The 114,715-nt window shown below is 71.7% G+C and carries 99 protein-coding genes, 2 tRNA genes and 1 riboswitch (1 of these 102 running past the window's edge); of the genes, 61 read left to right on the top strand and 40 right to left on the bottom strand.

Going from position 1 to position 114,715, the window contains the following annotated elements:
• Positions 1 to 188 precede the first annotated feature (188 nt).
• The gene (locus ABT070_RS17865; protein ID WP_351761457.1) at positions 189 to 1,085 is read left to right on the top strand and encodes an NYN domain-containing protein; all 897 of its coding nucleotides are present in this window, start codon (positions 189 to 191) and stop codon (positions 1,083 to 1,085) included.
• 33 nt (positions 1,086 to 1,118) lie between these two features.
• Here ABT070_RS17865 and ABT070_RS17860 read toward each other — a convergent pair whose 3' ends face one another.
• Entirely contained in the window at positions 1,119 to 2,000 is an 882-nt protein-coding gene (locus ABT070_RS17860) for an alpha/beta fold hydrolase (RefSeq protein WP_351761216.1), read from the bottom strand.
• Between the two features lie 123 nt (positions 2,001 to 2,123).
• The gene (locus tag ABT070_RS17855; RefSeq protein ID WP_351761214.1) at positions 2,124 to 4,907 is read right to left on the bottom strand and encodes a DEAD/DEAH box helicase; all 2,784 of its coding nucleotides are present in this window, start codon (positions 4,905 to 4,907) and stop codon (positions 2,124 to 2,126) included.
• A gap of 498 nt (positions 4,908 to 5,405) precedes the next feature.
• Between ABT070_RS17855 and ABT070_RS17850 the strand changes: the two genes are divergently transcribed.
• Complete coding sequence (locus ABT070_RS17850) at positions 5,406 to 6,143, top strand: ferritin-like fold-containing protein (RefSeq protein WP_451101220.1); 738 nt, start codon at positions 5,406 to 5,408, stop codon at positions 6,141 to 6,143.
• A gap of 48 nt (positions 6,144 to 6,191) precedes the next feature.
• Here the strand turns inward: ABT070_RS17850 and ABT070_RS17845 are convergent, their stop codons facing one another.
• From ABT070_RS17845 to ABT070_RS17830, 4 genes are all read right to left on the bottom strand, one after another.
• On the bottom strand, positions 6,192 to 6,461 hold the full coding sequence (locus ABT070_RS17845) for a hypothetical protein (RefSeq protein WP_351761208.1): 270 nt from the start codon (positions 6,459 to 6,461) through the stop codon (positions 6,192 to 6,194).
• A gap of 287 nt (positions 6,462 to 6,748) precedes the next feature.
• Positions 6,749 to 6,976 (bottom strand): DUF3107 domain-containing protein, encoded by a 228-nt coding sequence (locus ABT070_RS17840; protein WP_189920010.1) that lies wholly within the window; start codon positions 6,974 to 6,976, stop codon positions 6,749 to 6,751.
• A gap of 146 nt (positions 6,977 to 7,122) precedes the next feature.
• Positions 7,123 to 7,764, bottom strand: coding sequence for a TetR/AcrR family transcriptional regulator (locus ABT070_RS17835; protein ID WP_020130830.1), 642 nt, complete (start codon positions 7,762 to 7,764; stop codon positions 7,123 to 7,125).
• Positions 7,765 to 7,944: 180 nt separating this feature from the next.
• Positions 7,945 to 8,163 carry an Rv3202a family protein gene (locus tag ABT070_RS17830; RefSeq protein ID WP_351761204.1) on the bottom strand — a complete coding sequence of 73 codons (219 nt, stop codon included), beginning with the start codon at positions 8,161 to 8,163 and terminating at the stop codon, positions 7,945 to 7,947.
• A gap of 242 nt (positions 8,164 to 8,405) precedes the next feature.
• On the opposite strand from ABT070_RS17830, the gene ABT070_RS17825 reads away from it, so the two are divergent.
• From ABT070_RS17825 to moeZ, 12 genes are all read left to right on the top strand, one after another.
• The gene (locus ABT070_RS17825; RefSeq protein ID WP_351761201.1) at positions 8,406 to 9,383 is read left to right on the top strand and encodes an alpha/beta fold hydrolase; all 978 of its coding nucleotides are present in this window, start codon (positions 8,406 to 8,408) and stop codon (positions 9,381 to 9,383) included.
• Between the two features lie 7 nt (positions 9,384 to 9,390).
• A complete protein-coding gene (locus ABT070_RS17820) occupies positions 9,391 to 10,812 on the top strand; it encodes a DUF3152 domain-containing protein (RefSeq protein WP_351761198.1) in 1,422 nt (473 codons plus the stop codon).
• Positions 10,813 to 10,882: 70 nt separating this feature from the next.
• Positions 10,883 to 10,978, top strand: coding sequence for an Ms4533A family Cys-rich leader peptide (locus ABT070_RS17815; protein WP_351761195.1), 96 nt, complete (start codon positions 10,883 to 10,885; stop codon positions 10,976 to 10,978).
• A 191-nt stretch (positions 10,979 to 11,169) separates the two neighbouring features.
• Positions 11,170 to 12,888: an ABC transporter substrate-binding protein gene (locus tag ABT070_RS17810; RefSeq protein WP_351761192.1), complete on the top strand. Its 1,719-nt coding sequence runs from the start codon at positions 11,170 to 11,172 to the stop codon at positions 12,886 to 12,888.
• Between the two features lie 4 nt (positions 12,889 to 12,892).
• A complete protein-coding gene (locus tag ABT070_RS17805) occupies positions 12,893 to 13,942 on the top strand; it encodes an ABC transporter permease (RefSeq protein ID WP_351761190.1) in 1,050 nt (349 codons plus the stop codon).
• Entirely contained in the window at positions 13,939 to 14,937 is a 999-nt protein-coding gene (locus ABT070_RS17800) for an ABC transporter permease (protein WP_351761187.1), read from the top strand. The genes ABT070_RS17805 and ABT070_RS17800 overlap by 4 nt, the downstream gene beginning before the upstream one ends.
• On the top strand, positions 14,934 to 16,724 hold the full coding sequence (locus ABT070_RS17795) for a dipeptide ABC transporter ATP-binding protein (protein WP_351761184.1): 1,791 nt from the start codon (positions 14,934 to 14,936) through the stop codon (positions 16,722 to 16,724). The genes ABT070_RS17800 and ABT070_RS17795 overlap by 4 nt, the downstream gene beginning before the upstream one ends.
• A gap of 213 nt (positions 16,725 to 16,937) precedes the next feature.
• The gene (locus tag ABT070_RS17790) at positions 16,938 to 18,713 is read left to right on the top strand and encodes a DUF3492 domain-containing protein (RefSeq protein WP_351761181.1); all 1,776 of its coding nucleotides are present in this window, start codon (positions 16,938 to 16,940) and stop codon (positions 18,711 to 18,713) included.
• Positions 18,710 to 19,987 (top strand): hypothetical protein, encoded by a 1,278-nt coding sequence (locus ABT070_RS17785; protein ID WP_351761178.1) that lies wholly within the window; start codon positions 18,710 to 18,712, stop codon positions 19,985 to 19,987. Before ABT070_RS17790 ends, ABT070_RS17785 begins: the two co-directional genes overlap by 4 nt.
• A 429-nt stretch (positions 19,988 to 20,416) precedes the next feature.
• Positions 20,417 to 21,379 carry an NAD-dependent epimerase/dehydratase family protein gene (locus ABT070_RS17780; RefSeq protein ID WP_351761175.1) on the top strand — a complete coding sequence of 321 codons (963 nt, stop codon included), beginning with the start codon at positions 20,417 to 20,419 and terminating at the stop codon, positions 21,377 to 21,379.
• A complete protein-coding gene (locus ABT070_RS17775) occupies positions 21,367 to 22,125 on the top strand; it encodes a spherulation-specific family 4 protein (protein ID WP_351761172.1) in 759 nt (252 codons plus the stop codon). The genes ABT070_RS17780 and ABT070_RS17775 overlap by 13 nt, the downstream gene beginning before the upstream one ends.
• 63 nt (positions 22,126 to 22,188) lie before the next feature.
• The gene (gene moeZ, locus ABT070_RS17770) at positions 22,189 to 23,367 is read left to right on the top strand and encodes an adenylyltransferase/sulfurtransferase MoeZ (RefSeq protein ID WP_351761168.1); all 1,179 of its coding nucleotides are present in this window, start codon (positions 22,189 to 22,191) and stop codon (positions 23,365 to 23,367) included.
• Positions 23,368 to 23,453: 86 nt separating this feature from the next.
• Here the strand turns inward: moeZ and ABT070_RS17765 are convergent, their stop codons facing one another.
• The 3 genes from ABT070_RS17765 to ABT070_RS17755 form a co-directional block, all read right to left on the bottom strand.
• Positions 23,454 to 25,010 carry an alpha/beta hydrolase gene (locus tag ABT070_RS17765; RefSeq protein ID WP_351761165.1) on the bottom strand — a complete coding sequence of 519 codons (1,557 nt, stop codon included), beginning with the start codon at positions 25,008 to 25,010 and terminating at the stop codon, positions 23,454 to 23,456.
• 137 nt (positions 25,011 to 25,147) lie between these two features.
• On the bottom strand, positions 25,148 to 26,692 hold the full coding sequence (locus ABT070_RS17760; protein ID WP_351761162.1) for an alpha/beta hydrolase: 1,545 nt from the start codon (positions 26,690 to 26,692) through the stop codon (positions 25,148 to 25,150).
• 74 nt (positions 26,693 to 26,766) lie between these two features.
• Positions 26,767 to 29,454 (bottom strand): lysylphosphatidylglycerol synthase domain-containing protein, encoded by a 2,688-nt coding sequence (locus tag ABT070_RS17755; RefSeq protein ID WP_351761159.1) that lies wholly within the window; start codon positions 29,452 to 29,454, stop codon positions 26,767 to 26,769.
• Positions 29,455 to 29,642: 188 nt separating this feature from the next.
• Here ABT070_RS17755 and ABT070_RS17750 point away from each other — a divergent pair, with 188 nt between their 5' ends.
• The 5 genes from ABT070_RS17750 to nudC all read left to right on the top strand — a co-directional run bounded on the left by ABT070_RS17750 (position 29,643) and on the right by nudC (position 39,929).
• The gene (locus ABT070_RS17750) at positions 29,643 to 30,029 is read left to right on the top strand and encodes an MGMT family protein (protein WP_351761156.1); all 387 of its coding nucleotides are present in this window, start codon (positions 29,643 to 29,645) and stop codon (positions 30,027 to 30,029) included.
• A 293-nt stretch (positions 30,030 to 30,322) separates the two neighbouring features.
• Positions 30,323 to 33,652, top strand: a complete 3,330-nt coding sequence (locus ABT070_RS17745) for an ATP-dependent helicase (protein ID WP_351761153.1) — start codon at positions 30,323 to 30,325, stop codon at positions 33,650 to 33,652.
• A 175-nt stretch (positions 33,653 to 33,827) separates the two neighbouring features.
• Positions 33,828 to 37,406: an ATP-dependent helicase gene (locus ABT070_RS17740; protein ID WP_351761150.1), complete on the top strand. Its 3,579-nt coding sequence runs from the start codon at positions 33,828 to 33,830 to the stop codon at positions 37,404 to 37,406.
• Between the two features lie 10 nt (positions 37,407 to 37,416).
• Entirely contained in the window at positions 37,417 to 38,829 is a 1,413-nt protein-coding gene (locus ABT070_RS17735) for a dipeptidase (RefSeq protein ID WP_351761147.1), read from the top strand.
• Positions 38,830 to 38,984: 155 nt separating this feature from the next.
• A complete protein-coding gene (gene nudC, locus ABT070_RS17730) occupies positions 38,985 to 39,929 on the top strand; it encodes an NAD(+) diphosphatase (protein WP_351761144.1) in 945 nt (314 codons plus the stop codon).
• A gap of 93 nt (positions 39,930 to 40,022) precedes the next feature.
• Here the strand turns inward: nudC and ABT070_RS17725 are convergent, their stop codons facing one another.
• Positions 40,023 to 40,265 (bottom strand): mycoredoxin, encoded by a 243-nt coding sequence (locus ABT070_RS17725; RefSeq protein WP_351761141.1) that lies wholly within the window; start codon positions 40,263 to 40,265, stop codon positions 40,023 to 40,025.
• Between the two features lie 201 nt (positions 40,266 to 40,466).
• Here ABT070_RS17725 and ABT070_RS17720 point away from each other — a divergent pair, with 201 nt between their 5' ends.
• The 5 genes from ABT070_RS17720 (at position 40,467) to ABT070_RS17700 (ending at position 44,400) form a co-directional block, all read left to right on the top strand.
• Positions 40,467 to 42,677, top strand: a complete 2,211-nt coding sequence (locus ABT070_RS17720; RefSeq protein ID WP_351761138.1) for an ATP-dependent DNA helicase UvrD2 — start codon at positions 40,467 to 40,469, stop codon at positions 42,675 to 42,677.
• A 189-nt stretch (positions 42,678 to 42,866) separates the two neighbouring features.
• On the top strand, positions 42,867 to 43,184 hold the full coding sequence (locus ABT070_RS17715) for a hypothetical protein (RefSeq protein WP_351761135.1): 318 nt from the start codon (positions 42,867 to 42,869) through the stop codon (positions 43,182 to 43,184).
• Positions 43,185 to 43,361: 177 nt separating this feature from the next.
• Entirely contained in the window at positions 43,362 to 43,730 is a 369-nt protein-coding gene (locus ABT070_RS17710) for a WhiB family transcriptional regulator (protein WP_005480495.1), read from the top strand.
• Entirely contained in the window at positions 43,727 to 44,050 is a 324-nt protein-coding gene (locus ABT070_RS17705) for a putative WhiB-interacting protein (RefSeq protein ID WP_351761132.1), read from the top strand. The genes ABT070_RS17710 and ABT070_RS17705 overlap by 4 nt, the downstream gene beginning before the upstream one ends.
• Positions 44,051 to 44,187: 137 nt before the next feature.
• A complete protein-coding gene (locus ABT070_RS17700; RefSeq protein ID WP_351761129.1) occupies positions 44,188 to 44,400 on the top strand; it encodes a hypothetical protein in 213 nt (70 codons plus the stop codon).
• 34 nt (positions 44,401 to 44,434) lie between these two features.
• On the opposite strand, the gene ABT070_RS17695 is transcribed toward ABT070_RS17700, so the two are convergent.
• Together ABT070_RS17695 and ABT070_RS17690 are read right to left on the bottom strand one after the other, a co-directional pair.
• On the bottom strand, positions 44,435 to 45,814 hold the full coding sequence (locus ABT070_RS17695; RefSeq protein ID WP_351761127.1) for an ABC1 kinase family protein: 1,380 nt from the start codon (positions 45,812 to 45,814) through the stop codon (positions 44,435 to 44,437).
• On the bottom strand, positions 45,807 to 47,018 hold the full coding sequence (locus tag ABT070_RS17690) for a TOMM precursor leader peptide-binding protein (RefSeq protein ID WP_351761124.1): 1,212 nt from the start codon (positions 47,016 to 47,018) through the stop codon (positions 45,807 to 45,809). Before ABT070_RS17690 ends, ABT070_RS17695 begins: the two co-directional genes overlap by 8 nt.
• A gap of 240 nt (positions 47,019 to 47,258) precedes the next feature.
• Here ABT070_RS17690 and ABT070_RS17685 point away from each other — a divergent pair, with 240 nt between their 5' ends.
• From ABT070_RS17685 to ABT070_RS17670, 4 genes are all read left to right on the top strand, one after another.
• Positions 47,259 to 47,855, top strand: a complete 597-nt coding sequence (locus ABT070_RS17685; RefSeq protein ID WP_351761121.1) for a M48 metallopeptidase family protein — start codon at positions 47,259 to 47,261, stop codon at positions 47,853 to 47,855.
• 142 nt (positions 47,856 to 47,997) lie between these two features.
• The gene (locus tag ABT070_RS17680) at positions 47,998 to 49,629 is read left to right on the top strand and encodes a TerD family protein (protein WP_351761119.1); all 1,632 of its coding nucleotides are present in this window, start codon (positions 47,998 to 48,000) and stop codon (positions 49,627 to 49,629) included.
• An 11-nt stretch (positions 49,630 to 49,640) separates the two neighbouring features.
• On the top strand, positions 49,641 to 50,321 hold the full coding sequence (locus ABT070_RS17675) for an AIM24 family protein (protein ID WP_020130800.1): 681 nt from the start codon (positions 49,641 to 49,643) through the stop codon (positions 50,319 to 50,321).
• A gap of 18 nt (positions 50,322 to 50,339) precedes the next feature.
• Positions 50,340 to 51,095: an AIM24 family protein gene (locus ABT070_RS17670; protein WP_351761117.1), complete on the top strand. Its 756-nt coding sequence runs from the start codon at positions 50,340 to 50,342 to the stop codon at positions 51,093 to 51,095.
• A gap of 90 nt (positions 51,096 to 51,185) precedes the next feature.
• On the opposite strand, the gene ABT070_RS17665 is transcribed toward ABT070_RS17670, so the two are convergent.
• On the bottom strand, positions 51,186 to 51,701 hold the full coding sequence (locus ABT070_RS17665) for an NUDIX hydrolase (protein ID WP_351761115.1): 516 nt from the start codon (positions 51,699 to 51,701) through the stop codon (positions 51,186 to 51,188).
• Positions 51,698 to 53,149, bottom strand: coding sequence for a zinc-dependent metalloprotease (locus tag ABT070_RS17660; protein ID WP_351761113.1), 1,452 nt, complete (start codon positions 53,147 to 53,149; stop codon positions 51,698 to 51,700). The genes ABT070_RS17665 and ABT070_RS17660 overlap by 4 nt, the downstream gene beginning before the upstream one ends.
• 192 nt (positions 53,150 to 53,341) lie before the next feature.
• Here ABT070_RS17660 and ABT070_RS17655 point away from each other — a divergent pair, with 192 nt between their 5' ends.
• The 4 genes from ABT070_RS17655 to ABT070_RS17640 all read left to right on the top strand — a co-directional run bounded on the left by ABT070_RS17655 (position 53,342) and on the right by ABT070_RS17640 (position 56,591).
• The gene (locus ABT070_RS17655) at positions 53,342 to 54,451 is read left to right on the top strand and encodes an SDR family oxidoreductase (RefSeq protein ID WP_351761110.1); all 1,110 of its coding nucleotides are present in this window, start codon (positions 53,342 to 53,344) and stop codon (positions 54,449 to 54,451) included.
• 260 nt (positions 54,452 to 54,711) lie between these two features.
• Entirely contained in the window at positions 54,712 to 55,173 is a 462-nt protein-coding gene (locus ABT070_RS17650) for a molybdenum cofactor biosynthesis protein MoaE (protein WP_351761107.1), read from the top strand.
• A gap of 80 nt (positions 55,174 to 55,253) precedes the next feature.
• Entirely contained in the window at positions 55,254 to 55,445 is a 192-nt protein-coding gene (locus ABT070_RS17645; RefSeq protein WP_351761470.1) for a hypothetical protein, read from the top strand.
• A 54-nt stretch (positions 55,446 to 55,499) separates the two neighbouring features.
• Positions 55,500 to 56,591, top strand: a complete 1,092-nt coding sequence (locus ABT070_RS17640) for a YlbL family protein (protein ID WP_351761104.1) — start codon at positions 55,500 to 55,502, stop codon at positions 56,589 to 56,591.
• A 9-nt stretch (positions 56,592 to 56,600) separates the two neighbouring features.
• Here the strand turns inward: ABT070_RS17640 and ABT070_RS17635 are convergent, their stop codons facing one another.
• Positions 56,601 to 57,143: a PPA1309 family protein gene (locus ABT070_RS17635; RefSeq protein ID WP_351761101.1), complete on the bottom strand. Its 543-nt coding sequence runs from the start codon at positions 57,141 to 57,143 to the stop codon at positions 56,601 to 56,603.
• 165 nt (positions 57,144 to 57,308) lie between these two features.
• On the opposite strand from ABT070_RS17635, the gene ABT070_RS17630 reads away from it, so the two are divergent.
• The 4 genes from ABT070_RS17630 to ABT070_RS17615 all read left to right on the top strand — a co-directional run bounded on the left by ABT070_RS17630 (position 57,309) and on the right by ABT070_RS17615 (position 62,922).
• Positions 57,309 to 60,284, top strand: a complete 2,976-nt coding sequence (locus ABT070_RS17630) for a UPF0182 family membrane protein (RefSeq protein ID WP_351761454.1) — start codon at positions 57,309 to 57,311, stop codon at positions 60,282 to 60,284.
• A 40-nt stretch (positions 60,285 to 60,324) separates the two neighbouring features.
• A tRNA-Met gene (locus tag ABT070_RS17625) sits at positions 60,325 to 60,398 on the top strand.
• A 206-nt stretch (positions 60,399 to 60,604) separates the two neighbouring features.
• Positions 60,605 to 62,467, top strand: coding sequence for a tetratricopeptide repeat protein (locus tag ABT070_RS17620; protein ID WP_351761098.1), 1,863 nt, complete (start codon positions 60,605 to 60,607; stop codon positions 62,465 to 62,467).
• 381 nt (positions 62,468 to 62,848) lie between these two features.
• Positions 62,849 to 62,922: transfer RNA gene (locus ABT070_RS17615), tRNA-Met, on the top strand.
• 47 nt (positions 62,923 to 62,969) lie between these two features.
• On the opposite strand, the gene ABT070_RS17610 is transcribed toward ABT070_RS17615, so the two are convergent.
• The 6 genes from ABT070_RS17610 to hisN form a co-directional block, all read right to left on the bottom strand.
• Complete coding sequence (locus ABT070_RS17610) at positions 62,970 to 64,139, bottom strand: ABC transporter substrate-binding protein (RefSeq protein ID WP_351761095.1); 1,170 nt, start codon at positions 64,137 to 64,139, stop codon at positions 62,970 to 62,972.
• Positions 64,136 to 65,023, bottom strand: coding sequence for an ABC transporter permease (locus ABT070_RS17605; protein WP_351761092.1), 888 nt, complete (start codon positions 65,021 to 65,023; stop codon positions 64,136 to 64,138). The genes ABT070_RS17610 and ABT070_RS17605 overlap by 4 nt, the downstream gene beginning before the upstream one ends.
• A complete protein-coding gene (locus ABT070_RS17600; protein WP_351761090.1) occupies positions 65,020 to 65,787 on the bottom strand; it encodes an ABC transporter ATP-binding protein in 768 nt (255 codons plus the stop codon). The genes ABT070_RS17605 and ABT070_RS17600 overlap by 4 nt, the downstream gene beginning before the upstream one ends.
• Before the next feature lie 95 nt (positions 65,788 to 65,882).
• Complete coding sequence (locus tag ABT070_RS17595; RefSeq protein WP_351761087.1) at positions 65,883 to 66,299, bottom strand: Fur family transcriptional regulator; 417 nt, start codon at positions 66,297 to 66,299, stop codon at positions 65,883 to 65,885.
• A 215-nt stretch (positions 66,300 to 66,514) separates the two neighbouring features.
• Positions 66,515 to 66,907, bottom strand: a complete 393-nt coding sequence (locus ABT070_RS17590) for a CBS domain-containing protein (RefSeq protein ID WP_351761085.1) — start codon at positions 66,905 to 66,907, stop codon at positions 66,515 to 66,517.
• A gap of 158 nt (positions 66,908 to 67,065) precedes the next feature.
• A complete protein-coding gene (gene hisN, locus ABT070_RS17585) occupies positions 67,066 to 67,866 on the bottom strand; it encodes a histidinol-phosphatase (RefSeq protein WP_351761083.1) in 801 nt (266 codons plus the stop codon).
• A 167-nt stretch (positions 67,867 to 68,033) separates the two neighbouring features.
• On the opposite strand from hisN, the gene ABT070_RS17580 reads away from it, so the two are divergent.
• Entirely contained in the window at positions 68,034 to 68,660 is a 627-nt protein-coding gene (locus ABT070_RS17580) for a TetR/AcrR family transcriptional regulator (protein WP_351761081.1), read from the top strand.
• Here the strand turns inward: ABT070_RS17580 and ABT070_RS17575 are convergent.
• From ABT070_RS17575 to ABT070_RS17560, 4 genes are all read right to left on the bottom strand, one after another.
• Positions 68,654 to 68,977: a DMT family transporter gene (locus tag ABT070_RS17575; protein WP_351761078.1), complete on the bottom strand. Its 324-nt coding sequence runs from the start codon at positions 68,975 to 68,977 to the stop codon at positions 68,654 to 68,656. The genes ABT070_RS17580 and ABT070_RS17575 overlap by 7 nt on opposite strands.
• Before the next feature lie 127 nt (positions 68,978 to 69,104).
• Entirely contained in the window at positions 69,105 to 70,115 is a 1,011-nt protein-coding gene (gene rsgA, locus ABT070_RS17570) for a ribosome small subunit-dependent GTPase A (RefSeq protein WP_351761075.1), read from the bottom strand.
• Positions 70,116 to 70,126: 11 nt separating this feature from the next.
• Entirely contained in the window at positions 70,127 to 71,467 is a 1,341-nt protein-coding gene (aroA, locus tag ABT070_RS17565) for a 3-phosphoshikimate 1-carboxyvinyltransferase (RefSeq protein ID WP_351761072.1), read from the bottom strand.
• Positions 71,468 to 71,589: 122 nt separating this feature from the next.
• Complete coding sequence (locus ABT070_RS17560) at positions 71,590 to 72,312, bottom strand: M50 family metallopeptidase (RefSeq protein WP_351761070.1); 723 nt, start codon at positions 72,310 to 72,312, stop codon at positions 71,590 to 71,592.
• Positions 72,313 to 72,362: 50 nt separating this feature from the next.
• Here ABT070_RS17560 and ABT070_RS17555 point away from each other — a divergent pair, with 50 nt between their 5' ends.
• The 10 genes from ABT070_RS17555 to ABT070_RS17510 all read left to right on the top strand — a co-directional run bounded on the left by ABT070_RS17555 (position 72,363) and on the right by ABT070_RS17510 (position 82,534).
• Complete coding sequence (locus ABT070_RS17555; RefSeq protein WP_351761067.1) at positions 72,363 to 73,178, top strand: SOS response-associated peptidase; 816 nt, start codon at positions 72,363 to 72,365, stop codon at positions 73,176 to 73,178.
• Between the two features lies 1 nt (position 73,179).
• Entirely contained in the window at positions 73,180 to 73,827 is a 648-nt protein-coding gene (locus ABT070_RS17550; protein WP_351761064.1) for an alpha/beta hydrolase family protein, read from the top strand.
• Between the two features lie 97 nt (positions 73,828 to 73,924).
• Complete coding sequence (locus tag ABT070_RS17545) at positions 73,925 to 74,785, top strand: sigma-70 family RNA polymerase sigma factor (RefSeq protein WP_399075413.1); 861 nt, start codon at positions 73,925 to 73,927, stop codon at positions 74,783 to 74,785.
• Positions 74,782 to 75,084 carry a mycothiol system anti-sigma-R factor gene (gene rsrA, locus ABT070_RS17540; RefSeq protein ID WP_314218767.1) on the top strand — a complete coding sequence of 101 codons (303 nt, stop codon included), beginning with the start codon at positions 74,782 to 74,784 and terminating at the stop codon, positions 75,082 to 75,084. The genes ABT070_RS17545 and rsrA overlap by 4 nt, the downstream gene beginning before the upstream one ends.
• Before the next feature lie 167 nt (positions 75,085 to 75,251).
• Positions 75,252 to 76,556, top strand: a complete 1,305-nt coding sequence (locus ABT070_RS17535) for an HD-GYP domain-containing protein (protein ID WP_351761059.1) — start codon at positions 75,252 to 75,254, stop codon at positions 76,554 to 76,556.
• A complete protein-coding gene (locus ABT070_RS17530; protein WP_351761056.1) occupies positions 76,553 to 77,851 on the top strand; it encodes an HD-GYP domain-containing protein in 1,299 nt (432 codons plus the stop codon). The genes ABT070_RS17535 and ABT070_RS17530 overlap by 4 nt, the downstream gene beginning before the upstream one ends.
• Positions 77,852 to 77,976: 125 nt before the next feature.
• Positions 77,977 to 78,957: a tetratricopeptide repeat protein gene (locus ABT070_RS17525; RefSeq protein WP_351761054.1), complete on the top strand. Its 981-nt coding sequence runs from the start codon at positions 77,977 to 77,979 to the stop codon at positions 78,955 to 78,957.
• 178 nt (positions 78,958 to 79,135) lie between these two features.
• Positions 79,136 to 79,786, top strand: coding sequence for a peptide deformylase (gene def / locus ABT070_RS17520; RefSeq protein WP_351761052.1), 651 nt, complete (start codon positions 79,136 to 79,138; stop codon positions 79,784 to 79,786).
• Between the two features lie 283 nt (positions 79,787 to 80,069).
• Positions 80,070 to 81,167, top strand: coding sequence for an epi-isozizaene synthase (gene cyc1, locus ABT070_RS17515; protein WP_451101312.1), 1,098 nt, complete (start codon positions 80,070 to 80,072; stop codon positions 81,165 to 81,167).
• Positions 81,164 to 82,534, top strand: coding sequence for a bifunctional albaflavenone monooxygenase/terpene synthase (locus ABT070_RS17510; RefSeq protein WP_351761047.1), 1,371 nt, complete (start codon positions 81,164 to 81,166; stop codon positions 82,532 to 82,534). Before cyc1 ends, ABT070_RS17510 begins: the two co-directional genes overlap by 4 nt.
• Positions 82,535 to 82,544: 10 nt before the next feature.
• Here ABT070_RS17510 and ABT070_RS17505 read toward each other — a convergent pair whose 3' ends face one another.
• Positions 82,545 to 83,513 (bottom strand): helix-turn-helix domain-containing protein, encoded by a 969-nt coding sequence (locus tag ABT070_RS17505; RefSeq protein ID WP_351761044.1) that lies wholly within the window; start codon positions 83,511 to 83,513, stop codon positions 82,545 to 82,547.
• Between the two features lie 93 nt (positions 83,514 to 83,606).
• Here ABT070_RS17505 and ABT070_RS17500 point away from each other — a divergent pair, with 93 nt between their 5' ends.
• Entirely contained in the window at positions 83,607 to 83,849 is a 243-nt protein-coding gene (locus ABT070_RS17500) for a hypothetical protein (RefSeq protein ID WP_351761042.1), read from the top strand.
• Here ABT070_RS17500 and ABT070_RS17495 read toward each other — a convergent pair.
• A complete protein-coding gene (locus tag ABT070_RS17495) occupies positions 83,762 to 84,787 on the bottom strand; it encodes a ribonucleotide-diphosphate reductase subunit beta (RefSeq protein WP_351761039.1) in 1,026 nt (341 codons plus the stop codon). The two genes, ABT070_RS17500 and ABT070_RS17495, sit on opposite strands and share 88 nt — an antisense overlap.
• On the bottom strand, positions 84,787 to 87,171 hold the full coding sequence (locus tag ABT070_RS17490) for a ribonucleoside-diphosphate reductase subunit alpha (protein WP_351761037.1): 2,385 nt from the start codon (positions 87,169 to 87,171) through the stop codon (positions 84,787 to 84,789). Before ABT070_RS17490 ends, ABT070_RS17495 begins: the two co-directional genes overlap by 1 nt.
• A 124-nt stretch (positions 87,172 to 87,295) precedes the next feature.
• Positions 87,296 to 87,431: riboswitch (cobalamin riboswitch) on the bottom strand.
• 266 nt (positions 87,432 to 87,697) lie between these two features.
• Here ABT070_RS17490 and ABT070_RS17485 point away from each other — a divergent pair.
• A complete protein-coding gene (locus ABT070_RS17485; RefSeq protein ID WP_351761035.1) occupies positions 87,698 to 91,279 on the top strand; it encodes an NACHT domain-containing protein in 3,582 nt (1,193 codons plus the stop codon).
• A 25-nt stretch (positions 91,280 to 91,304) separates the two neighbouring features.
• Here the strand turns inward: ABT070_RS17485 and mctP are convergent, their stop codons facing one another.
• The 3 genes from mctP to ABT070_RS17470 all read right to left on the bottom strand — a co-directional run bounded on the left by mctP (position 91,305) and on the right by ABT070_RS17470 (position 94,164).
• Entirely contained in the window at positions 91,305 to 92,930 is a 1,626-nt protein-coding gene (gene mctP, locus ABT070_RS17480) for a monocarboxylate uptake permease MctP (protein WP_351761032.1), read from the bottom strand.
• Positions 92,927 to 93,211, bottom strand: coding sequence for a DUF3311 domain-containing protein (locus ABT070_RS17475; protein WP_351761029.1), 285 nt, complete (start codon positions 93,209 to 93,211; stop codon positions 92,927 to 92,929). Before ABT070_RS17475 ends, mctP begins: the two co-directional genes overlap by 4 nt.
• A gap of 188 nt (positions 93,212 to 93,399) precedes the next feature.
• Entirely contained in the window at positions 93,400 to 94,164 is a 765-nt protein-coding gene (locus ABT070_RS17470; RefSeq protein WP_351761026.1) for a GntR family transcriptional regulator, read from the bottom strand.
• Between the two features lie 373 nt (positions 94,165 to 94,537).
• Between ABT070_RS17470 and ABT070_RS17465 the strand changes: the two genes are divergently transcribed.
• The 4 genes from ABT070_RS17465 (at position 94,538) to ABT070_RS17450 (ending at position 99,322) form a co-directional block, all read left to right on the top strand.
• Positions 94,538 to 95,818, top strand: coding sequence for an extracellular solute-binding protein (locus tag ABT070_RS17465; protein WP_351761023.1), 1,281 nt, complete (start codon positions 94,538 to 94,540; stop codon positions 95,816 to 95,818).
• A 119-nt stretch (positions 95,819 to 95,937) separates the two neighbouring features.
• Entirely contained in the window at positions 95,938 to 96,924 is a 987-nt protein-coding gene (locus ABT070_RS17460; RefSeq protein WP_351761020.1) for a carbohydrate ABC transporter permease, read from the top strand.
• Positions 96,921 to 97,787, top strand: coding sequence for a carbohydrate ABC transporter permease (locus ABT070_RS17455; protein ID WP_351761017.1), 867 nt, complete (start codon positions 96,921 to 96,923; stop codon positions 97,785 to 97,787). The genes ABT070_RS17460 and ABT070_RS17455 overlap by 4 nt, the downstream gene beginning before the upstream one ends.
• A gap of 8 nt (positions 97,788 to 97,795) precedes the next feature.
• Positions 97,796 to 99,322, top strand: a complete 1,527-nt coding sequence (locus ABT070_RS17450) for a glycoside hydrolase family 3 protein (RefSeq protein ID WP_351761015.1) — start codon at positions 97,796 to 97,798, stop codon at positions 99,320 to 99,322.
• A gap of 76 nt (positions 99,323 to 99,398) precedes the next feature.
• Here the strand turns inward: ABT070_RS17450 and nagB are convergent, their stop codons facing one another.
• Entirely contained in the window at positions 99,399 to 100,184 is a 786-nt protein-coding gene (nagB, locus tag ABT070_RS17445; RefSeq protein WP_351761012.1) for a glucosamine-6-phosphate deaminase, read from the bottom strand.
• 579 nt (positions 100,185 to 100,763) lie between these two features.
• Here nagB and ABT070_RS17440 point away from each other — a divergent pair.
• Positions 100,764 to 102,230, top strand: coding sequence for a sensor histidine kinase (locus ABT070_RS17440; RefSeq protein WP_351761451.1), 1,467 nt, complete (start codon positions 100,764 to 100,766; stop codon positions 102,228 to 102,230).
• Between the two features lie 247 nt (positions 102,231 to 102,477).
• On the opposite strand, the gene ABT070_RS17435 is transcribed toward ABT070_RS17440, so the two are convergent.
• Together ABT070_RS17435 and ABT070_RS17430 are read right to left on the bottom strand one after the other, a co-directional pair.
• Entirely contained in the window at positions 102,478 to 102,735 is a 258-nt protein-coding gene (locus ABT070_RS17435; RefSeq protein WP_006380970.1) for a WhiB family transcriptional regulator, read from the bottom strand.
• A 319-nt stretch (positions 102,736 to 103,054) separates the two neighbouring features.
• A complete protein-coding gene (locus ABT070_RS17430; protein WP_351761010.1) occupies positions 103,055 to 104,023 on the bottom strand; it encodes a diacylglycerol/lipid kinase family protein in 969 nt (322 codons plus the stop codon).
• Between the two features lie 148 nt (positions 104,024 to 104,171).
• On the opposite strand from ABT070_RS17430, the gene ABT070_RS17425 reads away from it, so the two are divergent.
• Complete coding sequence (locus ABT070_RS17425) at positions 104,172 to 104,612, top strand: hypothetical protein (RefSeq protein WP_351761007.1); 441 nt, start codon at positions 104,172 to 104,174, stop codon at positions 104,610 to 104,612.
• Between the two features lie 29 nt (positions 104,613 to 104,641).
• Here the strand turns inward: ABT070_RS17425 and ABT070_RS17420 are convergent, their stop codons facing one another.
• From ABT070_RS17420 to ABT070_RS17410, 3 genes are all read right to left on the bottom strand, one after another.
• Entirely contained in the window at positions 104,642 to 105,733 is a 1,092-nt protein-coding gene (locus ABT070_RS17420; protein WP_451101247.1) for an RNA polymerase sigma factor SigF, read from the bottom strand.
• Positions 105,734 to 105,750: 17 nt separating this feature from the next.
• Positions 105,751 to 106,164 carry an ATP-binding protein gene (locus ABT070_RS17415; protein WP_020130755.1) on the bottom strand — a complete coding sequence of 138 codons (414 nt, stop codon included), beginning with the start codon at positions 106,162 to 106,164 and terminating at the stop codon, positions 105,751 to 105,753.
• Positions 106,165 to 106,432: 268 nt separating this feature from the next.
• Positions 106,433 to 106,693, bottom strand: a complete 261-nt coding sequence (locus ABT070_RS17410) for a UBP-type zinc finger domain-containing protein (protein WP_351761002.1) — start codon at positions 106,691 to 106,693, stop codon at positions 106,433 to 106,435.
• 60 nt (positions 106,694 to 106,753) lie between these two features.
• Between ABT070_RS17410 and ABT070_RS17405 the strand changes: the two genes are divergently transcribed.
• Complete coding sequence (locus ABT070_RS17405; RefSeq protein WP_351760999.1) at positions 106,754 to 108,352, top strand: Na+/H+ antiporter; 1,599 nt, start codon at positions 106,754 to 106,756, stop codon at positions 108,350 to 108,352.
• Between the two features lie 25 nt (positions 108,353 to 108,377).
• On the opposite strand, the gene ABT070_RS17400 is transcribed toward ABT070_RS17405, so the two are convergent.
• Positions 108,378 to 109,322 carry a 1-aminocyclopropane-1-carboxylate deaminase/D-cysteine desulfhydrase gene (locus ABT070_RS17400; protein WP_451101249.1) on the bottom strand — a complete coding sequence of 315 codons (945 nt, stop codon included), beginning with the start codon at positions 109,320 to 109,322 and terminating at the stop codon, positions 108,378 to 108,380.
• A 113-nt stretch (positions 109,323 to 109,435) separates the two neighbouring features.
• Between ABT070_RS17400 and ABT070_RS17395 the strand changes: the two genes are divergently transcribed.
• Positions 109,436 to 110,842, top strand: coding sequence for a family 2B encapsulin nanocompartment shell protein (locus ABT070_RS17395; protein WP_351760993.1), 1,407 nt, complete (start codon positions 109,436 to 109,438; stop codon positions 110,840 to 110,842).
• Complete coding sequence (locus tag ABT070_RS17390) at positions 110,839 to 111,951, top strand: family 2 encapsulin nanocompartment cargo protein polyprenyl transferase (RefSeq protein ID WP_451101251.1); 1,113 nt, start codon at positions 110,839 to 110,841, stop codon at positions 111,949 to 111,951. The genes ABT070_RS17395 and ABT070_RS17390 overlap by 4 nt, the downstream gene beginning before the upstream one ends.
• 123 nt (positions 111,952 to 112,074) lie before the next feature.
• Here ABT070_RS17390 and ABT070_RS17385 read toward each other — a convergent pair whose 3' ends face one another.
• The gene (locus tag ABT070_RS17385; RefSeq protein ID WP_351760990.1) at positions 112,075 to 112,680 is read right to left on the bottom strand and encodes a TetR/AcrR family transcriptional regulator; all 606 of its coding nucleotides are present in this window, start codon (positions 112,678 to 112,680) and stop codon (positions 112,075 to 112,077) included.
• Between the two features lie 122 nt (positions 112,681 to 112,802).
• Here ABT070_RS17385 and ABT070_RS17380 point away from each other — a divergent pair, with 122 nt between their 5' ends.
• Genes ABT070_RS17380 through ABT070_RS17370 form a run of 3 tightly spaced genes read left to right on the top strand, consistent with a single transcriptional unit; the run spans position 112,803 to position 114,311 of the window.
• A complete protein-coding gene (locus ABT070_RS17380) occupies positions 112,803 to 113,387 on the top strand; it encodes a dihydrofolate reductase family protein (RefSeq protein WP_351760987.1) in 585 nt (194 codons plus the stop codon).
• Positions 113,388 to 113,434: 47 nt separating this feature from the next.
• On the top strand, positions 113,435 to 113,707 hold the full coding sequence (locus ABT070_RS17375; RefSeq protein WP_351760985.1) for a hypothetical protein: 273 nt from the start codon (positions 113,435 to 113,437) through the stop codon (positions 113,705 to 113,707).
• Between the two features lie 25 nt (positions 113,708 to 113,732).
• Positions 113,733 to 114,311, top strand: a complete 579-nt coding sequence (locus ABT070_RS17370) for a histidine phosphatase family protein (RefSeq protein WP_351760982.1) — start codon at positions 113,733 to 113,735, stop codon at positions 114,309 to 114,311.
• 74 nt (positions 114,312 to 114,385) lie between these two features.
• Here ABT070_RS17370 and ABT070_RS17365 read toward each other — a convergent pair whose 3' ends face one another.
• Positions 114,386 to 114,715: the 3' end of a VOC family protein gene (locus ABT070_RS17365; RefSeq protein WP_351760980.1), read on the bottom strand. Its footprint extends 462 nt past the window's final position; only the last 330 of its 792 coding nucleotides appear in the window; its start codon lies off the right edge, out of view; it ends in the stop codon at positions 114,386 to 114,388.

Here is a 114,715-nt window from a genome sequence, read left to right as displayed (position 1 = left end):
CATCCTCCTGAGGAGAACTACTTGGTTACGTAGGGAGTCAACGGGATGCGTGTTACAAACATTCCCTACGCTAAAGAAATTTTTCGAACGACTAATTACTGACGAGTAAGAGAGTTCGGGCAAGGGTTCGGCGGAGACTGAACGGGACCGGTTGTGTTCGCAGCGTGACCACCGGAACAATGGAGTCGATGAACGACGACCTCCCGGCCCTCGCCGCCCGTATCGACCGCACGAACGAGCTGCTCACACGCATGCTCGCCGAGGTGGCCAAGACGCCCTCGACCCACGCGATCTTCGTCGACGCGGGGTACCTGTACGCGGCCGCGGGGCGCCTGGTGGCCGGGACCGAGGACCGCCGGGCCTTCGACCTCGACGCCGAGGGCCTGATCGAGGCACTCATCGACCGCGCCCGCTCGATCTTCGCCGACAGCCGGCTGCTGCGCGTCTACTGGTACGACGGCGCCCGGCGCCGCATCCACACCTCCGAGCAGCAGTCCATCGCCGAACTGCCGGACGTCAAGGTGCGGTTGGGCAACCTGAACGCCAACAACCAGCAGAAGGGCGTCGATTCGCTGATCCGGACCGATCTGGAGTCCCTGGCCCGGCACCGGGCCATCAGCGACGCGGCCCTGCTGGGCGGCGACGAGGACCTGGTCTCGGCGGTGGAGGCCGCGCAGGGGTACGGCGCCCGTGTGCACCTCTGGGGCATCGAGGCGCCGGAAGGCCGCAACCAGGCGGAGCCGCTGCTCTGGGAGGTCGACAGCCAGCGCACCCTCGACCTCGACTTCTTCAAGCCGTACGTGTCACGGCGTACCGCGCCGGGCTACGAGGGGCCCGGCGCGAGCCGGCCCAGCCGCGAGGCCGTCCGCTTCGTCGGCGCGCAGGTGGCGGCGAAATGGCTGGCGGCGCGCGGCAGGGAGTCGCTGGCCGAGCTGCTGCCGGGCCACCCCTACCTCCCCGGCTCCGTCGACCAGGACCTTCTCGTGGAGGCCGAGGGCATCCTCCAGTACTCCCTGCGCGGCCAGGCCGACCTGAGACGCGCCCTGCGGGACGGCTTCTGGGAGCACGTGCAGACGCAGTACTAGGGCGCGACCCGCAGGACGGCGACGGGCCGGGCCCTAACGCCGGGGGTGACGGTCCCAGAAGTCGGCGAGCGCGTGGGCCGTCGGCAGCGGCTGCTCCTGGTTCGGCGAGTGCTCGGCGCCCGGCACGACCGTCCGGTGCGCCCCCAGCTCCACGGCCATGTCGTCGAGGAGGGGCACCGGCCAGGTGTCGTCCCGCGCACCCGACAGGACATGGAACGGCAGCGGAACGGCGGCGAGTTCACCGACCCGGTTCGGCTCCACGCACAACTGACGCCCGGTCACCAGGAGTTGAGCGGGCTTGTGGTTCAGCCAGCGCAGCCGCAACAGCTCCGGCGCGGCGGAGCCGCGGGCCGGACCGCCGACCTCCTCCGGCGGCCCCATCGCCAGGATCGCCTCCCACACCTGCGGCATCGACATCACCGCGAGCGCGTCGTGCAGCAGCTTCACCCGCTGCTTCTGCGAGTCCGAGATCTCGGCCGGGCCCGAGGCGACGAGCGTGAACGACACGAACGGGGAGTGGTCGAGAAGGACGGCGGCACGGGCGATCTGGCCGCCGAGGGAGTGCCCCACCAGGTGCACAGGGGCGTCGAGGGCCGCCGCCTGCGCCAGCACATCCAGCGCCAACTCCTCGCGCGCGTAAGCGGATTCGTCTTCGGCAGGCCCGTCGGACTCGTTCTGCCCCCGCCCGTCCACGGCGACGGCCCGGTAGCCGCGGGCCGCGAGCGGCTCGTGCATCCGGTGGAAGTCCTCCTTGCTCCCGGTGAAGCCGGGCATCAGCAGCGCGACACCCCGCTGCTCGACGCCGGCGGGCACGGGCGCGTCGACGACGGCGAACTCGCCGCGCTCGGTCCGCAGCGGATACGAGAGCGCGCCGGGGGGCGGTGGGAAGGGGCTGCTGGTCCTGGGCCTGGTCACGCCCCGAGGCTACCGGGAGGGCACACCGCGCGCCGTCGGTGGGACCTCTCCCGGGAACGCCGACGGCCCGGCCCCTCGTCGAGGAGGGACCGGGCCGTCGGGCCGTCGTGCCAGGCCGACTGATCAGCCGTCCGCGGGCTCCGCGGCGGCCGTCGCCTTGCGGGTGCGACGCACCCTCGGCTTCGCCTCCGCGGTGTCGACCGCGACCTCGACCGCGACCTCGGCCGGGGCGGTGGTGGCGGTCTTGCGGGTGCGGCGGGGCTTGGTGGCTGCCGCTTCCTGGGTGGCCTGGGCCGGGATGTCGGCCGTGGTGGCCGTCGTCTCGGGCGCGGTGGCCTTGCGGGTGCGGCGGGGCTTGGCCTCGGTCGCCTCGGCCGTGTCGACGGCGGCTTCGGCCGGGGCCGCGGCTGCCGTCTTACGGGTGCGACGCGGCTTGACCGCGGCCGCGGCGGCCGCGGCGGCCTCCGCGATCGGCTCCGAGGCCGCAGCCGTGGCGGCGGTCTTGCGGGTACGGCGCGGCTTGGCCTCCGTGGCCTCGGCGGTGTCGACCGCGGCCTCGGCCGGAGCCGCTGCCTTACGGGTGCGACGCGGCTTGACCTCGGGCTCGACGACCGCCGGAGCCTCGACGACCGCCGCGGCGGCCGTCTTGCGGGTGCGGCGCGGCTTGGCCTCGGTGACCTCCACCGCGTCCGTGGTGGCGACGGCCGGGACCGTCGCCTTGCGCGTGGCGCGGCGGCGCGGCTTGGCCTCCGTACCCTCCGCGGTGTCGACCGCGACCTCGACCGCGACCTCGGCCGGGGCGGTGGTGGCGGTCTTGCGGGTGCGGCGGGGCTTGGTGGCTGCCGCTTCCTGGGTGGCCTGGGCCGGGATGTCGGCCGTGGTGGCCGTCGTCTCGGGCGCGGTGGCCTTGCGGGTGCGGCGGGGCTTGGCCTCGGTCGCCTCGGCCGTGTCGACGGCGGCTTCGGCCGGGGCCGCGGCTGCCGTCTTACGGGTGCGACGCGGCTTGACGACGGTCTCGGCGGTGGCGACGGCCGTAACGGCCGCCGGGGCCTCGACGGCCTCGACCACGGCTTCGGCCGGAGGCGTCGCCTTGCGGGTGCGGCGGCGCGGCTTGCTCTCCGTCGCCTCCACCGTGTCGACGGCGGCCTCGGCCACGGGGGCCTCGACGGCCGGCGGTTCCGTCACCGTGGCCGGTGCGGTCTGCGCGGTCTGCGCGGTCTCCGCGGCCTTGCGGGTACGGCGGCGGCGCGGCGCGGCCGGGGCCTCCGCGGCGGACTCCGGGGCGGTCCCCTCGGCGGTCGCCACGACTGCCTGCGCGGCCTCGGCGACGGGCTCGCCCGTCGCCGCGTCGGCCGGCACGGCCGTCACGACGGCGGCCTCGTGCCCGGACCCGTTGCGGGTACGGCGCCGACGGCGCGGAGTACGCGGGCCGGCGGTCTCCTCCGTCACGGGCGTCGGCTCGGCCACGGGGGCCTGCTCGGCAGCCGTGGTCCCGGCGGGCGTCGCGTCGAGCGGCGAGCCGTTGCGCGTACGACGACGGCGACGGGGGGTACGGGCCGAACGCTCGCGCTCGTCGGAGCGCTCTGCGGTCCGCTCGTCGGAGCGGGACTCGGCGCGGCCACCGCGGTCACCGCGACCGCCCCGGTCACCGCGACCGCGGTCACCACGGCCCCCTCGGTCGCCCCGGTCACCGCGACCGCGCGCTCCGCGGCCGCCCGGCTCACCGAGGTCCTCGAGCTCCTCCGCGTCGAGCCCGGCGCGGGTGCGCTCCGAGCGCGGCAGAACACCCTTGGTGCCCGCGGGGATGCCGAGTTCCTCGAAGAAGTGCGGAGAGGTGGAGTACGTCTCCGGCGGGTCGCTGAACTCGAGCTCCAGCGCCTTGTTGATGAGCTGCCAGCGCGGGATGTCGTCCCAGTCGACCAGCGTGACCGCGATGCCCTTGGCGCCCGCGCGGCCGGTACGGCCGATGCGGTGCAGGTACGTCTTCTCGTCCTCGGGGGACTGGTAGTTGATGACGTGCGTGACGCCTTCGACGTCGATGCCGCGGGCGGCCACGTCGGTGCAGACGAGGACGTCGACCTTGCCGTTGCGGAAGGCGCGCAGCGCCTGCTCGCGGGCGCCCTGGCCGAGGTCGCCGTGGACCGCGCCGGAGGCGAAGCCGCGCTGCTGGAGCTGGTCGGCCAGGTCGGCGGCGGTGCGCTTGGTCCGGCAGAACACCATGACCAGGCCGCGGCCCTCGGCCTGCAGGATGCGCGAGACCATCTCGGGCTTGTCCATGTTGTGCGCGCGGTACACGTGCTGCTTGGTGTTCGCGACGGTCCTGCCCGCGTCGTCCGGCGACGTGGCGTTGATGTGCGTGGGCTGCGACATGTAGCGGCGGGCGAGGCCGATGACCGCGCCCGGCATGGTCGCCGAGAACAGCATGGTCTGGCGCTTGGCCGGAAGCATGTTGATGATCTTCTCGACGTCGGGCAGGAAGCCCAGGTCGAGCATCTCGTCGGCCTCGTCCAGGACGAGCGACTTGATGTGCTTGAGGTCGAGCTTCTTCTGGCCCGCGAGGTCCAGCAGGCGGCCCGGGGTGCCGACGACCACGTCGACGCCCTTCTTGAGGGCCTCGACCTGGGGCTCGTAGGCCCGGCCGCCGTAGATGGCGAGGACGCGCACGTTGCGCACCTTGCCCGCGGTCAGCAGGTCGTTGGTGACCTGCGTGCACAGCTCGCGGGTGGGGACGACGATGAGCGCCTGCGGGGCGTCGGTGAGGTCCTCGGGCCGGGCGCGGCCCGCTTCGACGTCGGCGGGGACGGTCACGCGCTCGAGGAGCGGGAGTCCGAAGCCGAGCGTCTTGCCGGTGCCGGTCTTGGCCTGGCCGATGACGTCCGTGCCCGTCAGGGCCACGGGGAGCGTCATCTCCTGGATGGGGAAGGGACTGATGATGCCGACGGCCTCAAGGGCCTCGGCGGTCTCGGAAAGGATGCCGAGCTCTCGGAACGTAGTCAGGGTGCTGCCTCTTCTGTGTGCGCGGTGCGAGGCGAGCGCGGGGGTCGTGTCAGGACCGTGCCGGGGGACGACGGCTGCCTCACGGGCCAGCCGTCAGGACACGGGACCTCTGCCGACGCTCTAGCGCTCGTACCGCTGAGGGGGTCCCCTCCGGGTTGCCGTACGCACAGTGCCGTACGGGCGAGGAGGGCTGTCGGGTCGGAGCCGATCGGGCCACCGACCGGGCATCCTCATACGTGCGGCCCGACGAATATTCGGCAGGCGCATTACCACCATACCCCGGATTCACGCACACGCGATGGCCGATTCGGTCACGTTGTGGTTGTCACAGTGCCGGGGGTGGTCCCGTACGTCTTCGTTGTCACACTGATTGACCAGGGACTTCCCCCGTGCGACGAGCGGGCTATTGTGCGCTTCATGACGACCTCTGACAAGCCTGAGAACACCGCCACCGGCATCGCCGCCCAGGACTGGACGACGGCGTCGGCCGACCCGCAGTACCGGGCCGCGGTCGTGGATCTGCTGGGCGCGCTGGCGTACGGCGAGCTGGCGGCGTTCGAGCGGCTCGCGGAGGACGCCAAGCTGGCGCCCACGCTGGAGGACAAGGCGGAACTGGCGAAGATGGCGTCGGCCGAGTTCCACCACTTCGAGCGGCTGCACAACCGGCTCACCGAGATCGGCGAGGAGCCGACGCGCGCGATGGAGCCGTTCGTCGCCGCGCTCGACGGCTTCCACCGGCAGACGGCCCCGTCGGACTGGCTGGAGGGCCTCGTCAAGGCGTACGTCGGCGACTCGATCGCCAGCGACTTCTACCGCGAGGTCGCGGTGCGCCTGGACACCGACAGCCGCGCTCTGGTGCTGGCCGTGCTCGACGACACCGGCCACGCCGGCTTCGCCGTGGACCGGGTGCGCGGCGCGATCGACGCCGACCCGCGGGTGGGCGGACGGCTCGCGCTGTGGGCGCGGCGGCTGATGGGCGAGGCGCTGTCGCAGTCCCAGCGGGTGGTCGCCGACCGCGACGCGCTGTCGACGATGCTCGTGGGAGGTGTCGCGGACGGCTTCGACCTCGCCGAGGTCGGCCGGATGTTCTCCCGGATCACCGAGGCGCACACCAAGCGGATGGCGGCGCTGGGGCTGGCCGCCTAGTCGGTCTCGTCGCTCTCCTCGGCCTGGTCCCGCCGGCCGTCGCCGGGCTCAGGCCGGGGCCGACCGCCGGCGGAGTCGGCCGGCCGGGCGCAGCAGCAGGGAGAGCGAGGCGGCGGAGACGATCGCCGCGCCGAGCAGACTCGCCAGGGCGGTGCCGGGGCCCAGCGCGGTGTGGGTGACGAAGTCACCGAACAGGGCTCCCGCGACGCCCGTCGCGACGACCAGGGTGCGGACCGGCAGCCGGTGGGAGAAGCGGTGGACCGCGGCCCACGCGAGCACGAGACCGAGCACAGCGGAGCCGAGCGCTTCCAAGATCATGAGGGTCCCTCCCGGACGGTGGGGCTGTGCACCAAGGTCGTAGCCCGTCATACCCGTGACCTGCGGAATGCAATCCTCCTCTGTGGTCGGGTTGTGCTCCATCTGTGGAGAAGGCGCTGACAGCGAAACCGCGGGGAATCCGGCCGCGAGAAACGTCCGGCCGCGAGAACGCCCGGTGGTCAGCGCGTCCGGACGTGAGAACCCTCGGCGGTCAGTGGGTCCGGCCGTGAGAACGGAAGCGGGGCCCGGCGACCAGATGGTCGCCGGGCCCCGCTTCCTTGCTTCGCCTACAGAGCGCCGAAGCCCACCTTGCGCGGGGCGGCCTCGCCCAGCTCGACGTAGGCCAGGCGGTCGGCCGGGACCAGGACCTTGCGGCCGTGCTGGTCCACGAGGCTGAGCAGCTGCGACTTTCCGGCCAGGGCCTCGGCCACCACGCGCTCGACCTCCTCGGGAGTCTGACCGCTCTCCAGAACGATCTCGCGGGGTGCGTGCAGCACGCCGATCTTGACCTCCACGGCTATGTCCCTCCGACGGTCATGGGGTGCGCGGGCGTCCGCGCCGTACGCTGCACACATTAGCCCGGTGAGGGGACGTTCACGGCGCGGCCGTCCACGCCAGGAGCGAACAGCGGGCGGGAACAAACGGCCGGGCGTCCCCTCGGTCAGTGCTGATCGGTGCCGTGCAGCGGGAAACCGGCGATGCCCCGCCAGGCCAGCGAGGCCAGCAGCTGCACCGCCTGGTCGCGCGGCACGCTGCGGTCGCTGTGCAGCCAGGAACGCGCCACGACCTGGGCGAGGCCGCCCAGACCCGAGGCGAGCAGCATCGACTCCGCGCGCGAGAGGCCGGTGTCCTCCGCGATGACCTCGCAGATCGCCTCGGCGCACTCGGTGGTCACCTTGTCGACGCGCTCGCGCACCGCGGGTTCGTTCGTCAGGTCCGACTCGAAGACCAGACGGAAGGCGCCGCCGTCGTCCTCGACGTACGCGAAGTACGCGTCCATCGTGGCGCGGACCCGCTGCTTGTTGTCGGTCGTCGAGGCGAGCGCGCCGCGCACGGCCTGGATGAGCGACTCGCAGTGCTGGTCCAGCAGGGCCAGGTACAGGTCGAGCTTGCCGGGGAAGTGCTGGTACAGCACGGGCTTGCTGACTCCGGCCCGCTCGGCGATGTCGTCCATGGCGGCGGAGTGGTAGCCCTGCGCCACGAAGACTTCCTGGGCGGCGCCCAGCAGCTGGTTCCGTCGGGCACGGCGCGGCAAGCGGGTGCCTCGCGGGCGCGCCGCCTCTGTCTGCTCGATGGCTGTCACGCCGCCTCCCAAAGTGGTCCTCATGCGGTGAGCGCCGCGTCGCCATCGTACTTTTCGGTAACCCTGGTGTGCGCGGTGCGCGTGCAGAATTTCACGGACTGGACGACGACAAAAGCGGTGTAAATGGTTTTGGACCGGGATGTTACGGGCATACTCCGCCCCGCTCCAGCTCGGCGCATGTCAGCGATAGTCGTCCTCGTCGAGGGATACGACGCGGGCCTGTTCGACGAGGTCGGCTTCGTCGGCCCGGGTGGGATCCGCGTCCTTCAGGGAGTCGTCGCGCTCCGCGGCGACGTCCTTGTACTGCTCGGCGGCGTCGTTCTCCGGCGCCTCGACGTCGAGCTCCCCGAAGTCGTCGTCCTCTTCGAACGTCTCCGGGTCGGTGGGGTCAACGGCCATGGTGGGCTCCCTTCCTACGAACGTCCCTGCGAGTTGCAGGGGCCACAAGCGGGTGCCCTCGGTACGAGCCTAGGAGACACCCGTTTCGTACGCCAAGCGGTCGCTGTCCGAAGTGCCCCCTCTTCGCGGCGGTACGGGCTCCCGCGCGGCGCGGGCGGGGCGGCCGCCACACGCGCGTGCGAACCGCGCGTGTGATGGCGAACACACAAAAGCGCGCGTGATCGTCTCGTAACATTGCCCGCATGTCTTCGACCGAGCTGCCCTCCGTGCCGCCCACCAGTGTGCTGCCGAAGGCGATCGCCGTCCGGGTCGCGGAGGGCGAGCGGCTCCGGTCGGTCGGGCTGCCGGGCGTCACGCTCACGGTCCGTTCCCGGCCGCCCGTGCGCGAGGGCCTCGAGCCCGCGCTGTACGTGCACGGCCTGGGCGGTTCCTCGCAGAACTGGTCCGCGCTGATGGCGCTGCTCGACGGGGCGGTGGCGAGCGAGGCCGTCGATCTGCCGGGCTTCGGCGACTCCCCGCCGCCGGACGACGGCAACTACTCCATCACGGCACACGCGCGTGCCGTCATCCGCTACCTCGACGCCGTCGATCGCGGACCCGTGCACCTCTTCGGCAACTCGCTCGGCGGCGCGGTGTCCACGCGCGTCGCCGCGGTCCGGCCCGACCTCGTGCGGACGCTGACGCTGGTGTCACCCGCGCTGCCCGAACTGCGGGTGCAGCGGACGGCCCTGCCCACGGGACTGGTCGGGCTGCCCGGCGTGGCCGCGCTCTTCACCAGGTTCACCCGGGAGTGGACCGCCGAGCAGCGCGTCCGGGGCGTCACGGCACTCTGCTACGGCGATCCCGGGCGGGTCGGCCCGGACGCGTTCCGCCACGCGGTGGACGAGCTGGAGCGGCGCCTTCAGCTGCCGTACTTCTGGGACGCGCTGACGCGTTCCACGCGCGGCCTGCTCAGCGCGTACACGCTGGGTGGCCAACACGGGCTCTGGCGTCAGGCCGAGCGCGTCCTCGCCCCGACCCTCCTGGTCTACGGTGGTCGCGACCAGCTCGTCGGTTTCCGCATGGCGCAGCGGGCCGCCCGCACCTTCCGTGACTCCCGCCTGCTCACGCTGCCCGACGCCGGGCACGTGGCGATGATGGAGTATCCCGAGACGGTCGCGACGGCGTTCCGCGAGCTTCTCGCCGACACCGCCGCAGCGACCGAGAACTCGGGAGGCTGAGACCGACGTGGGACGCCACAGCCGGCGTGGACCCGCGCCCAGGAGTGCCGCCAAGGGCGGCGGCTCCAAGGGCGCGTCGCAGGGGGCTTCTCCGGAGCCCCCTCCCCAGGGGGACCCGCGCGGCGCCCGCGTCCAGGTACCGCCCCCGGGGTACGACGGAACCCCCTCGCACGGAGTGCCCCGCTTCCCCTTTCCCGACGGGACTCCGGCCCACGGGTTCCCGCAGGTGCGGGGCGGTCACCCCGAGCAGCGTGAAGGCGGGGGCGGCTGGGGTGACTTGAGAGGACGATCAGCGGGTACCGGGCAGCCCGTGATACCTCGTCAGCGCCCCATGCCCCAGGACGGCCCGCGTCAAGGCCCCCGTCAAGGTTCCCGTCAGGGACCCCGACAGGACTACCTCGACGCCTTCGGCGAGGACGACGAGGATGTTTTCACGCGCGCGAGACCGCAGTCCGCGGTCACGCGTGCGCAGGATCCTTACGCCGCCACCACCGCCACCGACCGGGACACCGCCTTCCGTGCGACCTCCCCGGCCGGCGCCGGCCGGCGTGACGGGGACGACGGCGTGCCGCCCGCCGGCGGGCCCATGACCGCTCAAGGAGTCAAGGGGCGGGCGTTCGGCGGAATCGCGGCCGCCGCCGTCACCACGGTGCTTGCCGTCGTGGTGGCCGGGCAGGTCGCCACCGGCCGGGACGACGACTCCGTCGGGTCGAAGTCCGCCTCCGGGCAGACCCGTGAGGCCGTCGACGACACCGCGGCGCGCGGGGACGACCGGCCGAGCCCGTCCGTGTCCGCCGCCGCGTCCGGCGCGCCCGGCGGGGTGGCCACGCTGACGTACGCGCAGGGGATGGCCACGAAGTACGCGCTCAGCGCCAAGCTCAAGGGGTCGGGGAAGTTCGACTCCGTCGCGGGCGTCGACAAGGCGCCCGGCAAGGGGCAGAAGTACACCTACCGGGTGGACGTGGAACAGGGTCTCGGGCTCGACGGCGAACTCTTCGCGCAGGCCGTGCAGAAGACGCTCAACGACGCCCGCAGCTGGGCCCACAACGGCGCCCGCACCTTCGAGCGCATCAACTCCGGCAAGGCCGACTTCGTCATCACGCTCGCCAGCCCGGGCACCACCGCCGTGTGGTGTGCCAAGTCCGGTCTGGACACCACGGAGGACAACGTCTCCTGCGACTCGGCCGCCACCGAACGCGTGATGATCAACGCCTACCGGTGGGCCCAGGGGTCCGAGACCTTCGGCGACAAGATGTACGCCTACCGGCAGATGCTGATCAACCACGAGGTCGGCCACCGCCTCGGCTACAGCCATGTCACCTGCGACCAGGACGGCGAGCTGGCACCGGTCATGCAGCAGCAGACGAAATTCCTCGACCACGACGGGATCCACTGCCTGCCCAACGCCTGGCCCTATCCGAGCAGTTGAGCCTCAGGGATGGACAGGCGTCTCATAGGTCGCGTTGACATGCCCAAAAAGTTCCTCCATATTGCTGCGTATGTGGTCTAGTCATCTCGTCGACAGGAGCGCCGCCATCGAGCTGGCGCTCTTCGGCGTGACCGCGCTCTGCGTGGCCGACATCCACTGTCGCTGACACCGCCCCCAGGCGCGTGTGTCGCGAATCCTCTTTCCTTCTTTCAGCCGTGACGTGGTCACGGCTCTTCGACGACTCGGCGCCGGGGTGGACGTCTGTTCACTTTCGTCTCACTCCTCGTCCATATGTCTCGGATATCGAGACGCCCCGGAAGGGGCGGCGAGACCGTCAACCGAGAGGTCGTCATTCCGATGCGTCAACCGTCCCTCATAGCGCGCCGTGTCGCCGCGGCATCCGTCAGCCTGGTGGTGGCCGCGGGCGCCGCCGCCTGCGGGCCTGAGGACAACGATGCCAAGGCCTCCGGAGGCGACTCCGCCCCGCACCAGGGCGGGACACTCACCATCCTGAACCGCAACCCCCAGCAGGACTTCGACCCGGCCCGCCTCTACACCTCCGGCGGCGGCAAGGTCCCCACCCTGGTCTTCAGAACCCTCACCACGCGCAACCGCGAGAACGGCGCCCCCGGCACCGATGTCGTCCCCGACCTCGCCACCGACACCGGGCGCCCCAACGAGGACGCCACCGTGTGGACGTACACGCTCAAGGAGGGCCTGAAGTACGAGGACGGGACCGCGATCACCTCGGCCGACATCAAGTACGGCATCGAGCGGTCCTTCGCGCCCGAGCTCTCCGGCGGCGCGCCCTACCTGCGGGACTGGCTGGTCGGCGCCGCCGACTACCAGGGGCCGTACAAGGACTCCAAGGGCCTCGCCGCCATCGAGACGCCGGACAGCCGGACGATCGTCTTCCATCTGAACAAGCCCGAGGGCGAGTTCCCGTACCTGGCCACGCAGACGCAGTTCGCGCCCGTCCCGAAGGCCAAGGACACCGGTACGAAGTACGAGGAGCACCCGGTCTCGTCCGGCCCCTACAAGGTCGTCAAGAACGAGAACGACGGCGAGCGCCTCACCCTGGAGCGCAACACCCACTGGTCCGCGAAGACGGACGCCGAGCGCAAGGCGTACCCCGACAAGATCGACGTACGGTCCGGGCTCGACTCCTCGGTGATCAACCAGCGGCTGTCCGCGTCCCAGGGGGCGGACGCCACCGCCATCACCACGGACACCAACCTCGGCCCGGCCGAACTCGCCAAGGTCAGCGGCGACAAGGCACTCGCCGCGCGGGTCGGCACCGGCCACTTCGGCTACACCAACTACATCGCGTTCAACCCGAACGTGAAGCCGTTCGACGACATCAGGGTGCGGCAGGCGATCTCTTACGCCATCGACCGGTCGTCGGTCGTCAACGCGGCGGGCGGCTCGTCGCTCGCCGAGGCCGCCACCACCTACCTGCCGAACCAGAAGTCCTTCGGCTACGAGCCCTACGACCTCTTCCCGGCGGGCAGGACCGGCGACGCGGCGAAGGCCAAGGAGCTGCTGAAGGCGGCCGGTCACCCGAACGGGCTGACCATCACCCTCACCCACTCCAACAGCCAGGACTTCGAGACCAGCCCGGAGATCGCGACCGCCATCCAGGACGCGCTCAAGAAGGCCGGCATCACCGTCAAGCTCCAGGGTCTGGAGGACAACGACTACTCCGACACGATCCACGACGTGAAGACCGAGCCCGGCTTCTTCCTGGCCCACTGGGGTGCCGACTGGCCCTCCGGAGGCCCGTTCCTCGCCCCGATCTTCGACGGCCGGCAGATCGTCAAGGACGGCGCGAACTTCAACACGGGCTTCCTGAACGACAAGTCGGTCAATGCCGAGATCGACGCGATCAACAAGTTGACCGATCTCGACGCCGCCGCCAAGAGGTGGGGCGCACTGGACAAGAAGATCGGCGAGCAGGCGCTGACCGTGCCGCTGTTCCACCCGGTCTACAAGCGGCTGTACGGCGAGGACATCCGCAACATCGTCATCAGCGACTGGGACGGCGTCCTGGATCCCTCGCAGGTCGCGGTGAAGTAGCACCGTGAGCGAGGCAGTCACCGAGGCGGCCGCCGAGGCCGTCGTCGCCGCCCGGGCCCCCGGTACGGACCCCACGTCCGTCCCGGGGGCCTCGGGGGCCCGTCAGTTCTGGCGGCGGCTGCGGGCGCAGCGCGCCGCCCTCGTCGCGGCGGTCGTCGTCGCCCTGCTCGTCCTGGTCGCGCTCGCCGCGCCGCTGCTCACCGCCATCGAGGGCCAGGACCCGACCACCTACCACCCCTCCCTCATCGACTCCGCGCGCGGGGGCGTGCCCGTCGGACCGCTCGGCGGCATCGGCGGCGACCACTGGCTCGGCGTCGAACCGCAGACCGGACGCGACCTGTTCGCCCGTCTGGTGCACGGGGCCCGGGTGTCCCTGGGCGTCGCGCTGGCCGCGACCGTGATCCAGGTGGCCATCGGCGTCACCCTGGGCATCGCCGCCGCGCTCGGCAGCCGATGGGTCGATCAACTGTTGAGCCGGATCACCGACATCTTCGTGGCCCTGCCGCTGATGATCATGTCGTTGGCGCTGCTCGCGATCGTCCCGGCCAGCTTCCCCCGGCCCGTGCTGGTCACCCTGGTCATCGGCCTCATCTCCTGGGGCAACGTCGCCAAGGTGGTGCGCGCCCAGACGCTGACCCTCAAGGGGCTCGACTACGTGTCGGCGGCCCGGCTCAGCGGCTGGGGCACCTGGCGGATCGCCCGCCGGGAACTCCTGCCCGGGCTCGCCGCCCCCGTCATCACCTACGCGGCGCTGCTCGTGCCGCAGAACATCACCGTCGAGGCCGCGCTGTCCTTCCTCGGGGTCGGGGTGAAGCCGCCGACGCCGTCCTGGGGGCAGATGCTCACCGCCGCCGACGTCTGGTACCAGGCGGCCCCGCAGTACCTGCTGCTGCCCGCCGGCGCCCTCTTCGTGACCGTCCTGGCGCTGACCGTCCTCGGCGACGGCGTGCGCACGGCGCTCGACCCGCGCGCGGCCTCCCGGCTGCGGGTGGGGACGGGACGCCGGCGCGAGCACCGGGCGGACACCGCCGCCGAGAAGGAGACGTCCTCATGAGCGGCTTCGGCGGCTTCGTGCTGCGCCGGGGCATCGGCACGATCCTCACCCTGTTCGCCATCTCGGTGATCGTCTACGTCGTCTTCTACGTCACCCCCGGCGACGTCGCCCAGATCACCTGCGGTCCGCGCTGCTCGCCGGCCCAGGTGCACCAGGTCGCCGAGCAACTGCGCCTCGACGAACCCCTCTACCTGCGCTACTGGCACTTCCTCGAGGGCCTCGTCGCGGGCCAGGACTACTCGACCGGCACCTCCGTGGAGCACTGCCCGGCGCCCTGCCTGGGGCTGTCGTACCAGAGCGATCAGCAGGTCACCCGGCTGATCCTGACCAAGCTGCCGGTGAGCCTGTCGCTCGTCCTCGGCGCGATGGTGGTGTGGCTGATCCTCGGCGTGGGCACCGGCGTGCTCTCGGCCTGGCGGCGTGGGCGGCTCACCGAGCGCGTCCTGACCGCCGTCACCCTGGCCGGAACGGCCACGCCCGTGTTCGTGATCGGCCTCATCCTGATGATCGTCGTCTGCGGCGAGCTGCAACTGCTGCCCTTCCCGCAGTACGTGAACCTCACCGACGACCCCGAACAGTGGGCGTGGAACCTGCTGCTGCCCTGGCTCTCGCTCGCCCTCATCGAGGCCGCCTCGTTCGCCCGGCTGACCCGGTCGTCGATGCTGGAGACCCTCGCCGAGGACCACATCCGCACCTTCCGCGCGTACGGCGTCGGCGAGCGGTCGATCATCGGGCGGCACGCGCTGCGCGGGGCGTTCGCGCCGGTCATCGCGCTGAACGCCAACAACTTCGGCTCCGCGGTCGGCGGCGCGGTGCTCACCGAGACCCTCTTCGGGCTCCCCGGCATCGGACAGGAACTGGTGCACGCGGTCAACGTCGTGGACCTTCCGGTGGTCGTCGGGATGGTCCTGGTCATCGGTTTCTTCGTGGTCCTCGCCAACGCCGTCGCGGACGTCCTGTACGCGGTGGCCGACCGACGGGTGGTGCTCGCATGAGCCTGGTGGAAGTCACGGACCTGACGGTCGAGTTCGGCGCTCTGCGCGCCGTCGACGGCCTCTCCTTCCGTCTGGCGGAGGGCGCCGCCCTCAGCCTCGTCGGTGAGTCCGGCTCCGGAAAATCCACGGTCGCCTCGGCGCTCCTGGGACTGCACCGGGGGACGGGGGCCGCCGTCGGCGGCTCGGTACGGGTCGCCGGTACCGACGTGCAGACCGCGTCCGACGAGGAACTGCGGCGGCTGCGCGGCGGCCGGGCGGCGATGGTCTTCCAGGACCCGCTGTCCTCCCTCGACCCGTACTACGCGATCGGCGACCAGATCGCCGAGGTGTACCGCGTGCACACGCGCGTGTCCCGCCGTACTGCACGCGCGCGTGCGGTGCAGGTCCTGGAGCGGGTAGGAATTCCGGACCCGGTCCGGCGCTCCCGGTCGCGGCCGCACGAGTTCAGCGGCGGCATGCGCCAGCGCGCCCTCATCGCCATGGCGCTGGCCTGCGAGCCCGACCTGCTGATCGCCGACGAGCCGACGACCGCGCTCGACGTGACCGTCCAGGCCCAGATCCTCGACCTGCTGCACACCCTGCGCGAGGAGACGGGGATGGGGCTGCTGCTGGTCACGCACGACGTGGGCGTGGCCGCGGAGAGCGTCGACGAGGTGCTGGTCATGCGGCACGGCCGGCTCGTCGAGCACGGGCCGGTCGGAGCCGTTCTGGCGGCTCCCGCGCAGCCGTACACGCGCGAGCTGCTCGGCGCCGTGCCCCGCGTGGAGGCACGCCGCGCGGTCGGGGACGGGCCGGACAAGCCCGGCGTACGAGAGCCCGACGTACGACAGCCTGAGGTACGACAGCCTGAGGTACGACAGCCTGAGGTACGGCCGTCGGACGCCGGTGGGCCGGACGCCGGTGGGCCGGATGCGGGCGGGCCGCGGGCGGACGTGCGGCGGCCGGCCGGCCGGGCGTCGGGCGAGGTCGTGCTGGAGGCACACGGGCTGCGCCGCGAGTTCGGGCGCGGCAAGCGGGCCCTCACGGCCGTCGACGGCGTGTCGCTGACCGTCCACCGGGGCGAGACCCTCGGCGTCGTCGGGGAGAGCGGCAGCGGCAAGACGACGCTCGGCCGGATGCTGGTCGGACTGCTGGAGCCGACGGCCGGCGAGGTCAGGTACGAGGGACGGGTGTCGTCGGGGGTGAACCCGACCGTGCAGATGGTCTTCCAGGACCCCGTCTCCTCCCTCAACCCCCGCCGCAGCGTCGGCGAGTCCATCGCCGACCCGCTTCGCGCACCGGGCGCACGGGGCGCGAGCGGCGTACGGGGCACACGGGGGAGGGGTGAGGCACGTGTCAGGGAGCGCGTGACGGAACTGCTGGAGCGCGTGGGGCTCGAAGCGGCGCACTACGACCGCTACCCGCACGAGTTCAGCGGCGGTCAGCGCCAGCGCGTGGGCATCGCGCGGGCGCTCGCGGCCGAGCCGCGCGTCATCGTGTGCGACGAGCCGGTCTCCGCGCTCGATGTGACCACCCAGGCCCAGGTCGTCGCCCTGCTCGGCGAACTCCAGCGCGAACTCGGCCTCGCGCTGGTCTTCGTCGCCCACGACCTGGCCGTGGTGCGCCAGGTCAGCGACCGGGTCGCGGTGATGCGGCGCGGCCGTGTCGTCGAGGAGGGGCCCGCCGACGAGGTGTACGAGTCGCCGCGGGACCCGTACACCCGGCAGCTCCTGGCCGCCGTACCGGCGCTCGACCCCGCGGTCGCCGCCCGACGACGCGCCGAGCGACGGGAGCCGGCCCTCGCGTGAGACCCGCGGGACGCGAGTGACGTGACGTTGCGAAGTCGGATGATCTCTTAGCGCGACCGAACGCGACCCGCACGGGAAAGTTACGACCGTTCACCCCTTTTGGTGGCGCGACGGACAACCGTCCGTCGCGCCACCACCTTGTCCGCATACGTTCGTCCCGCTGCGAGCCGCCGGGTCAACGGCGGCTCCCCAAACGGGAGATCGGGAGTGGGCGTGCGCATCGGACTGCTGACGGAGGGCGGCTATCCGTATCTGAGCGGTGACGCCGGACTCTGGTGCGACCGGCTCGTGCGCGGGCTCGGGCAGCACGAGTTCGACGTCTACGCGCTCAGCCGCGCCGGACACCAGGAGGAAGCGGGCTGGGTCGAGCTTCCGCCGCAGGTGAGCCGGGTGCGTACGGCACCGCTGTGGACGGCCGAGGACGACGGGGTCGCCTACGGCAGGCGCGCGCGCCGGCGCTTCGCGGAGTCCTACGGCGAATTGGTGACCGCGCTGTGCGAGGGGGACCCCCCGGACCCGGCGAATCCCCCGGAGGCCGCTCCGACCGCTCAGGCGGACCGTTTCGCCAACGCGCTGTACGGCCTCGCCGAACTCGCCCGGGACGAGGGCGGCCTGGTCGGGGCGCTCCGCTCGGAAAGCGCCGTGCGCACCCTGGAACGTGCCTGTCGCGCGCCCGGCGCGCTGCGGACGGCGCGCGAGGCGCGCGTACCTGAGCTGCTCGCCGTCGCCGCGCACCTCGAACGCGCCCTGCGCCCCCTCTCGCTCGACTGGTACGGGGAGGAAGGCGCAGGCGACGGGGGTGACGGCCTCGGCGCGGTCGACCTGTGCCATGCCACGTCCGGCGGCGCGGCGGCCCTGCCCGGGCTGCTCGCGCGGCACTTCTTCGACGTCCCGCTGCTGGTCACCGAGTACGGGGTCCGGCTGCGGACGCACTATCTGAGCTCGGGGACGGGCCCCTCGCCCGAAGGCTCCGGGAGCGTGCCGTCCGCGGAGGCGGCTCCCGCCGTACGCGCCCTGGTCGCCGCCCTCCACGGTCGGCTCGCCGCCGAGGTGTACCGGCAGGCGGCATGCGTCACCCCCGGCAACAGACACGCCCGCCGCTGGCAGGAGCGCTGCGGTGCCGACCGCGCCAAACTGCGCACCGTCTACCCGGGCATGGAGGCGTCCCGCTTCGCCGAGGCGGGCGACTCCCTCGACACCGCCGATCCACACACCCTCGTCTGGGTCGGCCGGGTGGAACCGGCGAAGGACCTGGTCTCCCTGCTGCACGCCTTCGCGGAAGTCCGCAAGGAGGAACCGCGCACGCGCCTGCGGATCATCTCCGCTCCGGCCGGGGCGGAGGGGCAGCAGGCCTACCTCGGCCACTGCAAGGTGCTGGCCGCTCAGCTCTTTCCCGACGAGGCGGACGGGCCGCACGCCGTCGGCGACAACCCGGTGTCCTTCGAGGAGATCGGCGGCCCGGAGGCGCCCACCCTCGCCGAGGCGTACACGGCCGGCGCGGTGGTCGTCCTGTCCAGCGTCGTCGAAGGGTTCCCGGTCGGTCTGGTCGAGGCGATGTTCTGCGGCCGCGCGACCGTGTCGACCGACGTCGGCGCGGTGGTCGAGGTCATCGGCGGCACGGGACTGGTCGTTCCGCCGCGCAATCCGCGGGCGCTCGCGGAGGCGTGCGTGGCGCTGCTGCGCGACCCCGACCGCCGTGCGCGCCTGGGCGCGGCCGCCCGCGCCCGAGCCCTGGAACTCTTCACGGTCGAGCAGAACATCACGGCATTTCACGGCATTTACCTGGAGCTCGTCGCCCAGGCCCCGGTGCGGCGATTCATCTTCGACGACGGCGATCCCCGCCCGTTCGCCGTCCCGGCCGAGGCGTGTCTGCCCGGCCACTGGACCGGCCGGGACGCGCGTGTCACCGCCCGGCGCGGTCCGGGCTGGGCGGCGGGGCCCCCGGCCCGGGACACCTCGCCGATCGCCGCGACGGAGGGGGCACGATGAGCGGGCTCGACGAACTGGACCGACCGGGAACGCCGGGAACGCCGGAAACGCGAGGCGCGCCGGAAACACGGGGCACGCGGGGCACGCCGGGAACATGGGAAGAGCGGGGGGCTGCGGAGGCGCCGGGGAGTTTCGGGGAGCCCGTCGCCGCCGCCGACGGGCGCAGACCTGCCGCTGCCCGCCGTGGTGCCGCGGACCCGGTGAAAGCCCTGATGCACCGTCATCGCGAGCTGTGCGAACGGGCCGTCGACCCGCTGGAGATCGCGGCGGGACTGGAGGCCCACGGGGTCACCGACCGCACCGCGGCACGCTTCCGCCACCGGGACGTCTTCTCCCTCGCGGAGGAGATGTACGCCCGCGTCCCCCGCGACGGCGACGCGCCCCCGCCGCCCCCGGCCACGGCGTCCCCGCGACCCCGTCTGGACCGGGCACTGCTCACCCTCCTGCCCGGCGTCCTGTGCGCCGCGACCGTGACCGGTGTGCGTCTCACCCACGGGCGCACATGTCTGCTCGTCGCCGCCGCGGGCGTCCTCGCCGTCGTCCTCGCCGTGCGTGCGGTACTGCGCCGGGGCCCGTTGAGCCCGCACCGTGGCGCCCACCCGGGCCCGCACCGCACGGGCGCCTGGACCTGCTGGCTGCTCGGCTACGCGGCCCTCGGCGACAGCCTCCTGCGCGTCGCCGTCGCCGGAGGCCCCGACGGCCTGCCCGACGGGACGGCCGACGGCCCCTGGCCCCTCGCCGCGGCACCGCTGCTCACCCTCACCCTGGCCTGCGCCCCGGCCGCCTTGTGCGCCCACCTCCTCGCCGTACGGGCCCGGCGCCGACTGGACACCAGCCGTGGCCTGGAGGAGTTCGCCGCCTCCGTGCAGCCGCTGCTGCTCGGCACCTTCGCCCTGTTCCTGTGCGCGCTGGCCGCGCTGACCCCGCTGTGCGCCGCGGTCCTGGGTGAGCCGGCCGAGTACGGCCACACCCTCACCCTCGGCGCGCTCCTCTTCCTCGCCCGTCTCCTCACCGCGCACGGCTTCACCCACGTCCCGGCGGTCGTCCTCGGAGCCGTCGGCACGGCGGAGGCGCTCGCCCCGGCCACGGTCTTCACGGGCCGGCTCCCGGACTGCGACTTCCTGGCCACCCCCGTGGAGAGCCTCGTGACCGCCTGGGGTCCGGCCGGTGTCCCGACCCTCGTCTGCGGAACCGCGGCGCTGGCCCTGCTGTTCCACGCGACCCGCACGCTGACCCGGGCCTCGGCCCACGCGCGAACGGACCAGCCGTGCTGAGCGCGCCGGCGGTGCTGGGCGGGCCGGCGGTGCTGAGCGCGCCGGCGGGGCTGAACCGGCCGGTGGCGCTGAGCGGACCAGCCGTGCCGGCCCGAGCCCGCCCCCGCACCCGCCCGTTCCCCCGGCGTCCGTTCCTTCGGCGTCCGCTCCTCCGACGCCCGCCGTCGGTGTCTCGGCCACCGGGCGCGGCGCAAGCCCCGCCGTGCCCGGACCGTGCGGCGCACTCGTTCCTCCACCCAGACGCAGCCCACCGCAACACGCTTGAAGGAGAGACCAGATGACCACCTCCCGATCCGGAGCGACCGGAGATACCGGGGCACCCGGGGTCCCAGGCGCCCCCGCGGTCACAGGAGCAGCCGCAGGACACGCGGCGACCGGAGCCCCGGCGGCCCCGTCGACGACCGCGGCGCACACCCCGGGAGCCGCACGATGAGGGTCCTGCTGATCGGAGCCAACGGCTACCTCGGCCGTTTCGTCGCCGACCGTCTGCTCGCCGACCCGGCCGTCCAGCTCACCGCGCTCGGCCGCGGCGACGACGCCGACGTCCGCTTCGACCTCGCGTCCGGCAGCCCCGGCGCGCTCACCCGCTTCCTCGACGCGGTCCACCCCCAGGTCGTCGTCAACTGCGCGGGCACCACGCGGGGCGGCGCCCGCGAGCTCACCCGGCACAACACGGTCGCCGTCGCCACCGTCTGCGAGGCCCTGCGCCGCAGCGGCTGCGGCGCACGTCTGGTGCAGATCGGCTGCGGCGCCGAGTACGGCCCGAGCCAGCCCGGCTCCTCGACGGCCGAGGACGCCGTGCCCCGCCCCGGCGGCCCGTACGGCGTCAGCAAGCTCGCCGCCACCGAACTCGTCCTCGGCTCCGGTCTGGACGCCGTGGTCCTCCGGGTCTTCTCGCCCGCCGGTCCGGGCACGCCCGCCGGCTCCCCGCTGGGCCGGCTCGCCGAGGCCATGCGCCGTGCCATGCAGTCCGGCGACGGCGAGCTCAAGCTCGGCGGCCTCGGCGTGCAACGCGACTTCATCGACGTCCGGGACGTCGCCCGCGCCGTGCACGCGGCCTCGCTCTCCGCCGCGCAGGGCGTCATCAACATCGGCTCGGGCCGCGCCGTCCGCCTGCGCGACGCCGCCGCGGTCCTCGCGCGCGTGGCCGGGTACGGCGGCGCGCTGCACGAACTCGACGGGCCGTCCGGCGGCCATCTCAGGGCCGCCATCGGCCACCCCCGCCCCGAGCCGGACCACGCGGGACCCGTCGCGTACCCGTATCCGGACGGCTGCGGCAGCTGGCAGCAGGCCGATGTGCGCACCGCCCGGGACCGGCTCGGCTGGCGGCCCCGCATCAACCTCGAGGAGTCCCTCGCCGACATCTGGATGGAGGCGGCATGTCGTATCTGACCGGAACTCCGGCGGGCACGGCGAGCGCCGGCACCACCGACGTCCGCACCGGTTTCGGCGTCCCCGGCATCGCGCACCCCCTGCTCGCGCCGACCGAATGGCGCGAACTCGCCCGCCCCGGCAGACCCCTGCACTGGGTCGTCCTCGACGTCGCCGACGGCCCCGGCGACCGCCCCGACCCGCGCTGTCTGGACGCCGCGGGCCGGCTGCGCAACGCCGGTGTCCGGGTCCTCGGACACCTCGACACCCGCTACGGCGCCCGTCGCTCCACCGAGGTGATCTCCGACGCACAGCGCCACCTCGACTGGTACCAGGTCGACGGCTTCCTCCTGGACCGGTGCCCGGCCGGGCGCACCGCCCTCCCCGAGCTGCGCCGCACGGTCGGGACGCTCCGCGCCCTCGGCGGCGCGCCCCACATCGTCCTCGGCCACGGCACGCACCCGTACCCCGGCTACGCCGAACTCGCCGACCAGGTGGTCACCTTCTCGGGCTCCTGGAGCGACTACCGCTGGTCGCAGGTGGCCGAGTGGACCGCGGAGCATCCGCCCGAGCGCTTCTGCCACCTCGTCCACGGCGTGCCGCGCGGCCACCTCGACGAGGCGCTGCGCATCGCGCGCTGGCAGGGCGCCGCGACGATCTGGTTCACCGACGGCACCGACCGGGGCGGCCTCGGCGACCCGTGGGAGACCCTGCCCGGCTACTGGGACGAACTCGTCTCGCGGATCGGAACGGGTGTCTCGGAATGAAGAAGGCCATGACAGTGTTACGGGGAGAACAACTGTAGTGATCGACCGACCAACGGAGTCCCCGTGTCGCTGCCACCCCTGGTCGAGCCAGCCTCTGAGCTCACCGTAGACGAGGTCCGCAGGTACTCCCGCCACCTGATCATCCCCGATGTCGGGATGGACGGGCAGAAGCGGCTGAAGAACGCCAAGGTGCTCTGTGTGGGCGCCGGCGGCCTGGGCTCGCCGGCGCTGATGTACCTGGCCGCGGCGGGCGTGGGCACGCTCGGCATCGTGGAGTTCGACGAGGTCGACGAGTCGAACCTCCAGCGGCAGATCATCCACAGCCAGGCCGACATCGGCCGCTCCAAGGCCGCGTCCGCCCGCGACTCCGTCCTCGGCATCAACCCGTACGTGAACGTGGTCCTGCACGAAGAGCGGCTCGAGGCCGAGAACGTGTTGGAGATCTTCGGTCAGTACGACCTGATCGTCGACGGCACGGACAACTTCGCGACCCGCTACCTGGTCAACGACGCGTGCGTGCTGCTGAACAAGCCGTACGTGTGGGGCTCGATCTACCGCTTCGACGGCCAGGCGTCCGTCTTCTGGTCCGAGCACGGTCCCTGCTACCGCTGCCTCTACCCGGAGCCCCCGCCGCCGGGCATGGTCCCCTCCTGCGCCGAGGGTGGCGTGCTGGGCGTGCTGTGCGCGTCGATCGGCTCCATCCAGGTCAACGAGGCGATCAAGCTCCTCGCGGGCATCGGCGAGCCGCTGCTCGGCCGCCTGATGATCTACGACGCCCTGGAGATGCAGTACCGCCAGGTCAAGGTCCGCAAGGACCCCGACTGCGCGGTCTGCGGCGAGAACCCGACCGTCACCGAGCTCATCGACTACGAGGCCTTCTGCGGCGTCGTCTCCGAGGAGGCCCAGGCGGCGGCGGCCGGCTCGACGATCACTCCCAAGCAGCTCAAGGAGTGGATCGACGACGGCGAGAACATCGAGATCATCGATGTCCGGGAGCAGAACGAGTACGAGATCGTCTCCATCCCGGGCGCCAAGCTGATCCCGAAGAACGAGTTCCTGCTGGGCACCGCCCTGGAGGGCCTGCCGCAGGACAAGAAGATCGTCCTGCACTGCAAGACGGGTGTCCGCAGTGCGGAAGTCCTCGCGGTCCTGAAGTCCGCGGGCTTCTCGGACGCCGTGCATGTCGGCGGCGGCGTGATCGGCTGGGTCAACCAGATCGAGCCGAGCAAGCCGATCTACTGACCCGGCCGTTCCCCTGGCGCACCGGGGTGACCGGTCCGTTCGGCAGGGGCTTCGCGTACCACGAGTGCGCGAAGCCCCCGCCGTCGTCATGAGCAGACCTTGCCGTCCTTCGGCACCGTTCCCTTCAACAGGTACGCGTCCACCGCCGAGTCGACGCAGTCGCTCCCGCTGCCGTACGCACCGTGCCCCTCGCCCTTCCAGGTGAGCAGCACACCGACGCCCTTGCCGAGCTCGTCCGCCATCTTCCGCGCACCCTCGTACGGTGTCGCCGGGTCCCCGGTGTTGCCGACCAGCAGGATCGGCGCCGCGCCCGCCGCGCTCACCTCCGGGGTGTCGTACTGCCCGGCCACCGGCCAGTCGTGGCACCAGCCTGCGGTGTCCCAGCCCAGGAAGTCCCCGAACACGGGCGAGATCCTCTCGAACTCCGGCAGCAGCTTCTTCGTCCCCTCGGCGGTCGGCCGCTGCTTGTCGTCCAGGCACGATATGACCCGCTGCGAGTGGGTCGTCGTGCCGTAGTGCCCCGAGGTGTCCCGCTCGTTGTAGCCGTCGGCGAGCGTCAGCAGTTCCGAGCCGTCCCCGTCCTCGGCCGACTCCAGGGCGCTGGTCAGGCTCGGCCAGCTCTGCTTGCTGTACAGCGGCAGGACGATGCCGGTGACCGCGAGCGTCTGCGTCAGCTTCCGCCCGTCCGAGGTGGGCAGCGGGTCGGTGTCGATCCGGTCCAGCAGATCCGCGATCTTCTTGCTGCCCTTCGCGGGGTCCTGGCCCGTCGACTCGAGGTAGTCGTCGAGGGCCCGCTGGAAGCCGCGGGCCTGGTTCTGCGCGTGGCCCACCGCGTCGGCGCTCGGGTCGACGACCGCGTCGAGGATCAGCCGCCCCACGTTCTTCGGGAACAGGTGGGCGTACACGCCGCCCAGTTCGGTGCCGTAGGAGATGCCGAAGTAGTGCATCCTCGCGTCGCCGAGGACCTGGCGCATGAGGTCCATGTCGCGGGCGGTGTCGGTCGTCGACACATGCGCCAGCAGCTTTCCGGCGGCCTTCTCACAGCCCTTGCCGAAGTCGGTGGCGTCCTCGAAGTACGCCTGTTCCTCGGCCGCGGTGTCCGGGGTGGAGTCGAGGGACTCGGCGGCCTGGATGTCCTTGTCGGCACGGCAGCGGACGCCCTCGCTGGCGCCGACCCCGCGCGGGTCCCAGCTCACCAGGTCGTAGCGCTCGCGGAGCGAGGAGAAGGCGGAGCCGTAGGAGGGGAGCGTGGACACTCCCGAGCCGCCGGGTCCGCCGAAGTTGAACAGCAGCGAGCCGGTCCGCTTGCTCCCCTCGGCGCGGGACTTGGTGCGCACCAGGGCGAGGCCGATCGTGTTGCCGTCCGGCTTCGACCAGTCCAGTGGCACCTTCAGCGTCGCGCACTGCCAGTCGCTGCCCGGCGCGGCGGAGTCCGCGGTGGCCCTGCAGCGTCCCCAGTCGAGCTTCTGCCCGGTCAGCGAGGCGGGCAGCGCGGACGTCGTAGCGGTCGCGCTGCCCGCCGCGGAGGAGGCGGCCGGACCGCCCTTGTCGTCCCCGTCCCCGTCCGACGCGCCGCCGCTGCAACCTGTCACCAGCAGTGCGGCGGCGGCCCCCAGCGCCGTCCACCGTACGAATCGCGCCATGTGCAGTTCCCCCCTCGCAGGCCGTCCGCGCTCGGCGGCGAACGGCTGTCAGGCCATATTAGGCGGCGCACGGCCCACCCGTCCGAGCCTGTGGATAACCTTTTGACCTGCGGGTTTCTCGGGAATCTGCGGTGGCTTCAGGAGCAGACGGTCCCTGCCGCCGGCACTTTGCCGTTCAGCAGGTAGCCGTTCACCGCCGTCTGTACGCATGTGTTCTTGCTGCCGTACGCACCGTGCCCCTGCCCCTTGTACGTCAGCTCGACCCCGACGCCGGGGCCCAGCGCGTCCACCATCTTCCGGGCCCCCTCGTACGGGGTCGCCGGGTCGCCGGTGTTGCCCACGACGAGGATCGGCGCCGCCCCGGGCGCGCTCACGTCGGGGTGGTCGGCGGCGCCGGCGACGGGCCAGTCGGTGCAACTGACCATGCCCCAGGCCAGGAAGTCCCCGAACACGCTGGAGGCGGCCCGGAACTCCGGCAGCTTCTGCTGCACCTGGGCGGTGGAGTAGCGCGGCTTGTCGTCGGCGCAGTTGATGGAGATGTTGGCGGCAGTGATGTTGCTGTACTCGCCGTTCTCGTTGCGGCCGTTCATCAGGTCGGACAGCAGCATCAGGACCTTGCCGTCCCCGGCGTAGGCCTGCTCCAGGCCCTCGGTGAGGTACTCCCAGAAGTCCTTCGAGTACAGCGCCTGCGCGATGCCGTTGGTCGCGGCGCTCTGGGTCAGTTCGCGCGGGAAGATGCCCGGGATCGGCTTGCCGTCGAGGTTCTGGAGGAGCCCCGCGATCCGGTCCTTCACGTCCTGCGCGGTGTCCCCCACGGGGCAGTCCGCGGTTTTGGACGTGCAGTCCTCGGCGAAGTTGTCGAGTGCGAGCTGGAAGCCCTCGGCCTGCCCGAGCGAGCCCTGTTCGGACGTCTGCGTCGGGTCGACGACCGCGTCGAAGACGGCGCGTCCCACGTTCTTGGGGAACAGGTGGGCGTACACGCCGCCCAGTTCGGTGCCGTAGGAGATGCCGAAGTAGTACAGCCGGTCGTCGCCGAGGACCTGGCGCATCAGGTCCATGTCGCGGGCCGCGTCCGTGGTCCGCACGTTCGGCAGCATCTTCGCGGAGTTCTTCTCGCAGGCCGCGTTGAAGTCCTTGGTGTTGCCCAGCAGCGCGGTGCGCTCGGCGGCGTCGTCGGGCGTGCTGTCCTGCTGGAAGTACGCGTCGAGCTGCTGGTCGTTCTCGCATCGCACCCCGGCGCTGCGGCCGACCCCGCGCGGGTCGAAGCTGACCAGGTCGTAGCGGGTGCGCAGGGCCGCGTACTCCTCGCCGAAGGCGGGCAGGGTGGAGACGCCCGAGCCGCCGGGGCCGCCGAAGTTGAAGACCAGGGAGCCGATCCTGCGGCTCTCGTCGCCGCTCGTCCGGGCCCGGATCAGCGCGATGTCGATCGTCTCGCCCTCGGGGTCGTCCCAGTCGCGGGGCGCCTTCATGGTGGCGCACTGCCACTGGTCGCCGTCCGGCAGCGGAGACGGGGCGCTGCCGCCGCCCTCCGCCTGGGAGGGGGCCGGGCAGTCCTTCCAGCTCAGCTTCTGCGCCGTCAGATCCTCGTCCTGCGCATCGTCGCCGCAGCCCGCCACCATGGAGGACAGCAACAGGGCGGTGGCGGTCACGGCGGCGGCGCGCAGGCGGGAGGGGTTCGGCATGATCCCATCCTGCGGTCGTGCCCGGGCCCGCGCGCGGGGCGCGGGCCGTAAGAGGTACGGGCGCCGGCGCCCTCCTACAGGGCGCCCTTGCGGGTGAGGTGGTTGAAGGCCAGCCAGCCCGGCAGCACCGGCAGCCACAGCGTCAGCAGGCGGAAGAGCAGCACCGCGGGAGCGGCGACCTCCTTGGGCAGGCCCACCGCGATCAGACCGACCGTCAGGGTCGCCTCGACGGCGCCGACTCCGCCCGGTGTCGGGGCGGCGGAGCCCAGCGCGTTGCCGGCGAGGAAGACGACGGCGACGCTGGCGATGCTGAGCGAGGTCGACTCGTCGCCGAACGCGCGGATCGACGCGTCCAGGCACATCACGAAGCAGGCCGTGAGGAGGAGCATGCCGCCGATCCCGGTGACCAGCTTCTGCGGCCGCTGGAGTACGTCCAGCATGCGCGGCACGACCCCGGCGAACAGGGACCGCACGCGCGTGCTGACGAACTTGCGCAGGAACGGCACCGAGGTCACCACGAGCACGAGCACCGCCACCGTGAGCAGACCCGCGATGACGGTGCGGGACGGCGACAGCGACGGCGTCTTCTCGGTACCGGTCAGATAGCCGAACGACAGCAGCATCAGGATGTGACAGCCGAGGCCGAACAGCTGGGAGGCGCCGACGCTGGCCACCGCGAGGCCGGGCCGCACCCCCGCGCGCTGGAGGAAGCGGGTGTTGAGGGCGACCCCGCCGACCGCGGCCGGGGCCACGATCTTCACGAACGACCCGGCGACCTGCGCGGCCACGGTCCGCGGGAACGGCACCCGCTCCGGTACGAACCCCAGCAGGCTCATCGCCGCGGCGACGTAGCTCACCGCCGAGAACAGCACGGCCGCGGCCACCCAGCCCCATTCGGCGTTGGCGATGAGCGGACCGAACTCGATGTGGGTGAGCTGCGTCAGCAGGAAGTAGGCGCCGATGGCACCGGCGATGAAACTCATCAGGGTGCGCGGCCGCACCCGCTCGAGCCGGGCCGGCTCGACCGGCGCCTGGGGCCGGATCAGCAGCACCTCGTGCCGGATCTGCGTCAGCAGGTCCTCTTCGCGGGCCTCTTCGAGCGCGTCGTCGATGGCCCGCTTCTCGGCCCGCGCCTCCGCGCGTACGGCCTTCTTGTCCGGCTTCTCGAGGACGACGGGTGCGGTGTCGTGTCCTGCCGCCTCCAGGCGGGCCTGCTTGGCCTGTTGCGAGGCCTCCAGGACCGCCTCGCGTTCCCGTTGCGCACGCTCGCGTGCCAGCCGGCGCAGCGTCGCGCGCGTGGAGCGGGTCAGCGCGATGGGCTGGAGCATCGGCAGACAGTCCGCGACCGCGTCCGGTCCGAGCACGCCCACCGCGGAGGCCACCGCCCGTTCGGCGCCCACCAGCAGGCCGAGCGTCGTCACCAGCTGGGCGACGTCCATGCGGAGCAGCAGGTCGCCGGCCGCGATCTCGCCGCCGCGAAGGTCGGTGAGGATCACCGTGCCGGAACGATCCACCAGAATCGCGTCACCCGCGAGCCGGCGGTGCGCGATGCGCCGCGACTGGAGTGCCTGCACCTGGTGCCAGGTGTTGCGCAGCAGTTCGTCGGTGATCTCGTCGTCCGCCAGCGAGTCGAGGGTGCGGCCGCCGGTGTGTTCGTAGACGAGTATGACCGCGTCGGGACCGAGCTCGGAGGTCGCGATCAGCTTCGGCGCGTTGGCGCCGGCCGCGATGGCGGCGTAGGCGAGCAGCGCCTCCTGCTCCAGCGCCTGCCGCAGCGACTGCAGGCTGCTGCGGGTGGCGAAGCCGCGCAGGGTCAGATTGCGCCACGCACGGTAGAAGAACCCCTGGGCCTGCTGCTCCCGGTCGACGACCGTGACGTCGAGCGGTGGACCGTCCTCCAGGGTGACGAAGTAGCGTCTGCCCCGGTCGCCCTCGGCCGCGTCCGGGCCTTCCTCGCGGGCCGCGCTCACCGGGCGGAAGCCGACGTGCCGCAGGCCCGCCATCAGCGTCCGCCCCGTCGGGCGCACGTTCGGGGAGCCGACCGCGTACAGCGTCCCGTAGGCCACCGTCCAGCCGATCAGCACCGTGAGGATGATCGAGAACGGTGTGGTGTAGCCGGTGACCAGCATCGAGAAGGCGTCGAGGAGCAGCACGATCCACAGCACCGAGCGCCAGCGCGGCCGACGGGACATCCCGACGGCCGTCATATAGGCGATGACGGGCGCGAGGTAGCCGTGCACGGGGTCGGTGAGGGCGTGGATGTCACCGGGGGAGGGCTGGGTGAGCGCCTCCTGGATCGAGCCCGGGGCGGCCTTGGCGACCCACAGGTCGGTGGCGAGGGTCACACCGTGCGCGAGGACCGCGGCGAGGACGCCGTCGGCGATGCGCAGCCCGTCGCGCTTGATCAGCCGCTCGATGGCGAACGCGACCGGCACCAGCAGGATCGCGATGCTGGACGCCAGCCCCGCGATCTTGATGAGGAGATCGGGGGCCTGTCCGGTGCCCTTGTTGATGTCCTGTTCGAGGCCGGAGGTCGTCCCGTGTGCGAATGCGGCGATGCCCAGGAGCAGGACCACGGCGAGCACGCCCACCAGCAGCCGCATCAGGTCGGAAGGGCGGTGCACGCGCGCGGGAAGGAGCGGTTCGTCGCCCTCGACCTCGTCGATGTGCACCTCTTCCCGTGCCTCTTCGGTGATGTCCGGGCGCGGGGCAGCGTCAGAGGTGCTGTCCGCGCCCTCAGGATGCACGCCCTGCTGCTTCATCGTCTCTTCTTGATCTCGTATCACCGGTGTCACCGCCCGCACGATGGTGGCATGCCCCACTGACACACGGGGGCATCAGGGTGCAAACGCGGGGGCGCACAGTCTGCCTGAAGCGCCGCCCGGGGGCGAGGGTCACAGAGGGTCGCCGGCCCGTCCCATTGTCGGTGCCGTGGGGCAGGATGGGCCGGATGAGCGAGCAGAGCCTTCCGGACGACGCCCGCCCGGAGTACACGGACGCGCTGCCGGAGTACGCCGAGCGGGTCCTCGAGGTCGCGGAGCTGATCCCGCCCGGGCGGGTCATGACGTACGGGGACGTCGCGGAGTGGCTGGAGGAGGGCGGGCCGAGGCAGGTGGGCCGGGTGATGGCCCTCTACGGCGGCGCCGTCCCGTGGTGGCGGGTGGTCCGCGCGGACGGGGCGCTGCTCCCGGGCCACGAGCTGCGGGCGCTGGACCACTACCGCGCCGAGGGCACGCCGCTGAAGCAGGCGGGCAGAGCCGCCCAGGGGCACCTGCCGCGCCTCGACATGAAGCGGGCTCGATGGGACGGCGGCGGGCGCGCGGAAGGTCACACCTGACAGCTTCCGCCATCGGGCGGCGCCGAGGGGATCTTGTGGCCCGTACGGGGGAAACGGCGCAAAGAGGGCACGTCCGTGGCATGGCGTACGTTCGAGGGGCGAGGGACGTGCACGACAGGCGGGCCGGGAGGGGCGTGAGGGCTGCGAGGGCCTCGAGAGAAGAACCGGAAGCCGTCCTTCCGGACCGTTCGTCGGCGTAGCGTCGGCTGCACGCGTCCCCCTCATCCCGTGATCACCGCTCTCCCCGAGCGGCGCTCCGTCAACCAGTACACCCACCAGGACCGGCGAACCACGTGAGCTCCTCTTTCTCCACCAGGCGCCTGTCGCACCCCCAGGGGCGACAGGGGGACCGTGGCGCTTACCGACTGGTGCGTACCCCGCCGGCCCGCGTGGGTCCCCCTCGTCTGGACGCCACACAGCGCTCCGTGGTTGACCACGGCGCCGGTCCACTGCTCGTCCTCGCAGGTCCGGGCACCGGGAAGACCACCACCCTCGTCGAGTCCGTGGCGGCCCGGATCGCCCGCGGGGACGACCCCGAACGCATCCTGGTGCTCACGTTCAGCCGCAAGGCGGCCGTGGAGCTTCGGGACCGGATGGCGCATCGCATGGGAGCCGCCCGCGCGCCCCAGGCGACCACCTTCCACTCGTACTGCTACGCCCTGATCCGCGCCCATCAGGACGCCGACCTGTTCGTGGAACCCCTGCGGCTGCTGTCAGGACCCGAGCAGGACGTGGCCGTCCGCGAACTGCTCGCCGGCCAGCTCGACCTGCAACGGCTCGGTCTCGCGCATGTGCGCTGGCCGGACGAACTGCGCGCCTGCCTCACCACGCGCGGCTTCGCCGACGAGGTCCGCGCGGTGCTCGCGCGCAGCCGCGAACTGGGCCTCGACCCCGCGGCCCTGGACGCCTTCGCGCACCGCATCGGCCGCCCCGACTGGCGCGCCGCCGCCGCCTTCCTCGCCGAGTACCTCGACGTGCTCGATCTGCACGGCGTGATCGACTACGCGGAACTCGTCCACCGCGCGGTCCTCCTCGCCCACCGCCCCGAGGTGGCCGAGCGGCTCGCCGCGCGGTACGACGCCGTGTACGTCGACGAGTACCAGGACACCGACCCGGCCCAGGTGCGGCTGCTGCACGCCCTCGCCGGCGGCGGCCGCGGCCTGGTCGCCTTCGGCGACCCCGACCAGTCGATCTACACCTTCCGGGGCGCCGACGTGAACGGCATCCTGGACTTCCCCGAGGACTTCCCGCGCCCCGACGGCCGTCCGGCCCCCGTCGAGGTCCTGCGCACCTCCCGCCGCTCCGGTGCCGCCCTCCTGGACGCCACCCGGCGGCTCACCCGGCGGATGCCCCTGACCCGCCTCCCGGCCGAGAAGGTCCGCGCCCACCGCGAGCTGGCCGCCGCACGCGAAGGCGGCCGCGTCGAGGTCTACACGTACCCGACCCCGGGCACCGAGCTGGACAACGTCGCCGACATCCTGCGCCGCGCGCACCTGGAGGACGGCGTGCCCTGGAGCGAGATGGCCGTACTGGTACGCGCCGGCTCCCGCACGATCCCGACGGTCCGCCGTGCCCTCACCGCCGCCGGCGTCCCCCTCGACATCGACGGCGACGATCTCCCCCTGCGCCACGAACCCGCCGTGGCACCCCTGCTGACGGCCCTGCGCGCGGTGGCGACCGCGGAGGCCTCCGCGGCGGCACCGGCGGGGGACGAGGGGCCCGAGGCGGACGCGGACGCCTGCTGGCTCGACACCGAGACCGCCCTCACCCTCCTAGCCTCCCCGCTCGCCGGCATGGACGCCGCCGATCTGCGCCGCCTCGGCCGGGCCCTGCGCGACGAGGAGCGGGCCGCGGGCAACGCGCTGCCGCCGCCCTCCGACGAGCTGCTCACGCGCGCCCTGGCCGAGCCGGTGCGGCTCGTCGCCCACGACCCGACGTACGCCCGCGGTGCCCAGCGCCTCGGCGCGCTGCTGGCGACGGCCCGGGAGGGCCTCGCGCGGGGCGGCACGGCCGAGGAGGCGCTGTGGGGCCTGTGGGACGGCACGCCCTGGCCCACGCGCCTGGAGCGGTCCGCCCGGCGCGGCGGCGCGGCCGGCCGCAACGCCGACCGGGACCTGGACGCCGTGTGCGCGCTCTTCGCCACCGCCGCGCGCGCGGAGGAGCGCACCGGAGGCCGGGGCGCCCTGAACTTCCTGGCCGAGATCGAGGCCGAGGACATCGCCGCCGACACCCTCGGCCGGCGTGCCGTGCGCCCCGACGCCGTACGCCTGATGACCGCCCACCGTGCCAAGGGCCTGGAGTGGAACCTGGTCGTCGTGGCCGGGGTCCAGGAAGGCCTGTGGCCGGACCTGCGCCGCCGGGGCTCCCTCCTGGAGGCTGACCGCATCGGCCGCGACGGACTCGCCGAGCCGCTCACCCCGGGCGCGCTGCTCGCCGAGGAGCGCCGCCTGTTCTACGTCGCCGCCACCCGCGCGCGGGAGCGACTCGTCGTCACCGCCGTGAAGGCCCCCGCCGACGACGGTGACCAGCCCTCCCGCTTCCTGACCGAACTCGGCGTCGAGCCCAAGGACGTCACCGGCCGCCCGCGCCGCCCCCTGGCGGTCGCCGCGCTGGTCGCCGAACTGCGCGCCACGACGGTCGACCCGCGCGCCTCCGCCGTCCTCCGGGAGGCCGCTGCCCGCCGTCTGGCCCGGCTGGCCGCGCTCGCCGACGAGGACGGCAGGCCCCTGGTGCCGTCCGCCCACCCGTACCGCTGGTGGGGCATGTTCGAGCCGACCGAGAGCAAGGTGCCGCTGCGCGACCGCGACCAGCCCGTCGTGCTCTCCGGCAGCGCCCTCGACCAGCTCGCCAACACCTGCGCCCTCCAGTGGTTCCTGGGCCGCGAGGTGAAGGCCGACGCCCCCGCCACCGTCGCCCAGGGCTTCGGCAACGTGGTGCACGTCCTCGCCGACGAGGTCGCCTCCGGGCACACCCCGGCCGACCTCGACGTCCTCATGGAACGCCTCGACTCCGTGTGGAACGCCCTCGCCTTCGACGCCCCGTGGAAGTCCACGCAGGAGAAGGCACACGCGCGCGTGGCGCTCGAACGCTTCCTGAAGTGGCATGTGATGGACCGCACGGGCCGCACACCGGTCGCCAGCGAGCACGACTTCGACGTCACCCTCGAAGCGGGCGAGTACGAGGTCCGCATCCGCGGCCAGATGGACCGTGTCGAGGCCGACGGCGAAGGCCGTGCCTACGTCGTCGACTTCAAGACCGGCAAACACGCGCCGACCGCCCGCGAGGTGGAGCGCCACCCCCAGCTCGCCGTGTACCAGCTCGCCGTCCGCGAGGGAGCCGTCGACGAGGCCTTCGACGGAGTACGGCCCGCACCGGGCGGCGCCGAACTCGTCCAGCTGCGGCAGAGCGCCGCCAAGCGGGACGGCGGCGAGAGCCTGCCCAAGGTGCAGGCGCAGGAAGCCCTCGAGGGCGAGGCGGGGGAGTGGGTCGGCGACCTGCTCGCCACCGCGGCCGGCAAGGTCCTCGACGAGCGCTTCACCCCGACCGCCGGCCAGCAGTGCACCCACTGCGCCTTCCGCGCCTCGTGCAGCGCCCGGCCCGAGGGACGGCACGTGGTCGAGTGACAGACCCGCGGTGACAGACCCGCGGTGACAGACCCGCGGTGACAGACCCGCGGTGACAGGGGCCGTGGTGACAGGCCCGTGTGACGGACCGCACCACCTATGCTGACCTGCACTTCTCCCGTTCGGTCGGGGTGATTTGTCATCGACTGTCAGTGCCCGCCGCTAGCCTCTCCCCATGCCCGCCCGTATCAGCGATCCCGAGCAGCTCAAGGAGCTCCTCGGGATCCCCTTCACCCCGGAGCAGACGGCCTGCATCACCGCGCCGCCCGCCCCGCAGGTGATCGTGGCCGGAGCCGGGTCGGGCAAGACGACGGTGATGGCCGCGCGCGTGCTGTGGCTGGTCGGCACCGGCCAGGTCGCCCCCGACCAGGTCCTCGGCCTGACCTTCACCAACAAGGCCGCCGGGGAACTCGCCGAGCGCGTCCGCAAGGCACTGGTCAGGGCGGGCGTCACCGACCCCGACGTCATCGACCCGGACAACCCGCCGGGCGAGCCGGTGATCTCCACCTACCACTCCTTCGCGGGCCGCCTGCTGACCGACCACGGTCTGCGCATCGGCCTGGAGCCGACGTCCCGCCTGCTCGCCGACGCCACCCGCTACCAGCTCGCCGCGCGGGTGCTGCGCGAGGCCCCCGGCCCCTACCCGTCACTCACCCGCTCCTTCGCCGACCTGATCAGCGACCTCCTCGCGCTCGACGCCGAACTCGCCGAACACCTAGTCCGCCCCGAGGACCTGCGCGCGTGGGACGCCGGACTGCTGAGCGACCTGGAAGGCGCCGGACTCACCAACGCCGACCTGCGCAAGGTGCCCGAGACGGCCGCCGCCCGACGCGAACTGGCCGACCTGGTGCTGCGCTACCGGACCGCCAAGCGCGAGCGCGACCTGCTCGACTTCGGCGACCAGATCGCCCTGGCGGCCCGGCTCGCCCAGGTTCCCGAAGTGGGACCGATCCTGCGCGAGGAGTTCCGCGTCGTCCTCCTCGACGAGTACCAGGACACGTCGGTGGCCCAGCGCATCCTCCTGGCCGGCCTGTTCGGCGGCGGCACCGGGCACCCCGTGACCGCCGTCGGCGACCCCTGCCAGGCCATCTACGGCTGGCGCGGCGCCTCCGTGGCGAACCTCGACGACTTCCCCGAACACTTCGCGCACCGCGACGGAAGCAGGGCGCGACGCCAGTCGCTCAGCGAGAACCGCCGCAGCGGCGGCCGTCTCCTGGACCTCGCCAACGGCCTCGCCGAGCCGCTGCGCGCCATGCACGCGGGCGTGGAGGCCCTGCGCCCGGCCCCCGGTGCGGAGCGCGACGGAGTGGTGCGCTGCGCCCTCCTGAACACGCACGCCGAGGAGATGGACTGGATCGCCGACTCCGTCGCCCACCTCGTGCGCACCGGCACGGCACCCGGCGAGATCGCCGTCCTGTGCCGCACGGCCACCGACTTCGCGGAGATCCAGGGTGCGCTGGTCGCCCGGGACGTCCCCGTCGAGGTGGTGGGTCTCTCCGGTCTCCTGCACCTGCCCGAGGTCGCCGACCTGGTCGCCGTCTGCGAGGTCCTCCAGGACCCCGGCGCCAACGCCTCCCTGGTCCGCCTGCTCACCGGCCCGCGCTGGCGCATCGGCCCCCGCGACCTCGCGCTCCTGGGCCGCAGGGCACGGCTGCTCGTCACCCACGCGCGCGGGAACGCCGACGACGACCCGGACCGCCGTCTGGCCGAGGCCGTCGAGGGGGTGGACCCGTCCGAGGTGATATCGCTCGCGGACGCCCTCGACACCTTCCTGGAGACGCCCCTGTACGGCGACGGCGGTGGCAGGTCCGGGTACGACGACGGGCTGCCCTTCTCGCCGGACGCGCGCGTGCGGTTCGCGCGACTCGCCACCGAACTGCGTGACCTGCGTCGTTCCCTGGCCGACCCCCTGATGGACGTACTGCACCGCGTCCTCGCCGTCACCGGCCTCGAGGTCGAACTGTCCGCGTCCCCGCAGGCCCTGGCCGCCCGGCGCCGCGAGACCCTGTCCAACTTCCTCGACATCGCGGCCTCCTTCGCCGCGAGCGAGAGCCAGGCGAGCCTGCTGGCCTTCCTCGCTTTCCTGCGCACCGCCGCCCAGTACGAGAAGGGCCTCGACAACGCCCTCCCCGGCGGCGAGAACACCGTCAAGGTGCTCACCGCGCACAAGTCCAAGGGCCTGGAGTGGGACGTCGTCGCCGTCCCCGGCCTGGTCACCGGAACCTTCCCCAGCGGCCAGGGCCGCGAGAAGTGGACCGCCCAGGCCAAGGTGCTGCCGCACGCACTGCGCGGCGACGCCGACACCCTCCCCGACCTCGACTCCTGGGACGCGCGGGGCATGAAGGCCTTCCACGAGGCCATGAAGGACCACCAGCGCACCGAGGAACTCCGCCTCGGCTACGTCACCTTCACCCGCCCCCGCTCCCTGCTCCTCGGGTCCGGCCACTGGTGGGGCCCCACCCAGAAGAAGCCCCGCGGCCCGTCCGACTTCCTCCAGGAGCTGTACCGACACTGCGCGGCCGGGCACGGCGAGATCGAGGCCTGGGCGGACGAACCGGCGGAGGACGAGGAGAACCCCGTCCTGCACCGGGCGACGGCCGACCAGGTCTGGCCGCTCCCGCTGGACGACGACTCCCTCGCCCGCCGCCGCGCCGCCGCCGAGACCGTCCTCGCCCACCTGGAGGACCTCGCCTCGCACCAGGACGGCCACCCCGGCGCCACCCACGACCCGGACACCTACGACGACCCGGACTGGCCCCCGCCGCCGGACGAGGACGAGCTCTCCTACGAGCCCGAGTACGACGAGCCCGAGTACGACGAGCCCCGGTACGACGACGCCGAGTACGGCGATCCCGGGCACGACGAGCCGTCGTACGGCGAGTCCGACCCGTTCGGGGACGCGCCCTTCGAGGGCACCCGCCTCGCCGTGCCCCACCAGGCGACGGCCCCCGGGCTTCCCGCGACCCGCCCGCGCAGGCCCTCCCTCACCCCTGAGGAGTCCCGCGCCGTCGCCTCCTGGGACCGTGACCTCGACGCGCTCGCCGGAGAGCTGCTCCGCGCCCGCCGGAGCGTCACGGACGTGATCCTGCCCACGACCCTGACCGCCTCGCAGGTGCTGCGGCTGGCCGCCGACCCGGACGGTCTCGCGCAGGAACTCGCGCGCCCCATGCCGCGCCCCCCGCAACCGGCCGCGCGCCGGGGCACCAGGTTCCACGCGTGGGTGGAGGCCCGCTTCGAGGAGTTGACGCTCCCCCTGCTGGAACCGCACGAGCTGCCCGGCGACGACGCCGAGATCGCCGACGAGCGCGATCTGGAAGCGCTCAAGGAAGCCTTCGAGAGCACCGAATACGCCCACCGCACGCCCTACCGCGTCGAGGCTCCCTTCCAGCTCGCCCTCGCCGGCCGCGTCGTACGGGGCCGTATAGACGCGGTCTACAAGGAGGGCGACGGAGACACGGCCACCTACGACATCGTCGACTGGAAGACCCACCGCGCCCACACCGCCGACCCCCTCCAGCTCGCCCTCTACCGGCTCGCGTGGGCCGAGCAGCAGGGTGTGCCCGTGGAATCCGTCACAGCGGCGTTCCTCTACGTTCGCAGCGGCGACGTCGTACGACCGGAGGGTCTGCCCGATCGTGCCGCCCTGGAGCGCCTGTTGACCGGGGAGGACGGCGCCGAGGAGGACCGTGGCGGTCCGGTCGCGCAAGTAAACCCTGCGCAAGGGCCCGGCGAGGATGTCGGTGCGGGCCGATAGGCTCGTGACCATGAGCCATACCGTTGACAGTGCCGTCAGCGCCGTCCGCACGTACATCGAGCAGCACCGCGCCGCCTTCCTCGACGACCTCGCCGAATGGCTGCGCATCCCGTCGGTGTCGGCGCAGCCCGACCACGCACCCGACGTACGGCGCAGCGCGGACTGGCTCGCGGCCAAGCTCAAGGAGACCGGCTTCCCGACCGTCGAGGTCTGGCAGACGCCGGGCGCGCCGGCCGTCTACGCGGAGTGGCCCTCCGGAGATCCCCGGGCCCCCACCGTCCTGGTCTACGGACATCACGACGTGCAGCCCGCCGCCCGCGAGGACGGCTGGGACACCGACCCCTTCGAGCCCGTCGTCCGCGGAAACCGCCTGTACGCGCGGGGAGCGGCCGACGACAAGGGCCAGGTCTTCTTCCACACCCTCGGTGTCCGCGCCCATCTCGCCGCCACCGGCCGCACGGCTCCGGCCGTCGGCCTCAAGCTGCTGATCGAGGGCGAGGAGGAGTCCAGCTCCCCGAACTTCCGCGCCCTGGTCGAGGAGCAGGCGGAACGGCTCGCCGCGGACGCCGTGATCGTCTCCGACACCGGCATGTGGTCCGAGGACACCCCCACGGTGTGCACCGGCATGCGCGGCCTCGCCGAGTGCGAGATCCGGCTGTTCGGCCCCGACCAGGACATCCACTCGGGCTCCTTCGGCGGTGCCGTGCCCAACCCGGCCACCGCTGCCGCCCGCCTTGTCGCGGCCCTGCACGACGAGCACGCGCGCGTGGCCGTTCCCGGCTTCTACGACGGCATCGTCGAGCTCACCGACCGCGAGCGCGAGCTCTTCGCCGAGCTGCCGTTCGACGAGGACCGGTGGCTGCGCACCGCCAGGTCGCACGCCACCCACGGCGAGGCCGGACACACCACCCTGGAGCGCGTCTGGGCCCGCCCCACCGCCGAGGTCAACGGCATCGGCGGCGGCTACCAGGGCCCGGGCAGCAAGACGATCATCCCGTCCTCGGCCTTTGTGAAGCTGTCGTTCCGGCTGGTCGCGGGACAGGACCCCGATCAGGTGGAGAAGGCCGTCCGTGACTGGGCGTCCGCGCAGCTGCCCGCCGGGATCGGGCACGAGATCGTGTTCAGCCCGGCCACGCGCCCGTGTCTGACCCCGCTGGACCACCCGGCCCTGCGGTCCGTGGTCCGTGCCATGGGCCGTGCCTTCGAAGGGCCCGTCCGCTTCACCCGGGAGGGCGGCTCGGGACCGGCCGCCGACCTCCAGGAGGTCCTCGGCGCCCCCGTGCTCTTCCTGGGCATCTCCGTTCCCTCGGACGGCTGGCACGCGCCGAACGAGAAGGTCGAGCTGGACCTCCTCCTCAAGGGCGTCGAGGCCACCGCGTACCTCTGGGGCGACCTCGCCGAGAGCTGGCGTCATGAGCCCTGACGCCGCCGCACGGTCCGGAGGGGACCCGCGCGCGGGGCACACTGGAAAGACCGCCCCGCCCCGCGACACCACACCGAGACCGGTCGTCCTCTGCCGTACGTCCCACTGAACCACCCGCCGAAACAACCGTTCCACCGGGGGAGTTGGAAGTACCCGTGACCACCTGGACCGACCAGAACGCCGATCGACCCATCTCGCTCACCGCGCCGAGCGGTGTCGACCGCGCCGCCCACCACCGGCTCGACGAGGCCTGGCTCGCCGCGGCGTGGAGCCACCCCACGACGCGCTGTTTCGTCGTCTCCGGCGGCCAGGTGCTCATCGACGAGACGTCCGAAGGCCACACCGAGCTGGTCATGACCCCGTCGTTCGAGGCGCCCCTGACCGAGGCGCACCGCTACTTCCTGGGGACCGACGAGGACGGTGTCAGCTACTTCGCGCTCCAGAAGGACGCGCTGCCCGGCCGTATCGACCAGTCCGCGCGCCCGGCCGGTCTGCGCGAGGCGGGCCTGCTGCTGTCGCCGCGCGAGACGGGACTGATGGTCCACGCGGTGGCCCTGGAGAACTGGCAGCGCCTGCACCGCTTCTGCTCCCGCTGCGGCGAGCGCACGGTGATCGCCGCGGCCGGCCACATCCGCCGCTGCCCCGCCTGCGGTGCCGAGCACTACCCGCGCACCGACCCCGCGGTGATCATGGCCGTCACGGACGAGGAGGACCGCATCCTCCTCGGCCGCCAGGTCCACTGGCCCGAGGGCCGTTTCTCGACCCTCGCCGGCTTCGTCGAGCCCGGCGAGTCCATCGAGCAGTCCGTGCGCCGCGAGGTCTTCGAGGAGGTCGGTGTCACCGTCGGCCAGGTCGACTACATCGCCAGCCAGCCCTGGCCCTTCCCGTCCAGCCTCATGCTGGGCTTCATGGCCCGTGCCACGTCCACCGACATCGACGTCGACGGCGACGAGATCCACGAGGCCCGCTGGTTCTCCCGGGACGAACTCGGCGCCTCCTTCGAGTCCGGCGAGGTGCTGCCGCCCTACGGCATCTCCATCGCGGCCCGTCTGATCGAGCTCTGGTACGGCAAGCCGCTGCCGACCCGCAGCTTCGTCTGACCCACGACGCGAGAAGGGCGGCCCCCCGATGTCTCGGGGGGCCGCCCTTCTCGCGTCCGGCCAGGCGCCGAACGCGGTTACGCGCCGATCTGGTTACGCGCCGATCCTCTGCTTCACCTGCGCCAGCGACGGGTTCGTCAGCGTGGAGCCGTCGGGGAACAGCACGGTCGGAACCGTCTGGTTTCCGCCATTGGCCTTCTCCACGAACGCCGCGGACTCCGGGTCCTGCTCGATGTTGATCTCGGTGTATCCGATGCCCTCGCGGTCGAGCTGCTTCTTCAGCCGCTGGCAGTAGCCGCACCACGTGGTGCTGTACATCGTCACAGTGCCCAGCATGTCTCTTGTGCTCCTTAGGCGGGTCGGGGGCAGGTGGTCGCAGTGGGAGAACGTACGTGAAAGTGCCACCATTCCCGTCGGCCTCCCTTTCCGCCGAGGGACGGACCTCCGAGCGTGACGCTCGCCGCATTAATACGACTGCGAGGGCCCACCTGTGGACAACCGGCTCGTCCGTCTCCGCCGACCTGGCAGCATGGCCATGTGACAGCAGCAACGCACTCCACCCTCTTCCCGCGGGTACCGGACTCGGCCGACGCGGTGCTCGAAGGGCTCGACCCCGAGCAGCGCGAGGTGGCCACCGCCCTGAACGGTCCGGTGTGCGTGCTGGCAGGAGCGGGCACCGGCAAGACCCGGGCGATCACCCATCGCATCGCCTACGGGGTGCGCGCCGGCATCGTGCACCCGTCCAGTGTGCTGGCCGTCACCTTCACCAACCGTGCCGCCGGGGAGATGCGGGGCCGGCTGCGTCAGCTCGGCGCCCAGGGCGTCCAGGCCCGCACCTTCCACTCCGCGGCCCTGCGTCAGCTTCAGTACTTCTGGCCGAAAGCGATCGGTGGCTCTCTGCCCCGGCTCGTCGACCGCAAGATCCAGCTCGTCGTCGACGCGGCGGCCGCGTGCCGCATCCGTCTCGACCGGGGCGAGCTGCGGGACGCCACCGCGGAGATCGAGTGGTCCAAGGTCACCCAGACCGTCCCCTCCGACTACGCCCTGGCCGCCGCGAAGGCGGGCCGCGAGATCCCCCGCGACCCCGCCGAGATCGCCCAGCTCTACGCGGCCTACGAGGACCTCAAGCGGCAGCGCGGTGTCATCGACTTCGAGGACGTCCTGCTGCTGACCGTCGCTGTCCTCCAGGACCGGCACGACATCGCCGAGCAGGTCCGCGCCCAGTACCAGCACTTCGTGGTCGACGAGTACCAGGACGTCAGCCCGCTCCAGCAGCGCCTGCTCGAGCTGTGGCTCGGCGAGCGGGACAACCTGTGCGTGGTCGGGGACGCCAGCCAGACGATCTACTCCTTCACCGGAGCCACCCCCGACCACCTCCTCGACTTCCGCACCCGTCACCCCGGCGCCACCGTCGTCAAACTGGTCCGCGACTACCGCTCCACCCCCCAGGTCGTCCACCTCGCCAACGGTCTGCTCTCCCAGGCCCGGGGCCGTGCCGCGGACCACCGCCTGGAGCTCGTCTCCCAACGCGGCCCGGGACCCGAGCCCGGCTACGGCGAGTACCCCGACGAGCCCGCCGAGGCCGAGGGCGCGGCCCGGCGGATCCGCGAGCTTCTCGACGCCGGTGTCCCGGCCGCGGAGATGGCCGTCCTGTTCCGCACCAATTCACAGTCGGAGACGTACGAGCAGGCGCTCGCCGACCGCGGCATCCCGTACCAGCTGCGGGGCGCGGAGCGCTTCTTCGACCGCCCCGAGGTCCGCAAGGCGGGCGTCGCCCTGCGCGGCGCGGCCCGCTTCGGCGGCAACGACACCCTCCTCGAGGACACCGTCGACCTGCCTTCCCAGGTGCGTGCCGTCCTTTCGGGCGAGGGCTGGACCTCGCAGCCGCCGGCCGGCTCCGGAGCCGTCAGAGAACGCTGGGAGTCGCTGGCGGCACTGGTCAACCTCGCGCAGGACTTCGCCGCCGCGCAGTCCGGCGCCACCCTCGCCGACCTGGTCGCCGAGCTCGACGAACGGGCGAACGCCCAGCACGCCCCGACCGTCCAGGGCGTGACCCTGGCCTCCCTGCACTCGGCCAAGGGCCTGGAGTGGGACGTCGTCTTCCTGGTCGGCGTCGCCGAGGGCATGATGCCGATCACCTATGCCAAGACCGACGAGCAGATCGAGGAGGAGCGCCGCCTCCTCTACGTCGGAGTCACCCGGGCCCGTGAGCGCCTGCACGTCTCCTGGGCGCTCTCCCGCTCACCCGGCGGCCGTCCGAGCCGCCGTCCCAGCCGCTTCCTCGACGGCCTGCGTCCCGGTTCGGGCGCTGCCGCCGCCGGCCGCGGCGCCGGCGGAGGCGGCGGGGGCATCGAGCGCGGCTTCACCGGTGCCGCGGCGGCGGGCGCCCCCGTCGAGCGGCGCCGGACCCAGCGGAGCCCGGCCCGCTGCCGGGTCTGCGGGCGCACTCTGACCGACGCCGGCGAGATGAAACTGATGCGCTGCGAGGAGTGCCCCTCCGACATGGACGAGGGGCTGTACGAACGGCTGCGCGACTGGCGAGCGGTCCAGGCACGACAGGCGGGACAGCCCGCGTTCTGTGTCTTCACCGACAAGACCCTGATGGCGATCGCCGAGACCGTCCCCGAGGAGGAGGGCGAGCTCGCCCGGATCCCGGGGGTCGGCGTACGCAAGTTCAACCGCTACGGCGCCGATGTCCTGGCCATCTGTGCAGGCCAAGACGTCACAGGGGACGAAGAGGGGGAGTGAGGGCGGGTGGCCGGGCAACTGATCCGAACTCGTCGGAAAAATAGTTTGCGCATGCCCCGGCAAGCCCCATAGGTTCTTAGACACGGGAACGGCGGCCTTCTCGAAGGCCCTGATTCCGTGCTGTACTTGCATACCCGCCGGACCGGATTCATCCCTGGTCCCCCGAGACGCCGAGAGGAGGCGATTCCAGTGATCATCATCAACAGCAGCTCAGCCGCCAAACTGACCGATCCCTCGGTCGTCTCCACGTGCATCCTCGACGTCTCGATCCTGGGCACCGGTCTGTCCGGCATTCGTGCCGACCGGTCGGCGTCCTCCGCCACTGCTCCCGCGGGTCTTCTCAGCCGCGAGCGCAATGAGCGACCGACCGAGGCACTGGAAACAGTAGGGGCGCAGGCGCATGCCTATGCCTTTACGGCAGCCGGTGCCGGAGCCCGGAAGCAGACGACGCAGCACCACCTGATGTGGGCCTTCCGTGGGCCAGAACCCTGGAGTGATCCAGCCTGATCGTCGATCAGGCCGGCGCCTTCAGGGCCGCGGAACCCACCCGGGATCCGCGGCCCTTCTGTTTGCCCCGAACAACGGGGAAAGCGGAGCGAAGGGGCCTCGGGACAAGAAAAGAACCCGGTACCCAGCCGACACCCGGTCCTACAGGACCGGACCGACAGACGAGGAAGACGAACCGTGCAACTCGAAGCGCACGCCCCGTCAGTACCGCCTTCCGAAACGATCCCCCCGCCCGGCCTCACGGAGGACTCCACCTTGACCCCGCTCACGGCGCTCACCGCGCTCGACGACGCCATCGAGAACCTCGGCGTACCCGTCCCCTGCCGCTCCTACGACCCGGAGGTCTTCTTCGCCGAGTCGCCGGCCGACGTCGAGTACGCCAAGTCCCTCTGCCGCACCTGCCCGCTGATGGAGGCCTGCCTCGCCGGCGCCAAGGAGCGGCGCGAGCCCTGGGGCGTCTGGGGTGGCGAGCTGTTCGTCCAGGGCGTCGTCGTCGCCCGGAAGCGGCCGCGTGGCCGCCCGCGCAAGAACCCGGTCACGGCATGAACACCACAGGAACGATCGACCGCCCCCTCACGCAAGACCCCAAGAAGCAGGCCCCGATGAAGCCGTTCCCCAGCGAGCCCGAAGGCTCCGCGACCGAAGACATCACCACCACCGGCGCGTACGACTCGCGTCAGAACAGGACACGCGAGATGCAACTCATCCCAGAAGCCCTGGCTCGTGCGCATATGCACGACCGGCTGCACGAGGCCGAGCGGGAACGCCGGGCGCTGCGCCTGGCGACCGCTCGCCGGATGCAGCGCCGGGCCGAGCGCGCTTCGCTGCGCGCTCGGCGGGCGCTCGCCATGGCCGTGATGCAGTAACCACGCACACCTGAAGCGGTGGCCTCCCGGAAAAGGGAGGCGAAGCTCTTCCCCGCGGGGGCCGGTCCGTCCGAACGGACCGGCCCCCGCGGTGCGTTGTGCGGGCGATCCACCGCCGCGGCGTTATCGTCCCGAAGGTGACGAGTCCTCCCGGAGACGATGACCCAGGCGGTTCCCCGACCGAGCCCCGCCCTCTCGTGTGTGCCCGCTGCGGCGCCCGGGCCGAGGAGCCCCCGCCCGTCACCTGGACCTGCTCGGTGGAGAACGGCGTCCGGAGCTACTGCTGCGAGGCCTGTGCCCGCGAGAACCTCCGGGCGATCGAAGGACGACTGGACCCGGAGTGGTGGTGATTCACGTCACAGGCCCGTGAGGAGGTCCTGCGGCTCACGCCTCCGCGACCGACTCCTCCACCTCGAACTCCTCCAGGACGTCCGCCGAGAGGAACCCGGGCAGCCACTCCTCCAGTTCCTCGCGCAGCCGCACCGTCGCGCCGAGCTGGCACAGCACGCCGATCGTGCTGAGTGTGACCCGGTGTATCAGCAGATAGGCAGGCGGCAGGTTGAGCTGCTTGCCCAGCTGATGGGCGGGGGAGCGGAGGTCGGCGATCCGGGCCGCCTGACTGCGCATCCAGCCGCGGCTGAAGGTGAACTCCTCCACCAGGGCCGGCTCGATGATCGGCAGGAGGTAGTCGAGGACCGCGTCGGGATCCAGCTCGATGGAGTCCTTGACGAAGCCCTCCCTGCGGAGGAGTTCGTAGACCGCCTCCGCCTCACCGTCGAGGGTCATGCGCAGGGACTCGCCGATCGGGTCCGGCAGACCGCCCGGGAGCCGGTCCACCGTGCCGAAGTCCAGGACGCCCAGGCGCCAGTCGTCCTCGCCGTCCGGTCCGCCGGGCAGGAGGCGGAAGTTGCCGGGGTGCGGGTCGGCGTGGAGCAGGCCGGTGCGGGCCGGACCGGAGAAGAGGAACAGCGACAGCAACTGGCCGGCCCGGTCGCGCTGCTCCTGGGTGCCGTCGGTGATCACCTCGGACAGGGGCACGCCGTCGATCCACTCGGTGACCAGGACCTGGTCGCACTGGTGGACCACCGCCGGGATCACCACGTCGGGATCGCCGGCGAACTCTTCCGCGTGGGCCCGCTGGGCCTGTGCCTCCAGGCCGTAGTCGAGCTCCTCGGAGACACGGTCCCTGAGCTCGGTGATCAGTGGCTTGACGTCCATCCCCGGAATGAGCGGGCCCAACAGGCGGGCGAAGCGGCTCAGTTGGTTCAGGTCGGACAGCAGGGCCTCACCGGCCCCGGGGTACTGGACCTTGACCGCGACCTCCCGGCCGTCGTGCCACACGGCTCGGTGCACCTGGCCGATCGAGGCTGCCGCGGCCGGCTTGTCGTCGAACTCCAGGAACAGCTCGGGCCAGTCCTCGCCGAGCCGTTCCGCGAGCACCGAGTGCATCGTGCGGGTCGGCATGGGAGGCGCCGCCTCCTGGAGTTTGGTGAGGGCCGCACGGTAGGGACCGGCGACCTCCTCGGGCAGGGCGGACTCGAAGACGGACATGGCCTGTCCGAACTTCATCGCGCCCCCCTTCAACTCGCCCAGCACCTTGAAGAGCTGCTCCGCGGTGCGCTGCTGCAGCTCGCGGCCGACGATCTCCGCGGACTCGCCCACGATTCGCTTGCCCAGGCCCCAGGTCGCCCGCCCGGCGAAGCCGAGCGGGAGCGCGGCGAGTTTGGCGGTCCGGGTGACCGCCTTCCGGGGAAGATCAGACATGCGCCCTCCAAGTACCGGCCAGCCGCGCCGCGTCTGTCGTACGGCGGAACTCCTTCGAATGCTGCCCTGCCATTGTCGCGTGCGTTGCCCGGTCCTCGGCGATGTGTTCCTGCTTACCTTTCTCTGAGGCCCCGCACGGGCATGCGGAATGGGGCCATACCGGTCGGGCGTGCCACTGGAGGGCGGGGACGGAGACCTCCCAGCGGGCGCCGGCGCTCGACGGGGTCCGGCCGTCGAGGAAGGTGAGCGCGTGGGCGGCCGCCAGCCCGGCGACGGTCGTGGCCAGCGTCAGGTCGCAGGCCCGCGCCGGGCGCCGTCGCCCGGAGTGCCACTGGGCGACCAGCCGTGGCCAGGCCGGATCCCGGTCGGTGCGCTCCTGGTGCAGACAGCCCGCGCAGCCCGTCTCGCCCGGCAGCACGAGCGGGCCGACGATGCCCGTCCCCTCCACGACGCCGGCGTAGAGGTGCGGCGTACCCGAGGCGACCAGAGGCTCCGCCTCCGAGGGAGCGGGCGCGTGCACGGACACGTCGTCCCGTGGGGCGATGATCACCAGGGAGAAACCGGGGGTGTCCGCCTCGGCAGGTGACCGCGGTCCTCTGCGGGGTACGGGGCCCGGGGCGGCCCGGCGCACGGCGCGGCGGGCCGATTCGTCCCGACGCTCGCCGACCGCCTCGGCGGGCAGACCGCCCGGTGCGATGTCCCCCGGCTCGACCCGGCCGCCGTCCCGCACGTCCACCTCGCCGACCCCCGCACCCGAGAGCAGCGCCGCCAGTACCGCCCCGACCCGGCCGGCGCCCCGCACCTGGACCCGCAGCCGGTGCCGGACGGTCAGCCGCTCGATCGCGTCGCCCGGTTCCGATGTGAGGAGGGACAGCGCGGCGAGGTCGGGGCGCAGCCGGTCCAGGACCTCTTTCCGCTCCCGCAGCTCGACGGCTTCCGGCCCGCCGCCGCGGGCGTCGTCGAGCAGCCCCGCCCGCGCCAGCCGCTCCACCAGCCGGTCGACATGACCGTCCGGCAGGTCCATTCGGCGGCCTTCCTCGCGCAGCAGCGCCAGCCCGCGGGTGCCGTCCAGCAGGTCGAGGAAACTGCCCGTCGCCGTGTCCACCGGGCCGAGCGTCAGCGCGTGCGCCGGTGTCATCCCGAACTGCACCGTGTTGAGGTCACGCCAGCCGCGCCGCAGCGCGGGCTTCACCATCGGATGCATCAAAGGCCCCCGTATGCCTGGAAACTCCCCGTCACATCGGCGGAGCGGGGGCGTGGGGTGTCCTCGCTCCGCCGACGAGTGCCAGCATGCCCGGGCCCGCTCGAGCGTGCCGAAAGTTGTCCACAGGCAGGGGCGTTCATCGTACAAATCCGTCGTACGAGGCAAATACGGCAGGGCGGATCGGAACCGAACCGTTCCGGAGTCGGGACTTCCCCCGTGTGCAGCGGGTAACGTCGGGGCGTGTCCGCCGACCCATTGCACCGCGCCGGAACACCACAGCGCAGCACGACGAGCCAGCCGCCCAGCGGCCCACGGGCGAGCGCGATCGAGGTCCGCAGGAGCGCCCGTCGACGTCGGACGGTCTCCGCGTACCGCGAGGGCGATCGCACCATCGTGCTCATCCCTGCCCGGATGTCCGAGGCCGAGGAGCAACGCTGGGTGAGCGTCATGCTCGACAAGCTCGCCGCGCAGGAGAGCCGGCGTGTCCCGGGCGACGCGGAGTTGGCCGAGCGCGCCGAGCGGCTGTCGGCCCAGTGCTTCGGCGGCCGGGCCCGGCCCGCCTCGGTCCGCTGGGTGACCAACCAGAACACCCGCTGGGGCTCGTGCACACCGGCCGAGGGCAGCATCCGCCTGTCGCACCGTCTGAAGGGCATGCCCGAGTACGTCATCGACTACGTCCTCGCCCACGAGCTCGCGCATCTGCTCGTGCCCGGTCACGGCCCCGACTTCTGGCGGCTGCTGGAGGCGTACCCGCGCACCGAGCGCGCCCGGGGCTACCTCGAGGGCGTCGTCGCGGCCGAACGGCTGCCCCACCTGCCCGTCACGGGCGAGGAGTGACCTGCGGCGTACGCGGTGAGCCCGTCCCCTGTCGCGTGACGCCGGTTGTGTACCGGGTCTGTACCGACATCGTGCGTTGTCCGACTTTGCCGTTAGCCTGACGCGACGCATTCACAATCGGGATGGGGGACGGTCGTTACGCATGCCCAGGGAATTCCAGCGCGGCCACAAGGCCAAGATCAGTGACCTCACCGCGGGCACCGATCTGTACGTAGGCGTGCAGATCACCGCCCCCGGCCTGACCTTCGACATCAGCTGCTTCGGCCTCGACGCCGACGAGCGGCTCTCGGACGACCGTTACTTCATCTTCTTCAACCAGCCGAAGTCCCCCGAGGAGTCCGTCCAGCTCCTGGGCGCCCAGGCGGGCGACACGGAGTCCTTCCGCATCACCCTCGACCGGATTCCGCCGCAGATCCAGAAGCTGTCCTTCACGGCGACGCTCGACGGCGCCGGGCAGATGTCGCAGATCAACCCCGGCTATCTCCGTATCGTCGCGGGCGGCGAGGAAGTGGCCCGCTACGCGTTCAGCGGCTCCGAGTTCTCCAGCGAGCGGGCCGTGATGCTGGGTGACTTCTACCTGAAGGACGTGTGGCGGTTCGCGGCCGTCGGACAGGGCTTCGACGGCGGTCTGGACGCGCTGCTGAAGAACTTCGGCGGCGAGGTCGCGGAGGAGGAGGCGCCCGCCGCGCCGCAGCAGCCGCAGGCCGGCGCTGCCGCTCCCGGCTTCGCCCCGCCCGCGTTCGGCGCACCTTCCGCGCCCGCGCCCGCTCCGGCGCAGCCGCAGCCCGCCGTGCAGGGCTTCGCGCCCCCGCCCGGCGCGACCCCGCCGCCCCCCGCGCCGGCGCCCGCGCCCTCGGTGCACGCCGCGCCGACCATCATCGCGCCCCTGACCCCGCCCGGCGGCGGCCAGGTACCGCCTCCCGCACCGGCCCCGGCGCCCTACGGCCAGCCGCCCCAGCAGCAGCCGTACGGTCAGGGCCCCGCGCCGACCGCGCCCATGCCCCCCGGCTACGGTCAGCCGCCGCAGCCGCCCGGCTACGGCCAGCAGCCTCCGTTCGGGCAGGTCCCGGGCCAGCAGGCGTACGGCGTACCGCAGGGCGCGCCCCAGGGCGGTGCCGGCGTGGCCGCGGCGCTCCAGCAGTTCAAGGAGACGCCCACCGGACAGCGCTGGACCCAGCAGAACAGGAAGCTGGTCCGCGTCGACCTCGGGATGGGAGGCCAGCCCGTCCTCGCCCGCCAGGGCAGCATGGTCCTCTATCAGGGCAAGGTCGACTTCAGCTACAAGGGCGCCGGGTTCACCGGCCGGATCGTCGGCAACGCCACCGGTCAGGAGATGCAGCTGATGCGCTGCACCGGCCAGGGACAGGTGTTCCTCGCCGAGAACTCCTCGATGCTGCACCCCATCGAGCTCCAGGGTGACGGCATCTGCGTCTCCGCGGAGAACGTCCTCGCCTTCGACGAGAGCCTCCAGTACGAGGTCCGCCGAATCGAGGGGCACGGCATCCCCGGCGGCGCCCTGTTCACCATGCAGTTCACGGGTACCGGCACGATCGTCGTCAAGACGCACGGCACGCCCGTCGTCCTGCCGGTCACTCCCACCACGTTCGCCGACTGCAACGCCGTCGTCGCCTGGTCGTCCGCCGCCCAGGTGGTCGTCTCCAGCCAGGTCCGGATGCGCCGCAACGCCTACCCCGGCGACACCGGGGAGAGCGTCAACCTCCAGTTCCGGGGCGCTCCCGGCAACTTCATCGTCGTCCAGCCGTACGAGGTCTGAGGGAGCCCGTCATGAACCAGCCACTCGCGGGCTATGCCCCCGCACCCGTCACCGCCCGTATGGAGAACCACGGCAACCACATGCTGAAGGTCGCCCTCCAGACCGGGAACGACCTCCTCGCGCGCGTGGGCTCGATGGTCGCCTACGAGGGCTTCGTGCAGTACGAGCCCAACCCGCCGGCCGTGCGCCAGATCGCGCGCGACTGGATGACCGGCGAGGGCGCGCCCCTGATGAAGTGCTCGGGCGACGGCCTGCTCTACCTCGCCGACTACGGCGCCAACGTCGTCGTGATCAACCTCAACGGTGACGGCATCTCCGTCAACGCCACCAACCTGCTCGCCTTCGACGCGCACCTCACCTGGGGTGTCGAGCGCGTCAAGGGGCTCGCGAAGTTCGCCGGCCAGGGCCTGTGGAACACCAAGATCTCCGGGCAGGGCTGGGTCGCGCTGACCTCCCGGGGCAAGCCGATCGTCGTCGACTGCGGCGGTGGCGAGGACGAGACGTACGTCGACCCCGACGCGCTCGTCGCCTGGTCGCCGAACCTCAAGGTGAAGGGCAAGCGCAGCTTCAAGGCGCAGTCGCTCATCGGCCGGGGCAGCGGCGAGGCCTACCAGATGGCCTTCTCCGGCCAGGGCATCGTCGTCGTCCAGCCCAGCGAGGACAGCACCGACCGCCTTCGGGTCCGGGGCTGAGGGGGAGCCAGAAACGCCATGCAGAGCTCACTTTTCGCGCACAACGACTCGCAGACCCAGGAGCGCTGGAGTCTCCAGAACAAGCAGATGCTCCGGGTCAGCCTCGAGGGCCACGACGACATCCTCGCCCGCAAGGGCACGATGGTCGCCTACCAGGGCCTGATGGAGTTCGACGCCGAGTACCAGAACAACCAGCAGGGACGCGCGCGGGCGCACACGGGCGAGGGCCTGGACCTGATGCGCTGCCACGGGCAGGGCACGGTGTACCTCGCCAACCTCGCCCAGCACGTCCACGTCATGGACGTGGACCAGGACGGCCTGACCGTGGACAGCAGCTACGTCCTGGCCATGGACTCCGCGCTGCACCACGAGGTCATCGCCGTCGACAGCCTCTACGGCATCTCCGGCTCCGGGAAGTACCAGCTCAACATCACCGGCCGCGGGAAGGTCGCGCTGATGACCTCGGGCGCGCCGCTGATGATGCAGGTCACGCCCGACAAGTACGTCAACTGCGATGCCGACGCCATCGTCGCCTGGTCCACCGGGCTGCGGGTGCAGATGCAGGCCCAGACGCACTCCTCCGGGGTGTGGCGCAGGCGTGGCAACACCGGTGAGGGCTGGGAGCTCAGCTTCATGGGCACCGGCTACGCGCTGGTCCAGCCCAGCGAGCTGCTGCCGCCGCAGAACGCCCAGATCGGATCCGGCATGGCCGCCCAGTACGGCATGGGACAGCAGGGCGTACGGCAACAGAACCAGGGCAACGCCTGGAGCTGACCGTCCGGAAAGCAGACGTAAGGGGCGGCCACCATGAGGTCGCCCCTTACTCGTTCCGGCTCACAGCCGCGCGTGCGCCCGCCCGGCGGGTCACAGCCGCGCGCGAGTCGCTTCCAGCAGCCGCACGACCGACTCGTCGGCCACGTCCCCGACCTCGGCACAGGCGAACCAGCGCAGGTCGAGCGACTCGTCGCTGATGGCCTCCACGGCCCCGGCCGGAGCGAGCACCGCGTACTGGACGTCGTAGTGCCACGCGCACGGCGTGTGATGCCGGTCCAGGCGCACCGGGCCGCCCGGGAGCAGGGTCAGCCCCCCGATGCCGGACTCCTCGGTCGCCTCGCGCAGCGCGGCGGCCCGCAGGGTCGGGTCGGCCGGCTCGCAGTGGCCTCCCATCTGGAGCCACATCCGCAACTTCTTGTGCAGGGTCAGCAGCACCCGGCCGCGCTCCGGGTCGATCACCAGCGCGCTCGCCGTGATGTGCCCGTCCCCGCAGGCCTTCCACAGGCCGTCCGGGTGCGCCCCGAGATGGTCCAGGTAGGTCTGGCGCAGCTCTTCCTGGCCCTCGTACCCCTTCAGGACGAGGACCGCGTCGTCGTACAGGCTCACTCGGTGTCGTCGTCCTTGGAGTCGGTCCCGTCGTCGTCCTTCTTCAGGTTCGGCTTGTCGCCGGAGCGGCCGCTCGCCGCCTCGCCGAGCATCTTGTCCAGCTCGGAGAAGTCCAGCTGCTCGCGGTGCACGAAGCCGTCGGGGTCGTCCAGGTCGGACGCCGTGGGCAGCATGTCCGGGTGGGCCCACAGGGCGTCCCGGCCGTCGACCCCGCGCGCGTCCGTGAGGGACGCCCACAGGCGGGAGGCGTCACGCAGGCGGCGCGGACGCAGTTCCAGACCGATCAGCGTCGCGAACGTCTGCTCCGCGGGACCGCCCGTGGCGCGACGGCGGCGCAGCGTCTCGCGCAGGGCGTCCGCGGACGTCAGGCGCGGTTTCGCGGCCGCGTGCACCACCGCGTCCACCCAGCCCTCCACGAGCGCCAGAGCCGTCTCCAGACGGGCCAGGGCGGCCTTCTGCGCCGGGGTGTCCTCCGGCTGGAACATGCCCTGCTGGAGCGCGTCCTGCAACTGCTCCGGGTTCTGCGGGTCGAACTGACCGACCACGTCCTCCAGCTTGGCCGTGTCGACCTTGATCCCGCGCGCGTAGCCCTCGACCGCTCCGAACAGGTGCGAGCGCAGCCACGGCACGTGCGCGAACAGACGCTGGTGGGCGGCCTCACGCAGCGCGAGGTAGAGCCGCACCTCGTCCTTCGTCACGCCCAGGTCCTTGCCGAACGCCTCCATGTTGACCGGCAGCAGCGCGGCACGCCCGGCCGGACCGAGCGGCAGGCCGATGTCGGTCGAGCCGACGACCTCGCCCGCGAGCACGCCCACGGCCTGGCCGATCTGCGAGCCGAACATCGCGCCGCCCATGGAGCGCATCATGCCGATCAGCGGGCCGGCCATGGCCTGCATCTCCTCCGGCAGAACATCGCCCATGGCCGCGCCGACGCGTTCGGCGACCGGGTCGACGAGCTCCTTCCACGCGGGCAGGGTCGCCTCGACCCACTCCGCGCGGGACCACGCCACCGCCGAGGCCGCGCCCGACGGCAGGGACGTCGCGTCGTCCAGCCACAGGTCGGCCAGGCGTACGGCCTCCTGGACCGCGGTGCGCTCGGACGGGCCGACGCTGGCGTCCTTCACACCGTCGGCGGTGCCCTGGGCGACCGTCTGGCGGGCGATCTGCTTGGCCATGTCCCAGTTCACCGGGCCGCCCTCGTAGGAGAGCATCTGGCCGAGCTGCTGGAAGGCGGCTCCCAGGTCGTTGGGGTTCAGGGAACCGAACATCGCGGCGAGCGGGTTGTCCGCACCGGGGGCGCCAAAGCCTCCGGCGCCGGGCAGCCCGCCGAAACCGAACGGGTTGGCCGGTCCCTGACCACCGCCGCTCTGCGGGTCCTGCTTCTTGCCCTCGTCGCCGTCTTCCGGCTCCTCCGGCGGAAGGCCGAATCCGAATGGGGTGTCACTCACGGGGTTCCTCGGCTGGTAAGGCCACCGGTTCTCGGCCGGCGGCGACTGCCCTGCAACACCACCCAGCGTAGACACCCCGGCTCGATCGGGCCTCGGTGCTTCGCCGACTCCTGGCCTGCGGCAGGATGGATGCCACCTGGTACGTACGCTTCACTCGCGCCCGTATGCCAAGACAACCGCTGGAGACACCTGGTGAGTTCCCCAGATCCGCAGGTTCGCGCAGCGCGAAACCACTCAACCCCGGGGGGCGCGCGCGGGCCCGTCGTCGCCGTGACCGGCGCCGCGACCGGGATCGGCGCGCTGCTCACCGAGCGGCTCGCCGCGTCGGAGGAGGTCAAGCAGGTCGTCGCCATCGACGAGCGGCGGGGCGGGTGCGACGCGGCGCAGTGGCACATCCTCGACGTCCGCGACCCGGCGATCGCCGACAAGCTGCGCGGGGCGGACGTCGTGGTCCACCTCGCGCTCGACCTCGACCTGGGGAGTGAACCCGCCGCCCGGACGGCCTACAACGTGCGCGGTACGCAGACCGTGCTGACGGCCGCCGCGGCGGCCGGGGTGCACCGCGTGGTGATGTGCACCTCCGCGATGGTCTACGGCGCGCTCGAGGACAACGAGCTGCCGCTCTCGGAGGACGCCGAGCTGCGGGCCACCGCGGAGGCGACCGGCGTGGGGGACCTCCTGGAGATCGAACGGCTGGCCCGGCGCGCGCCCCGGGCGCATCCGGGGCTCAACGTCACCGTGGTGCGGCCCGCGGTGCTGGTCGGCGGGACGGACACCGCGCTGACGCGTTACTTCGAGTCGCCGCGGCTGCTGGTCGTCGCCGGGTCACGGCCGGCCTGGCAGTTCTGCCACGTCGAGGACCTGGTGAGCGCCCTGGAATACGCCGTCCTGGAGAAGGTCGACGGCGAGCTGGCCGTCGGCTGCGACGGCTGGCTGGAGCAGGAGGAGGTCGAGGAGCTCAGCGGGATCCGGCGCATGGAGCTGCCGTCGGCGGTCGCGCTGGGCGCCGCGGCCCGGCTGCACCGGATCGGGCTGACGCCGTCGCCGGCCGGGGACCTCGCCTACACGATGTACCCCTGGGTGGTGAGCGGGAGCCGGCTGCACGACGCGGGGTGGCGGCCGCGGTGGACGAACGAGGAGGTCCTCGCGGAGCTGCTGGAGGAGGTGGCCGGGCGGCACACCGTCGTCGGCCGGCGGCTCGGGCGCAAGGACGCCACGGCGGCGGGGGCGGCCGGGGCGACGGTCGCGCTGCTGGGCGCGGCGGCTGTGGTGCGACGGGCGCGGAAGGCCCGGCGCCGGTGAGCGTGGGGGCGGCCGGCCTGTTCACCGCGCCCCGCCGCCCCTTCCCCTGCCGTCTCTCCCCCCCCACCCTCTCTTCCCCCGCCGTCCTTCCCTTCCGGACGCCGCAGGCTGTGCCCCCGGCCCCCCGGGCTTCGGTCCTGAAGGGGCCTCGTCCTCGAACGCCGGACGGGCCGTCTTGGAGGTCGCTCCAAGGCGGTACGCGTGTGTGCCGGGTGATTACGCTATTTCGCCTGTTCCCCGGGGTGCGGCACGATGGGGGTATGGCAGCCATCGACGACCATCCCGGCGAGCGGGCAGCGCAGGATCCCATCAAGCTGATCGCCGTCCGTGACACCGCGCTCTCCCTGGACGAGGTCTTCAAGGCCGTTGGGGACGACGCGGCGGGCGGGACCGCGCTGTTCGTGGGCACGGTGCGCAACCACGACGGGGGCGCCGACGTCGACGCCCTCGGGTACTCCTGCCATCCCGGCGCGGAGGCGGAGATGCGGCGGATCGCGGAGAAGGTCGTCGCCGAGTACCCGGTGCGGGCGCTGGCCGCCGTGCACCGGATCGGTGATCTCGCGGTCGGTGATCTCGCCGTCGTGGTCGCCGTCTCCTGTCCGCACCGCGGGGAGGCCTTCGAGGCCTGCCGGAAGCTGATCGACGATCTCAAGCACGAAGTGCCCATCTGGAAGCACCAGAAGTTCTCCGACGGCACCGACGAATGGGTCGGCGCCTGCTGAATTCCTTCCGGTTGCGTAACCGGACCCCTGCCGTGAGCGTTGTCAGTGCGGATGGTTAATCTGCTGATCAGTCAGTTGCGGTGGCTCATAGGGGTTGGGAGGTCGGCATGGCGGCGCTCGCCTGGTTGCTGATTCCGCTTGTCGCCGCGGTCGGCGCCGGTCTGTGGGGGACGTGGGCCAACCGGACCCGCAAGGCCCGCAGCGACGGCCCTGAGCTGGACGGATACGCCCGCTTCCGGGCGGCCATGGAGAAGCCCCACTCGCATACGTGACCCGGGTGGCAGCCCTGACGGTGCGCCGACAGAAGCGTCCCGTAGTGTCGAGTCATGCCACGCCGCACCGCGACGATGCTCGCCTCCACCCTGATGCTGATCGCGCTCCTGTGTGCGGGCGTACTCATCCCCGTGCCGTACGCGGAGATGTCCCCCGGGCCGACGGTGAACACCCTCGGCGATCACGCGGGCGAGCCGGTGCTGCAGATCTCCGGGCGCAAGACCTACACCACCAGTGGTCACCTGAACATGACCACCGTGCGGGTCACCAGCGCCGACTACCGGATGAACCTGGTCGAGGCCGTCTACGGATGGCTCGCGCACGACAACAAGGTCGTGCCGCACGACACGCTGTACCCGGACGGCAAGACCGAGGAGCAGTCCACCCAGGAGAACGCCGAGGAGTTCAGCCAGTCCCAGGAGAGCGCCAAGGTCGCCGCCCTGAAGGAGCTGGACATCCCGGTGACGTCCTGGGTGATCGTCTCGACGGTGGTGAAGGGGTCCCCGGCGGAGGGCAGGCTGCACGCCGGTGACGTGATCAAGGCCGTGGACGGCACCGCGGTGAAGGAGCCGGGCGACGTCGCCAAGCTGGTGACCAAGCACAAGGCGGGGGAGAAGGTCGTCTTCCGCATCGTCCCGGCGAAGGAGCAGGCGGCCGCCGAGAAGGCGAACAGGACGGCCACCAAGACCCAGGACGTCACCATCACGACCGCGACCTCCGACGACAGCGGCGAGGAGCGGGCCATCGTCGGGATCTCGGCCGGGACCGACCACACCTTCCCGTTCACGATCGACATCAAGCTCGCCGACGTCGGCGGACCGAGCGCCGGGCTGATGTTCGCGCTCGGCATCTACGACAAGCTCACCCCGGGCAGCCTCACCGGCGGCAAGTTCGTCGCCGGCACCGGGACCATCGACGACGCCGGCAAGGTCGGGCCGATCGGCGGCATCGACATGAAGACGGTCGGCGCGCGCAGTCAGGGCGCTCAGTACTTCCTGACCCCCGCGGAGAACTGCGCGGCCGCCGCCACGGACACCCCCTCGGGGCTCAGGCTCGTCAAGGTGAACACCATCGACGACGCCCTCGACGCCCTCAAGGACATCCGCAGCGGCGACACCGCGGACCTGCCGAAGTGCACCAAGTAGCCGGGAGGGCTACTCGGCGAACGTCACCGACAACGCCTCGGCGAGGCCCGGCACCAGGCCCGCGCCGGTGAGGACCTCCGTCGGAGCGTCCTTCTGGCGCAGCCGGAGAGCCGAGTCGCGGGTGCCGTCACGCAGCACCCCGACCGTCATCCGGACCTCCTGACGGTCGGGGTGCTCGGCGACCCACTTCGTGAGCTTCTTGTCGCTCAGGCCCTGCGGGACCTGGGCCTCGGCGGACGGGGGCAGCATCAGACGCTCCACGGTGAGGGCGCAGCCGACCACCGAGTCGGGCCAGGCGATCGTGGCCAGGAACTCGTCGAGCGGCTTGTCCGTTGGCACTTCGTCCTGCTCGATCGGGGTGAGACCGGTGGTCTCGGACTCGTCCTGAAGGCCGAGCTGGGCGGCGAGCGACGGTTCCTGGGTTCGCAGCCGAGCGGTGTCTACGAGGGCGAAAAGGCGGGCGGGCTGGTCCCAGCCGAGGCCGGAGGCGTACTCGTCGATCTCGAGTACGGCCCGGGTGAGCGGGCTCGCCGCCATGGGAGTGTTGGACATGGTCACAATCCTGCCTCGTTCAGGGGTGGAATCGGGAACCGAGTAAACGGTGAGTAAGTTGCATAGGTGTGGGCCCACGATCACGGGGGGCCACGAACGGTCCACGAACACGCGGGCCTGACGAAATCAACTGCGACTTTCGAGGTGCGCACCTTGGCTTTCCAGATGCCGGACCGCGGCGGAGGCCCCACGGGGCCGCGGATCAGAGTGGGCCGCCCGTCCCGGCGCGTCCGGACCCTGCTCATGACACTGGGCGTCCTAGCCGTACTCGGCATGGCGTTCACGATGTTCGCGGGGTTCTGGACGGACTGGCTCTGGTACCGGTCGGTGAACTACTCGTCGGTCTTCACGACCACGCTGTGGACCAAGATCGGGCTGTTCTTCGTGTTCGGCCTGCTGATGGCCCTCGCGGTCGGTTTCAACATCTGGCTGGCGCACCGGCTGCGGCCGCCGCTCAGCGCGATGTCGGTGGAGCAGCAGAGCCTCGACCGCTATCGCATGGGCATCGCGCCGTACAAGACCTGGCTGCTGCTCGGCATCACCGCCCTCGTCGGCCTGATCGCGGGCGCCTCGGCGGCGGGTCAGTGGCGGACCTGGCTGATGTGGGTCAACGGCGTGCCCTTCCACCAGAAGGACCCGCAGTTCCACCTCGACGTGTCCTTCTTCGCGTTCGACCTGCCCTGGTACCGGTTCCTGCTCGGCTTCGGCTTCGCCGCCACGATCCTCTCGCTGATCGCCGCCGCGCTCACCCACTACCTGTACGGCGGGCTGCGCGTCACCAGCCCGGGCGCGCGCGCCACCGCCGCGGCCACCGGCCATCTGTCGGTGCTGCTGGGCATCTTCGTCACGCTGAAGGCGGTCGCCTACTGGCTCGACCGTTACGGCCTGGCCGTGAAGTCCAGCGACTTCAAGGCGACGGACAACTGGACGGGCCTGCGGTACGTCGACGCCAACGCCTATCTGCCGGCCAAGACGATCCTGTTCTGCATCGCCGTCATCTGCGCCCTGCTGTTCTTCGCCACCCTGTGGCGGCGCACCTGGCAGCTGCCGGTGATCGGCTTCGGCCTGATGGTGCTCTCGGCGATCCTCATCGGCGGGCTGTACCCGGCGATCGTCCAGAAGTTCCAGGTCCAGCCGAACGAGCAGGCCAAGGAAGCCCCGTACGTCGAGAAGAACCTCAAGGCGACACGTGAGGCGTACGGCATCGACGGCGCGCAGGTCACCGAGTACTCGGGTACGAGCACCACCAAGGACAAGACGACGCTGCGCGACGACGTCGACGCCACGGCGAGCATCCGCGTCCTGGACCCGAACATCGTCTCCCCGACGTACCAGCAGCTCCAGCAGATGCGGAAGTACTACGCGTTCCCGACCAACCTGGACGTGGACCGCTACAACGTGAACGGTGCCGACCAGGACACCGTCATCGGTCTGCGTGAGCTGAACCTCGCGGGCGTCGACAAGCAGAACTGGATCAACAACCACTTCCGCTACACCCACGGTTACGGCGTGGTCGCCGCCAGGGGCACCACCGCCGACGCCGAGGGCCGGCCGCTCTTCACCGAGTCCAACCTGCCCTCCGAGGGCGACCTGGGCACGTACCAGCAGCGGATCTACTACGGCGAGAAGACGACCGCGTACTCGATCGTCGGCGGTCCCCAGAAGGAGATCGACTACTCCGACGACGCCGGTGAGAAGACCACCAGCTACACCGGCAAGAGCGGGGTCAACCTCTCCAACCCGGTCAACCGGGCCGCGTACGCGGTGGCGTTCGGCGAACCGCAGATCCTGTACTCCGGTGCCATCGGCGAGGGTTCGCGGATCCTGTACAACCGCACGCCCAAGGAGCGCGTCGAGGCGGTCGCACCCTGGCTGACCATCGACGGCGACGCCTACCCGGCCGTGGTCAACCACAAGATCCAGTGGATCGTCGACGCGTACACGACGACGAACGGCTACCCGTACGCCTCCCGTACGACCCTCGGCGACACCACGGCCGACTCGCTGACCGCGACGAACGACAACCGAGCGGTGGTGGCCCAGCAGAACCAGGTCAACTACATCCGCAACTCGGTCAAGGCGACGGTCGACGCGTACACCGGCGAGGTCAAGCTCTACCAGTGGGACACCGAGGACCCGGTCCTGAAGACCTGGATGAAGGCGTTCCCCGGCACGGTGAAGTCCAAGTCGTCCATCTCGGCCGACCTGATGGCCCATCTCCGGTACCCGCAGGACCTGTTCAAGGTCCAGCGCGAACTGCTCACCCGCTACCACGTGAAGGACGCGACGACGTTCCTCAGCGGCAGCGAGGTGTGGCAGGTGCCGGACGACCCGTCCAACAAGTCGGGTGACGCGGTGCCGCCGTACTACCTGAGCATGAAGATGCCCGACCAGAAGTCGCAGGCGTTCTCGCTGACGACGACGTTCACGCCCAACGGCCGGGACAACCTCAGCGCGTTCATGGCGGTCGACTCCGAGGCGGGCACTCCCGACTACGGCAAGATCAGAGTGCTGAAACTGCCGACCAGTACGACCGTCGACGGACCCAAACAGGTGCAGAGCCAGTTCAACTCCGAACAGGACATCGCCGAGTCCATCAGGCTCCTGAAGGGCGGCGACTCCGACATCGAGTACGGCAACCTGCTGACGGTGCCGCTCGACGGCGGGCTGCTGTACGTGGAGCCCGTCTATGTGCGCGGTGGCGGACTCAAGTACCCGCTCCTGAAGAAGGTGTTGGTGACCTACGGCGGCAACACCGCCTTCGAGGACACCCTGGACGAGGCCCTCAATAAGGTCTTCGGCGCGGAGGGTACGACACCGCCGCCGGCGGACGAGGGCGACGGCACGACACCACCGCCGACGTCCACCAACCCGACGGTCCGGGAGGCGTTGGCCGATGCCCAGAAGGCCTTCACGGCCGGCCAGGAGGCTCTGAAGAAGCCTGACTGGGACGCGTACGCCAAGGCGCAGAAGGACCTCGAAGCCGCGCTGAAGCGGGCCGAGGACGCGCAGGCCGAGGCCGACAAGGGCGCCAAGGCGAGCAGCAGCCCGAGCCCGACGAGTTCGGCGAGCCCGAGCGGTGGCTCCGGGGGCGCTGCCGCCAGCAGTCCGAGTCCGAGTCCCAGTCCCAGCAGCGGCTGATCTTGCCCGCCCCGCGTCGTGATACGGTTGTGGAACACGACGCGGGGTGGAGCAGCTCGGTAGCTCGCTGGGCTCATAACCCAGAGGTCGCAGGTTCAAATCCTGTCCCCGCTACTGAATACGAAGGCCCGGATCCTGAAAAGGATCCGGGCCTTCGTGGTGTGCGAACGCATGTGCCGGGGGGACTGGTGGCCGCGCCGCTGTGGGGAGTTGATCGATCCGTGTTTGACTTGTCTCTCTGTGGGCATGTCGACAAAACGCTGAAGTGACCTTACGGGCCGCGGTATACCAGGTGTACCCGGGTTGCGGGTGGTGCGACGATGGACGTTATGGGGGACAAGGCAACTCTGTTCGAGACAGGGCGGTTTGTGCAGCCTTCCGGTGAGGAAGCGACCCCGGACGAGAGCCGGGACGAGGCGGCGGACGCCGTCGAGACGGGGGAGGCCGTCGAGGAGATGAGCCTGCGGCTCGCGGCGGAAGCCGGCGATGTCGAGGCCGTCAGCGTCCTCGGGGCCATGTTGCTGCGCCGCGGTGACCTCGACGGAGCCGAGCCCCATCTGCGTGCCGCCACCGCGGAGGGCGACCGGGCCGCCGCCAACAACCTGGGCGTCCTCCTCCATCAGCGCGGTTACCCCGACGAGGCCGCCGGCTGGTGGCGGGTCGCCGCGGTCGCCGGCTCCGCCGCCGCCGCGCACGCCCTGGGCCGTTACCGCCGCGAGTGCGGCGACGAGCCGGCCGCCGAGTACTGGCTGCGCCAGTCCGCCGAGCAGGGGCACGCGTTGGGCGCGTACGCCCTGGCCGACCTGCTGGAACACCGTGCGGACCCCGGGGCCGAGCAGTGGATGCGGGCCGCCGCCGAGCGGGGGCACCGGGAGGCCGCCTACCGGCTGGCCCGTGCCCTCGACCACCAGGAGTGCAGGGACTCCCGCGCGGACGGCGATGCGGACGGATGCGAGCATGACAACGGTGTCATCGTGCGGGCGGAGGCCGAGCAGTGGTACCGCCAGGCCGCCGCGCGCGGACACCGGCGGGCCGCCCTGCACCTCGGGACGATCCTGGAGCGGCGCGGCGCCCTGAAAGAGGCCGGCCGCTGGTACCTGACGTCCGCCAAGGACGGCGAGGCGCGGGCCGCCTGCGCGCTCGGGTTCCTGCTGCGTGACGCCGGCGACACCGAGAACGCGGCCATCTGGTGGCTGAGGGCCGCGCAGGAGGGCGACGGCAACGCGGCGAACGCGCTGGGCGCGCTGCACGCCGAGCGGGGGCAGACCCAGACCGCCGAGCGGTGGTACCGGGCCGCGATGGACGCCGGCGACGACAACGGCGCCTACAACCTCGCCCTGCTCTGCGTCGAACAGGGCCGCACCGTGCAGGCCGAGCAGTGGTACCGGCGCGCCGCCTACGCGGGGCACCGGGAGGCGGCCAACGCGCTCGCCATCCTGCTGCTCCAGGGCGGCGACACGGCCGGGGCCGAGCCCTGGTTCTCCAAGGCGGCGGAGGCGGGCAGCGTCGACGCCGCGTTCAACCTCGGGATCCTGTTCGCGGGGCGGGGCGAGGAGGGCGTCGCACTGCGCTGGTACGAGCGGGCCGCCGCCGCCGGGCACACCGAGGCGGCGCTCCAGGTCGGTATCGCCCGCCTGCGGGACGGGGACGAGCGGGAGGCCGAACGGCATCTTCGGTGCGCGGCCGGCGGCGGGAGCGCGGAGGCGGCCTACCGGCTGGCGGCCGTGCTGGACGCGCGGCGGCCTCCGCAGCCCGCGCACGAGCTCGGGGAGACCGTGCACGAGAAGACCGAGTGCGAGGAGTGGTACGAGCGGGCGGCGACCCAGGGGCATCGGCGGGCGCAGGTCAGGGTCGGGATGCTGGCCGCCGCGCGCGGGGACGTGGTGGAGGCGGCCCGGTGGTACCGGACGGCCGCGGAGGCCGGGTCGCGCAACGGCGCCTTCAACCTCGGACTGCTGCTCGCGCGGGAGGGGAGCGAGCCCGAGGCGGCTGTGTGGTGGACCCGGGCGGCCGACGCCGGGCACGGGCGGGCGGCGTTGCGGCTCGCCCTGGTCTACGCGCGTCGCGGCGAGCTGGCCGAGGGGCAGCGGTGGGCCGACCGGGCGGTGTCGCTGGGGCCGGGGGAGGTCGCCGAGCGGGCGGCTCGGCTGCGGGACGCGTTGCGGGAAGAGCTTTCTGCCTGACGGCGTAAGCCTGGAAAGGTCCCGCCCGACGGCGTCTGTGCCGGGCGTGCCGGGCGTGGTGCGGGGCGGGCTGCCGGTGCCTCGGGGCCGTACGCCGGGATTTCGCCCCCGCCCCCGAGGCTCCGCCCCTGCGGCCTGCCGCCCCCGAGGCTCCGCCCCCGCGGCCTCCCGCCCCCACGGGCGCTCAGGGCCCGCCGCCGTCCCTGTCGCCCCTTCCCGTTCCAGGCCCCGGGGCCTGCCGCACCCGGACCCCGCTGTCGGCCCCGAACGGGCCTCGTCCCCGGACGCCGGACGGGGTTACCTGCTCTGACCTGCGGCGAGGGGTGGCATCCAATGGATTTGCCTTTGCCCTTCGCCTTCGCGTAACGTTGCATTCAACGGCGCGGGGTGGAGCAGCTCGGTAGCTCGCTGGGCTCATAACCCAGAGGTCGCAGGTTCAAATCCTGTCCCCGCTACTAAAGGCCGAGGGCCGGAATCCGAAAGGGTTCCGGCCCTCGGTCGTTCACGGTTCATGACCGACGGCCTCCTCGTACAGGCGTCGGTTCACCGTTCTCGACTCGGGGAGCGGAGGGGTCGATTCCGAGGTGACCCCCTGGGCCTCGTAGGCGGCCTGGAGGCGGTCGGTCGTGCCCGCGCGGAGCTCCCAGTCCATCCGGAGCGAGGGCGTGGATTCCAGGATCGCCGCGTCGATCTTCAGCAGCTTCGCGAGGTACGTGACGAACGCGGCGTCCTTCTTGTAGTCCGAGGCGAAGTACGTGTTCACGGTACGGATGTAGGCCCGCAGCAGGGCCACTCCCGCGTCCGTGTCGTCGGCGAGCAGACCCGGGCCGTACAGCAGGCCGCCCAGCGGCTCGCCGGGAGGCTGGCCGCCGAGAAACGCGTACCCCGGCTTGTCGTCGACCCTGCGCCAGACCGGGTCGAGGAGCCAGGCCGAGTCGACGCCGCCGTTCTCCAGCGCGGTGAGGACATCGGCGGAGCCGAGCTGCTGGTACTGGATCCGGGCCAGGTCACCGCCGTGCCGCTGCAGGGCCTTCTCCATGGGGTAGGCGATCACCGACCCCTTGCCGATCATCGTGCCGAGCCGTCGGCCGGACATCTCGACGTCCGCCGCGCTCTCGCCGTCCTTCAGCCGTACCCACAGACCGCTCTTCGAGCCGGGGCCGGGCGAGAAGTTCCCCGCCACCCAGCGGATGTCGAAGCCGCCCCGCACGCCGTTCATGACCGCCGCCTCCGGGGCCGCCCACAGGGCGTCGACGTCCCCCTTGGCCAGCAGGGGCAGGGCGTCGGGCGTGGGCAGCACCTTGAGCGTGACGTCCAGGCCCTCCCGTGCGAACTCGCCCTTGTCGAGGGCGACCTCCAGCGGGGCCACGTACTCCGCGCTCAGCGTGCCCGTCGCGATGGTGAGCCTGCGGCGCTCGGAGAGGGGCGAGGGGGGTGGGGCGCCCGGCTGGCAGCGGGCGGGAGCGCGGTCGGCGGAGAGGTCCGCCGGGTCCGTCCACGAGGTGGTGCCGCAGCCCTCGACCGGACGGATCGCGCGTGTCGCGCCCTGGGACCGGGCCCGCGCGTCGTCGTCGCCCGCGTACGGAGCCGAGCACGCCGTCGAGGCCAGCAGGGCCGCGCCGGCCAGCGCGACCGGCAGGGCGCGGACGAGCCCTCGCGAACGTCTCCTCATGACTGCCCCCGGCCCCGGTCCCGCGGCGCCCACGGTGTGAGCAGCCGTCCCACGATGCGCACCAGCTCGGAGAAGACCACCCCGAGCACCGCCACACAGACGATCCCGACGAACATCACGTCGTTCTGGAACAGCGCGCGCGAGTCGAAGATCAGGTGGCCCAGCCCGTCCGCCGCGGCGATCTGCTCCGAGGCGACGATGACGAGGACCGCCACGCCCGCCGCGATCCGCGCGCCCACCAGGACGGCGGGCAGCGAGGCCGGGAGCAGGACATGGCGGAACATCTGCCACGGGGAGGCGCCGAAGACGCGGCCCGCGTCACGGTGACCGGCGGGGATCGCGAGCACCGCGGACATCGTCGAGATCCACACGAAGAAGAAGACCGTCGTCGCGACCAGGGCCACCTGCGGGCCCTCGCCCAGGCCGAACATGTTCAGGAAGACCGGCAGGAGGGCCAGTTTCGGGACGACGTACAGGGCGTCCAGGAGCGGTTCCAGGGCTGCCCGGACCAGCGCCAGTGAGCCCATCAGCAGGCCCAGCGCGTAGCCGGAGGCCGTGCCGAGCGCGTAGCCGCCCAGGACGCGCTCGAGTGTGGCCCGCACGTCCGGCCACAGTTCGCCGGCCGCCGCCCGGTCCCAGCCGTCGGCGAGGATCGCGGACGGGGCCGGGTAGACGCGGTCGTCGATCCAGCCGCGGACGGCCGCCAGCTGCCACAGGAGAATCAGCAGCAGGGGGACCGCGACCGCCAGGGACAGCTCCAGGGCCCTGCGGCGGCGGTGGGTGCGTACGGGGTGCAGCTCCTCGGGGCCGGGGCGGCGGACCAGGACAGGTCCCCCGGGCTCCTGGCCGGCGCCCGGGGCGGAGTTCTTCAGCAGGGTGCTCACGCCGGTACCGCCTCCCTCCGCAGCAGGTCCCACAGCTCGCCCTTCAGGGCCGTGAACTCAGGGGTCGTGCGGATGTCCCCCGTGCGCGGGCGCGGGAAGGGCGGGCGGTGCTCGGCGATGATCCGGCCGGGGCGGGCGGACATCACCAGGACGCGGTCGCCCAGGACGATCGCCTCCTCCAGGCTGTGCGTGATGAAGAGGGTGGTCGTGCGGGTGGCCTGGGCGAGGTCGAGGAGCTCGTCCTGGAGGATCGTGCGGAGCTGGGCGTCCAGGGCCGCGAAGGGCTCGTCCATCAGCAGGACTTCGGGCTCGACGGCCAGGGCGCGGGCGATGGCGACTCTCTGGCGCATGCCGCCCGAGAGGGCTGCCGGGTACGCGTCCGCGAAGTCCGTCAGGCCCGTGCGGGCCAGCCAGTCGTCGGCGCGCGCGTTCGCCTCGCGACGGGGGACGCGTCGGACGTCCAGGCCGAAGCGGACGTTGGCGCGGACCGTCTTCCAGTCGTAGATCCCGTAGTCCTGGAAGATCATGGCCGCGGGCCGGGGGCTGGCGGTGCGGATCTCCAGCGTGCCGGTGCTCGGGCGCAGCAGACCCGCGGCGATGCGCAGCAGGGTGGACTTGCCGCAGCCCGAGGGGCCGACGACGCAGGTGAACTCGCCGGGGGCGACGGTCAGTTCGAGGGGGCCGAGGGCAGCCACCGCGCCCGGGCCCCGGCCGAAGGTTCGGGTCAGATCACGTGCGCTGAGTTTCGGATACGGAACTCCCACAGCCCCTGACGATATGACGACCCGTCAGATTCGGGAACCCCGCGTGCGGAGGGAGGGGAGGGAGGGGGTGTGGGGGAGGGTGCCGGAGGCGGGAGTCAGGCCGCCGCGCAGTCCGGGCAGATCCCGCGGTACGTCACCTCGACGTCCGAGACCGCGAAGCCGAAGCGCTCCGAGTCGGGGAGGTCGGCCAGCGGGTTGCCGCCCGGGTGGACGTCCTTGATCGCCCCGCACCGGGCGCACACCAGGTGGTGGTGCGGGCGGTGGGCGTTCGGGTCGTACCGCTTGGCGCGCTTGTCGGTGGCGACCTCGAGCACCTCGCCGAGGGAGACCAGTTCACCGAGCGTGTTGTAGACGGTCGCCCGGGAGATCTCGGGCAGCCGGACGACGGCCCTGGAGTGCACTTCGTCGGCGGTCAGGTGGACGTGGTCGCCGTCGAGCACCTCGGCCACGACGCGTCGCTGCGCGGTCATTCGCCATCCGCGTCCGCGCAGCCGTTCCAGAAGGTCACTCATGGAATCAGCCTAGCAGCTAGTGAGACCAGGTCCCGAACAGGTGTGACTTTAGATCCTGGATTGATCTGGATGAAGTCCACTGTAGGATCAGGTCGACAGAATCCGTGGCGAGCGGCTGGAGGCCGCGGTCCAGATCCTGCGCGGCCGACAGCACTGGACCGCTCGTCGTGGTGAACGGGCCGGGTCCCCTCAGGGGGTCCGGCCCGTTCGCGTACTCAGGCGGGTACCTGCTGACGGGCGGGCGCCCAGCAGCGGATGATGTCGCGGACCGAGACGATGCCGGCCGGTTCGTCGCGGTCGAGGACGATCAGGTGCCGGAAACCGCCGTGGGCCATCGCCCGGGCCGCTTCCTCCAGGGTCCAGCCCGGGGCGGCGAAGACGACGTCGTTGGTGGTGTGGGCGTGGGTGCGTTCCGTGTCCGGATCCTGTCCCAGGCCCACGGAGTTGAGGATGTCCCGCTCGGTGAGGATGCCGATGCCGCCGGCGTCCGGGTCGAGGACGATGGCCGCGCCGACGCTGCGGGCGGACATCAGGGCGGCGGCCTGACGGAGGGTGTGTGCGGGGCCGATGGTGAGGACCACCGTGCTCATGGCGTCGCGGACGAGCATGGCTGGAGCCACCTCCTAAGAATCCACGGTTGTTCATGGATTCACAAGTTCACAAGTGGGGGTGCTGTCAGCGTGGCAGGTAAAGCGGGGGTCAACAAGAGGGCGCACGCAGCCAATTGAGGGCGTGCGCGCTCATCTGTGAGGCTCCGGCGGACTTTTCAGTGGCGCTCGTTGAGATAGCCCAGCAGCTCCTCGTGGAGCAGCCCGTTCGACGCGGCCGCGTTCCCGCTGTGCGGACCAGGGCGGCCGTCGAGACCCGTGAAGGTGCCGCCGGCCTCGGTCACGACGATCGCCGTGGCCGCCATGTCCCAGAGGGAGAGCTCGGGTTCGGCGCACAGGTCGATCGAGCCCTCGGCGACCATCATGTACGGCCAGAAGTCGCCGTACGCGCGCGTGCGCCACACCTCGCGGGTCAGGTCGAGGAAGCCGTTCAGGTGTCCGCGCTCCTCCCAGCCGGTCAGCGAGGAGTACGCGAAGGAGGCGTCCGAGAGCTCCGAGACCCGGGAGACGCGCAGGCGGGAGGCCGAGGTCAGGCTGCGCCCGGTGAAGGCGCCGTGCCCCTTCGCGGCCCACCAGCGCCGGCCCAGCGCCGGGGCGGAGACGACGCCGACCACGGGCTGGTAGCCCCCCTCGGCCGCCTCCGTCAGCGAGATGAGGGTGGCCCAGACGGGAACGCCCCGGACGTAGTTCTTCGTGCCGTCGATCGGGTCGATCACCCAGCGGCGGGGGCCGGTGCCCTGGACGCCGTACTCCTCGCCGAGGATCGCGTCGCGCGGACGGGCCCGCTGGAGCTGACCGCGGATGAGCTCCTCGGCGGCCTTGTCGGCCTCGCTCACCGGGGTCATGTCCGGTTTGGTCTCGACCTTGAGGTCGAGGGCCTTGAATCGGTCCATGGTCACGGCGTCGGCGGCGTCCGCGAGGACGTGCGCGAGTCGGAGATCGTCGTGGTAGTCCGGCATGGGACGAACCGTATCCGCCGAAGGTGAGCAGGGGCCACAGGGGACCGCGGGGTGGACGTGCGGGAGCTGTGGACGCGGCCGGTGGACCGCCGGTCGCCCCGCGAACCCTTGACAGTGCTCCCGTCCGCGTCAAACCTGGGCGCAGAGCCGCTCGCCCCAGGGAGGCGATGATGCCTGCAGCGCGGGAATCCCTACTGGACGCCGCCTTCGAGGCGCTCGCACGACGGCCGTGGGCCACCGTGCGGATGGTGGACGTCGCCGCGGCGGCCGGGGTGTCCCGGCAGACGCTGTACAACGAGTTCGGCAGCAAGGAAGGCCTGGCCCGGGCGCTGGTGAGGCGCGAGGCCGACGGTTACCTCGCCGGGGTCGAGCGGGCGCTGGCCGTGCACGGCGACGCCCGGGAGAGACTCACCGCCACCGCCGAGTGGACCACCGCCGCGGCCCGCGACAACGTCCTCGTACGGGCCGTCCTCACCGGCTTCTGGAGCGAACGCCTGCCCTCACCGACGCTCTCGGCGGTGCCGTCCTCCTCGGCCGTGCCGGCCCAGCGCCGGGCGGACGGGCCGCTGCCCTCGCCCGTCGACCTGGTGGGCGCCGTCCGCGACCGGGCCGTGGCCGTGCTCTCCGGTCCCGGCGCCGTCCGGGCCGACGCCGCCGACCTGGCCCGCTCCTGCGAACTCGCCGTCCGGCTCGCCCTGTCCTGTGTGGCCGCGCCGCCGGCGGGGGAGGGCGGCGTCAAGGAGCTGGTGCGGGGGGCGCTCCAGCGGCAGCCGGCCGACCGGTCGGGTCAGTGAGCCGACCCCGACAGCTGGAGCCCGATCACTCCTATGATCACCAGGCTGATCGAGACGAGCTTCAGCACCGACACCAGGTCGCCGAGGAAGATCATGCCGTAGATCGCGGTGCCCGCCGCGCCGATGCCCGTCCACACGGCGTAGGCGGGGCCCACGTCGAGCTTCTTCAGGGAGAGGGTCAGCAGACCGAAGCTCCCCAGCGCGAAGGCGCAGAAGGCGATGGTGGGCCAGAGCCTCGTGAAGCCGTGGGACAGCTTGAGGCATACGGCGAAACCGGTCTCGAGCAACCCGGCCACGACGACCAGCAGCCACGCCATGTGCTGTCCCTCCGTCTGCCCGGCCCGGTCCGGCTCCGGCTCGGTGCGATTATGCACTTACCGGGCCCGGAGGGACGCAAACAACGCGGTGGTCAGCCGGTCGATCAGCGGTGGATCAGCCGGTCGATCAGTCGCCTTCGGTGCGTTCACGGGTGGCCAGCAGCCGGCGCAGGGAGTACAGCCGCGCCGGATCGGCATGACCCTCGGCAACCCACGCGTCCAGCGCGCAGTCCTTCTCGTCGTGGCTGCACGCGCGTGGGCAGCCCTCCGTGCCCGGCTCCAGGTCGGGGAAGGCGTGGATCACCCGGGACGGGTCGACGTGGTGCAGGCCGAAGGACCGTACGCCCGGGGTGTCGATCACCCAGTCGTCCGTGCCCGCCAGGGGCAGGGCCAGCGCCGAGGTCGTGGTGTGGCGACCGCGGCCGGTCACCGCGTTCACATGGCCGGTCACCCGGCGCCGCTCCTCCGGGACCAGCGCGTTGACCAGGGTCGTCTTGCCGACGCCCGAATGACCGACGAACGCCGTGATCCGCCCGGCCAGGAACGCGCGCACCCGGTCCGCCGCGTCTCCGTTCTCCAGCTCGTCGCGGCTGGTGACGACGTACGGGATGTCGAGATGGCCGTACAGCTCCAGCAGCTTGTCCGGCGAGGCCAGGTCCGACTTCGTCATGACCAGCAGGGGGGTGAGGCCGGCGTCGAAGGCCGCCACCAGGCAGCGGTCGATCAGACGCGGGCGGGGCTCGGGGTCGGCGAGGGCGGTGACCACGGCGAGCTGGTCGGCGTTGGCCACGACGACGCGCTCGTAGGGGTCGTCGTCGTCCGCGGTGCGACGCAGTGCCGAGGTGCGCTTCTCGATGCGGACGATCCGGGCGAGGGTGTCCTTCTTGCCCGACAGGTCGCCGACGATCGCGACCCGGTCGCCCACGATCGCGGCCTTGCGGCCCAGCTCGCGGGCCTTCATCGCCATCACGATCCGGTCGTCGACCAGACAGGTCAGCCGGCCCCGGTCGACGGTGAGGACCATGCCCTCGGCGGCGTCCTCGTGCTTGGGGCGGATGTGCGTGCGAGGCCGGTTGCCCTTGCGGTTCGGGCGGCTGCGGATGTCGTCCTCGTCGGTGTTCTTGCTGTAGCGGCGCATGGCGAAAGTCCCTATACCCCGAGCATCCCGGTCCACAGTTCGGGGAAGTCCGGCAGGGTCTTCGCCGTCGTCGCCACGTTCTCGATCTGCACGCCCTCCACGGCCAGGCCGATGATCGCGCCGGCCGTCGCCATGCGGTGGTCGTCGTAGGTGTGGAAGATCCCGCCGTGCAGCCGGCGCGGGCGGATGTGCAGACCGTCGGCGGTCTCCGTGACATCGCCGCCGAGCTCGTTGATCTCCTTCGTCAGCGCGGCCAGCCGGTCCGTCTCGTGCAGGCGCAGGTGGGACACGCCCCGCAGGGTGGACGGGGAGTCCGCGAGGGCGGCGACGGCCGCGATGCCCGGGGTCAGCTCGCCGACGTCACCGAGATCGACGTCGATGCCGTGGATCGAGCCCGAGCCGGTGAAGACCAGACCGTAGTCGGCCAGTTCGCAGGAGCCGCCCATCTCGGTGAAGATCTCGCGCAGCCGGTCACCCGGCTGGGTGGTGCGGGCCGGCCAGTCCGGGATCAGCACCCGGCCGCCGGTCACCAGCGCCGCCGCCAGGAACGGCTGGGCGTTGGACAGGTCCGGCTCGATCGTCAGGTCCCGGCCCAGCAGGGCGCCCGGGGTGACCCGCCAGACGTTCGGCTCGCCGCCCGACTCCGGGGTGTCCACCTGCGCGCCGACCGCGCGCAGCATGTCGACCGTCATCCGGATGTGCGGCACGGAGGGCAGCGTGGCGCCGATGTGGCGGACCTCCACGCCCTGGTTGAAGCGGGGGCCGGAGAGGAGCAGGGCCGACACGAACTGGGACGAGGACGAGGCGTCGATCTCCACCGTCCCGCCGTCCAGGGCACCCCCGCCGTGCACGGTCAGCGGCAGCGCGCCGCGGCCGTCGTCGTCGATCCGGGCGCCGAGGACACGCAGCGCGTCGACGACGCCGTTCAGGGGACGCTCGTACGCCCGCGGGTCGCCGTCGAAGCGGACGGGCCCGTCGGCGAGGGCGGCGACCGGCGGCAGGAAGCGCATCACCGTGCCCGCGTTGCCGACGTCCACCGTGGCCGGTCCGCGCAGCCCCGCGGGGAGGATCCGCCAGGCCTCGCCGGTGCTGTCGGGGCTTCCGGCGCCGGAGGAGCTGGACGACACGGTCTCCTCGATGCCGACGCCCATCTCGCGCAGGGCGGCCGCCATCAGCAGCGTGTCGCGGGAGCGGAGGGGGCGGCGCAGCCAGCCGGGCTCGGAGGCGAGGGAGGCGAGGACGAGGGCACGGTTGGTGACGGACTTCGACCCCGGCACGTGGACCGTCGCGGCGACGGCCTCGCTTGCGTGCGGGGCGGGCCAGAGGGCGGTGTGGGCGGGGTTCGGGGCCATGGGCCCCACTTTAGTGGTCGGCCGTCCTTCGGGTGCGGCGCCGTCGGGGCCGGCGGCGACCCGTGGCGGAGCCGTGGACGTCCTCTCCCGCACCCCGGTGCGCGCGCCGCTTCGGAGCCGCGTCACAGCCCCAGCAGCCACCTGCCCCCGCCCAGCAGGGCGCACAGGCTCACCGCGTGGAACAGGAACAGCCACAGGCCCGCCGGTACGTGGGTCAGCCGGGACAGCTGGTCCGCGTCCGAGTCGCCCGCGCCTCCGCGCGAGCGCTTCGCCTGGAGCTCGAAGGCGGGCCGTACGCCTCCCAGCAGCAGGAACCACACCACCGCGTACGCGAAGGCCGCCTGCACCTGCGGTCCCGCCAGCCAGGACACCAGCAGGAAGGTGCCGCCGGTGAGGACCACCGTGAGGGCGCCGTACGCGTTGCGGATCATCACCAGCATCACGACCAGCAGCGCCGTCGCCACCCACAGCAGCAGGGTGATGCGGCCGGCGCCGAGGAGGGAGGCGCCGCCCAGGCCGAGCAGCGGGGGAGCGGTGTAGCCGGCCGCCGCGGTGAGGATCATGCCGAGACCGTGCGGCTTGCCCCGGCTGAGGGTCAGGCCGCTGGTGTCGGAGTGCAGCCGGATCCCGGTCAGCTGGCGGCCGGTCAGCAGCGCGACCAGGCCGTGACCACCCTCGTGGGCGATGGTGATCGCGTTGCGCGATATCCGCCACAGGGTGTGCGGTACGACGACCGCGAGGGCGGCGACGGCGGTGGCCACCACCACCCACAGGTCGGGGTCGGACTGGGTGCCGACGAGGCGGTCCCACAGGTCGGGCAGCGCGAGGGCGGCGGTGCTCTCCATGTTTTCTGGTGGCTCCCTTTCGGCTCACGGAGTCTGGCAGTGTGGCACGTATGTGCGGACGGTATGCAGCGAGTCGCAGGCCCGAGGATCTCGCAGGAATCTTTGAGGTCGAGAAGTGGGAGCCCGAGGAGGCCCTGGAGCCCGACTACAACGTGGCGCCGACCAAGGAGGTCTACGCCGTCCTCGACCGTCCGGTGAAGGACGCCGACGACCGCAGTCCGGTTCGGCAGCTGCGGAAGCTGAAGTGGGGACTGGTCCCCTCCTGGGCGAAGACCCCCGAGGGGAGCGCGCGGATGATCAACGCGCGCGCCGAGACCGTCCACGAGAAGCCCTCCTACCGCCGCGCCTTCGCCGCCCGGCGCTGCGTCCTGCCCGCCGACGGCTACTACGAGTGGGTCACCGGCGTCCAGGAACGGGACCTGGAGGTCGAGGGAAAGAAGAAGCGGCCGCGCAAGCAGCCCTACTTCGTGCTCCCGGCCGACGGCACGGTCTTCGCGATGGCCGGGCTGTACGAGTTCTGGCGGGACCGGACCCTGCCCGACGACCATCCGCAGGCCTGGTGGGTGACGTGCTCGGTGATCACGACCGAGGCGGAGACCTCCCCGCTCGCCGTGGCACCCGCCGACGGCCCGCACGCCCTCGCCGACATCCACCCCCGGATGCCGCTGATGCTCACCCCGGACCGCTGGGACGCCTGGCTGGACCCGGCACGGACGGACGTCGACGACCTGCGCTCCCTCCTGGAACCCCCGCCGGCCGGACTGATGCGCGCCTATCCGGTGTCCACGGCCGTCAGCAGCGTCCGCAACAACGGCCCGGAGCTGCTGAAGGAGCTGGAGGGGCCCGAGGAGGGCACACTCTTCTGACGTGAGCAGCGAAACAGTGGTGAGCACCGAAACGGTGGAGACCGACGCGGGCACCGCCCGCATCACCTGGCACCACGCCGAGGAGCCGAGGCTGGTCCTCGCCGTCGGCCATGGCGCCGGGGGCGGTGTCGGGGCCCGCGATCTTCGGGCGCTCGCCGCCGTGCTGCCCGGACACGGGGTGAGTGTCGCTCTCGTGGAGCAGCCCTGGCGGGTGGCGGGCAAGAAGGTCGCGCCCGCGCCGAAGACCCTCGACGTCGGCTGGCGCGGGATCTGGCCGTCCGTCGTCGCGCCCGGGCTGCCGGTGATCTCGGGCGGCCGGTCGGCCGGCGCGCGGGTCGCCTGCCGCACGGCCGGCGAGCTCGGGGCGCACGCCGTGCTCGCGCTGAGCTTTCCGCTGCACCCGCCGGGGAGACCGGAGAGGTCCCGGGCCGACGAGCTGCTCGGGGCGGGGGTGCCGACCCTCGTCGTCCAGGGCGGCAACGACCCCTTCGGCGGACCGGACGAGTTCCCCGCGGGCGGGTACGCCCTCGTGGAGGTGCCGTACGGCGATCACGGGTTCGCCGTGCCCAAGAGGGCCGGGGTCACCCAGGAGGAGACGCTGGAGGTCGTCACCGCCGCGGTCGTCGGGTGGGTCGCTCCGCTCGGGTGAGGTGACGGGCGGGAATGTGGAGGGGCGGGGCGCTGTTGAGGCGGACAGGAGTGCTGAACAACCGGCACCGAAGTCAGTGGGAGAGGAAGTCCGCCGCATGGGTTCGACCATCTGCCCGAGCCGCAGCAGCCGCACCGATCTGGACTGGACGGTGCTGCACGCGGCCAGGACCGCTCCTATTGGAGCGGCGGCAGGCGCGGGTAGTCGTCTATCCTCCGATTCGAGTGGGATCGGTTTCGGTCCTACCCGCGATCTTGAGGAGGTGGGTCCGGTCACCGGTACCGACGCAGGGACCGACAACGGCCAGGCGGAGCTGCCCGAGGGCCAGGGCGTGAGCCAGGAGACGGGCGCGGAATCCACCGCCGAGCGCAGCGCGCGCTTCGAGCGGGACGCGCTCGAGTTCCTCGACCAGATGTACTCGGCCGCGCTGCGCATGACGCGCAACCCGGCGGACGCCGAGGACCTGGTGCAGGAGACGTACGCGAAGGCGTACGCGTCCTTCCACCAGTTCCGCGAGGGCACCAACCTCAAGGCCTGGCTGTACCGGATCCTCACCAACACCTTCATCAACTCGTACCGCAAGAAGCAGCGTGAACCCCAGCGCAGTGCGGCCGAGGAGATCGAGGACTGGCAGCTGGCGCGCGCCGAGTCGCACATGTCCACCGGTCTGCGCTCCGCGGAGTCGCAGGCGCTGGACCACCTGCCCGACTCGGACGTGAAGGCGGCGCTCCAGGCCATCCCCGAGGAGTTCCGGATCGCCGTGTATCTCGCGGACGTAGAGGGCTTTGCGTACAAGGAGATCGCGGACATCATGGGGACACCCATCGGTACGGTGATGTCCCGGCTGCACCGGGGCCGCCGTCAACTGCGCGGCATGCTCGAGGACTATGCCCGTGAGCGCGGGTTGGTCCCGGCCGGTGCCGGAGAGTCGAACGAAGCGAAAGGTTCGGGCTCATGAGCTGCGGAGATCCGCACGAGACGGACTGCGGTGAGGTCCTCGACCACCTGTACGAGTACCTCGACAGCGAGATGCCCCCGCTGGACCGGGACAAGTTCCAGCACCATTTCGAGGAGTGCTCCCCCTGCCTGGAGAAGTACGGGCTGGAGGAGGCCGTGAAGAAGCTGGTCAAGCGGTGCTGCGGGCGTGACGACGTGCCGACCGACCTGCGCGCCAAGGTCATGGGCCGGATCGACCTGATCCGCTCCGGCCAGGCCGTCCCCGAGCACGACGTGACGGCGACGGCCCAGGAGAGCTGAGCCGCTCTCCGCGGGCCCGCTCCGAAGGGAGCCCGCTTGTGGGAGAGCCGCTTCCGGAAAGCGCTGCCGTCACTCGAATGTGCTAATCCGCGGGTGATACGCCCGCGGAGCCGCCCCCGGCCGTCCTAGGCTCCTGAGCCCGGACAGGTACGGCTGGGGGAGGCGTCATGGAGGGGATTCCGGCGCGGGCGCGCGTCTACGCCGCCTGTGTCGCCCTCGGCGCCCTGCTCTGCGCCCTTCCCTCGCTGCCCGGCGCGCGTACCCCCTGGTGGGCCGTCGCCCTGCTCGCCGCCCTGTACGCCGGGGGCGAGCGGATCGCCCGCCGCAGGTTCGCGGGCACCCTCCACCCCGTGCTGCTGGCCGGGGCGTTCCTGCTGACACCGGCCGCGGCCGCTCTCGTCCCGCTGCCCGGGGCGCTGTTCTCGCACGTCGAGCGGCGCCCCTTCCTGCTGCGCCGGGTCTGGCGGGCCGCCCACTCCTCGCTCGCCGTGTGGGCCGCCGCCCGGGTGCACGCCGCGCTCGGCGGGCGGGACGCGGTGGCCGCCTCCGACCTGCCGTACGCGCTGGTGCCGGCGGCGGCGGCCGTGCTGGTGTTCTGCGCCGCGCTCGCCCTGCTGGACGGCGGGATGCTGGCGCTCGCCGAGGGGCTGCCGCCGCGGCGGGTCTGCCGGGGGCTGTTCCTGCGCTCCCTGGCGCCGCTGGCCGTGCACGGGCTGGGCGGGCTGATGATGGCGGTGCTGTGGCGCAGCCCGTACGGGCCGGTGGCGGCCCTGCTCGTGCTGTTCCCGATGGCCGTGTCGTGGTGGGTGTTCGCGCAGTACCACCGGGAGCGCGCCGCCCACCAGGCGACCATTCGCGCCCTGGTGCAGGCCGTCGACATCAAGGACGGCTACACGCGCGGACACAGCGAACGCGTCGGCCAGGCCTCGGTGCTGATCGGGCGCGAACTGGGGATGGACGAGAGCCGGATCGACATGCTCCGCTTCGCCGGGATCCTGCACGACGTCGGCAAACTCGGCGTCCCCACCCGGCTGTTGCGCAAGGACGGGCCGCTCACACCGCAGGAGCGGCGGGTGATCGAGCTGCACCCCGAGTACGGGCACGAGATCACCCGCGGGATCTCCTTCCTCGGCGAGGCCCGCTCGGCGATCCTCCACCACCACGAACGCATCGACGGCAAGGGCTACCCGTACGGGCTGGTGGGCAGCCAGATCCCGGAACCGGCCCGGGTGGTCGCCGTAGCGGACGCGTTCGACGCCATGACGTCCACCAGGTCCTACAGCAGGGCCCGGCCGGTGCACGTCGCACTGGAGGAGCTGCGGCGGTGCGCGGGCGCCCAGTTCGACCCCCGGATGGTCGCGGCGCTGGCGCACGTCATCGCCCGGGACGGCTGGCATCCGGTCGTGACCGCCGAGGAGGACCGGGCCGGCGTGCCCGCGCAGGCGGACGACCGGTCCGGGGTGCGCCGATGACCGTCCGCCGCTCGCACGTCGCCCTCCAGTGCTCGGCCGCGCTCCTCGTCGCCGTCTCCCTCTTCGTTACGTTCATGACAGGCGTGGAGGACCGGCCCGTGGCGCTCGCCTTCGGGGTCCTCGTCGCCGTCGGGGAGCTGACCCGCCCCCAGAGCGGACCCCCGCTGCGTGAGGCCGCGCCGCTCGGCGCCGCGGGGTCGCTGTCGTACGCGCTGGTCGGAGGGCACGCCGGGCACCCCACGCACCACGGGGTCACCCAGGTCGTGGCGGTCGTGGTCGCCGCCTCCCTGCTCGGCAGCGTGCCGCAGCTGGCCCGCGGGCAGGCGGTCCTCGACCACCTGGTCCGGCGGGTACTGGCCGTCGGGTTCGCCGCCGTCTGCTTCCAGCCCCTCCACAACCGCGGGGTGTTCGACGGCTGGAGCGGCCCCGCCTACGCGCTGCTGCTGCTCGCGCTGCTCGTCCTGACCGTCCTGTGCGACGCCGTGGTCGCCGCCGCGCTCGCCCACTCCCGGACCGGCTGGCCGTTCGCCCCGCTGCTGCGGGACGAGCTGCGGGCGGTGCCCGGGATCGGCTCGGCGGTCTGCGCGACGGGGGCGGTGATGGCGCTCGCGGTGGCCGTCGTCGGGCTGTGGGCGCTGCCGGTGTTCTCGGTGCCGCTGCTGCTCACCCAGCTGTCCCTGCGCCGGTACGCGGCGGTGCGGGCCACCTACCGGCAGACCATCGCCTCGCTGGCCCGCGCCACCGAGATCGCCGGGTACACCCCTGCCGGGCACGCCCGCCGGGTCGCCGCCCTCAGCCAGGCCGTGGGCCGGGACCTGGGGCTGCCGGAGCCCGAGCTGGCCGTCCTGGAGTACGCGGCCCTCATGCACGACATCGGCCAGCTCAGCCTCGTCGACCCGGTCCCGGCAGGGGCCACCGCCGAGCTGCCGGCGGCGCAGCAGCGGCGGATCGCGCTGCTCGGCGGGGCCGTCGTCCGCCAGACGGGGGCGGGCGCCCAGGTCGCGACGGTCGTCGAGCGGCAGGCCGACCCCTACCCGGAGCAGCCGGTGGCCGCGCGCATAGTCCGGGTGGTGAACGCATACGAGGAGAAGGTGCAGGGAAGCGGTCCCGGTGGGCCCCTCACCGCCCTGGAGGAGCTGCGGCTCGGCACCGGCGGGGAGTACGCGCCGGAGGTGGTCGAGGCACTGGCCAGGGTGCTGTGGAACGCGGGCGCGGCGCGCCGGGGGCACCCCCGGGCGTTCAGCCCCGGGGAAGCCTCGGGCAGGGTGGTGGCAGGTGACGGGCAGGCTGTCTGACCTTGTCGGCAGGTGGGTAACCCATGGGTAATGAGCGGCCCTCCGGCCACACGTGGTTGGATGCGAGGGAGAGAGTGTCCGGGGGCACTGGCCAGCCCACAGAACGGAACTGGCAGGCGGGAATCGTGAGGATCTTCGGTAAGGGACGGCACCGGCCCTCCGCCTCCTGGCGGCAGGCCACCGACCGCGCGTTCACGCTGATCGGCGACGGGCGGTACGAGGACGCGGGCGCGCTGCTGACACGTGCGGCCGACCTGGAGCCCTGGCTTTCCGAGTCCTGGTTCAACCTCGCCCTGCTGCACAAGTTCCGGCACGACTGGGAGCAGGCCCGTACGGCGGGACTGCGAGCCGTCGCCCTCCTCGAACGGGAGGCCGGGGCCCCCGACTGGTGGAACGTCGGCATCGCCGCCACCGCCCTCCAGGACTGGCCGCTGGCCCGCCGCGCCTGGCAGGCGTACGGGCTGCGGGTGCCCGGCGACGCCATAGGCGCGGGCGAGCCGGTCGGCATGGACCTGGGCAGCGCGGCCGTACGGCTGTCGCCCGAGGGCGAGGCCGAGGTGGTGTGGGGGCGGCGGCTGGACCCCGCCCGGATCGAGGTGCTGTCCATCCCGCTGCCCTCGTCCGGGCGGCGCTGGGGCGAGGTCGTGCTGCACGACGGGGTGCCGCACGGCGAGCGGACCACCGCCACGGGCCACTCCTACCCGGTCTTCGACGAGATCGAGCTGTGGGCGCCGTCGCCGGTGCCGACCTGGGTCGTCCTGCTGGAGGCGGCCACCGAGTCCGACCGGGACGCGCTGGAGCAGCTGGCGGCCGACGCCGGTTTCGCGGCCGAGGACTGGTCGTCGTCGGTGCGGCTGCTCTGCCGGATGTGCTCGGAGTCGCGCATGCCGTCCGACGAGGGTGACGGCGAGCACCTCGACCCGCACGACCACAGCGAGCCGGGGCATCCGGGTCCGCTCGGGCACCGGACGGACGGGCAGCTGTGGGTGCCGGAGCGGGAGTGCGGCGTGGCCGCCCCGGCTTCTCTCGTCCGGGGGCTGCTGGACGGTTGGGTCGCGGACAGCCCGGATTCCAGGGACTGGCGGGACCTGGAAGAGGTCTGTTAGGTCCGGGGATCGCCGCGGCGTCGTCGTGGCAGGTCGCTGCCCCACGCGGCTTCGCTCGAGCGGGGCCCCGTCGCGGCGGAGCCGCGTATCGATCCGGCCCCGCGCCCCCGGGAGCGCGATCCCCGTACCCTGTATCAGCAACTTCACCCCTGTTCCACTGAGGAAGGCATCGTCGGTCATGGCCCAGCAGGACACCGATCAGCAGCACGCGGGCGTGCTCCCCGTGGACGACGAGGGCTTCGTCATCGACACCGAGGAGGCGGAGGCGCGCGAGCTGGCATGGCGTGAGGCCGGTACCTCGCGGCCGATCACCGTCGTCGGGAACCCGGTGCTGCACAAGGAGTGCAAGGACGTCACCGAGTTCGGCGAGGAGCTGCGGCAGCTGGTCGCGGACATGTTCGCCTCGCAGCACGTCGCCGAGGGAGTGGGCCTGGCTGCCAACCAGATCGGTGTCGACCGGAAGGTCTTCGTCTACGACTGCCCCGACGACGAGGGCGTCCGGCACACCGGCGTCGTCTGCAACCCCGAGCTCGTCGAGCTGCCCGCCGACCGGCGCCGGCTGGACGACAGCAACGAGGGCTGTCTGTCGGTGCCCACCGCCTACGCGCCGCTGGCCCGTCCCGACTACGCCGAAGTGACCGGGCAGGACGAGAAGGGCAACCCGATCAAGGTGCGCGGCACCGGATACTTCGCTCGGTGTTTGCAGCACGAGACCGACCACCTCTACGGCTACCTCTACATCGACCGTCTGTCCAAGCGTGAACGCAAGGACGCCCTGCGGCAGATGGCCGAGAACGAGCCCCGTTACCCCGTGGTCGCCAACGACTGAGCTCGTCCGCACCACCACGACGCCCGGCCGGGATCCCTCCGGCCGGGCGTCGTTCGTGTGTCCGACGGACGTTCGATCGCTTACGCACATCTACTGCACATCTGCTGATCCGTAACCAGTCATGCGGGGGTGGATTCTCGGCATGTTGGGGTGGTGAATGAAGCAAATCCGTTCCCAGAACGGTCAGTTGTAGTGCTGAATGGGAAGTGCGGGGATACGCAACGGCGCACGCCCGGCACGGGGCGAGGGGTGTGCGCCCACTGGCGGCTGAGAGGGGTTGTCCGTGCCAGCTTTCCCATACAGCACCACATACAGCACCACAGCGACGGTGGCCGCGCCCGCGGTCCCTCCCTCGCTCTCTCTTCCAGTCATCGAGGCGGCGTTTCCCCGGCAACTGCATCCGTATTGGCCTCAGTTGCAGGAGAAGACGCGCTCCTGGCTGCTGGAAATGCGGTTGATGTCGGCGGACAAGGTCGCAGAATATGCCGACGGACTTTGCTACACCGACCTGATGGCGGGCTTCTACCTCGGCGCACCCGACGAGGTCATGCAGGCCATCGCCGACTACAGCACGTGGTTCTTCGTCTGGGACGACCGGCACGACCGTGACGTCGTGCACGGCCGGACGTCCTCCTGGCGGCGGCTCAGGTTCCGCTTGCACGCGGCCCTGGACTCCCCGGCGGAGCATCTGCGCCACCCGGATCCGCTGGTCGCCGGGCTCGCGGACAGTGTGAGCCGGCTGCACTCCTTCCTTCCCGGGACCTGGAACGCCCGGTTCGCCCGGCACTTCCACGCCGTGATCGACGCGTACGACCGGGAATTCCACAACCGAATCGAAGGGCGCATTCCCGGAGTCGAGGAATACCTGGCGCTGCGTCGGCTCACCTTCGCGCACTGGATCTGGACCGACCTGCTGGAGCCGAGTGCGGGACACGAACTCCCGGACCCGGTGAGGAAACACCCCGCATTTCGCCGAGCGGCGCTGCTGAGTCAGGAATTTGCCGCCTGGTACAACGACCTCTGCTCGCTTCCCAAGGAAATAGCGGGCGATGAGGTGCACAATCTCGGAATCAGTCTCATCACCCATGAGGGACTGACCCTCGAAGAGGCGGTCAAGGAAGTCAGGCGACGCGTCGAGGAATGCATTTCCGAGTTCCTCGTCGTCGAGAAGGACGTCTTGCTTCTTGCCGACCGGCTCGCCGACGGGACGGTTCGCGGAAACCAACTCGGCGCCGCCGTGCGGTCCTGCCTCGGCAATATGCGGAACTGGTTCAGTTCCGTCTACTGGTTCCACCACGAGTCCGGCCGATACATGGTCGACAGCTGGGACGACCGGTCCACGCCCCCGTACGTCAACAACGAAGCGGCAGGTGAGAAATGACCGTCGAGTCGGCGAAACCCGCGACCCCCGCGGCGCCCGAACTGCGTGAGCCACCGTTGGCCGGTGGCAGGGTTCCGCTCCTCGGACACGGCTGGAAGCTGGCCCGCGATCCGCTGGCCTTCCTGGCCCGGCTCCGCGACCACGGCGACATCGTCCGCCTCAGGCTCGGCCCCAAGACGGTGTACGCCGTCACCGCGCCGGACCTCACCGGCGCCCTGGCGCTCAGCCCGGACTACATCATCTCGGGACCCCTGTGGGAGTCCCTGGAGAGCCTGCTCGGCAAGGAGGGCGTGGCCACGGCCAACGGCCCGCTGCACCGCCGCCAGCGGCGCACGATCCAGCCCGCGTTCCGGCTCGACGCCATCCCCGGCTACGGGCCGATCATGGAGGAGGAGGCGTACGCGCTCGTCGAGCGCTGGCGGAACGGCGAGGTCCTCGACGTCACCGCGGAGTCCTTCCGGGTGTCCGTGCGCATCTCCGCCCGCTGTCTGATGCGCGGCAGCTATATGGACGCCCGGTCCGAGCGCATCACCTCCGCGCTCGCCACACTGTTCGCCGGTATGTACCAGCGCATGGTGGTGCCCCTCGGGCCGCTTTATCGGGTACCGATTCCGGCCAACCGCGAATTCAACCGGGCGCTGGCCGATCTGCATCGGCTGGTGGACGAGATCATCGCCGACCGGCGGGCATCCGGTCAAAAGCCGGACGATTTGCTGACGGCTTTGCTGGAGGCGAAGGACGACAATGGCGACCCGATCGGGGAACAGGAGATCCACGACCAGGTCATCGCGATACTCACACCGGGCAGCGAAACAGCCGGCTCGGTGGTCATGTCGCTGCTCCACGTGCTCACCGAGCACCCCGACCAGGTGGACAAGATCCGCGAAGAGGTGAAAAGCGTCGTAGGAGACCGACCGGTCGCATTCGGCGACGTCCGAAAGCTCCAGCACACCGCCAATGTCATCGTCGAGACCATGCGGCTGTATCCCGCCGTATGGATATTGACCCGGCGCGCGGTGACCGAGACCGAGCTCGGCGGCTACCGCATTCCCGCGGGCGCCGACATCGTCTACAGCCCGTACGCCGTACAGCGCGATCCGCGGTCGTACGAGCGGCACACGGAGTTCGATCCCGACCGCTGGCTGCCCGGCCGTTCCCCGGAGGTGCCGAAGTACGCCATGACGCCGTTCGGTGTCGGCAACCGGAAGTGCCCGAGCGACCACTTCTCGATGGCCGAGCTGACGCTGATCGCCGCGGTGGTGGCGTCCGCGTTCCGCTTCGAGGCGGTGCCGGGCTCCGACAACCGGACGCACATCGGCATCACGCTGCGGCCGCGCCGGCTGCGGCTGCGGGCGGTGTCCGGGTGAGAGCCGCGGCTCAGGCGACGGCCTGCGGGCCGCGGAACGTGCGCCGATAGGCGTTGGGGGACGTCCCCAGCGCCTGCACGAACTGGTGGCGCAGGGCGCCGGCCGTACCGAAGCCGGCGCGCCAGGCGATCGCGTCCACCGTCTCGTCCGTCGCCTCCAGCAGGTGCTGGGCCAGCAGCACCCGCTGGCGCAGCAGCCAGCGGTAGGGAGTGGTGCCCGTCTCCTGCTGGAACCGGCGGGCGAAGGTGCGCGGTGACATGTGGGCCCGCTCCGCGAGCTGCTCCACCGTGATCTCCTCGTCGAGGTGCTGCTCCATCCACGCGAGCACCTCGCCGACGGTGTCGCACCGCGACCGGGGCAGCGGCCGCTCGATGTACTGGGCCTGGCCGCCGTCGCGGTGCGGCGGCACCACCATCCGCCGGGCGATCCGGTTGGCGACCTCGGGCCCCTGCTCCTTGCGGACCAGGTGCAGACAGGCGTCGATACCGGCGGCCGTGCCGGCCGAGGTGATCACCGGGTCCTCGTCGACGTACAGCACGTCCGCCTCGACGGCCGTCCGGGGGTAGCGGCGGGCCAGCACGTCCGCGTGCCGCCAGTGCGCGGCGCAGCGCCGGCCGTCGAGGAGCCCCGCGGCGCCCAGCACGAAGACCCCGGAGCAGACGCTGAGGACCCGGGCGCCCCGGTCCACGGCCCGGCGCAGCGCGGCGAGCAGCTCGGGCGGATACGCGCGGTCGACGTTCGAGTCCGCGGCCGGTACGGCGATCAGGTCGGCCTCCTCCAGCCGGTCGAGGCCGTACGGCGTGGACACGGTGAGCCCGCCGACGTGGGTGCCGAGGACCGGCCCCTCCGCCGACACCACGGCGAAGTCGTACACCGGCAGCCCCTCGTCGCTGCGGTCGAGGCCGAAGACCTCGCAGACGACGCCGAGTTCGAAGGGATGTACGCCGTCGAGGAGGACGGCCGCCACGTTTTTCAGCATGCTGCCAGTGTGCACCCGAAGTGGCAGGAATTTGAAGGTGTGCGGCAGTCCTGCCACTCACGGTCAGGAGTGTCCGACAGGAGACTGGTGTCCATGAACACGAACCAGATCGAAGGCCTCATCGGAATGCTCATGGTCCTCGGGATCCTCGTCCTCCTGGTCCTCCCGTCCGTGCTCGGCATCGTGCGCGACCGGCGCGCCGACCGGCAGATCAGGGAGGCCCAGGAGGCCCGTGGGGAGAGGACGGCTCAGAAGTCCTCGTCCAGGTCGACGGTGCCCTCCACCGCGACCTGGTACGCCGACGGACGGCGCTCGAAGAAGTTGGTCAGCTCCTGAACACCCTGGAGCTCCATGAAGGAGAAGGGGTTCTCCGAGCCGTACACCGGGGCGAACCCGAGCCGCGACAGACGCTGGTCGGCGACGCACTCCAGGTACTGCCGCATCGAGTCGGTGTTCATACCCGGCAGCCCCTCGCCGCACAGGTCGCGCCCGAACTGGAGCTCGGCCTCGACGGCCTCCCGCAGCATGGCCGTCACCTCGTCCTGGAGCTGGTCGTCGAAGAGGTCCGGCTCCTCCTTGCGGACGGTGTCGACCACCTCGAAGGCGAAGCTCATGTGCATCGTCTCGTCACGGAACACCCAGTTGGTGCCCGTGGCGAGGCCGTGCAGCAGACCCCGGCTGCGGAACCAGTAGACGTACGCGAAGGCGCCGTAGAAGAACAGGCCCTCGATGCACGCGGCGAAGCAGATCAGGTTGAGCAGGAAGCGACGGCGGTCGGCCTTGCTCTCCAGCCGGTCCAGCTTCTCGACCTCGTTGATCCACCTGAAGCAGAACTCGGCCTTCTCGCGGATGGAGGGGATGTTCTCCACGGCGGCGAAGGCGGCGGTGCGGTCCTCCGGGTCGGGGAGGTAGGTGTCCAGGAGCGTCAGATAGAACTGGACGTGCACGGCCTCCTCGAAGAGCTGCCTCGAAAGGTAGAGGCGCGCCTCGGGGGAGTTGATGTGCTTGTACAGCGTCAGCACGAGGTTGTTCGCCACGATCGAGTCGCCCGTCGCGAAGAACGCGACCAGCCGGCCGATCATGTGCTGCTCACCCTCGGACAGCTTCGCCAGGTCGGCGACGTCCGAGTGGAGGTCGACCTCCTCGACGGTCCAGGTGTTCTTGATGGCGTCCCGGTAGCGCTCGTAGAAGTCCGGATAGCGCATCGGGCGAAGGGTCAGCTCGAAGCCCGGGTCGAGCAGGTTCTTCTCGGTCTTCTCGGGTGCGGTGGTCATTACTGGCAGGCCTCGCAGGACTCGGGGTTCTCAAGGGAGCAGGCGACGGCGTCGGGCTCGGCCACCTGCTGGACGGGGACGGTGGCCTGTGCCTGTGCCTGTGCCTGTGCGGCGCGGGCGATGCGGGTCGCCGGGCGCGAGCGCAGGTAGTACGTCGTCTTCAGGCCCGACTTCCAGGCGTACGCGTACATCGAGGAGAGCTTGCCGATGGTCGGCGTCTCCAGGAACAGGTTCAGGGACTGGGCCTGGTCGAGGTACGGGGTACGGGCGGCGGCCATGTCGATCAGGCCGCGCTGCGGGATCTCCCACGCCGTGCGGTACAGGGCGCGCACGTCGTCCGGGATCCAGGCGAAGTCCTGCACCGAGCCGCTGGAGTCGCGCAGTGCCTCACGGGTGCGGGCGTCCCAGACGCCGAGGTCCTTGAGGTCCTGCACCAGGTAGGAGTTGACCTGGAGGAACTCGCCGGACAGCGTCTCGCGCTTGAACAGGTTGGACACCTGCGGCTCGATGCACTCGTACACGCCCGCGATGGACGCGATGGTGGCGGTGGGCGCGATGGCGAGCAGCAGGGAGTTGCGCATGCCGGTCCGCGCGATCCGCTCGCGCAGGGCCGCCCAGCGCTCGGGCCAGGTGAACTCGACGCCGTAGTGGTCCGGGTGCAGGACGCCCCTGGCCGTACGGGTCTTCTCCCAGGCCGGCAGCGGGCCGTTGCGCTCGGCCAGCTCGGCGGAGGCCTCGTAGGCGGCGAGCATGATGCGCTCGGCGATATGGGTGGACAGCGCCTTCGCCTCGGGGGAGCCGAAGGGCAGCCGCAGCTTGAAGAAGACGTCCTGGAGGCCCATCGCGCCCAGGCCGACCGGCCGCCAGCGGGCGTTGGAGCGGCCCGCCTGCTCGGTCGGGTAGAAGTTGATGTCGACGACCCGGTCGAGGAAGGTGACGGCCGTGCGGACGGTCTCGTCCAGCCGCTCCCAGTCGATCGTGCCGGCCGTCGTGTCGACGAACGCGCCCAGGTTCACCGAACCCAGGTTGCAGACCGCCGTCTCGCCGTCGTCCGTGACCTCCAGGATCTCGGTGCACAGGTTGGAGGAGTGCACGACGTGGCCCGGCTCGGCCGTCTGGTTGGCGGTGCGGTTGGCCGCGTCCTTGAAGGTCATCCAGCCGTTGCCGGTCTGCGCGAGGGTGCGCATCATGCGGCCGTAGAGATCACGGGCCGGGATGGTCTTCTTCGCGAGGCCCGCCTCCTCGGCCTTGCGGTAGGCCGCGTCGAACTCCTCGCCCCACAGGTCGACGAGCTCGGGCACGTCGGCGGGGGAGAACAGCGACCACGGGGCGTCGGCGTTGACCCGGCGCATGAACTCGTCCGGGATCCAGTGCGCGAGGTTCAGGTTGTGCGTCCGGCGGGCGTCCTCACCGGTGTTGTCCCGCAGCTCCAGGAACTCCTCGATGTCGGAGTGCCAGGTCTCCAGGTAGACCGCCGCCGCGCCCTTGCGCCGGCCGCCCTGGTTCACCGCGGCGACCGAGGCGTCGAGCGTCTTCAGGAACGGCACGATGCCGTTGGAGTGCCCGTTGGTGCCGCGGATCAGCGAACCGCGGCTGCGGATGCGGGAGTACGACAGTCCGATGCCGCCGGCGTGCTTCGACAGCCTGGCCACCTGGTGGTAGCGGTCGTAGATGGAGTCCAGCTCGTCCAGCGGGGAGTCGAGGAGGTAGCAGGACGACATCTGGGGGTGCCGGGTACCGGAGTTGAAGAGCGTGGGGGAGGACGGGAGGTAGTCCAGGCGGCTCATCAGCCCGTAGAGCGCGGCGACCTCGTCCACGGAACGCGCCGTGTCGTCCTCGGCGAGGCCGGAGGCGACGCGCAGCAGGAAGTGCTGCGGTGTCTCGACGACCTTGCGGGTGATCGGGTGCCGCAGGAGGTAGCGGCTGTGCAGGGTGCGGAGCCCGAAGTAGCCGAAGCGGTCGTCGCCCGCCTCGTCGATCAGGGCGTCGAGGCGGACCGCGTGGACGCGCACGAACTCGGCGGTGCGGTCGGCGATCAGGCCCTCGCGGTGGCCGACGGCGACCGATCCGGTGAACGAGGTGACGCCCTGGGAGGCGGCCTCCGCGGCGATGCTGATCGTCAGCAGCCGGGCGGCCAGCTTCGAGTAGGCGGGGTCCTCGGAGATCAGGCCCGCGGCGGCCTCCGTGGCCAGCTCGCGCAGCTCCGCGGTGACCTCGGAGGCAGCCCGCGCGGACCGGCCGCGCAGGGCGGCGGCGGCGACCCGGCCGGGGTCGGCGTCGGGCAGATCGGCGGTCAGCTCGGTCAGGGTCCGCAGCAACGCGGTACCGGGACCGTCGGTCTCAGGCTCGGTGACTGAAACCGGTTCGGCTGGCGCGATGGTCACGTGGGGCTCTCCCTCGCTCGGCGGTGGGCCTTGCGCAGGGCAGGGGGCAGCACACGAGCGCGCGGGGGCGTCGCGTCCACCGGCCCACTCCACGAGACCCGGACGTCAGGGCACCCGGACCGGACGGCCGGGCGCGCTGTCGACAGGACCTCGGACTGAACAGGCGTGCGCATACGGGTATGGATGCACGCGAGTACACCGTTGCGGGACAGTTCCGGATTCGCACCGGATTCCCCTGCGGCGACAGCGAGCATGAGCATACATCTTGTGCTCACCTGTCACGCCACCCCCAGATGTTGTGTCGGGGCGGTTTCAGAGCGTCAGCTGACAGGCGATCAGGGTGGGATCGTCGCGGTGTGGCACGGGATGCCGGTTCCGCTCGGGTGTGCGGACGGAACCCGGGCGCCCGGGTTGCGGAGCGTGCCGGGAGTGCTTCCATGGAAGTAGCCGTCGGCGCCGTGCGAATCCTCCGTCCCGCGAGTCCTCCGTCCCGCGAACCGCTCCCGGAACTCGCAAGGAGAACGCCATGACGAGGGTCGTCCGCCACCCGCCCGGCAAGGAGCGACCGCGCGACGCGCCGATGGCCACGCTGGCCCTGCGACGGGCGGGACACCGCGTCGGACACGGGTGCGTGGGCCGCTGGCATTCCCTGACGATCCGTCTGGAGGCCCGCCGCGGCGCCACCCGCCCCCGGAAGTGGCGCCGATGGGTCTCCTACGCCAACGTCACCAGGGTCATCTGGCTGGTCGCCGTGCTGGCGCTGCTCGCCTGGGTCGGGGAAGGCCTGTTCATCCTCGTCACGCAGGACACGACCGGCTTCGAGCAGTGGCGGCAGGGCAACGAGGGGTTCGACACCGTCTTCAAGTTCGTCGGCCCGATCCTCGCCGCCTCGATCGCCGCCGCGCTCTTCCTGTTCTGGTGGTACCGCTGGACCAAACGGCGCTACCTCACCAAGGCACTGCGGGATCCGCGCCGCCTGGTGCCCACCGCCGGATACGACACCGCCGAGATCGTGGGCCGCGAGGACATCGCCCAGGTCATCGCCGAGCGACTGCGGGAGCGCGACACCCGGCGGCCGTATCTGCTCGTCGGCGGCGTCGGAGCCGGGAAGACCGCCGTCCTCGTACGGCTCACCGAACTCCTGGCCCGCCAGAACGCCGTACCGGTGCCGGTCAGACTGCGGGACGCGGCGGACGGCGCCGACCTGAACTTCGAACGCCTGGCGAGGCAGCGCTTCGCCCAGGAGGCGCCCAAGGGCGTTCTCGCGCGCAGCAAGACCGACCGGGTGTGGCAACAGCTCCTCGCCGACGACAAGCCGGTGGTCCTCGCCGACGGCCTGGAGGAGGCCCTCCTCGACGACGGCCGGCAGCAGAACCGGGACAACGTCATCCGCCGGGCCATCGAGCGCGCCCGCGAGGAGAAGCTGCCCCTGGTCATCGCCTCCCGGCCGCACAGCCCGCTGGAGACCACCTCCGCCGCGATCGTGGTGCTGGAACCGCTCAGCGAGGAGGAGGCGCTGCGCTTCGTCGAGGCGGACGTCCCGGAGACCGACGAGCGCCGGGTGGACTGGATCGTGGAGACGGCGGAGGTGACCGAGTCGCCGATCTATCTCCAGATCGCCCGTGAACTCCACCGGCGCGGAATCCTGGAGCACGACCGTCCGGACGACGATCCCCGGCACATGAACACCCGCAGCCGCGACCGCGCCACCCTGCGGCTCTGGCTGCTGGAGACCTGGGCCGAGGCGCTGTGCGAGGGGAAGCTGCGCGAGGACGTCGCGCTGGCCCCGCCGGAGCGCCGCGACACGCTCGAAGTGGTCTCGGCCCTGGCCTGCGTCGGACTGCTCCAGGACAAGCTGGAGGTCGGCTTCGATGAGCTGCTCGACCCGGACGTCCTGCACCCCGGCCCGGCCCGGCGCGCGCGGGCCCGGGCCGAGCACGTGTGGGCCGGCCGCGGCTTCGACCAGTACGGCAAGCGCGGCAACACCGTCTCCGACTGGCACCGGCGCCAGATCTGGGACGCGTTGTGCGGGCGGCTCGGCGACGAGGAGCGCAGGCGGCTGCGCGAGGGCAACATGGACCAGTGCCGTGCCGTCCTCGCCCGCTTCGCGGCTCACGCGAGCAAGCTCAGGCTGGTGGAGGGCTTCGAGTACCGGGTCCGTTTCCCGCACAGCATCATCCAGGCCTATTTCGGCTGCCGCCTGCTGAACGACCTGGGGGAGCGGGGCGCCGGCGACCTGGCCGAACAGGCGCTTCAGCCGCCCGGCCCCAGCCGCGAACTGCTCATCGCCCTCGTCCTGCTGTCCCGTGGCAGGGCGGCGGACCCCCCGGCCCGTGGGCACGGTGTGCGGGCCGAGATACGCAAGGAGATCGCGGAGCTGGTACGGCAGACGCCCGTGCGGGGCCGCCCGCTCGCCCACCGGCTGTGCGCCGCCGCGGGCCGCCGCACCGACGACCCCAAGGCCCTGGACCTCTACGCGGCCGCCCTGGAGATCGAGAGCGCCGAGGACGACCCGAGACTGCTGAGCGAGATCGTCACCGCGGTGCGCGAACACTGGGCCGGCATCAAGGGGGACCGGCGCACCCTGAGGGACTCCAAGCGCAGAGTGCTCAAACAGCTGGGCGCCGCGCTGCGGAAGGTCTCCGACCGTGTCGACACCACCCCGCTGTACTGGGAGCTCTTCCGGCTGGGCATCCAGGAACCCTCCTACTCCATCCGCCTGGTCGTCGCCCAGGAGGTCGGCACCGGCGGCAACCCGGCGTTCGCCGTGATCCGCGAGCGGGTCGGCCTGAACAGCGACCCCGTGAAGGAGTACAACGACCGGCTCGACGAGCTGAGGGAATGGAAGAGGCGGGAGTACGAGGCATGGTCGGCGCGCATGGGGAGGGCGCGGGCGGACCGCACCTCCCCGGGGGGCGCGTCGGCCGAGGACATCGGGCGGCTGCAGGAGGAACGCAAGGAACTCAACCGGTCCTACCGCGAGCAACGGGTCGATCTGTTCCGGGAGTTCGTGATGCGGGCCTGGATGCTCCCGATGCTCCTGGGCTCCGTCGACGAAGCCCATCGCGACGAGGCCCGGGAACGCCTCACCAAGTGGCTGCGCCACCTCGACCCGAAGTTCACCGGCGGCGCCCCCGATCTGCCGCTCGCCCTGGAGGCCGCGCTGGCCCAGGGCTTCAAGTACGCGGCGAACCGGCGCCACCGACACCCGCAGGCCTACCGGGGTGGCCGCGACGACCTGATCCGCCAGGCGGAGACCGTGCTCCAGCAGTCACGCTGCTGGTACGCGCAGCTCAGCCTGCTCCAGGCACTGTGTCTGTGGGAGCTCCCGGACGGCGCCGGCGGCCGTCCCGACGGGCACCAGCCGTTCCAGCCGCTCGGCGGGGCCACCGCCGTACGGACGGTGAGGCGCTGGCTGTCGATGGCGGGCACGGTGAACGCCGTGCCGGGGCACCCGGACCGGCCCGGCGAACCGGCCCGGCGGCGCCTGCATCCGTTCGTCGCCGAGGCCGGCGACCTGATCGCCCTCGCCCTGGAGACCGGACAGCCCGAGCGGTTCCTGTGGATCGACGAGAAGGGCGTCGCCGACAACATCGGCGCCCGCGCGGGCAGTGCCGGGGGATACCGCAAGCACAGCCTGTGGATTCCCCCCTCGGTCGGCTGGAGCACCCTCGACCCGCGCGCCCAACGGCTCGTCGCCGACGTCCTGGTGATGCTGAACCTCATCGAGCGGGACGGGCACCCGGACGAGGTCGAGGAACGCCTGGCCCGCATGGAGCAGCCCGGGATGTCGTTGCCGCCGTGCATCTGTACGGACCGGGAGCCGCTCCGGCCCGGCCTGCGCATCGGCACGTCCACCCCGCCCGCGCCGGGCTCGGCCTGTCTGCCCGACTGCAAGTTCCAGCTCTGCCCGTACCCTCCCCGGGGCGGTGTGCCCCGGGGAGAGATCCGCGAGCCGTTCTGCCGCCAGCAACAGGCCCTGCTGCCCGGCAGCGTCCGGCGCTGGCTGCCCCGGGGGCTGCGCAGGAAGACCCCGCACTGGGTCGGCATGCGGGTCCGCGAACTGGACCGCTTCTGGGAGGCGATGGCCAGACGGACGCGGGACTAGGACCGTCCGGCCGATCGCGCACCCCCTAGTGGCCGGCGCCCGCCGTCGCCGGGGGCAGTTCCACCGCCACGCCCGGGTCGCCCGCGTCCGCCGTGTAGTCCGAGGGCTTCGTCTCGTCGATGCCCTCGGGAGCCTTGGCCGCCTTCAGGACGAAGGTCAGCACCACGGTGATGACGACGTTGATCACGAACGCCGTGAGACCGATGTAGCCGATCTCGCCGATGCCCGGGATCTCCTTCGACGAGCCGCCGAAGTGCTTCTGGGTCGGGGAGGCGACGCCGTACGCGGCGAAGGTGCCGTAGACCATGCCGACCGCCCAGCCGGCGAGCAGGGCCCAGCGGTGGAACCAGCGGGTGAAGAGGCCGCCGACCAGGGCCGGGAACGTCTGGAGGATCCAGATGCCGCCCAGCAGCTGGAAGTTGATGGCGACCGTCTTGTCCATGGTGAGGACGAAGACCAGGGCGCCCACCTTCACCAGGAGCGAGACCAGCTTGGAGACCTTCGTCTCCTGCGCGGGCGTCGCGTCCGGCTTGATGAAGTCCTTGTAGATGTTGCGGGTGAAGAGGTTCGCGGCCGCGATCGACATGATGGCCGCGGGCACGAGCGCGCCGATGCCGATCGCCGCGAACGCCACCCCCGCGAACCAGGACGGGAACATGTCCTCGAACAGCTGCGGGATCGCCAGCTGTCCGTTGGTGACCTTGACCCCGGCCGCGATCGCCATGAAGCCCAGGAGCGCCAGCAGACCCAGCATCAGGGAGTACAGCGGCAGGATCGTGGTGTTGCGGCGGATCACCTCACGGCTGCGGGACGACAGCGTCGCCGTGATCGAGTGGGGGTACATGAACAGCGCCAGCGCCGAGCCCAGCGCCAGCGTGGCGTACGTCCACTGGCCCGCCTCCGCCGGGGCCAGCGCGCCGCGAGGCTTGCCGGTGGCCGGGTTGGTCTGGCTGTACGCCTCGCTCGCCTTGGCGAAGATGTCGTCGAACCCGCCCAGCTTGATCGGGATGTAGATGATCGCCACCGCGATGACGATGTAGATCAGCGTGTCCTTCACGAACGCGATCAGTGCGGGGGCCCGCAGACCCGAGGAGTAGGTGTAGGCCGCCAGCACGCCGAACGCGATCAGCAGCGGCAGGTCCTTCACGAACCAGTTGGTGCCCTCGCCGCCGCCGACGCCCATCACGTCGAGCACGGCCTGGATGCCGACCAGTTGGAGCGCGATGTACGGCATCGTCGCCAGGATGCCGGTGACGGCCACCGCCAGCGACAGGCCCTTCGAGCCGAACCGGCCGCGCACGAAGTCCGAGGTCGTCACATAGCCGTGCTTGTGGGACACCGACCACAGGCGGGGCAGGAAGGTGAAGATCAGCGGGTAGACGAGGATCGTGTACGGCACCGCGAAGAAGCCGGCCGCGCCCGCCGCGTAGATCGCCGCGGGTACGGCGACGAAGGTGTACGCGGTGTACAGGTCGCCGCCGAGCAGGAACCAGGTGACCCAGGTGCCGAACGACCGGCCGCCGAGGCCCCATTCGTCGAGGCTGTCGTTCTCGGCCTTGCGCCAGCGCGCGGCCAGGAAGCCCATGACCGTGACGGCCAGGAAGAAGAAGATGAAGACGGCGAGCGCGACGCCGTTCACGCCGTCCTTCACTCCGACGCACCGCCCTTCGCGGAGGAAGCCGAAGAACCGGCGGCGCGGCCGCGCCGGTCACGCTGCCACAGCTTGTACGCGGTCACGGTGAGCGCTGCGGAGAGGGGCACCCACAGCATCTGGTACCAGTAGAAGAAGGGGATCCCGATGAACGCGGGATCCACCTTCGCGTACGAACCCACCCACAGCATCGCCACGAAGGGCGCGATCAGACAGAAGCCGATGGCGACGCGCACAGGCGTCACCACCGGCTCCCTGGTCACTTCCGGGGTCTCTGACATCGGTGGCTCCGTCCCCTCACCTGGTCGCCTTGATCACAGATGTAATGCGCAGGCAATGTAAGGGACGGATAAGCCCAGCGGAAGACCCTCCACAGACCCTCTACCGGTCTTCCCGTTCTTCCCGTTCTTCCCGTTCTTCCCGTTCTTCCCGGTCTTCCCGGTCCGCCGGACCGTGCGGTCCGCCCGGTCTAGTCGGTGGGCCGCTTCAGCCGCGCCACGAATTTGTAGCGGTCGCCCCGGTACACCGACCGCACCCACTCCACCGGCCGGCCCTCCTGGTCCAGCGAGTGGCGGGAGAGCATCAGCATCGGCAGGCCCACGTCGGTGCCCAGCAGGCCCGCCTCGCGCGGGGTGGCCAGCGAGGTCTCGATGGTCTCCTCGGCCTCGGCGAGACGGACGTCGTAGACCTCGGCGAGGGCGGTGTACAGCGAGGTGTACTTGACCAGTGATCTGCGCAGGGCCGGGAACCGCTTCGCCGACAGATGGGTCGTCTCGATGGCCATCGGTTCGCCGTTGGCCATGCGCAGGCGCTCGATGCGCAGCACCCGCACGCCGGCCGTTATGTCGAGGAGACCGGCGAGGCGGTCGTCGGCGGTGATGTAGCCGATGTCCAGGAGCTGCGAGGTCGGTTCGAGGCCCTGGGCGCGCATGTCCTCGGTGTACGAGGTGAGTTGGAGCGCCTGGGACACCTTCGGCTTGGCGACGAAGGTGCCCTTGCCCTGGATGCGCTCGAGGCGGCCCTCGACGACGAGTTCCTGGAGGGCCTGGCGGACGGTCGTGCGCGAGGTGTCGAACTCGGCCGCCAGGGTGCGCTCCGGCGGGACCGGGGTGCCCGGGGACTGTGTCTCCGTGATGTCGAGCAGGTGTTTCTTCAGACGGTAGTACTTGGGCACACGCGCGGTACGGACGGTCGCCCCACCCTCGTTCTCCGCACTGCTGACGTCGGTGCTCATGTCCTGCCTTCCCGGCTGCGGGTGCCGAAATGGCCGACACGCCGTCGGCCGAGGGTCACATCGTGGCACGGACGCGGGGGATGCTGCTCCACCGTTCCGTGATCCCTCTGTATACCGTCGCAACCTTTGCTGGTCTAGTCCACCAGGGCAAATGGTCTACCGGAGCGGGAGCCTCCGCGGTCGAGGTTTTCGACGGCTTCTTACTTAAAGGTTCCTGCATATGTAGGTCCCATAACGGCTGTTCGGAGGGGGTTCGGCCACCCTTGACAGGCTTATTGGTCTGAGCCAAGCTCTGCGCACTGGTCTACACCATTGGTCCAGATCGAGGTCCCGGCCCGTGGGCGGGGGGTGTGGCATCCCTGAGGAGGATGGCGTGAAGCGCAAGCTGATAGCCGCGATCGGTATCGCGGGCATGATGGTCTCCATCGCGGCGTGCGGGGACGACAGTGGCAGCGGGGACTCGAAGGGCACCGACGCCAAGGAGCTGACGGTCTGGCTCACCGTCGACGCGCAGAACAACTGGCCCGAGCTCGTGAAGGCCGCCGACGCGGCGGTGCAGAAGGCGCACCCCGGCGTCAAGATCAACCACGAGTACTACGGCTGGCCGGACAAGAACGCCAAGCTCGACGCGGTCCTGGCCACCGACAAGGCCCCCGACGTCGTCGAGATGGGCAACACCGAGATGCTCGGCTACATGGTCAAGGGCGCCTTCGCTCCCCTCGACACGGCCAAGTTCGACAACTCCTCCGCCTGGCTCGACGGCCTCAAGGCCTCGGTGACCTACGACGGCAAGACCTACGGCGTCCCGTACTACGCGGGCGGCCGGGTCGCCAACTGGCGCAAGGACCTCTTCGCCTCGGCCGGCGTCAAGACCACGCCGAAGACGTACACCGAGCTGACCGCCGCGCTGGACAAGGTCCAGAAGAAGGAGGGCGACAAGTTCTCCGCCTGGTACCAGCCCAGCCGTGACTGGTACGCGGCCATGTCCTTCGTCTACGACGCCGGCGGCTCGATCGCCAAGGAGGACGGCGGCCAGTGGAAGGCCAACCTGTCCTCGCCCGAGTCGATCAAGGGCCTCAACGAGTTCAAGACCGTCCTCGACAAGTACATGCACGGCGACAAGACCAAGGACGAGTCCGACCGGTACATCGTCTACGGCCAGGGCAAGTCCGGCATGATCTTCGCCCCCGCCTGGGAGGGCGCGACCGCCGCGGCGAAGGAGAACGACAAGACCGGCAAGCTCGCGAACAACGTCGAGAACTTCGTGATGCCCGGCCCGTCCGGCAAGAACCTCCCCGTCTTCCTGGGCGGCTCCGACCTCGCCGTCCCGGTGAAGTCGGACGCGCAGGCCCTCGCCGCCGAGTGGATCAACGCGTTCACCGGCCCGTCCGGCCAGAAGGGTCTGATCGCCAAGGGCAACCTGCCCAACAACAAGACCGACCTCGCCACCCTCAAGAGCGATCCGGCCACCGCGGTCCCGGCCACCGCCGCCGAGTCCAACTGGTTCGTCCCGATGGCGCCCGGCTGGGGCCAGGTCGAGAAGGCCCAGGTGCTCCAGACCATGCTCCAGAGCATCGGCACCGGCAAGAAGACGGTCGAGGCCGCCGCGAAGGAAGCGGACGCCGCGATCGACAAGGTCATCAACAACAAGTGACCTGAGAGCAGGGCCCCGTCGACCCCGGAGGGCTTCAACGGGGCGGGGCCCTGCCTCCCGTACGACCCGTACGGGGCTTCGCCTTCGTACGACCCGAGGGACCGCTGAGGAGCGCGCGGATGAGTGCCGCAGACACGACCACTGCCAAAGTGCCGCCGACGCGGCAGTCGCCGCCACCACCACCCGTGGTGCCAAGACCACGCGGCGGCCGGAGTTCCGGCGGGGCAGCGACCCCCTGGCTGCTCCTCGCCCCCTGCCTGCTGGTCCTCGCCCTGGTGATGGGCTATCCGCTGGTCCGGCTGGTCACCCTCTCCTTCCAGAAGTTCGGGCAGTCCCAGCTGTGGGGCTTCCAGCCGGCCGAGTCGGTCGGTTTCGACAACTTCACCGGCGTGCTGGGAGACGGCGAGTTCTGGCAGGTCGTCCTGCGCACGGTCGTCTTCGCGGCCGGCTGCGTGATCTTCACGATGGTCATCGGCATGCTGATCGCGCTGCTCCTCCAGCGGGTCTCCGGCTGGGTGAAGACCCTCGTCAACATCGCGCTCGTGGCCGGCTGGGGCATGCCGGTCATCGTCGCCACCACGGTCTTCAAGTGGCTGTTCGACGCCGACTACGGCATCCTCAACGCGGTCCTGAGCAGGCTGCCGGGCGTCGAGCTGATCGGCCACAACTGGTTCGCCAGTGGGCCGCAGGGGCTGGCGGTCATCATGCTCCTCGTCGTCTGGGGCGCCGTGCCCTTCGTGGTCATCACCCTCAGCGCCGGCCTCACCCAGGTGCCGGCCGAGCTGGAGGAGGCCGCCCGCCTCGACGGCGCGGGCGCCTGGGGCGTGTTCCGGTACGTCACCCTGCCCATCCTCAAGCCGATCATCGTGATGCTCACGACCCTGTCGGTCATCTGGGACATGGGCGTCTTCCCCCAGGTCTTCGTCATGCGCAACGGACACCCGGAAGCGGAGTTCCAGATCCTGACGACGTACTCCTACGACCGCGCCTTCGTCGTCAACGACTACGGACAGGGCTCGGCGATCGCCCTGGTCACCGTGGTGCTGCTGCTCGGAGTGGTCGCCGTCTACATGCGACAGATGCTGAAGATCGGAGAGGTCGAATGAGCGCCGTTGCCGCCGAGGCGAGCCGGGCGGGCAGCCGGTCCGGGCGCCGCAAGCCGAAGTTCGGCTGGAACCTCCTCGGCCTGCTGGTCTTCGCCGTCGCGGGCTTCCCCGTCTACTGGATGCTCAACACCGCGTTCAAGCCGGCGAAGGACGCCATCGACCCGGACCCGAGCCTGCTGCCGACGGGAATCACCCTCGACAACTTCAGCCGCGCGCTGCACATCGCCGACTTCTGGGGCCCGGTGGGCCGCAGCCTGCTCGTCTCCCTGGCGGTCGTCGCGATCGGTGTCGTCGTCGGCATGCTGGCCGCCCTGGCCATCTCCCGGTTCGCCTTCCGCGGCCGCAAGGTCGTGATCGTCGGCATCCTGGCCGTCCAGATGGTCCCGCTCGTCGCCATGATCATCCCGGTCTTCCTGCTCCTGAACGACCTGGGTCAGTACGACAAGCTGTCCGGCCTGATCCTCACGTACCTGACCTTCATCCTCCCCTTCACGGTGTGGACGCTGCGCGGCTTCATCGTCAACATCCCGAAGGAGCTGGAGGAGGCCGCGATGGTCGACGGCTGCTCCCGCACCGGGGCCTTCGTCCGGGTGGTCTTCCCCCTGCTGGCCCCGGGCATGGTCGCCACCTCGGTCTACGGCTTCATCCAGGCCTGGAACGAGTACCTCTACGCCCTGATGCTGCTCAGCCAGAAGAACCAGACGGCCACCGTGTGGCTCAGCAACTTCTCCACCAAGCACGGCACCGAGTACGCCCCGATGATGGCCGGCGCCACCATGATGGCCCTACCGATCGTCGCCCTGTTCCTCCTCGTCCAGCGCAAGATGGCCGCGGGGCTGACCGCGGGCGCCGTGAAGGGATAACGCCCCCGATGACGACAATCGCCAGCGGCACGGACACTCTCACCCGTGACGCCCTGACGGTCCTCCAACCCGGTTTCCCCGGAACCACCGCCCCCGACTGGCTGCTGCGCCGCCTGGGCGAGGGCCTGGCATCGGTGGGCCTGTTCGGCAGGAACATCGCCTCACCGGAACAACTCGCCTCGCTGACCGCGCAGTTGCGCACGGAGCGGGACGACGTCCTGGTCGCGATCGACGAGGAGGGCGGAGACGTCACGCGCCTCGAGGTGCGCACCGGCTCCAGCTTCCCCGGCAACCACGCGCTGGGCGCGGTGGACGACGTCTCGCTCACGCTGGAGGTCGCCGCGGAGCTGGGCCGCCGCCTCGCCGAGTGCGGCGTCAACCTCAACTGGGCGCCCTCCGCCGACGTGAACTCCAACCCCGCGAACCCGGTCATCGGTGTCCGCTCGTTCGGCGCCGACCCGGGCCTGGTCGCCCGGCACACCGCCGCCTACGTCACCGGCCTGCAGTCGGCGGGAGTGGCGGCCTGCACCAAGCACTTCCCGGGGCACGGCGACACCGCCGTCGACTCCCACCACGCGCTCCCGCGCATAGACGCCGACCCGGCGGTCCTGACGGAACGCGAACTGACACCGTTCCGCGCCGCCATCGCCGTCGGCACCCGCGCCGTGATGAGCGCGCACATCCTGGTCCCCGCCCTGGACCCGGCCCGGCCTGCGACCCTCTCCCCGCGCATCCTCACCACCCTGCTCCGCGAGGAACTCGGCTACGACGGCCTGATCGTCACCGACGGCATGGAGATGCAGGCCGTCGCCGCGGCCTACGGCATCGAGCGCGGCAGTGTCCTCGCCGTCGCGGCGGGCGCCGACGCCATCTGCGTGGGCGGCGGCCTGGCGGACGACGAGACGGTACGCCGGCTGCGCGACGCCCTGGTCACCGCCGTCCGCACCGGGGAACTCCCCGAGCAGCGCCTCGCGGACGCGGCGGAGCGGGTGCGCGCACTGGCCCGCTGGACGGCTGCACGGAGCACGGCCGCGGTCGGCGCCGGAGAAGGGGCGGCGCACCCGGACCGGAGCGCCGGGCGGGCCGATGTCGGGCTGATCGCCGCCCGCCGGGCGCTGCGCCTCACCGGCGACGACGTCTTCACCCCGCTCACCGAGCCGCCGTACGTGGCCGCGCTCACCCCGGTCGCGAACATCGCCGTCGGTGACGAGACCCCGTGGGGTGTGGCCGCGGAGCTGGGCAGGCTGCTGCCGGGGACGGAGACCGGCAGCTTCGCGGGCACGGACGCGGGCCACGCGGCGCTGGTCGCGGCGGGGGAGCGGCGGATCGTCGCCGTGGTCCGCGACGAGCACCGGCACCCCTGGATGACGGCGGCCCTCGACAGGCTCCTCACGGCGCGCCCGGACACGGTCGTCGTCGAGATGGGCGTGCCCCAGGCCCCGCCCCGGGGCGCCCTGCACATCGCCACCCACGGCGCGGCCCGGGTGTGCGGCCGCGCGGCGGCGGAGGTCATCGCGGCGGGCACGCACGCCTGAGCGCCGCCACGACGAAGGCGCCGGACTCCTCTTCAGGAGTCCGGCGCCTTCGTCGTGGCCGGTGGTGGTGGCGCTCTCAGATGCCCTGCCACGCCGGCTTGTTGCCGAACGTGTGCCGGAAGTACTCCGCGAGCTTCAGCTTGGACGCGGCGGCCTCGTCGACGACGACCGTCGCGTGCGGGTGCAGCTGGAGCGCGGAGGCCGGGCACACCGCGGCGACCGGTCCCTCGACGGTGGCCGCGACGGCGTCCGCCTTGCCCTCCCCGGTGGCGAGCAGCACCAGGTGCCGCGCCTCCAGGATCGTCCCGATGCCCTGGGTGATGACGTGATGCGGCACCTGTTCGATGTCCCCGTCGAAGAACCTGGCGTTGTCCACCCGGGTCTGCTCGGTCAACGTCTTGATCCGGGTCCGCGAGCGCAGCGACGAGCACGGCTCGTTGAACCCGATGTGTCCGTCGGTGCCGATCCCGAGCAGCTGGAGGTCCACTCCGCCGGCCGCGGCCAGCGCGCGGTCGTACGCCTCGCACGCGGCCTGTACGTCGGTGGCCGTGCCGTCCGGCCCGAGAAAGGCCTCCATGCTGATGCCGAGCGGCTCCAGCACCTCGCGCCGCAGCACCGAGCGGTAGGACTCGGGATGCTCGGCGGGCAGGCCCACGTACTCGTCGAGCTGGGCGATCCGGGCCCGTGCGGTGTCCACCGATCCGGAGCGCACCTCGGCCGCCAGCGCCTGGTAGACGGGCAGCGGGGTGGAGCCGGTGGCCACACCGAGCAGGGCGTCCGGCTTGCGCCGCAGGAGCTGCGCCATGGCCTCGGCGATGAGCTGGCCGCCCGACCGGGCGTCCGCAACGATGACAACTTCCACGCTGGCCTGCCGTTCTGAGAGGGGCTCGGGGGGCCCGGAAGGGCTATGTGGTGGGCAATGTGGTTTAGACCAATCTATGAGGTCAATCTAACAGAATCGGCAGGGTCCGTCTTCGGGGGCGGAAGGCGGAGGCGGCCGGGTGTGGAGCGGATCGCGGAAAATGCCCCGCGTAACTGGCCCCGCGCGGGAACCCGCACAGGCTAGGCTGCGTTGTGGATGTCAGAGCGTCCGAATACCCACAACAACGAACGACCTTCCACACATGGACACCCCTAGTGGTCTAGTCCACAATGGAAGGAAGCGAGACACAGAACTTCCGCCTTCCCCGCACAGGAGGGCGGACCGAGGATCCGGTGCTCTCTGCCCTGACTGCCCCGGCTCCTCACCCTTCGGTCGACGGGACCGCACACCCCGCGGCCGATATTGCTCCGGGCTGCGGTGCCGGGAGGGCTGAGGGTCCCTCTCAGGCGCCGCGGCCCGCGGGTGTTTCCGGGCCCGGTCCGCATACGGCCGACCGCGCGCCGCAGGCGGGTTTAGGCCCCGCACAAACCCACAGGTACGCTCGCAGACGTGCCCTCCATGAACGAACTCGTACGCCAGCACACCGCACTCGACGACTCCGACCTCGAGTGGCTCCACCTGCTGGTCTCGGAGTGGCAGCTGCTCTCCGACCTCTCCTTCGCCGACCTGGTCCTGTGGGTCCCCACCCGCGACGGCACCCGCTATGTCTCCGTCGCCCAGATGCGGCCCAACACCGGCCCCACCTCCTACCAGGACGACATGGTCGGACACCTCGTCCCGCGCGGCCGCCGCCCGCTGCTCGACGCCGCCCTGGACGAGGGCCGGATCGTGCGCGAGGGCGACCCGGAGTGGCGCGAGGAGGTCCCCGTGCGGGTCGAGTCGATCCCCGTACGGCGTGAGGGGCGTGTCCTCGGGGTCATCGCCCGCAACACCAATCTGCTCACCGTGCGTACCCCCAGCCGCCTGGAGCTCACCTACCTCCAGAGCGCCTCCGACCTCGCGCAGATGATCGCGGCCGGCTCCTTCCCCTTCCCCAACCAGCAGATGGACATGGACGCGGCCCCGCGCGCCGGCGACGGCCTGATCCGCGTCGACGTCGACGGAATCGTCCAGTACGCCTCCCCGAACGCGCTGTCGGCCTACCACCGCATGGGCCTCGCCTCCGACCTGGTCGGCCAGCACCTCGGCCTGACCACCGCCGAACTCGCCCCGACCCGGGGTCCGGTGGACGAGGCGCTCGCCAAGGTCGCCAGCGGCTGGGCGCCCCGCGAGTTCGAGATCGAGGCCAAGGACGGGGTCATCCAGTTCCGGGCGATCCCGCTCAAGCCCAAGGGCACCCGGATCGGCGCGCTCGTGCTGCTCCGGGACGTCACCGAACTGCGCCGTCGCGAGCGTGAGTTGATCACCAAGGACGCGACCATCCGGGAGATCCACCACCGGGTGAAGAACAACCTCCAGACGGTGGCGGCCCTGTTGCGTCTCCAGGCCCGGCGTATCGAGTCCGAGCGCGGCCGGGAGGCGCTGGAGGAGGCGGTCCGCCGGGTCGGCTCGATCGCCATCGTGCATGAGACGCTGTCTCAGAACCTGGACGAGCGGGTGGAGTTCGACGAGATCGCCGACCGGGTGCTGGCGATGGTCGCCGAGATCTCGCCGGGCAAGGTCGCCGGCCGGCGCAGCGGACGCTTCGGCATCCTGGACGCCGAGGTCGCCACCCCGCTGTCCATGGTCCTCACCGAGATCCTCCAGAACGCCCTGGAACACGGCTTCGGCGAGGGCGACACCGGCACGGTCGAGGTCTCCGCGGTCCGCGGCGGCACGACGAAGGAGATGCGTCTCCTGGTCACCGTCCAGGACGACGGCGTCGGGCTGCCCGAGGGCTTCGACCCGCACACCTCCGGCAACCTCGGCCTGCAGATCGTACGGACGCTGGTGGAGGGCGAGTTGGGCGGAACCTTCGACATGGTCCCGGGGCCGGAGCGCGGCACTCAGGTGATCCTGGACATCCCGGTGCCCACGCAGAAGTAGCCGACGGCGACGGCGACGACTGCGGACGGGCGACGGCACGGACATGTGACGGCACGGACATGTGGCGGCGTGGGCGGAAAGCGCGGGCGCACAGCAAGAAGCCCCGGACCGTTCAGGGGTCCGGGGCTCGAATGCTCGTTGCCAGCTTGTGCTGCGCATCGGGGGGTACTGCGCGCTGCGGCTCGGGGGCGGGAGATGCGTACTCGCTGTACGCGCCGCCAAGCTCAGGCTTGCGGGGCGGGTGTTGTCAGGCGGTGGCCTGACGGGCCCGGTTGCGGGCGGCGCGGCGCTTCATCGCGCGACGCTCGTCCTCGCTGAGGCCACCCCAGACGCCGGAGTCCTGACCGGACTCGAGCGCCCACTGCAGACACTGCTCCATAACCGGGCAGCGACGGCAGACGGCCTTGGCTTCCTCGATCTGCAGCAGCGCAGGACCGGTGTTGCCGATGGGGAAGAAGAGCTCGGGGTCTTCCTCGCGGCAAACGGCGTTGTGACGCCAGTCCATGGCTGCTACCTCTCCTTGGTATTACGTGCGGGTTGCTTGTGAATGTGAACGCTTTCACGAATCCCTCAACAAGTGAAGGGCCACCAGCCAGGTTCCCTGGCGCGGTCCTGTTGTTTGAAGAGGGGTTCCGGTGATCAGTGGATGCCGGTGTTGCGGGCTGTCCCGATCGCCACGTAGAGACTCGCAAACCTCAGCGGCGGATACAACCCCTTCCGGAAAGTTTTTTTTGATTCCTCGGTGTCGACTAGGTCACAGCCGTACTTCCATGGGGTGGACCCTGGCCTAAACGTTCGAGTGAAAGGACTTCAGCCCTTTCTGCTCACACAATCACACGCAGTGCACGGCGTACGCCTGTGAACGTCACGCTTGTTCGCAGCCCCAGGTGGTCACCGTCCATCTGAAGGGGCAGAGGGACCTTCGAATGCAAGGTGAACTGGTCCAGGTCGTGCAGTGAGACGGCATGCTTGCCGTGCGGGCCCCGCTCGGGGGACGAAGTGAGCAACTGGGTGCCATATCGGGCAACCGAGGCCGTGGACAGACGGCTGAGACCCAGTACGTCGAGCCCTGTATCGAACGAGGCCTTAGGCGACGCGTACACCGGGCGATTGCCCAGATAGGTCCACGGAGCCGTGTTGCAGACTATGGACAGCACCAAATCGGTCACCGGGTCCGCGCCCGGCCGCTCCAGGGTGATCGACCCGTGCCGGCGCTGTGACTCACCCAACAACTGGCGCACGGCCTGACGGATGTAAAGAGCATGGGTGGATCTTCTGCCGCGCTCGCGCTGCTGCTCCACCCGTCCGACCACCCCGGCGTCGAAGCCGAGCCCGGCGTTGAACGTGAACCAGCGCGAGGGCACCGCCTCGTCCTCCGTGCCCGGCGTACCCGCGGCGAGACCGAGCCCGACCGTGCGCTCTCTGTCCTCACGCAGGGCGTCCAGCAGCGCGCCGGTGGCTTCCACCGGATCGTTGGGCAGCCCCAGGGCGCGGGCGAAGACGTTGGTGGAGCCGCCGGGGACCACCGCTATGCCGGGCAGGTTCTCCGGATCGGGGCCGTCGTGCAGGAGGCCGTTGACCACCTCGTTGACCGTGCCGTCGCCGCCGAGGGCCACCACCAGATCGACGTTTCCGCTGTCCGCCGCCTGCCGGCCCAGGTCGCGCGCGTGCCCGCGGTACTCGGTGGTGACCGCCTCGAGCTTCATCTCGCTCGCGAGCGCGTGGATGAGGACGTCGCGCGTCCGTGCACTCGTAGTGGTTGCCGCCGGATTGACCACGAGAAGTGCACGCATGAGTTGCAGCGTACCTACTGGGTGGTACCGGGCACAGGCCGAGGTGGGGATCGGGTAAGAGATCGCGGGGTGAGCCTCGACACGAGCTCCGCGCCAGCCCGCGCGGGCGGCCCGTGGCCCGGTCAGGGGTGCGGGCTACCCTTCTGGGGTGAGCAGTGACCAGACTCCCGCCGCCCCGGAAACCGCAGAACCCCGCCCGCGCCGGCTGACGTACGCCGCCGCGCTCGTCGCCCTGGAGGGGCTGGCGCTGGTCGTCGGCGGGGTGTGGATGTTCGCCCTGGGGATCGGCGGCGACCCGGACGACCGTCAGCAGGCCCTCACCGGCGGAGTCACGCTGATCGTGCTCGCGCTGCTGCCGCTGCTCGCCGCCCGTGGGCTGCTGGGTCTGCGCGGCTGGAGCCGGGGACCCGCCGTCATCACCCAGATCATGGCACTGCCGGTGGCCTACAGCCTGCTGCAGGCCGACAGCATGGCGATCCCGGCGGGCATCGCGCTCGCGGCCGTCGCCGTCGCGTCGCTCGTCCTGCTCGTCAACGGCGAGACGACCCGGGCCCTCGGGATCCGGGGGCCGGGCCGCGCATCGGAGTAGCGGCGCCGCCGGCGCTGTGCCGCTTGCCGCTATTCCTCGACGAGCAGTTTCTCCCGCAGCTGGGCCAGCGTGCGGGCCAGCAGGCGCGAGACGTGCATCTGCGAGATGCCGACCTCCTGCGCGATCTGCGACTGGGTCATGTTGCCGAAGAACCGCAGCAGCAGGATCCGCTTCTCGCGCGGCGGGAGATCCTCCAGGAGCGGCTTGAGGGACTCCCGGTACTCGACGCCCTCCAGCGCCTCGTCCTCCGCGCCCAGGGTGTCCGCGACCGCCGGTGACTCGTCGTCGGTGTCGGGCACGTCCAGGGAGAGGGTGGAGTACGCGTTGGCGGACTCCAGGCCCTCCAGGACCTCCTCCTCCGAGATCGCCAGCTTCTCGGCGAGCTCGTGGACCGTGGGGGAGCGGCCGTGCTGCTGCGACAGCTCGGCCGTCGCCGTGGTCAGCGCCAGGCGCAGCTCCTGGAGCCTGCGCGGCACCCGCACCGCCCAGCCCTTGTCACGGAAGTGCCGCTTGATCTCGCCGACGACCGTCGGGGTCGCGTACGTGGAGAACTCCACGCCGCGCTCCGGGTCGAAGCGGTCGACCGACTTGATCAGGCCGATGGTGGCGACCTGGGTGAGGTCGTCCAGCGGCTCGCCGCGGTTGCGGAAGCGCCGCGCGAGGTGCTCGACGAGCGGCAGATGCATGCGGACCAGCTGGTTGCGCATCTCCGCGTACTCGGCACTGCTGCTCTCGAGCTTGCGCAGCTCGACGAACATCGCCCGCGCTCCGCTGCGGTCCCCCGGGGCGGGGGTGGCCGGTGGTTCGTGCTGCGTGCCCGGCACGCTCTGTTCGCCGTCTCGCTGGTGCTCGCTCATTGTCCCGCCCGTCGCCCTCTGTCGAGCCCTCGCCTCTGCTCGGCCCGGGGGCGAGCCCCCGATCCGCCTCTCCCGAGGCGAGCCCTGCGCGGCACCTTCCGGCGGACCCGCCTGCGCGGAGACCGAGTCGTCCTCCGGATGCGGCCGGGCCTGCTCGGGAATGCCGTCGATACCGTCCGCCATGCGTCGGGAACCGTCCGGAGAGACTGGAATCTCGGCGTTCTCGGCCGGCAGCTCCCGTGTGCCGCGCTCTTCGTCCCGCACCGGCCCGTCCCCGTTCCTCACGCCGGCCCGGGTCCCGCGCCGCGTTGTTTGTAGAGACTGATCGTCACGGTCTTGTCCTCGTCGACGGCGGAGGACACCTTGCCCGCGAGGGCGGACAGGACGGTCCAGGCGAAGGTGTCCCGTGAGGGGGCGTGCCCGTCCGTGGTCGGCGCGGAGACGGTGACTTCCAGTGAGTCGTCGACGAGTCGGAACACGCAACTGAGTACCGAGCCCGGCACGGCCTGCTGGAGCAGGATCGCGCAGGCCTCGTCCACCGCGATGCGCAGGTCCTCGATCTCGTCCAGGGTGAAGTCCAAACGGGCCGCGAGGCCGGCCGTGGCCGTCCGCAGCACCGACAGGTAGGCACCCGCAGCCGGCAGCCGGACTTCCACGAAGTCCTGGGTCGCGGGCTCGCCTGCGATCTGGGACACCCTCACCTCCAAGGTGGTACAAGCTTTCTCGGGGCCGAGGGTCGCCCCCCGGGGTAACGCGTGTGTGGTGCAGCGGTGACGCTATCGCGCTCTCAAGTTTCTGTCCCCGGGACCCCAACCCCCTGGCGTCACTCACAGTAAAGCTGTGAACACGCTCCGTGTCTAGTGGTCGGTCGGCCCAAATGGGAACAGGGCGCGCCGGGTTGACGTACCCAGGCGTCAGATGGTCGAACCGTACCCGCCGGACGGCCGGGGCGTCATGGTCTCCTCATACGAGCACGTGGTCGACGAAGCACCAGCGCCAGTTCTCGCCGGGTTCGAAGGTCCGCATCACCGGGTGACCCGACTCCTTGTGGTGCTCCGTCGCGTGCCGGCTCGGCGAGGAATCGCAGCAGCCGACATGGCCGCAGGTCAGACACAGCCGAAGTTGCACCGGGTGGGTGCCGTCCCGCAGGCACTCCGGACACGTCTCACCGAGCGGGACGGGATCCGGGTGGGGCAGCGCGTCGGCGTGCGTGCACTGTTTCATGATTGCCAGATTACGACGGGCGCGCGCACGATCGCGCGGAAAGACGAGGGCGGGCGAGACATGGACGTGATGCCACTGCTGTTGCTGGTGGCCGGCAGCGCGGCGTTCGCGGCGGCTGCCAGGCGCACCCCGGTGCCCGCGCCGCTGCTGCTGGTGGCGGTGGGCCTGCTGGTGTCCTATGTGCCGGGGGTGCCCGACTACACCCTGGACCCGGACGTCGTGCTGCCGCTCCTGCTGCCTCCGCTGCTCTACACGTCGGCCACCGACAGCTCCTATCTCGACCTGCGCGCCCAGCTGCGGCCGGTGGCCCTGCTGTCGGTCGGGTACGTGCTCTTCGCGACCTTCGCCGTCGGCTGGGCCGCCTATCTGATCGTTCCCGGGCTGCCGCTGACGGCGGCGCTGGTCCTGGGCGCGGTGGTGGCGCCGCCGGACGCGGTCGCGGCCACGGCGGTGGCCCGCCGGGTCGGCCTGCCGTCACGGATCACCACGATCCTCCAGGGCGAGTCGCTGCTGAACGACGCCACCGCGATCACCGCCTACAAGGTGGCCCTCGCGGTCGTGGTCGGCGAGGGCGCGTCCTGGGCCGGCGGTATCGAGGAGTTCCTGGTGGCGGCCGTCGGCGGGACCGCCGTCGGCCTGATCCTGATGGCCCCGCTGCACTGGCTGCGCACCCACCTCAAGGAGCCCCTGCTCCAGAACACGCTCTCCCTGCTGATCCCCTTCGTCGCGTACGCGGCGGCCGAGCAGTTCCACGCCTCCGGCGTCATCGCGGTGGTCGTCGTCGCGCTCTACCTGGGCCACCGCGCGTGGGAGGTCGACTTCGCGACCCGCCTCCAGGAGGAGGCCGTGTGGAAGATGGTCGCCTTCGTCCTGGAGTCGGCGGTCTTCGCGCTGATCGGCCTCCAGCTCCCCGTCGTCCTGAAGGGCCTCGGCGCCTACGAGGGCGTGGACGCCGCCTGGTACGCCGTCGCGCTGTTCCTCGTGGTCGTGGCGGCGCGCTTCCTGTGGGTGTACCCGGCGACCTTCCTGCCCCGGCTGCTGTCGGCGCGTATCCGCGCGCGGGAGGAGAATCCGACCTGGCGGGGGCCGATCGTCATCGCCTGGGCGGGCATGCGGGGCGTGGTCTCGCTCGCCATCGCCTTCTCCATCCCGCTCACCGTGGACCACGGCAACGCGCCCTTCCCGTACCGCAACCTGATCCTCTTCCTCACCTTCACGACGGTCATCGGCACCCTGGTGGTGCAGGGGCTGAGCCTGCCGCCGCTGATCCGCCTGCTGAAGTTCCCCGAGCCAGACCCGCAGGCCGCGACGCTCGCCGAGGCCAACGCCCAGGCGCAGGCCTCCCGGGTCGCCGAGGAGCGCCTGGACGCGCTGCTGTCCGACGAGCGCAACGCGCTGCCGCCGCCGCTCGCCGACCGGCTGCGCAGCGTCCTGGAGCGCCGCCGCAACGCCGTCTGGGAGCGCCTCGGGCAGGTCAACCCGGTCACCGGCGAGACCGTCGACGACACCTACCGGCGCCTCTCGCGCGAGATGATCAGCGCCGAGCGCGAGATGTTCGTCAGGCTGCGGGACGGCCGCTACATCGACGACGAGATGCTGCGCACGCTGCTGCGCCGACTGGACCTGGAGGAGGCGGCGGCGTTCCGGGAGGCGGCGTAGGCCCGTCGCCCGCCAGCCCGCGCCGTCAGGGGAACGGGCGGCCCGTGATCACGGCCGTCACGGTCGTGCCGCGCGGGAAGGCACCCTCCTCTGCCAGGACGACAAGGCCGTAGAGCGACTTGGCGACATAGAGACGCTCCACGGGCACCGCGTGACGTCGCTCGAAGTCCGCGGCGAAGGTCTCGAGCTCGGGGGTGAGGCGGGCGTATCCGCCGAAATGGAAGCGTTCGTCGAGCCGCCACTCGCCCCGCCGGCCGCCGAAGGCCTCCTCCTGGAGCGCCCGTATCCCGTCGCCCAGGAAGCCTCCCCTGAGGACCGGTATGCCCAGGGCGCGCTGACCGGGGGCGAGGCCTGCGGCCAGGCCGGCGAGGGTGCCGCCGGTGCCGCAGGCGAGGGCGACGACGTCGGTACGGCCGCGCAGCTCCTCGCCGAGCGCCCGGCAGCCGCGGACCGCCGCCGCGTTGCTGCCGCCCTCGGGCACGACGTACGCGTCCCGCGCGCCGACCGCGTCCAGCAGCTCGCCGAGTACGTCCGGCTCGGTCTTGCGACGGTACGTCGAGCGGTCCACGAAGTGCAGCCGCATGCCGTCGGCCGCGCACCGGGCCAGCGACGGGTTCAGCGGCCGGCCGGCCAGCTCGTCGCCGCGCACCACGCCCACCGTGGGCAGCCCGAGGAGCCGGCCGGCGGCGGCCGTGGCCCGCAGGTGGTTGGAGTAGGCGCCGCCGAAGGTGAGCAGCGTCCGCCCCGCCGCCCGCTCCAGGTTGGGCGCGAGCTTGCGCCACTTGTTGCCGACCAGCTCGGGGTGGATCAGGTCGTCCCGCTTCAGCAGCAGCCGGACGCCGTGCCGCCCGAACCGGTCGTCGGACACTTCCTGGAGGGGAGACGGCAGGTGGGGGCGGAGGTCGGTCACCCGCCCATTGTCGAACACCGTTCGGTGAAACGTACCTGTTCCCTGCCCGCGTTGATCCATTCCCGCTCTTTCGGGTAATAGCACGAGCACAGACCGTGATGAAAGGCTTGCCGCGTGAACGAAGTGCACCGGCGCAGTTCGGCGCCCGTGCATGAATCGGGAGGGCATTTCTCATGTCGGTAGGCGAAGAGGTCCGCGCGGATTCGGGCAAGCCGCAGCAGAGTCTCGGCACCGCGGCCGCGCGGAACCTGGCCACCACGACCAAGTCCGCACCGCAGATGCAGGAGATCAGCTCCCGCTGGCTGCTGCGGAATCTGCCCTGGGTGGATGTGCAGGGCGGTACGTACCGGGTCAACAGGCGTCTGACGTACGCGGTGGGCGACGGCCGCATCACGTTCGTGAAGACCGGCGACCGCGTCGAGGTCATCCCGGCCGAGCTGGGCGAACTGCCCGCGCTGCGCGACTACGAGGACGAGGAGGTGCTCGGGGAACTCGCCCAGCGCTGCCGGCAGCGGGAGTTCGGCCCTGGCGAGGTCATCGCCTCCTTCGGCAGCCAGAGCGACGAGGTCTACCTGCTGGCGCACGGCCGCGTCGAGAAGGTCGGCACCGGCCCCTACGGCGACGACCAGGTGCTCGGCGTCCTCGCGGACGGCGCGTACTTCGGTGACCAGGCGCTGCTCGACGCGGACGCCATCTGGGAGTACACGGCCCGCGCGGACACGGCCTGCACGGTGCTGATCCTGGCCCGGCAGGACGTCGAGCAGGTCGCGGAGCGGGCCGAGTCGCTGAGCGCGCACCTCCAGGAGCTGCGCGCGATCCCCGAGCAGCGCACCAACAAGTACGGCGAGAAGGAGGTCGACCTCGCCGCCGGTCACGCCGGTGAGCCGGACATCCCGCACACGTTCGTGGACTACGACGCCCGGCCGCGCGAGTACGAACTGAGCATCGCCCAGACCGTCCTGCGCATCCACTCGCGCGTCGCCGACCTCTACAACCAGCCGATGAACCAGACCGAGCAGCAGTTGCGGCTGACGGTCGAGGCGCTCAAGGAGCGCCAGGAGCACGAGCTCGTCAACAACCGGGAGTTCGGGCTGCTGCACAACTGCGAGTACGACCAGCGGCTCCAGCCGCACGACGGCGTGCCCAGCCCGGACGACCTGGACGAACTGCTCAGCAGGCGGCGCGGCACCAAGATGCTGCTCGCCCACCCGCGCGCGATCTCCGCGATCGGCCGTGAACTCAACAAGCGCGGGCTGGTCCCCGAGACGATCGACGTCGGCGGCAACCGGATCCCGACCTGGCGCGGGGTGCCGATCTACCCGTGCAACAAGATCCCGGTCACCGAGGCCCGCACCAGCTCCATCATCGCGCTGCGTCTGGGCCAGGAGGACCAGGGCGTCATCGGGCTGCGCCAGTCCGGCATCCCGGACGAGATCGAGCCGAGCCTGTCCGTGCGGTTCATGGGCATCAACGAACAGGCCATCATCAAGTACCTGGTCACGGCCTACTACTCGGCCGCGGTCCTCGTGCCGGACGCGCTGGGCGTCCTGGAGAACGTCGAGATCGGCCGCTGGCGGTGACTTCCGCCACCACGCGGTACCGGGGTGAGGCGCGCGAAGGGCGGGGGCTCATCGGCAGTCAGGGCGACAGCGGTCCGGGGCCGGCCGACGGGCACGACGCGTCGGTGATCCTGGAGCGCTCACGGGCGTCGGTCGACCCCGAACTGCGCGCGGCCATCGACTCGTTGCCCGGCTCCATGCGCCGGGTCGCGCTCTACCACTTCGGCTGGGAACACGCGGACGGCACTCCGGCGGCGGGCAACGCGGGCAAGGCGATCCGCCCGGCCCTCGTGCTCGCCGCGGCCGGCGCGCTCGGCGGCCCGGCGGCCCGTGCGGGGGCGCTGCGGGCCGCCGCGGCGGTCGAACTGGTCCACAACTTCACGCTGTTGCACGACGACGTGATGGACCGGGACACCACCCGCCGGCACCGCCCCACCGCCTGGACCGTGTTCGGCGACGCCGACGCGATCCTCGCCGGGGACGCCCTGCAGGCCCTCGCCCTGGGGCTGCTGGCCGCGGATCCGCATCCCGCGTCCTCGGCGGCCGTCGGCCGGGTCGCGGCCTGCGTGGTCGAACTCTGCGCCGGCCAGCAGGCGGACACGGCCATGGAGAAGCGCGGCCCCGCCGAGATCACCCTCGACGAGGTGCTCGTCATGGCCGAGGCCAAGACGGGAGCGCTGCTCGGCTGCGCCTGCGCCGTGGGCGCGCTGTACGCGGGGGCCGCCGAGGAGGACGTGGACGCGCTGGACGCGTTCGGCCGGGAGGCCGGGCTCGCCTTCCAGCTCATCGACGACGTCATCGGCCTGTGGGGAGACCCGCGGCACACCGGCAAGCCGGCCGGCGCGGATCTCGCCGCCCGCAAGAAGTCCCTGCCGGTGGTCGCCGCGCTGACCTCCGGCACCCCGGCGGCCGGCGAACTGGCCGAGCTGTACGCGGCGCCGTACGACCCGGCCGACCTGGACCGCACGACGCTGGCCGTCGAACGGGCCGGCGGCCGCGCGTGGGCGCAGGAGCAGGCGGCCGACCGGATGGCCCGGGCGATGCACGAACTGGCCCGGGCGATCCCGGACCCGGAGTCGGCGGGCGGCCTGCTGTCCCTGGCGGAGTTCGTCACCCGGCGCAGTACGTGAGGACCTGACCGGGCCGAGCACGAGCGGCGACCGTGGAAGCCGGACGCCGCACTGTTGCCCGGGGAAGGGCCGACGGGTCCCGCACATCCCCACGGTGTGCGGGACCCGCCGCCGTGCCGCGGCCTACGCGGGTCCCTCGCCGCCGTCCGGGACCACCGTCGCCACGATCCGCTCGACCAGCCCCTCCGGCACCCCCACCCCCGGCAGCACGCCGTCCAGGACACCCGGCAGGGTCAGGTGCTCCAGGATCAGCCCGAGCATCGCGAGGTACAGGACGACGACGGTCTCGTCGCCGCCGGGCAGACCGGCCTCGCGGTGGAAGTCCATGCCGTACTCGAGGTCGCCGCGCACCGATGTGGTGAAGGAGGCGCGGAGCTCGGGGCGCCGGGTGGCCTCCAGGCGCATCTCCAGCAGGGCGAGGTAGCCGCTCCGGTCACCGGTCGCGCGGGCCATCAGGTCGTGCATGAACGCCGTGACCAGGGAACGGTCGCGCGGCCGCGCCAGCAGCGCGCCGAGCACCTCGGGGTCGGGCGCCAGCCGGACGTGCAGCCGGGCGTCGATCTGCCGCAGCAGGTCGTCGCGCCCGGTGAAGTAGTTGGAGGCGGTGCCCACCGGCACCGCCGCCGCCGAGTCCACCGCGCGGAACGTGAGCCCTCGCGCGCCCTCACGCGCGAGCACCTCCACCCCGGCGTCCACCAGGGCCGCCCGGCGCTCCGGATTTCCGGCCATGCGGAACCTTCTCTCTCACTTGGCTCCGTTTCCCGAAACACCGGGAAACCCGCTTGCAACCACTACAACTGAAGTACTACAACTGGAGTGGTTCGGAAGCAGCCTACGGAAAGAGCCCCCACTTGCGAAAGCTCACGTACTTCATCGCCTGCTCCGTCGACGGCTTCATCGGAGACGTGAACGGCGACGCCGCGGCGATGTTCCCCTACGTCGACGAGGAGTTCCTCGGCTTCCTGAAGGCGGACTATCCGGAGACCGTGCCGACCCGAGGCCGCCGGGCGCTCGGCGTCGACGACCTGGCGAACAAGAGGTTCGACACGATCGTCCAGGGCCGGGCCAGCTACGACCTGGCGCTCAAGGAGGGCGTCGTCAGCCCGTACGCGCACCTGCGCCAGTACGTCGCCTCGCGCACCCTCGGTGCGTCGCCCTCCCCGGACGTCGAGATCATCGCGGACGGCCTGCTCGACAAGGTCCGCGAGCTGAAGGCGGAGGACGGCGGCCTCGACATCTACCTGTGCGGCGGCTCCCGTATCGCCGGCGAGCTGTTCGACGAGATCGACGAGCTCGTGATCAAGACCTACCCGGTCGTCTACGGCACCGGCATGCCGATGTTCGGCGCCGGCTTCGACGCCGCCCGCTTCACCCTCGGCGGGGTGCGCTCCTTCGGCAACGGCGCGGTCGTACGGACGTACGGCAGGGAACGCTGACGTACGGCGGGGGGCGCTCGCGTCCGGGCCGCCCTACTCTGTAGGGCATGGACCGGGAACAACGCGTCTGCCCCACCTGTGGGCAGCCTGTGCAGTCCGTCGTCCGGCGACACAAGACGCTGGGCGCGTGGGTCCCGCGCTGGGTGCCGGGCCCGTGTCACAACCCGCGGTGCGAGGCGTACGTGGAACCGGGCGGCCGGCACGAGGCCGCCGGGACGGCACACGAGGCCGCCGAGACCGGGCACGATGCCGCCGAGACCGGGCACGAGGCCGCCGAGACCGAAGAGGAGCCCGGGGCCCCGACCGCCCCGACCTCCTGACCCCACCGAGCGGAGACCGAGACCGATGACCAGCCGAGTGACCTTGATCTCACCGGCGATCACTTCGGCCCTGCGCGAGGCGCGATTCGACGACGGCAGCTGCGAGTTGGACGACATCGGGGTGCGCCGGGCCCGGTCGGCCGCGGCGCTGTTGCCCGGCGCTGACCGCTCGGCGGCCTCGCCCTCCGCCCGGTGCCGGCAGACCGCCGAGGCGCTGGGCCTGCCCGCGCCCCGGATACCCGCGCCCGCCGCTCTCGACGTGGGCCGCTGGCGCGGCCGGACGCTCACCGAGGTGTCGGCCGCCGAGCCGGACGCGGTGGCGTCCTGGCTGGCGGACCCGGCACACGCCCCGCACGGCGGTGAGACGGTACGGGCGCTGTGCGACCGGGCCGGCGCCTGGCTGGAGGACATCGCCCGGGTACCGGGCCGGGTGACCGCCGTGGTGGAACCCGACGTCGTGCGAGCCCTGCTGATCCGTGCGCTTGGCCTGCCCGAACCGGCCTTCTGGCGCCTCGACGTCCGCCCGCTGACCGCCGTGGACCTGAGCGGCCGGGCGGGACGATGGAACCTGCGGGTGGGCGCGCCGCTGGGCGAGGGACCGTAGACGGTTCGCCGATCGGCGGCGCGCGGTCGGTCCGCGGGTCGGTCGGTGGGTCAGGCTGCGGGTCAGCCGGTGGGTCAGTGGTCGGACGTCGGTCCGGTGGTCCGGGAACCGGCTCGTGGCGGCCCGCCCGGCAGCCCGCCCGTCTCCGCGTCGCGTCCGGTCAGGCAGTACAGGCTGCCGCTCGGGTCGCGCATCACCGTCCAGTGGGGATGCCGGGCGACGAGGACCGCGCCGAGCCCCTCGTGGCGGGCGCGTACGGCGTCGACGTCCGGGCCGCAGGCCAGATCGAGATGGGCGCGGACGGCGCCGTCCTCGTCGAGCCGCTGGAGCAGGACACGGACCGGCAGTCCCGGCGGCGGCTCGATCACGTGGAACTCGGGCCGGGAGCCCGGCCGGGCCGACCA

Source organism: Streptomyces sp. NPDC002884 (assembly GCF_040295245.1).
GTDB lineage: Bacteria > Actinomycetota > Actinomycetes > Streptomycetales > Streptomycetaceae > Streptomyces.
This window is presented reverse-complemented; position numbering and strand designations above follow the sequence as displayed.

Coding starts and splice junctions, on each gene's coding strand:
- ABT070_RS17865 (WP_351761457.1), top strand. CDS start 189: ATGAACGACGACCTCCCGGCCCTCGCCGCCCGTATCGACCGCACGAAC.
- ABT070_RS17855 (WP_351761214.1), bottom strand. CDS start 4,907: ATGACGCTCCCCGTGGCCCTGACGGGCACGGACGTCATCGGCCAGGCC.
- ABT070_RS17845 (WP_351761208.1), bottom strand. CDS start 6,461: ATGATCTTGGAAGCGCTCGGCTCCGCTGTGCTCGGTCTCGTGCTCGCG.
- ABT070_RS17830 (WP_351761204.1), bottom strand. CDS start 8,163: ATGGCCGTTGACCCCACCGACCCGGAGACGTTCGAAGAGGACGACGAC.
- ABT070_RS17825 (WP_351761201.1), top strand. CDS start 8,406: ATGTCTTCGACCGAGCTGCCCTCCGTGCCGCCCACCAGTGTGCTGCCG.
- ABT070_RS17815 (WP_351761195.1), top strand. CDS start 10,883: ATGTGGTCTAGTCATCTCGTCGACAGGAGCGCCGCCATCGAGCTGGCG.
- ABT070_RS17810 (WP_351761192.1), top strand. CDS start 11,170: ATGCGTCAACCGTCCCTCATAGCGCGCCGTGTCGCCGCGGCATCCGTC.
- ABT070_RS17800 (WP_351761187.1), top strand. CDS start 13,939: ATGAGCGGCTTCGGCGGCTTCGTGCTGCGCCGGGGCATCGGCACGATC.
- ABT070_RS17795 (WP_351761184.1), top strand. CDS start 14,934: ATGAGCCTGGTGGAAGTCACGGACCTGACGGTCGAGTTCGGCGCTCTG.
- ABT070_RS17785 (WP_351761178.1), top strand. CDS start 18,710: ATGAGCGGGCTCGACGAACTGGACCGACCGGGAACGCCGGGAACGCCG.
- ABT070_RS17780 (WP_351761175.1), top strand. CDS start 20,417: ATGAGGGTCCTGCTGATCGGAGCCAACGGCTACCTCGGCCGTTTCGTC.
- ABT070_RS17775 (WP_351761172.1), top strand. CDS start 21,367: ATGTCGTATCTGACCGGAACTCCGGCGGGCACGGCGAGCGCCGGCACC.
- ABT070_RS17765 (WP_351761165.1), bottom strand. CDS start 25,010: ATGGCGCGATTCGTACGGTGGACGGCGCTGGGGGCCGCCGCCGCACTG.
- ABT070_RS17760 (WP_351761162.1), bottom strand. CDS start 26,692: ATGCCGAACCCCTCCCGCCTGCGCGCCGCCGCCGTGACCGCCACCGCC.
- ABT070_RS17755 (WP_351761159.1), bottom strand. CDS start 29,454: ATGAAGCAGCAGGGCGTGCATCCTGAGGGCGCGGACAGCACCTCTGAC.
- ABT070_RS17750 (WP_351761156.1), top strand. CDS start 29,643: ATGAGCGAGCAGAGCCTTCCGGACGACGCCCGCCCGGAGTACACGGAC.
- ABT070_RS17740 (WP_351761150.1), top strand. CDS start 33,828: ATGCCCGCCCGTATCAGCGATCCCGAGCAGCTCAAGGAGCTCCTCGGG.
- ABT070_RS17735 (WP_351761147.1), top strand. CDS start 37,417: ATGAGCCATACCGTTGACAGTGCCGTCAGCGCCGTCCGCACGTACATC.
- ABT070_RS17725 (WP_351761141.1), bottom strand. CDS start 40,265: ATGCTGGGCACTGTGACGATGTACAGCACCACGTGGTGCGGCTACTGC.
- ABT070_RS17705 (WP_351761132.1), top strand. CDS start 43,727: ATGAACACCACAGGAACGATCGACCGCCCCCTCACGCAAGACCCCAAG.
- ABT070_RS17695 (WP_351761127.1), bottom strand. CDS start 45,814: ATGTCTGATCTTCCCCGGAAGGCGGTCACCCGGACCGCCAAACTCGCC.
- ABT070_RS17690 (WP_351761124.1), bottom strand. CDS start 47,018: ATGCATCCGATGGTGAAGCCCGCGCTGCGGCGCGGCTGGCGTGACCTC.
- ABT070_RS17680 (WP_351761119.1), top strand. CDS start 47,998: ATGCCCAGGGAATTCCAGCGCGGCCACAAGGCCAAGATCAGTGACCTC.
- ABT070_RS17675 (WP_020130800.1), top strand. CDS start 49,641: ATGAACCAGCCACTCGCGGGCTATGCCCCCGCACCCGTCACCGCCCGT.
- ABT070_RS17670 (WP_351761117.1), top strand. CDS start 50,340: ATGCAGAGCTCACTTTTCGCGCACAACGACTCGCAGACCCAGGAGCGC.
- ABT070_RS17650 (WP_351761107.1), top strand. CDS start 54,712: ATGGCAGCCATCGACGACCATCCCGGCGAGCGGGCAGCGCAGGATCCC.
- ABT070_RS17640 (WP_351761104.1), top strand. CDS start 55,500: ATGCCACGCCGCACCGCGACGATGCTCGCCTCCACCCTGATGCTGATC.
- ABT070_RS17635 (WP_351761101.1), bottom strand. CDS start 57,143: ATGTCCAACACTCCCATGGCGGCGAGCCCGCTCACCCGGGCCGTACTC.
- ABT070_RS17630 (WP_351761454.1), top strand. CDS start 57,309: ATGCCGGACCGCGGCGGAGGCCCCACGGGGCCGCGGATCAGAGTGGGC.
- ABT070_RS17620 (WP_351761098.1), top strand. CDS start 60,605: ATGGACGTTATGGGGGACAAGGCAACTCTGTTCGAGACAGGGCGGTTT.
- ABT070_RS17610 (WP_351761095.1), bottom strand. CDS start 64,139: ATGAGGAGACGTTCGCGAGGGCTCGTCCGCGCCCTGCCGGTCGCGCTG.
- ABT070_RS17595 (WP_351761087.1), bottom strand. CDS start 66,299: ATGAGTGACCTTCTGGAACGGCTGCGCGGACGCGGATGGCGAATGACC.
- ABT070_RS17590 (WP_351761085.1), bottom strand. CDS start 66,907: ATGCTCGTCCGCGACGCCATGAGCACGGTGGTCCTCACCATCGGCCCC.
- hisN (WP_351761083.1), bottom strand. CDS start 67,866: ATGCCGGACTACCACGACGATCTCCGACTCGCGCACGTCCTCGCGGAC.
- ABT070_RS17580 (WP_351761081.1), top strand. CDS start 68,034: ATGATGCCTGCAGCGCGGGAATCCCTACTGGACGCCGCCTTCGAGGCG.
- ABT070_RS17575 (WP_351761078.1), bottom strand. CDS start 68,977: ATGGCGTGGCTGCTGGTCGTCGTGGCCGGGTTGCTCGAGACCGGTTTC.
- rsgA (WP_351761075.1), bottom strand. CDS start 70,115: ATGCGCCGCTACAGCAAGAACACCGACGAGGACGACATCCGCAGCCGC.
- aroA (WP_351761072.1), bottom strand. CDS start 71,467: ATGGCCCCGAACCCCGCCCACACCGCCCTCTGGCCCGCCCCGCACGCA.
- ABT070_RS17560 (WP_351761070.1), bottom strand. CDS start 72,312: ATGGAGAGCACCGCCGCCCTCGCGCTGCCCGACCTGTGGGACCGCCTC.
- ABT070_RS17555 (WP_351761067.1), top strand. CDS start 72,363: ATGTGCGGACGGTATGCAGCGAGTCGCAGGCCCGAGGATCTCGCAGGA.
- ABT070_RS17545 (WP_399075413.1), top strand. CDS start 73,925: ATGGGTTCGACCATCTGCCCGAGCCGCAGCAGCCGCACCGATCTGGAC.
- rsrA (WP_314218767.1), top strand. CDS start 74,782: ATGAGCTGCGGAGATCCGCACGAGACGGACTGCGGTGAGGTCCTCGAC.
- ABT070_RS17535 (WP_351761059.1), top strand. CDS start 75,252: ATGGAGGGGATTCCGGCGCGGGCGCGCGTCTACGCCGCCTGTGTCGCC.
- ABT070_RS17530 (WP_351761056.1), top strand. CDS start 76,553: ATGACCGTCCGCCGCTCGCACGTCGCCCTCCAGTGCTCGGCCGCGCTC.
- def (WP_351761052.1), top strand. CDS start 79,136: ATGGCCCAGCAGGACACCGATCAGCAGCACGCGGGCGTGCTCCCCGTG.
- ABT070_RS17510 (WP_351761047.1), top strand. CDS start 81,164: ATGACCGTCGAGTCGGCGAAACCCGCGACCCCCGCGGCGCCCGAACTG.
- ABT070_RS17505 (WP_351761044.1), bottom strand. CDS start 83,513: ATGCTGAAAAACGTGGCGGCCGTCCTCCTCGACGGCGTACATCCCTTC.
- ABT070_RS17500 (WP_351761042.1), top strand. CDS start 83,607: ATGAACACGAACCAGATCGAAGGCCTCATCGGAATGCTCATGGTCCTC.
- ABT070_RS17495 (WP_351761039.1), bottom strand. CDS start 84,787: ATGACCACCGCACCCGAGAAGACCGAGAAGAACCTGCTCGACCCGGGC.
- ABT070_RS17485 (WP_351761035.1), top strand. CDS start 87,698: ATGACGAGGGTCGTCCGCCACCCGCCCGGCAAGGAGCGACCGCGCGAC.
- ABT070_RS17475 (WP_351761029.1), bottom strand. CDS start 93,211: ATGTCAGAGACCCCGGAAGTGACCAGGGAGCCGGTGGTGACGCCTGTG.
- ABT070_RS17470 (WP_351761026.1), bottom strand. CDS start 94,164: ATGAGCACCGACGTCAGCAGTGCGGAGAACGAGGGTGGGGCGACCGTC.
- ABT070_RS17460 (WP_351761020.1), top strand. CDS start 95,938: ATGAGTGCCGCAGACACGACCACTGCCAAAGTGCCGCCGACGCGGCAG.
- ABT070_RS17455 (WP_351761017.1), top strand. CDS start 96,921: ATGAGCGCCGTTGCCGCCGAGGCGAGCCGGGCGGGCAGCCGGTCCGGG.
- ABT070_RS17450 (WP_351761015.1), top strand. CDS start 97,796: ATGACGACAATCGCCAGCGGCACGGACACTCTCACCCGTGACGCCCTG.
- ABT070_RS17440 (WP_351761451.1), top strand. CDS start 100,764: ATGAACGAACTCGTACGCCAGCACACCGCACTCGACGACTCCGACCTC.
- ABT070_RS17435 (WP_006380970.1), bottom strand. CDS start 102,735: ATGGACTGGCGTCACAACGCCGTTTGCCGCGAGGAAGACCCCGAGCTC.
- ABT070_RS17430 (WP_351761010.1), bottom strand. CDS start 104,023: ATGCGTGCACTTCTCGTGGTCAATCCGGCGGCAACCACTACGAGTGCA.
- ABT070_RS17410 (WP_351761002.1), bottom strand. CDS start 106,693: ATGAAACAGTGCACGCACGCCGACGCGCTGCCCCACCCGGATCCCGTC.
- ABT070_RS17405 (WP_351760999.1), top strand. CDS start 106,754: ATGGACGTGATGCCACTGCTGTTGCTGGTGGCCGGCAGCGCGGCGTTC.
- ABT070_RS17400 (WP_451101249.1), bottom strand. CDS start 109,322: ATGGATCAACGCGGGCAGGGAACAGGTACGTTTCACCGAACGGTGTTC.
- ABT070_RS17395 (WP_351760993.1), top strand. CDS start 109,436: ATGTCGGTAGGCGAAGAGGTCCGCGCGGATTCGGGCAAGCCGCAGCAG.
- ABT070_RS17385 (WP_351760990.1), bottom strand. CDS start 112,680: ATGGCCGGAAATCCGGAGCGCCGGGCGGCCCTGGTGGACGCCGGGGTG.
- ABT070_RS17375 (WP_351760985.1), top strand. CDS start 113,435: ATGGACCGGGAACAACGCGTCTGCCCCACCTGTGGGCAGCCTGTGCAG.
- ABT070_RS17370 (WP_351760982.1), top strand. CDS start 113,733: ATGACCAGCCGAGTGACCTTGATCTCACCGGCGATCACTTCGGCCCTG.